The sequence below is a fragment of the Demequina lignilytica genome (genome assembly GCF_030418375.1).
Taxonomy (GTDB): Bacteria; Actinomycetota; Actinomycetes; order Actinomycetales; family Demequinaceae; genus Demequina; species Demequina lignilytica.
Genome location: NZ_JAUHPZ010000006.1, coordinates 56,039 through 144,301 on the forward strand (window position 1 = coordinate 56,039; position 88,263 = coordinate 144,301).

An 88,263-nucleotide genomic window follows, 5' to 3' on the forward strand; every position below is an offset into this window, starting at 1 on the left:
TCGCGCTCGCCGTCACCGCCGTCGGCGCCACCGCGCCGGCGGGACGGGCGGTCGCGCCGGGGCCGGTCGAGGAGGCCGCTCCGGTGCTCGACGCACCGGTCCAGCCGCTGCGCGCCGCGGGCCTGTTCGACCCTCCCGCGCGGCCGTGGCTGCCGGGGCACCGCGGGCTCGACCTGATCGCGGTCGTGGGCGCCCCGGTGCTCTCCCCCGGCGCCGGCGTCGTGACGTTCGCGGGACGGGTGGTGGACCGCGGCGTGGTGACCGTCGACCACGGGTCGCTGCGATCGTCCCTCGAGCCCGTCGACGCGCACGTCGCGGCGGGCACGGCCGTGCAGGCGGGCGAACCGGTGGGCGTGGTCGGGTCGGAGCCGGGGCATTGCGCCCCGACGACCTGCCTGCACTGGGGCGTGCGCGCGGGCGACGCCTACGTCGACCCGCTCGACGTGCTGCGCGGCTACGGCCCGATCATCCTGCTGCCGGACCGGTAGGCGATGCGGCCCCGATCAGTCGAAGGCGCCGGTCCGCACCAGGGTCTCGCGCAGCTTCTTCACCGCGGCCGAATGGATCTGCGACACGCGCGACTCCGTCACGCCGAGGATCTCGCCGATCTGCGCCAGCGTGAGGTTCTCGTAGTAGTAGAGGCGCAGCACCTCCTGCTCGCGGTCGCGCACGCCCTGCACGGCGACCGCCAGGAGCGAGGAGCGCTCCCGCGCCTCGAGGGCATGGTGCGTCGCCCCGAGCATCCCCGCGCCGAGCGTCGGGATCGGCCGCGTGTCGGGCTCCACGGGCATGCCGTCGAGCGCCGCGACATGGGACAGTGCGACCTGCGCGCGAACGGTGCGCACCTCCGCCGTGGCCCAGCCGAGGTGCTCGGCCACGTCCTCGTCCGTCACGGGGCGCAGCAGCTGCTGCTCGAGCGTGCGCGTCGCGTGCTCGAGGGTGCGCGCCTTCGACCGCACCGACCTCGGCACCCAGTCCGCCGCCCGCAGCTCGTCGATGATCGCCCCGCGGATGCGCGTGGCCGCGTAGGTCTCGAACTTGAACCCGCGCTCGGCCTCGAACTTCTCCACGGCGTCGATCAGGCCGAACATGCCGTACGAGACCAGGTCGCCGAGCTCGACCGTGTCGGGCAGCTTCGCGATCACGCGGGTCGCGACCTGGGTGACGAGCGGGGCGTAGTGGGTGATGAGCGCGTCCCGGGCGGCGGCGCGGCGGTCGCCCTCGCCCGCCATCGCCTCCCACCACGGCGCGGTGTCGACGGTCCTCAGGGCGACGGGACGGTCGGGCTCGACCTCGGACAGGAGCGTGTTCAGCTCGGACATGGTGGCGTCTCCCTCTAGGCGCGCGGGTGGGCGAGTTGGTAGGCGGCGCGCAGCCGCTCCGCGGTGACGTGGGTGTAGCGCTGGGTGGTGGACAGGCTGGCGTGCCCGAGGACCTCCTGGACCGACCTCAGGTCGGATCCCCCCGAGAGCAGGTGGGTCGCGGCGGTGTGCCGCAGCGCGTGGGGCGCGACCTCCTCGACCCCGGCGAGACGGCAGAGCTCGTGGACTGCCTCGCGGACCTGGCGCTGGTTGACGCGCTGTCCACGCCGGCCGAGCAGCAGCGCCGCGTCGGTCGACTCGGAGACGAGCAGCGGTCGCCCGCGCTCCAGCCACTGCTCGATCGCGCGGGCCGCGGGCTGGCCGAACGGCACCATCCGCTCCTTGCCGCCCTTGCCCATCACCCTCACCAGGCGCTGGGCCAGGTCGACGTCACCGATCTCGACCCCCGCGAGCTCGCCCACGCGCATGCCGGTCGCGTAGAGCAGCTCGACGGCGGCCCAGTCGCGCAGGTGGAGCGGGTCGCCGTCATCGGCGCGGGTGCCCGCGAGCTCGAGGAGCGCCAGGACGTCGGCGTTCGACAGCACGGTCGGCAGCGTCGAGGCCGGCCGCGCCGAGGCGAGCCGCAGCGCGGGGTTGGGGACGATGCGTCCGGTCTCCTCGGCCCACCCGAAGAACGTGCGCGCGGCGGCCCCCCGCCGCGCCAGCGTGGTCCGGGACAGCCCCTCCGCGTGCATCGAGGCGAGCCAGGCGCGCAGATCAGCGAGCGTCGCGGCCGTCAGCGCCACGTCCGGATCGCCGTCGGCGTCGAGGTGGCGGGTGAGGTGGCTCAGATCGCCCAGGTACGCGCGCACCGTGTTGCCCGAGAGTCCGCGCTGGTGGCGCAGAAACCCCTCGTACGAGCGCAGAAGGTCGCTCGCGGTGGCGATGTCCATGGTCGACATGGCCACACCATGGCACCGTCACACCTGTCAAATCAATACCTTCAGTCACATTTGTCACATGATTCACACCTGACACACATGGTTTGCATGGGAATGTCCGATTTATCAGGGCGAAAGGCGGTGCCACCGCCCGTCGCGGAGCTCCACGAGCCCTCGCAGGCTCAGGCCGCCGAGCGCGGCCTGCGCCTGGCCCCCGGTCAGGCCCGCGGCGCGCGCGATCGCGTCGGTGGTCGAACCGCGCGCACCGATCCCGGCGTGGGCCGCGCGCTCCTGCGCGCTGCCGAAGTCGGTGCGGCCGTCGCTCCCGACTGCGGCCGGCTCGTCGACCTCCCCGAGGGGAGCGGCGAGTTCGAGCGCCTCGCCGGGACCGGTCACCAGCACGGCCGCGCCGGCCCGGATCAGGGCGTGGCATCCGGCGGACGCCCCCGAGGTCACCGGACCGGGCACGGCCCCGACCGGACGCGCGAGCTCCGACGCGTGGCGGGCCGTGTTGAGCGCGCCCGACCGGGCAGCGGCCTCCACCACGATCGTGGCCGACGCCGCGGCGATCAGCCGGTTGCGGCTCAGGAAGCGGTGCCGCATGGGGGCGCGGCCCGGCGGCTGCTCCGAGACCACGGCGCCGCACGCCACGACCTGCTCGAGCATGCGTGTGTTGCCCGCTGGGTAGAGTCGGTCGACCCCTCCCGCCAGGACGGCGATCGGCGCACCGACGCAGGCGAGCGTCGCGCGATGCGCGGCCGCGTCGATCCCGTACGCTCCCCCGCTGATGACGGCGATGCCGCGCGCCGCCGCCTCGGCGGCGATCGCTCCCGCCACGTGCTCGCCGTACGCCGTCGCGGCCCGCGCCCCCACGAGCGCGATCGAGCGCGACCAGCTCGCCGCCGGATCGAGCTCACCGCGGATCCAGAGTGCGAACGGAGCAGCCGCGCCGAGCCGGTCGAGCGCCGGCGGCCATCCGCGCCCACCGCGCGTGACGAGGCGCGCCCCCAGCAGGTCCGCCCGCTCTCGTAGCGCACGCGGATCCGCCTCGGGCAGCCGCGCGACCCATCGGGGCAGCGCCCCCACCAGCGCGTCCCGCTGCTTCCGATCGAGCGCGGGAGGGCTCAGGAGCACGCCGGACCCGGCGCAGCTGCGCACCCAGGCGAGTGCCTCCGTCGCACCGAGGGCGGCGACGATCCCGAGCGCGAGCGGGTCGTCCGGCTCCGCGAGCGCGCTCCACGCCACGAGCGCCGAGGCCTCGGTGCCGGTCCCGTCGCTCACGCCGTCACCCCCTGCCGCAGCACGAGCGCCCGAGCCACGTGGTCCCGCCGCGGCGACTCGACGCCGTCCAGATCCGCCAGCGTCCAGGCGACCCGGAGCACGCGGTCGAACCCCCGTCCCGTGAGGGTGCCCCTCTCCACCGCGCGGAACAGGTCGGTGGTGACCGCGCGTGAGGTCACGGTCCTGAGCCACGGGCCCGGCGCCCGCGCCGACACCCGGATGCCGAGCTCTGCCAGGCGCGCGGCGCCCGCCGCCCGCGCGGTTGCGACCCGGGAGGCCACCGTCGCCGAGTCCTCGCCGCGCTCGGTATCCGCGGCTCCGACGGGGAGGAGCGCGACCTGGAGGTCGACCCGGTCCAGGAGCGGACCGGAGAGGCGGCCGAAGTACCGGCGTCGCGCGAGCGGCGTGCACTCGCAGCGTGCCCCGGGTGCGCCGAGCTGACCGCAGGGGCACGGGTTCGCCGCGAGCACGAGCTGGAAGCGCGCCGGGTAGCGCACCGCTCCCTGCGCGCGGTGCAGCACGATCTGACCGCTCTCGAGCGGCTGGCGCAGCGTCTCGAGCACCCGCACGGGGAACTCGGGCGCCTCGTCGAGGAAGAGGACGCCCGCATGCGCGCGCGAGATCGCCCCCGGCCGCGCGATCCCGGACCCGCCGCCGACGATCGCGACGGTCGACGCGGTGTGGTGAGGCGCCTCGAGCGGGGGCCGGCGCAGGAGGCCCCCGGCGGCGTCGAACGTCCCGGCGAGCGAGTGGATGCCGGTGGCCGCGAGCGCGTCCGGGTCGTCGAGGGGCGGCAGGATGCCGGGCAGGCGTTCGGCGAGCATCGTCTTGCCGGCGCCCGGCGGTCCGACCATGAGCAGGTGGTGCCCCCCAGCGGCTGCGACCTCGATCGCCATGCGCGCGTCCGCCTGCCCCCGCACGTCGGCGAGGTCGAGGTCGGGCGGCGTGGCGCTCGGCGGCCGTCGCGCGAGCACCGGCTCGACCGCGGCGGGGCTCGCGTCGCCGCCGAGCGCCCGCAGCACGGCCGCGAGGGTCGCCTCGGCACGGACCGTCGCCCCGGGGACCAGCAGCGCCTCGTCCCGGTTCCCCGCCGGCACCACCACGTCGCGCGCACCCGCCTCGACCGCGGCCGCGACCGCGGGGAGGACGCCGCGCACGGGGCGGATCCGTCCGTCGAGGCCGAGCTCGCCGAGGAGCATCAGCCGCCCGGCCCGGCGCGCGTCGATCCGACCGCCCGCCGCGAGCACCGCGGTCGCGATGGCGAGGTCCGTGGTCGAGCCCGACTTGGGCAGCGACGCCGGCGAGAGGTTCACGGTGACCCGGCCGCGCGGCCACTCCATCCCCGAGGACGCGACGGCCGCTCGCACCCGCTCCTTCGACTCCGCGAGGGAGGCGTCCGGGAGGCCGACGATGGTGAAGGCGGGCAGTCCCGCGGCGGCGTGCGCCTCCACGTCGATCACGTGACCGGACAGCCCGGTGAGCACGACCGAGCGGGCCCGCCCGATCATCCGACGTCACGCAGGTGCTCGACCACCGGCGGGCCCGACCGCGGGAGCGTGACCGCGACCACGTCGATGCGGGCGCCGTCGAACGCACGGTCCTGGGACGCGAGCCACGCTCCCGCGAGGAGCCGGAGCCTGCGCAGCTTCGCCGGCGTCACCGCGGCGACGGCGCCTCCGTAGGCCTCGGAGCGCCGGGTCTTCACCTCGACGAACACCGCGTCGCGGCCGTCGACCGCCACCAGGTCGAGCTCGCCGAGCGCGCACCGCCAGTTGGTCGCGAGCACCTCCCAGCCGTGCTCCCGGAGCCGCCGCTCCGCGAGCCGCTCCCCGAACCGCCCCACCGCATCCTTGAGCGCCATGGCACCTCCCGCGACCACGATGCGGGAGCCACCGTTCACCGGCACTCGCAGCGCCCACACCGGTGGACAGCGTCGGCGGCGGGGCCTCCGGGGGACATCGGCGTCCCCCACGCAACGGCGACGACGCCCCGAGGCGACCCTCGCCTCGTCACTCCCAGGCGAGGGCGAGGCGACGGGCCACCGGGGGCGCCACCGAGGATCGCGCGTGGCGGGGGCTACACGGCGACGGCCTCGGGCTCGGTCTCCGGGGCCCGGGTCTCGAGGGTGGTGCGCAGCGGCGCCTCCTTCACGAACAGCAGCAGCGTGAGCGACAGCAGCGCGAGCGGCACGATGTACAGGAACACCGGGGTGAGCGCGTCGTTGTACGAGCTCACGATGATGTCCTGCGCGGCCTGCGGCAGGTTCTGGACGGCTGCGGGCGTCAGCGAGTTGGCGTCGGCGAGCGCGGAGCCGCCGCCGTCCACCCGCTCCGACAGCAGCGCGACCAGGCGGTTGGTGAAGAGGGAGCCGACCACCGCGGCTCCGAGCGATGCGCCGATCTGCCGGAAGTAGTTGTTCGCCGCGGTCGCGGTGCCGACCATGGTCAGCGGGAAGGTGTTCTGGACGATCAGGACCAGGACCTGCATCTGCAGGCCAAGCCCCATCCCGAACACGGCCAGGTAGAGGCAGGTCACCCACACCGGCTGCGTGTAGGTCATGGTCGAGAGCAGGTACATCGCCACGGCGATGATCACGGATCCCGCGACCGGGTACCACTTGTACCGGCCGGTGCGGCTGACCGCGCGGCCCACGATGATCGAGGTGGGCAGCATCGCGCCCATCATCGGGATCATGAGCAGGCCCGCCGTGGTCGCGTCCACCTGGGCGACCATCTGCAGGTACGTGGGCATGTACGCGAGGGTGCCGAACATCGCGATGCCCATGAGCAGGCCCGCGCCCGTGGTGAGCACGAAGTTGCGCTCGCGGAACATGTGCAGCGGCATGATCGGCTCGGCGGCGCGGCGCTCGACGGCGACGAAGGCCGCGCCCGCGAGCACCGTGACGGCGATGAGCGAGAGGATGACCGGCGAGTCCCACTCGTACTGGCCGCCGCCCCACGAGGTGAACAGCACCAGCGCGGCGGAGGCGATCGCGATGAGCATCATGCCGGCGATGTCGAGGCGGGGCTTCGCACGCCCCTGCGGGTTCGGGTGGAGGAACAGGATGGCCGAGAGGATCGCGATCGCGCCCAGGGGGATGTTGATCCACATGCACCACCGCCAGCCGACGGACTCGGTGAACCAGCCGCCCAGCAGCGGCCCGATCACGGAGGCGAGGGCGAACACGCCGCCCATCACGCCCATGTAGCGCCCGCGCTCACGCGCCGGGACGATGTCCGCGATGATCGCCTGGGACAGGATCATGAGCCCGCCGCCGCCGAGGCCCTGGATCGCGCGGCCGACGATGAGCTCCGTCATGCCCTGCGACAGGCCGCCGACGATCGAGCCGACCATGAACAGCGAGATCGCGATGATGAACAGCGACTTGCGTCCGATGAGGTCGCCGAGCTTGCCGTAGACCGGCATCATGATGGTCGCCGCGAGGATGTACGCGGTGGTCACCCAGAGCATGTGGTCGACGCCGTCGAGCTCGCCGACGATCGTCGGCAGCGCGGTGGAGAAGATGGTCTGGTCGAGCGCGGACAGCAGCATGGCCGTCATGAGCCCGACGAAGACCAGCAGGATGCCCCTGCGGTCGGTGGGCGGCTCCGCGTGGGCGCGCGCCGATGAGGTGGTGGTCATGGCTCTTCTTCCTGGGGGGACGTGGCGCGGGTCAGGCGCCGGGGCAGACGATGCGTCGGACGCGGGAGATCGCGTCGTCGACGAGGGCGGCGATGTCGGGGCTGGCGACGTCCGCGGCGGTCCATTCGCGGCCGAGCTGCTGGAAGGCCGACATCGCGATCCCGTGGGTGAGGTGGCCCTCCCGCAGGGCGGCCTCCTCCGACAGGGCGGGGTCGGCGGCGCGCAGGCGTGCCGCCACCGTGGCGGCGACGCGCTCCTTCTTGTCGGCCACGCGGGTGAGCTGCGCGGCGTGCAGCACGGGCTCGCGCGCGAACAGCTCGCGGCGCATGCGCCAGATCTCCATGTCGGGCTCGTTCGCGAGGAACGTGGTCGCGAGCAGCGTCATCAGGTCCTCGAGCACGGTGCCGTCGCCGGCGAGGAACACCTCGACCTGCGCGTCGGTGAGCGGTGCGGGAGGGGCGCCGAGGAGCGCGCTCTCCTTCGAGCCGAAGTAGTTGAAGAACGTGCGAGCCGAGATGTCGCTCGCGTCGCAGATCGAGTCGACGGTGGTGGCGTCGAGACCGTGCTCGAGGGCCAGCTCGAGGGCCGCGCGCTCGACGCGCCGGGTGCGGCGCAGACGGTTGCGCTCACGCAGGCCCGTCGGGGCCGGGGTGGATGCGGGGGCCGCACCCGCGGCCTCCCGCGACGGTGCAGTGTGCATGTTCTGCATTCTTGCAGACTCTGCAAGTTTGCGTCAAGTGCACGAATCTTCCGCGCGCCAGAGACCCAGGTCCCGGATCGGGGGCGGTGAGGCGGTCGAGGGGGACGATGCGCGGGCGCGGCACCCGTGCCGCGTCAGCGTCCGCGGAGCTGGCGCAGGTCGGGGAGGTCGTCGTCGCGCGCGAGCTCCTCGATGTTGACGTCCTTGAAGGTGACCACGCGCACGTTCCGCACCAGCCGCGCGGAGCGGTAGACGTCCCACACCCAGGCGTCGGCCATGGTGACCTCGAAGTAGACGTCGCCTCCGGACGCCTTCACCTGCAGATCGACCTTGTTGCACAGGTAGAAGCGGCGCTCCGTCTCGACGACGTACTGGAACAGTCCCACGACGTCGCGGTACTCGCGGTACAGCGCCAGCTCGGCTTCGGTCTCGTAGTTCTCGAGGTCCTCGTGGCTCACCGGTCCATCATACGAACGCACGCCGCCCGCGCGCGTCACGCCTCGCGCGTCGGCAGCCTCCAGCTGACCCGATGGAGCGGCGACGGCCCGAGCCGCCGCAGCGCGTCCAGGTGGGCCGCGGCCCCGTAGCCCTTGTTGCCGTCCCAGCCGTAGGCGGGATGGTCGGCGTGCGCGGCCGCCATCAGCGCGTCGCGCTCCACCTTCGCGATCACCGATCCCGCGGCGATCGAGGCGCAGGCCCGGTCGCCCTTGACCACCATGGTGACGGGCGGCGCCTCCCACTCCCCCGCATCGTCCCCCAGGCCGCTGAACAGGTCCGCCGGCGGCGGCGTGAGCCAGTCGTGCGTGCCGTCGAGCAGGACGGCGTCGACGGGCAGCGCGATCTCCTCGAGAGCACGCCTGGCGGCGAGCCGGAGCGCCGCGACGATCCCGACGGCATCGATCTCGCCCGCGCTCGCGTGCCCGACCGCGCGGCCCTCGCCGAAGGTCGCGAGCGGCTCCATGAGCGCCTCGCGACGGGCGGCCGTCAGCAGCTTCGAGTCCGTGAGCCCTTCGGGCCAGGTCTCGCAGGGGCCGAGCACCACCACCCCGACCGAGACGGGACCGGCGAGCGCGCCGCGCCCGACCTCGTCGATGCCCGCGACCAGCCGTGCGCCCGCGTCCCACAGCGCGCGCTCGTGGGCGAGCGAGACGGTCACGTCAGTCGTCCTCGGAGACCGCCTGGTCCCCGAAGGGGTTGCCGACGCCGGTGAAGCGGTCGAGCGGCCACACGACGGCGAAGGTCGTGCCCACGACGTTGGCCCGCGGCACCGCGCCGCCGCCTGGGTCGCCCATGTGGGCCCGCGAGTCGGCGCTGTCGTCGCGGTTGTCGCCCATGACCCACAGGTAGCCGTCGGGGACCACCGCCGTGAAGGTGGTGCCGCAGGCGCGCGATCCCTCGGCGATGTAGGGCTCGTCGAGCGCCTCGCCGTTGACCACGACCGGTCCGTCCGGGTCGTCGCAGACGACCGTGTCGCCGGGCAGCCCGATCACACGCTTGATCAGGTGTTCGCCGGCGTCCTCCGGCAGGAGGCCCGTCCACGTGAGGACGTCCTTCACCACCAGGTGCAGCCCGCTCTGCTCCTCGGAGGAGTGGCCGAGCCAGTTGTTCGGGTCCTTGAAGACCACGATGTCGCCGCGTCGCAGCGGCAGCGGATCCGGCCGCCACTTGGTGACCAGGATCCTGTCGCCCACCTCGAGGGTCGGGACCATCGAGGGCGAGGGGATGTAGAACGACTGGAAGAAGAACGTCTTGATGATCAGCGAGAGCAGCAGCGCGCTCACGATCACCAGGGCGGTCTCCTTGACCCACCCCCACGCACGACGGCCGGCAGACGGATTCCCGTCTGCCGGCGCGTCGTTGGCGGTCGCGATGGTCAGCTCTCGCGCTTCTCGCGGATGCGCGCGGCCTTGCCGCGGAGACCGCGCAGGTAGTACAGCTTCGCGCGACGGACGTCGCCGCGACGGTCGACCTCGATCTTCTCGATGGTCGGCGCGTGGAGCGGGAAGACACGCTCGACGCCCACGCCGAACGAGATCTTGCGGACCGTGAAGGTCTCGCCGATGCCCTGACCCTGACGCGCGATGACGACGCCCTGGAACACCTGGATACGCGAGCGGTTGCCCTCGATGACCTTGACGTGGACCTTCACGGTGTCGCCGGCGCGGAAGGCCGGGATGTCGTCGCGGAGCTGGCCCGCGACCACGTTGTCAAGCTTCTGCATGACTCTCTCTCCTCGTACATGCCACAGGTCACGCACGGTTCTGCCCGAAGGCATTCGATGTGACAGCTGCGTCGCGGGCTGAGCCGGACCCCCTGTGGCAGATCCCGGCGCCGCGCGCACCGAGGATCTATTCTGCCATATCCGGGCGGGACGATGCGAGGGGCGCGGTGCGCGTCATCCTTCAGGGGGCAGCAGGTCGGGACGACGGGTCCGCGTGCGCTGCAGCTGCTGCTCGTGCCGCCACTCCTCGATGCGGGCGTGGTGCCCGCTGAGCAGGATGTCTGGCACGTCGTGACCCCGCCAGGTGGCCGGGCGCGTGTAGCTCGGGTATTCGAGCAGCCCGTCCGCATGGGACTCCTCGACGATCGACTGCGCGTTGCCCATGAATCCGGGGATGAGCCGCGTGACGGCCTCGGTCATGGCGAACGCGGCGACCTCTCCCCCGTTGAGCACGTAGTCGCCGAGGCTGACCTCGAGGACCCGGTGCCCGGCCGCGGCGTAGTGCTCCGCGACGCGCGCATCGATGCCCTCGTAGCGCCCGCACGCGAACACGAGCTGCGGCGCCGTCGCGAGGTCGGCGGCGAGCGCCTGGGTGAAGAGCGTGCCCGCGGGGCTGGGGATCACCAGCACGCCGCCTGGCTCGAGCACGTCGTCGATCGCCTTGCCCCACACGTCGGGCTTCATCACCATCCCGGCGCCGCCGCCGAACGGGGCGTCGTCGACCGTGCGGTGGACGTCCGGGGACCCGTCGGCCTTGAAGGCCGCGTAGTCGCGGAGGTCGTGCACGCGGGTCTGCACCAGCTCCGCCTGCCGCGCCTTGCCCAGCAGCGAGACGTCCAGGACCGAGAAGAACTCGGGGAAGATCGTGATCAGGTCGATGCGCATGGTCAGCCCGCGGTCTCCCCGGTGCTCTCCGGCTCCTCGCCCGCCAGCAGGCCGTAGGGCGGCGTCAGCACCACGCGTCCGCCGTCGAGATCGACCTCGGGCACGAACTCCTCGACGAACGGGATCATCGCCCGGTGACCGTTCGGCTCCTTCACGACCAGCACGTCCTGCGCCGGCATCGAGAGCAGGTCGACCACCTCGCCGACCGACGCGCCGTCGGGTCGCACCGCCGCGAGGCCCACGAGCTGGTGCACGTACCAGGCGTCGTCCTCGTCTGACTCGGCGCCGTCGAGCGTGAGCTCGACCCCGCGGGCGGCCTCCGCCGCGTCGCGATCGCCGATCTCCGCGAACTGCACGTACCAGCGGCCCGCCTGGACCCGCACCCGCGACACCGTGAGCGGACCCGCGGACGCCGGCTCCGTCTCGAACACCTCGCCCGGCACGAGCCTGTCGTCGGGGATGTCGGTCCGGAGCTCGACGGACACCTCGCCCTTGAGCCCATGGGCGCGTCCGATGCGCGCGACGGTCAGTCTCATGGGTCCAGGGTACGGTCCCCGCGGGTCCGGGAGCTCCTCGGCCCTGGCGGAGCGCTTCCCCGCGCGCTAGCGTGGAGAGGCCGGTTACCAGCGGAAAGGATCCTCGATGGCCAGCACCGTCAAGCGCCCTGCGGGTGTGACGTTCGTCGTGATCCTCACCTGGCTGTCCGCGCTGCTCGACCTGGTCGGCGGTGCGATGCTCGTGTGGCTGTCCTTCAGCACCGAGCCGATCGACGTCGACGTCACGGAGCGCCAGCTGCAGATCTACGGAGGCTCCCTGCTCGGGCTCGCGCTGGTGACGGCGGCCGTCGCGCTGGGGCTGGCCGCCGGGTCGCAGCTCTCGCGGGTCGTGGTGTACCTGCTCATGCTCGCGCGCATCGTCGTCGCGGGCTACGCTCTCGCGACGCTGGGCGACCTGACCCGCTGGCAGGCGATCGGCCAGATCGTCGGCGCGGCCCTCATCATCCTGATGCTGTCGACGCCGCGCGCCTCCGCGTTCTTCCGCGGGCCGCGTGCCTAGCCTGGAGTCGAGGAGCGGCGACGACGCCGTCGCCTCACCCAGGAGGCGACATGCCCACCGCTGAACGCACCCGACCCGGCAACGTCATCACCGTCATCATCCTGACGTGGCTGGCCGCGATCCTCGACGTCCTCGGCGGCGTCATCATGATGGCGCTGTCGCGCAGCTCGACGTTCACGGACGCTATCGAGGTCAGCGGCGCCACCGTGCTCATCTCGGGGATCGTCTCCGTCGCGGTCGGGCTGGTCACCGGGGTGGTCGCCGCGATGCTGGGCGCCGGCGCCGCGATGGCCCGGATCCTCGTCTCGGTGGTGATGGTCGTGCGGATCGCCGCCGGCGTCTACAGCCTCGTCCTGCTCGGGACGGGCGGCGCGATGTCGGCCGTCATCACCCTCCTGTTCGCGGTGCTCATCCTCGCCCTGCTGTGGAACAAGGCCGCCAACCGGTACTTCACCCACTGACCTCCCGGACGCGCAGAGGCCCCCTTCCCTGATGGGAAGGGGGCCTCTGATGCGAGAGATGTCAGGCGACGTCGACGATGTTGACGCGAACGTCGTCCCTGGCGACCGCCTCGACCACCGTGCGGATGGCCGTCGCGGTGCGACCGCGGCGACCGATCACGCGGGGGAGGTCGTCGGGGTGGACCACCACGTTGAGGGTGGTGCCCCGGCGCCCGGAACGCTCGGTCACGCGCACGTCGTCCGGGTTGCGGACGATGCTGCGGACCAGGAACTCGAGCGCGTCGACGACCATGCTTACGCGTCCTCGCCGTCGGTCGCCTCAGCGGCCTCGGCCTCGGGGGCCTCCTCGGCCTTCGCGGCGTCCTTCTTGGCGGCGGCGTCGGCCTTGGCCTTCTCGGCGGCGTCGGCGTGAGCCTTGATCGCGTCGGCGGCGTCGGCCTTGGCGACGGCGCCCTTGACGTTGTTGACGCCCTTCTCACCCTTGAAGGTGGCCCAGTCACCGGTCAGCTTGAGCAGCGCGGCGACCTGCTCCGTGGGCTGCGCGCCCACCGAGAGCCAGTACTGCGCACGCTCGGAGTCGATCTCGATGACCGAGGGCTCCTCGGTGGGGTGGTACTTGCCGATCTCCTCGATCGCGCGGCCGTCGCGGCGCGAACGCGAGTCCATCACGACCACGCGGTAGAAGGGGGCGCGCTTCTTGCCGAAGCGCTTCAGACGAATCTTGACAGCCATGGCTGTTGCTCCTTGATCATTCGGTGTGAGCCGGCGCTCGCTCCCCTGGGGAAATCAGAGGGGCCGCCGGCAAGACGAATCGGCTCACGCGGGTAGAGGGCCGCGATCACCAGCGACCCATTGTGCCAGAACCCGCCCGCCTCGACCAACACGCGGTGCGCTCAGCGCACGCTCGGCCAGCCCGGCGAGGTCTGCGCGTCGAACGTGCCGTCGTACCGCTCCCCCGTCACCACCATCACCTCGAGGCCCCGCCCGAGCGCAGGGGCGACGATGCGGGGGCCGCCCGCCGCGATGGCGGTCGCCCACGCGTCGACCTCCGTCAGGTCGGTCCCCGCGACCGAGACCTGCTGGAAGTGCCGGGCGACCTCGCCGGTCGCCGGGTCCCAGATGTGATCCACCACCTGCGCCCCGCCCGAGGTCGCGAGCGCGGTGAACGCGCCGCCGAGCGCCACCACGTCGATGACCGCCGTGCCCGTCGGATCGCCCTTCACCCGCGGGTCCGCGATGCCGACCCGCCGCTCCGTCCCCGGCGCGACCAGCACGTCACCCGAGGCTCCCACCATCCAGCCCGTGCCGCGAGCGCCGTCGAGGTGGCGCGCCGCCCGGGCGACCGCCCACCCCTTGACCAGGCCGGTCGGGTCGACCACGCCGTCGCCGCGGCGCGCGTCGAAGCCGCCCGCCGTCGCCTCGCGGAACCACTCGCACGCCTCCAGCACCTCGCGCAGCTCCCGCGGCGCCTCGTCGAGGGTCAGCTCGCCGCGCTCGACCATCCTCAGGTAGGAGTCCTCCCGCCACCGTGAGAACACGTCGTCCGCCCACTCGAGGGCGGCGTGGAACTGCGCCACCGCCGGCTCGCACGCCTCGGCGTCGGCGTCGTCGATCTCGACCACGAACGGCATGGCCATCGAGTGCACGGTGGTGCGGAAGGTCGTCATGCCCGGCATCATCGCAGGCGAACCTGGCAGGCGGCTGGGCGCGCGCTCACAGTCCGGCGGCGTCGAACGCCCCCTCGACGGACTCGAGGAAGCCCGGCGAGGTGAAGCTGGCGCCGGACACGTGGTCCACGTCCCACGTCTGCGCCGCCAGCACCCGCGCGGCGAGCTCCGGCACCGCGGTGGCGTTGATCCGGACGGACTGGGCGTCCTGGGTCCCCGCCGCGAGCGCCTCGACCGCGGTGACGGTGCCGTCGACCACGGTGATGCGGGCCTGGTAGTCGCCCCTCACGTTGGTCACCACCGGGCCGTCGACCACGACCGCATCGCCGGCGTCGGCGTCCGCGGTCGACGTCGGATCGGCCGTCGGCTCAGCGGTCGGATCGGCCGTCGCGGCGCCGTCCGGCTCGGCCAGGTCCAGGTCGGGCAGCTCCTTGGGCGACGCCGCCCAGCCGGCGCCCACGATCGCCACGCAGCCGCCGGCGACCATCACCGCACGCGACGCACGCATCGTCCACCCCCCGTCACCAGCCGAACCTCTCCTCATGGATGGCGTGCCGGGGCACCCCGGCCGCCCGCGCATCGTCCCGCACCCGCGTGGTCCAGGCGGGCGGGCCGCACACGTACACGTCACGGTCGGCGACGTCGGTCACCAGCGAGGCGAGCGTCTCGCCTGCCGCCGTGCCCCACCCGGTGGATGCCCGCGGCCCCTCCACGACGTGCAGCGCGACGCCGCGCTCCGCCGCGAGGGCGGCGACCTCGTCGAGCAGGGGCGCCTCGGACCGCGAGCGGACCCGGTAGATCAGCGCGGCGGGAGCGTCGTCGCCCTCGAGCAGCGCGCGCATGGGCGTGATGCCGATCCCCGCCGCGACGAGCACCGCGCCCGGCGCATGCGCGCTGTCCTCGGTGAAGACCCCCAACGGACCCTCGGCGACCACGCGGGTGCCGGGGCGCAGGGCGGCGAGGCCGCGCGAGTGATCGCCGGACGGCTTCACGGTGAGCCGCAGCGTGTCGGCCTCCGGCGCCCGCGACAGCGAGTACGGGTGCGCCTCGGTCCAGCGCTCCCGGTCGAGGAACCGCCACAGCATGAACTGGCCGGGACGGGCGCGGAGGCGGTCGAGGCCGCGACCCGCGAGCACGATGCTGGTGGACCCGTCCGCGAGCGGCTCCACCGACGCCACCCGCAGGCCGTGGGCGGAGGTCCGGATCGCCGGCACGACGATCCGCCAGAGCAGGAACGAGCCCAGGGCGAGCACGTAGAGCACGAGCCAGAACCACCACGCGGCACCCGCGTCGCGGAAGGTCGACCCCTCGAGGAACTGGTGCGGCACCGCCGCGGCCACTCCCACGTACACGAGGAGGTGGACCGCGTGCCAACGCTCGTACCGCCAGCGCCGGCGGACGGCGACCAGGGAGGTCGCGGCGATCACCAGGAAGATCCCCAGCGCCGCCTGCGCGGCGATCATGAACCATCCCAGCTCCCAGAACGCGGCGCTCTGGGACAGCACCGAGTGCCCGTCGTACTGCGCCGACACCACCGTGATGATGCCGGCGTGGACCAGCATGAGGATCACGACGGGCTTGCCGAGGCGCGTGTGGACGGCGGCGACGCGATCGTGGCCGAAGGCGCGCTCGACGAAGGGCGCGCGCGAGATCAGCGTCATCTGCACGAGCACCAGGATCGCGGCGACGATGCCGGTGAGGCGTCCCGCCGCATAGATCCCGTCGAGCGCCGAGGTGGCGAGGAGCGCGCCGTCTGCGATCGCGAACGCGATCCCGATCGCGCACAGCAGGTAGATCGAGCCCTCGAGCCCGTCACGCCACCACGAGCGCGCCGCCTGGCGACGCGCGTAGGTCGCGTGGGTCATCGTGCCTCCGGGGTCGATCGGCAGCGGGTTCCGTCACATCCTACGAAGGCGGTGCCGCGTTCCGGCAACCGTGCTCAGCCGGGACGTCTCTTCGCGGCGGTCGACGGGGTCTCCGCTCACGGGAGCGCCAGGACGATCACCGGCGACGCCGCCCCGGTGTCACCGTCGGCGTCCCGGATCACGGCGACGAGGTAGTTGTACCCGCCCTCGGTGACGGAATCGGTGAGCGTCACGGGGATGTCCACGCTCCCGCTCGTCACGGTTCCGGAGATCACCTCGACCACGACCGCGCTGTTGATCTCGTACGGATCGACGTCGACGCCACCGCCGGACTGCTCGAACATGGCGCCCTCGACCCGCAGGAGCTCGTACGTCGCACCGGCGGGGCCGGTGAGCGTGACGGTCTGCGCCACATCGGTCACGTCCGCCGGTCCGGCCCCGACGCCGGCCACCGAGATGGTCGGTGCGGCGGCGGCGTCAGCCTTGGCGATCGCGATCGCGCCCCCGTCGCTGCCGTCCGAGAAGAGCGTCGCGACGTGGGTCTCGCCGTTGGAGAACGTCATGGTGACCGTCGCGCCCGTCAGCTCGAGCCCCGAGACGGATCCCGACTCGCCTGGCCCGGGCGAGCCCGTGCCCTTGATGCTGGTCGGGTCGATGTCCACCTGGAAGCCGAACGCGTAGGCGCCCGAGCCATCGTCACCCTCGTCGAAGTCGTCGAACTCGAGGTGCAGCGTGCGGAAGCCGTCCTGGTACGGATCCAGGAAGGCATCGGTGAGCGGCTGCGGCGCGTCCGGCCCGCAGTTCTCACCGGAGATCAGCTGCGTGGTCAGGCCCGTAGCCGCGGCGCCCGAGTTGGGAACGAAGCAGACATCGGTGTTGTCGCCCGCGGTGGTCCCGTCGTCCGGGTCGAAGACCAGATCGGGGAGGATCGCCGTCGACAGGTCGAACTCGACGGAGGTGAGGAGCACGCCGGGGTCGCTCTCGTTCGTGATCTGGATCGTGTTCGTCCCCCACGTCGACGTGTTGAGCGCGCCGCCGGGCGTGACCTCGACCCGTGCCTGGGCGATCGGGGCCGGGTCCACCGGCGGGTCCGGGTCCACCGGCGGGTCCGGGTCGACCGGCGGGTCGGTCGGGGTCACGAAGAGATCAGTCCAGGCGGCGTCGAACGGCTCCGCGGCGCCGCGCGAGGTCGCGATGATGCCGGCCGCGAGGGTCGACGCAGGATCGCCGGTCTCGAGGTACGCGGGGCCGTCGAACCACGACATCGGGATGGTCATCTCCGGGAGCACCACCGGCGTGCCGTCGTCGACCACGTAGGACGGCACCACGGTCGCCTCGGTCGTCCCCGGCGTGACGTCGAGGATCAGCCCGACGTATGCGGCGTCGACGGCGTCGGGAGCAGCGGGCGCGTTGACCTCCACGACCGTGTCGTCGACCTCCTTGAGCGCCTGGATGACCACTCCACCGTCGTAGGCGAGCGCGAACCTCAGATAGTTCGACTGCGTGCCGTCACCGATGAACACCCCCTGCGCCGCGAAGTCCTGTGCCGCGCCGGCGAACGCGGGATCGGTGCTCGCGAACGACGGCGCCGCGATCGTGGTCTCGACACGGAAGGGCGTGCCCGCCGTGTCGACACCCACCTGCAGAGCGTCCATCTGGTCGTTGCCGCCGGCGAACGCGTCGCCCTCCTTGACCTCGTTGATCTGGATCAGCGGCGAGGTGCCGCCCCAGATCACGTCCGTCCGGTTGAGCAGGTCGAGGTAGTCGTCACCCGCGCCGGCGCCCTTGTCGGTGGCGTTCACCATCAGACCGGTGAGCCCCGCACCCTCGAAGCCGCCCGCGTTCTGGGTGGCGTCGAACGTGAGGAGGATCTCGGTGGTCCCCACGCCGTTGGTCGGGTCCACCTGGAACGGGTCGACCACGTCGGCCAGGCCGTCGTTGTCGTCGTCGGGGTCCGTGACGTCACCGATCAGGTCGCCATCGAAGTCCGGCGGTCGCGACCCGTTGTTGCACGGCGCCGTCCCGCTCGCCACCTCGTCGGCGTTCGTGTAGCCGTCGCCGTCGCTGTCCGCAGCCGGGTCCGACGGGTCGCACGCCGCGCCGCCCGCGGGCTCCCACAGCACGATGCTCGCCGCCGCCTGGTAGGCGACGGCCGCCACCAGGCCCGGGAACTCCTCGTCGTCGCCCTGCGCGACCACGTCGAGCGGGTAGGCGCCGAAACCGGAGAACAGCTCGACCTTCTGCGTGGTGAGCGACAGCCCGTCCGCCGACGGGATCATCGCCCAGATCACACCGTTGCCGGTGTAGGAGGCCGTCAGCAGCGCCCCCTCGAGCGCGCCCCCGAAGACCGACGAGGCGGTGTACTCGGTGATGCCGTTCGTCGAGGAACCGAAGGTCGTGAGCGCGCCGTCCAACCCGGCGGGCAGGTACTCGCACTCGCGCGGATCCTGGTACCAGGCCCCCGGGATGGCCGCTCCGAAGTTCTCGACGCCGTCGGGCAGCCCGAGGGGGTTGCCGCGAGTGACGTTCGGGTGCCCACCGTAGTCGCCGGCGTTCGCCCGATGAAGCTGGTCGGGCTTGGTCGTTCCGCCCGCGGCGTACGACGAGTCGACGCACAGGCCGTTCTCCACCGTGGCGTCGCCCGCCCCCGTGATGTCGTCGTCGACGTAGCTCGCGCTCGGGGCGTGCCCCCAGCCACCGTTCGGCCCGTTGTCCACGGTGAAGAAGTTGCCGTTCTCGGTCAGCACCACGTCGTAGGCGTTCCGGTAGCCGGGCGAGTGGATCTGGACGGGGCCGCCCTCGATCAGCATGGCCATGTTGGCGCCGCCCTGCCCGCCCCACGGCATGACGCCCGCGCCGGGGTTGGGGCCGGAGCTGATCGTGGGCAGGAGGTACTTGTAGTCGACACCGTCGATGGTCTGCGTGGGCATCGCGTCGATGGCGCCGAGGTCGATGCTCAGGATCGCGGAGCCGAGCGCGTACTCGGGGAGCTGGTCCATGTTGTTCGAGCGGGCACCCTGGTTGGTGTTGCCACCCGAGGTGATGTACGCCATGTTGGCGCCCGGATCGATCTGGATGCCGCCGAGCATGTGGTCGTGCTGGGAGCGCGGAAGGCCCGCGACCAGGACGAGGTGCTCCCATGAGCTGCCCGTCCACGAGACCCGCGAGAGCGCGCCCGAGTTGGTGTCGATGGCGGTTCCGCCGTTGATCATCGGGTGGTTCGAGGTGACGTAGATGACGGGGTTCGCCGCGGTGCCCTCCACGAGGATGCCGAGGATCACCCTGCCGGTCATGGTCGGCTGCGCCGTGCCCTGGTCATCGTGGTTCGGGATCTCCTTCACCACGTCGATCTGCTCGCTGGCGGTGACGACGTAGGTCCCCGGAACGCTGTAGTCGGTACCCTGCTCACGCTCCACCGTGTAGGCGAAGATCGTCCCGTCGATCTGCGCGACGTAGAGCCTGCCGTCGGGACCCCAATCGAGGGTGGTCGCGGACTGCGACACCTCGCCGCCGAGCTGCGACTGGTTCCACGAGAGCGCGTCGATCGACAGATCCGTCACGCCCACACCCGACAGCGGCACGATCAGGCTGCCCGTCTCGCCGTCACGCTCGTAGTCGAACGTGGCGGTGGCGGAGTGCGACGCCACGCTCGACGGATCGAAGGCGAGGTCGACCGTGGCTCCCGCTCCTGGCGCGATCGCCGCGCCCGGCAGCGCGCCCGCGGAGAACTGCGGGTCGGAGACGGTCACGCCCGTGATGGTCACCGCGCCCTCGCCCGACGCGCCCGTGTTGAGGAGCTGCACCGGCACGGTGTTGCTGCCGCCGTCCACGAGCGTGTCAGGGAAGGTCACCGCATCGGGGTCGGCCGCGAGCGCGTCGGCGATCGGCGTCGACTCGGCGCCCGTGCCCGTGAGCGCGACATCGACCTCGCCGGAGCCCGCGGAGCTCGAGTACGCGACCGTCATGGTGGCGGTGTCGACGCCCGTCGCGGTCGGCGCATAGGTGACAGCGACCGACGAGGACTGTCCCGGCGCGATCGACGAGACGCTGGGAGCGCCCGTCGAGAACACCAGGTCCGGCGAGACGGTGATCGCGTCGATCGTGATGTCCGGGTCGCCCGCACCGCCCGTGTTGACGAGGTCGATGGACGCGCTCGAGGATCCACCCACGATCGCCGAACCGAGGTCGAGCGATGTGGCTTCGGGGATCAGGACGCCCGGCTCGGGGACCGTCTCGACGATCTCGATGGCGTTGATCAGCGGGTTCTCCACGATCCCGGTGAAGCCGATGTCGACCGCGCCGTCCGAGTACACAGGGATGGCGAACATGTGCCCGACCTGGTGGCCGAACTGCGCCGACAGGTCGATGGCCGACAGCTCCGGCGGCACCACGCCGTCGATGCTGATGTCGAACACGCGCTGGCCGGGCTGGGAGGTCCCGCCCCACCCGTTCGCCGCGTAGAGGCGCACCTCGACCCACGTGCCCGCGGGCACGTCGAACGAGTAGGCCATGGTGCTCGTCGTGTCGTACCGCTCGGACGAGAAGACCTGCGGCGGGGTCGTCGCCGGCACCGACGCGTCGGGAGTCGAGTTGACGGAGATGCCGCCGTTCGAACCCGCGGCCACCAGGTAGTCGGACGGGATCGAGCTCGTGTCGATCTGCCACGGAGGGCCGTCGTCCAGGGCCGCAAGCGTCGCTCCGCCCGAGTTCACGCGGTACAGCACCGTGCCGGAGGACAGCACGGGCACACCGGTGCCGGAGAGCGGCACGCTCACCGTCTGCGGGGCTCCGGAGCCCTGGTAGTCCACCACGAGCGAGCCGCTCACCGGGCCGTCGCTCGACGGCGCGAACGTGACGTCGAGCGAGACGCTGTCGCCGCCGGCGACGGATGTGCCCGTCAGGTCCGGATCGATCGCGAAGTCGTCACCGGCGCTCACCGACAGGATCGTCAGCTCAGGGTCGCCGACGGCGCCCAGGTTGGTGAGTGCGAGCGTCTGCGCCGCAGACGTGTCTCCGACCGTCACACCGCCGAAGGACAACGCGTCGGGGGTGGCGGCGAGGATGCCGTCGTAGGAGGTGAGGTCGGTGATCTCGATACCCTTGAGCGCCGGGTTCTGCGCCACGTGCAGGAACACCAGGTCGAGCGTCGAGTCCGTGGCGGTGAACTCCACGGTGCGCGCCATCGCGCCGGCCGCGCCCGCCTGGGCGAAGGCGTCGATGCCGTCGAACTCAGCCGGGACCGCACCTTCGAGCGAGACGTCGAACACGCGCTCGCCCACCGTGTCGATGCCCGCGTACAGCTCCGCGAACAACAGGCTGACCCGGTACGTGGAGCCCACCGTCACCGGGAAGGCCCAGGTCATCTCGTCCCCGCCGGAGTTGTCCCAGCGCTCGGTCTCGAACACCGCCGCCGCGGCGCTCGCCGGCACGCTCGCGTCGCTCATGTCGATCGGACCTGAGTACGCGCTGCCCGCTCCCAAGGCGTACGTGTTGTTGCTGCCACCGACGCGGTACGGCGAGAGCGACGCGCCCGAGTCGGCACCCCAGTCGGGGCTCGTGCCGTCCGCGGCGGCCACCAGCGGGCCGCCCACGTTGATGCGGTACACCACGTTCTCGACCGGCGCCGAGCCGGCCTCACCTGTGCCGGCGAGCGGCACCACGAGGCTGGCGGTCTCGCCATCCCGCTCGTAGTCGATGGTCGCGGTGGCGGTCTGGCTGCCTGCGGCAGCGGGATCGAAGGTGAAGTCCACGTCCGTCGTGGCACCCGGGTCGATCGCCGCGACCGGCAGGGCGCCACCGCCGAACTGCGCGTCGGAGATGGTGATCGCCGTGACGGTGATGGCCGACTCGCCCACGGCGCCGGCGTTCGCCAGCTGCACGGACACGGTGCTCAGGCCGCCGTCGACCAGGGTCGCGGGGAAGGTCACCGACGCGGGGTCGGCCGTCAACGCGCTGCCGATCGGCGTCGGCTCGACACCGGACCCGCTGAGCGGCACCTCGACCGTCGCGGCGCCCGCGGTGCTCGAGTACGCGACGGTGAGGGTGTCCGAGTGCGCCCCCGCGCCGGTCGGCGCGTAGGTGACGTCGAGCGCGACGGTTCCGCCCGGGCCGACCACCGTGGTGCTCGGCGCGCCGGCGGAGAAGTCCGTACCCGTGGCCAGGGTGATCGAGTCGATGGTGATGGCCGGGTCGGGCACGACCCCGACGTGGGTGAGGGTGAGCGCCTGCGGCGCCGAGGAGACGCCGACGTTCACGGCTCCGAAGTCGAGCGCGGCGGGGGACGCGGCGAGAGCGACCTCGCTGGACGAGATCTCGACGATCTCGATGCCCTTGAGCGCGGGGTTCTGCGCGACATGGAGGAACTCGAGGTCGAGCGTGCCGTCCGCCGCAAGCACCTCGACGGTGCGCGCCATGGCGCCGGTCGCACCCGCCTGGGCGAACGGGTCGATGCCGGAGAACTCGGTCGGCACCGCACCGTCCACCGAGACGTCGAACACGCGCTCGCCGACCTGGTCGATGCCCGAGTACAGCTCCGCGAACAGCAGGCTCACCCGGTACGTGGAACCGACCGTGACCGGGAACGCCCACGCCATCTCGGTGCCGCCCGAGTTGTCGTAGCGCTCGGTCTCGAACACCTCGGCGGGCGCGCTCGCGGGCACGCTTCCGTCGCTCATGTCGATCGGGCCGGAGTACGCGCCTCCACGCCCGAGCCCGTACGTGTTGTTGCTGCCGGCCACGCGGTACGGCGAGGTGGACCCGCCCGTGTCGGCGCTCCAACCGGGGCTGGACCCGTCCGCGGCGGCCACCGCGGGGCCGCCCACGTTGATCCGGTACACCACGTCCTCGAGGAGCGCCGCGGACGTGGGGCTCGCCTGTACGACCAGCGCTCCCAGCAGCAACACCAACAGCGTGGCGGCCCAGCCCGCCCTCATGGACTTCCGCGTCGTCATCGTGGCCATGTTTCTCCCCCCAGAACCCAGGCTCGACTCGAACCTAGCGAAGATGGGGGTTTGTCCACAAGATGCAGTTTTTCCGATTTGACCGCTACGGCGAGCGGCCGGCCGCGGGAGGCGCGGGGTTCTGCGCACGGGGACGTCGCGCCGAGGCCTCGCGCTCGCGACGCCGTCGGCGTCGGATCAGCGGGTCAGGACCGCCCGCCTCACCAGGAGAACTCCTCGGCGTGCAGGTGCTTCTGTGAGAGTCCCGATGCCTCGGCGTCGGCGAACAGACTCTCGACCCACGCCGTCGGCCCGCACGCGTAGACGTCGGCGTCGGCGATGTCGGGGACCAGCTCCGCGATCCGGACAGGGTTCTCGGCGGGGCTCCACCCGTCACCGCGGGGGCCCGTGAGAACGTGCACACGGGCGCCTCGTTGCTCGGCGATCGCGATCACCTCGTCCAGGTGGGGCGCCTGCTCGATGCTGGACGCACGGGCGATGACCGTGCAGCGACCAGGATCGATGTCGGCGGTCTCGAGGAACGCCAGGATGGGCGTGATGCCGATGCCCGAGCCGGCCAGCACGAGGTGGTCGCCCGTGCGGGTCTTCTCGGTGAACACGCCGAGCGGCCCCTCGACCATCACCGTGGTGCCGATCTTGAGCTCGTTCATGCGCGCCGAGTGGTCCCCGAGCGGCTTGACCGTGATGCGCATCCAGCGGTCCAGCGGGGCGCGCGACAGCGAGTACGGATGCGCCTCGCCCCACAGGTCCTTCTGCAGGAAGCGGAAGAGGAAGAACTGGCCGGCCTCCGGCCTCATCCGGAGCAGGTCGCGCCCCGTCAGGGTGATGACCGTCGAGCCGTCGGCGAGCGTGTCGATCGCGGCCACCGAGATGCGGTGCCGGAAGTACCGCACCAGCGGGCGGACCACGCGGTACGCGATCAGCCCTCCCACCGCCACGGTCCACAGCGTGAGCCAGTACCACCAGGCGAAGTCCATGGCCATGAAGGTCTCGCCGTCGGTGAACTGATGCGGGATGGCGAGGCCGACCGCGATGTAGCTGAAGATGTGGACCGCGTGCCAGTTCTCATACCTCCAGCGCGAGCGGACCAGCGCGAGCGAGGTCACCACGACGATCGTGAGCACCGCGAACCCGGCCCACGCGAGGAACATCGGGCCGCCGTACGCGACGATCAGCTGCCACGTCTGGTCCCAGATCCCGGTCTGGGTGGGCAGCGCGTAGCCCAGCACCAGGGTGACGATGTGCGCGAGCATGACCAGGAAGCCCATGCGTCCCAGCTGCCCATGAAGGCGCGCCGCGCGGTCGTGACCGACCACGCGCTCGACCACCGGCATGCGCGCGATCAGGATGAGCTGGCCCATGATCATGGTCGACGCGACGATCCCGGTGATGCGGCCCATGGTGACGAGGAACCCGGAGAGCGACGTCACGTCGACGGTGCCCGAGGAGAGCATGAAGGCGAGCGAGCCCACCCCGACGAGCCAGAGCGCGGCCTCGACGGAGTCCTTCCAGCGGCTGCGGCGGGCGGCCCGCCGGCGGCGCTCATCGCGCTTGCGGCGCGCCTCCTCCTGCCCGGTGGCGGGGACGGCCCAGCTCAGCGAGGTCATGCCAGACCCGCCGCCTGCATCGCGGAGAGCACGGCCTCCTCGACGCCCTCGGACGTGTAGCTCGCGCCGGAGATGTAGCCGACGTCGGTCGACTGCGCCTCGAGGATGGCGTCCTCGAGCTGGGGGATCGCGTACTCGTTGATCTGCTGCGACTTGTGATCGGCCTCGCCGTCCTGCAACCAGGTGATGGCGGTCATGACGCCGTCCACCACCGTGATCTCGGCCTGGAAGTTCCCGTACCTCGTGGTCACGGCGGAGCCGTCGAACGTACCCGAGACGCTGGTCGTCGAACCCGTCGAGGTATCGGTGGACGCGTCCGTCGACGTGTCGGTCGAGGTATCGGTGGAGGTGTCCGTCGAGGAGCCGGTCGAGCTCTCCGTCGACGAACTCGCCTCCGGCGTGGCCTCGGTGGTGGCGGTCGAGTCGCTGGTCGTCGTCGAGTCCGACGTGTCGAGGGTGGCGGCCTCGGCGGTGGAGGTGGTCGTCGACTCTCCGCCGGAGAAGAGGCCCGACCCGCTGGCGGCGCCGGCCGTCAGCAGCACGGCCGAGAGGCCCGTGACGATGATGCCTGAGGATCGCTTCATGACACCAATATCACCGCCTGCCCCTGAGAGGACTCACAGGCGGACCTCAGAGTTCGCTGGGACGCGGCGGGGTCACACCAGCGCGCCGCGCAGCATGACGTGCCGCGGCGACGCGAGGGCGGCGATGTCCACCCGCGGATCGGCAGCGTAGACCACCAGGTCCGCAGGCTCGCCCTCCTCGAGCACGGGGGCGCCGAGGAAGGCCCGTGCGCGCCATGAGGCGATCGCGACCACCTCGTCCGCGGGGATGCCGGCCTCGACCAGCAGCGCAGCCTCGTCCGGCAGCACCCCGTGCCCGATGGTGCCGCCCGCATCGGTCCCGACCAGGAGGGGGACCCCGGCCTCGTGCATCGCGCGGACGTGGGCGAAGCGCCGCTCGTGCATCGCGCGCATCCGGGCGGAGTAGGCGGGGAACTTCTCGGCACCCTGCTCGGCGTAGCCCTCGAAGTTCGCCACCTGGAGCAGCGTCGGGACCACCGGGATGCCGCGGCGCACGCACTCCTCCACGTGCTCCGGCTGAAGACCGGTGCCGTGCTCGATGCAGTCGATCCCGCCGTCGAGCAGCGCGTCCGCGGCCTCGGTCGCGAAGGTATGGGCGGTGACCCGCGCGCCTTGCTCGTGCGCGGCGGCGATACCCTCCGCCAGCACGTCGGCGGGCCACAGCGGGGTGAGGTCGCCGGCGTCGCGGTCGATCCAGTCGGCGATGATCTTGACCCAGCCGTCGCTCTTGCGCGCCTCCTCCGCCATCACCGCGGGCAGGTCGGAGACCTCGATCTCGCGGGCGTAGTACCGGAGGTACCGCTTGGGGCGCGCGATGAATCGCGCGGCGCGGACGATGCGCGGGGCGTCGGCGACGGCGTCGAGGAACCGGGTGTCGGTGGGCGAGCCCGCGTCGCGGATCAGCAGCGTGCCGGCGTCGCGGTCGACCATCGCCTGCTTGAGCGCGAGATCGCGGTCCACCTCGCCCCCGCTGTCGAGTCCCACGTGGCAGTGGACGTCGACCAGCCCGGGCACCACGACGCCGTCCAGGGTCGCCGTGACCGGGGCCGCGGGCTCGCGGTAGGTGATGCGGCCGTCCACCACCCAGGCACCGTCGCGGACGTCTCCGTCGCCCGCGAGGACCGGTCCCGAGAGGCGGATCGCCACGTCAGCGGCCCAGGTACTTGCCGAGACCCTCGCCGAGCGAGGCGCGGTCGACCTCCTGCGGCGCCGGCTGCCCGATCCCGAAGGCGGAGCCCGCCTGCTGCGAGGGACCGTTCACCGCCCGATCGCGGGCGGCCGCCTCCTGCTGGGCGCGCTTCGCCGGGTTGCCGGACTTGCCCTTCACCTTGCGCTGCGGGGCCTGCTTGCCCTTCGACTTCTTCCCGCCGGGGAGACCGCCGAAGGCGCCCGGGCCCCCGCCGGCGCCCGGCATCGCGGGCATGCCGCCGCCCCGCGACATCGCGCGCATCATCTGCTGCGCCTGCTCGAACCGCTTGATCAACGAGTTGATCTGGGCGACCGACGTGCCGGATCCCGCGGCGATGCGGGTGCGACGCGAGCCGTTGAGGACCTTGGGGTTCTCGCGCTCGAGCGGCGTCATGGACTGGATGATCGCCTCGGTGCGCACCAGCTCGCGCTCGTCGAAGTTCTCGATCTGGTCGCGGACCTGGCCCATGCCGGGAAGCATGGTGAGCATCTTCTTCATCGAGCCCATGTTCTTGAGCTGCTGCATCTGCGACAGGAAGTCCGCAAGCGTGAAGTCCTCGCCCTTGCTGACCTTCTCCGCCATGCGCTCGGCCTCGGCCTGGTCGAACGTGCGCTCGGCCTGCTCGATGAGCGTGAGGATGTCGCCCATGTCGAGGATCCGCGACGCCATCCGGTCCGGGTGGAAGACCTCGAAGTCGTCGAGCTTCTCACCCGTCGACGCGAACATGATCGGGCGGCCCGTGACCTCGGCGACCGACAGCGCGGCACCGCCGCGCGCGTCGCCGTCGAGCTTGGTGAGCACCACGCCCGTGAAGTCGACGCCCTCCTGGAAGGCGGTCGCGGTGGCGACGGCGTCCTGACCGATCATCGCGTCGATGACGAACAGCACCTCGTGCGGCTCGACCGCCTTGCGGATGTCGCCGGCCTGACGCATCAGCTCCTGGTCGATGCCGAGCCGGCCCGCGGTGTCGACGATCACGACGCTGTGCTGGCGCTGCTCGGCCTCCTTGAGACCCTTCTTCGCCACCTTGACGGGATTGCCGCGCGGGCGCTCGTCCTCGCGGGTCACGCCCGGCTCGGGTGCGAACACCGGCACGCCGGCGCGCTCGCCGACCACCCGGAGCTGGGTGACGGCGTTCGGGCGCTGCAGGTCCGCCGCGACGAGCAGCGGCGTGTGGCCCTGCTGCTTGAGGTGATGGGCGAGCTTGCCCGCGAGCGTGGTCTTGCCCGCGCCCTGCAGACCCGCCAGCATGATCACGGTCGGGCCGTTCTTCGCGAACCGCAGCGGGCGGGACTCGCCGCCGAGGATCGCGATGAGCTCCTCGTTGACGATCTTGACGACCTGCTGTCCGGGGTTCAGGGCCTGCGAGACCTCGATCCCGAGCGCGCGCTCGCGGATGTTGCCGGTGAACGTCCGCACCACCGGCACGGCGACGTCGGCGTCGAGCAGCGCGCGGCGGATCTCGCGGATGGTGCCGTCGATGTCGGCCTCGGAGAGGCGACCCTTGCCCCGCAGATTGCGGAACGTCTCTGTCAGGCGATCGGAGAGGTTGGCGAACACGGAAATCCCTTCACAACGTGCGCACCAGCCTACCGTCCCCCACCGGCCTCCCCCGTGGCCAGCGCCCGCCGGGCGCGATCGGTGAGCGAGTCGATCAGCTGCGCGCGCCAGGCCGTCCACGCCTTCGGGCCCGCCGCCTTGGAGTCGGCCTCGGTGAGCGCCCGGAGCAGCTCGAGCAGGTCCGCGCGGTGGTCGACGGCCTCGAGCAGGCGCGCCACCGTCTCGGGGGCCTCGGGGTCCTTGGTGGTCGCGAGCGACGCGAGCGTGAGGTGCTCGCGGACGAGCCTCTCGAGGTCCGCCGCAGAACCCTCCGACAGGCCCATGCGGGAGGCGATGCGCGGGATGAGCGCCGCGCCGTCCATCGAGTGGTCGGTCGCGCCGGCGCGCTTTCCGATGTCGTGGAACAGGGCGGCCAGCAGCAGCAGGTCCAGCTGCGGGACGCCGCGACGGTGCCGTCCCGCGAGCACCACGGCCTCGAGGTTGTGCCGGTCGACCGTGAACACGTGGATCGCGCTGCGCTGCGGACGGTTGCGGACCCCGTCCCACTCGGGGATCCACCGCACCACCTGGCCCCAGAGGTCGACCGCCTCCCAGACGCCGACCAGGTGAGAGCTGGAACGGAGCAGGTCGCGGAGGTGCTGGCGCGCCTCGGACGGCCACGGCTCGGGAAGGTCGGGGGCGCGGCGCATCGACTCGAGCAGCGTCGGCGTGAACGTCAGCCCGGTGGTAGCGGCGACGGCGGCGGCGCGCAGCGGGAGCAGCGCGTCCTCCTCGACGGGGTGATGCGGCGCCAACGCGAGCTCGCCGTCGACGTCGATCAGGCCGGGAGCGACCGAGACATGGCGGGGCGCGGCCGCGCGCCGGCGCGCCAGGAACGCGCGGCTGCCGACGCCGGACCGCTCGAGGGAGCGGCGCGCGCCGCGCTCGGTCGTGTCCAGCGCGAACGCGACCGTCCGCCCGGCCTCGGCCAGACCGGCCAGGAGGTCGTCGGGGTCGTCGAAGCCGACCCGCTCCGCGACCTCCGGCGCCAGGTGGCGGCCCAGGACGTTGACCGCGCGGCCCGACTCCATCTGGATCGCGTCGCGGACGTCCATCAGGAAGTCGCCGGCGGCGTCGACGGCGCCGTGCGGGCGGTCGGTCAGCCAGGTGGCGGAGAGCGCCGTGAGGCTCGTGAAGTCGCGCATCCCGCCGCGCGCCTCCTTGAGGTTCGGCTCGATCAGGTACGCCAGCTCGCCATGCCGCTCGGCGCGGGCGCGCGAGGCCGCCAGGAGGTCGGGCAGACGCTTGCGCGACGCCGCGCGCCAGTCCTGGTAGATGTAGGTGCGAGCCTGCTGGATCACCTGCTCGTCACCGGCGATCGCGTGCAGGTCGAGCAGCCCGGCGGCTGCGGCGAGGTCCTTCTGCGCCACCTGTCGGCACTCCGTGAGCGTGCGGGTCGAGTAGTCCAGCTCGAGACCCTCGTCCCAGATCGGGTACCAGAGGCTCTGCGCGAGGTCGGCGACGGTCTGCTTCGCGTGGGTCGATCCGTCGTGCAGGATCACCAGGTCCAGGTCCGACGCCGGACCGAGCTGGTTCCGGCCGAGCGACCCCACGGCGCCGAAGGCGATCCCCGACTCCAGGCCCGGGGCGTGCTGGAGCCAGTGCTCGCGGAGCCGCGCGAGCACGAACGCGGTCAGCTGCTGGCGCCGCTCGCGACCGGGGACGTTCTCGGCATAGAGCTTCTCGGCGAGCTCCCGGCGGACGCGCTTGAGGTCCCGCACCCCCAGGGGGTGCGGGACCTCAGCGTCGGAGCCGTCACGTGCAGGGACGTCACGGCCCGACATGGATGGAGCGGAGTCCCTTAGAGGGCGTCCGCGCCGTGCTCGCCGGTGCGAACACGCGCGACGTCGTCGACGGGGACGACCCACACCTTGCCATCGCCGATCTTGCCGGTCTGCGCGGCCGAGACGATCGCCTCGGTCACGGTGGCGGCGTCGGCGTCGTCCACGAGGACCTCGAGACGGGTCTTCGGGACCAGGTCGACCGTGTACTCGGCGCCACGGTAGACCTCGGTGTGGCCCTTCTGGCGGCCGTAGCCGGCAGCCTCGGACACGGTGACGCCCTTGACGCCCGCGGCCTCGAGGGCCGCACGGACCTCGTCGACGCGGTGGGGCTGGATGATTGCGGTGACCAGCTTCATGGTTACTTGACCTCCTCGTAGGCGGTCTCGCCGTGAACGGCGAGGTCGATACCCGACACCTCAACATCCTCGCTCACACGGAGACCCATCGTGTACTTGATGAGCAGACCGATGATGAGCGTCGCGATCGCCGAGTAGACGATCGTGACGGCCGCAGCCGCGGCCTGGACGCCGAGCAGGGTGATGCCGCCGCCGAAGAACAGGCCGGCGTCGCCGTTGATCGCCTCGGTGGCGACCAGGCCGATGGCCAGGGTGCCCCAGAGGCCGGACACGAGGTGGACGCCGACGACGTCGAGCGAGTCGTCGTAGCCGAGCTTGTACTTGAGGCCGACCGCGAGGGCCGAGAGCACACCGGCGAAGAAGCCGATGATGATGGCGCCCCAGGTGTCCACCGACGCACAGGCGGGGGTGATGGAGACCAGACCGGCGACCACACCGGAGGCGGCACCGAGCGAGGTGGCCTTGCCGTCGCGGATCTTCTCGGTGATGAGCCAGCCGAGCATGGCGATCGCGGTGGCGACGGTGGTGTTGACCCACGCGACGGCCGCGTAGCTGTCGGCGGCGAACGCCGAACCGGCGTTGAAGCCGAACCAGCCGAACCACAGGAGCGCGGCGCCGAGCATGACGAACGGCAGGTTGTGCGGACGCATGGGCTCCTTGCCGAAGCCCTTGCGGATGCCGAGCAGGAGGGCGAGCACGAGGCCCGCGACACCGGCGTTGATGTGGACGACCGTTCCACCGGCGAAGTCGTACGGGCCGGGCAGGTCCGCGAAGAGCGGGCCGCCGCCACCGAGGAGCGCGTCGAAGCCCTCACCGGCGGTACCGGTGCCCCACACCCAGTGGGCGACGGGCGAGTAGACCAGGATGACCCAGAGGAACGCGAAGACCAGCCAGGAGCCGAACTTCATACGGTCCGCGACCGATCCGGAGATCAGGGCCACGGTGATGATCGCGAAGGTGGCGCCGAAGCCGGCCGCGATGATCGCGCCGGCGTCGCCGGACTCGAGCGTCGCGATCATGCCGAAGTCACCGAACGGGTCACCGAACAGGTTGTTGACGGTCTCGCCACCACCCGAGATCGAGTAGCCGAACAGGACCCAGGCGAGCACGCCGACGCCCATGGCGCCGAAGCTCATCATCATCATGTTCAGGACGGACTTGCTTCGCGACATGCCGCCGTAGAAGAACGCCAGTGCGGGCGTCATCAGCAGCACCAGCGAGGCCGAGACGAGGAGCCAGCCGACTGCTCCCACGCCATCGGCGTATGCCATTGCGTCTTCCATTGGTTGTCTCTCCTTTTCGCTAGCCCTCCGGCTAGTCAACGATGAGACTTCCCTAGAACTGTTACCCCTGAACGACCTCCGTGTTTCCGAACGGTTACATCAGGGGGTCAAGCGTAAAAGGTGTGTTGCATGACCATGCAGAGAGGAACGATGCGGACATCTCGCGCGTCCTCGCGACGGCTCACCATGCCGCGTCGACGAGCCAGCGACCGTCGACGCGCACGAGGTCGTAGGTCCATTCCTCGGTGTCGCTGGTGCCGTCCGACCATGTGACCTCCTCGACCGCGGTCAGACGGGCCTCTCCCCCGTCGACCTCGAGCGCGGTGATCTGCATCGACCACGACGGGAGGTCCGCCTCCGTGAACGGCTCGCCCATCTCGGCGCAGTACTCGTCGGCGCTGCCGCCGCGGTAGGCCGCCGTGGTGAGGGCCGCCTCGGCCGCGCAGTCGTTCGCGTACCAGGCGTCGAGATAGTCCGCGTAGGCGTCGGCGACCGCGCGCTCGTCCGCGGAGGCCACCGCCACCGGCGCGCCCGTCGCGTCGGAGGCCTCACCCGCGCCGATCAGGGCGGGGACCAGCACGAGGGCGACCACCACGCCGACGCCGACCACGAGCGCGATCGCCGCCGCGGCGACGCCGATCCACAGCCCCGTGCGGCGGGCGGGGCGAGGCGCGACGGCCGGCTGCTGCACATGCTCCGTCCACGCGGAGCCGTCCCACCAGCGCAGCGCGCCGTGACCGTCCGGATACCAGCCGGGTGCAGGGCTCTCGCTCACCGGGGCGTCACTCGATCCACTCGAAGTCGGACACCCGCCAGCCGGCGTCGGTCAGGACGAGCATGTACGCGGTGGTCGAGTCCGAGGTCCACCCGTCGCCCCAGTCGACCGTCTCGAGCAGCGTGACCTCGGCGGCGTCGGCCCCGACCGACTCGTCCAGCACCTCGGCGCCGACGAGCACGGGCTCGTCACCGGTGGGCTCGATCCCCTCGCAGTAGTCCTCCTCGGACATGCCCCACGTGCGCTCCTCGGAGCTGAGACGGTGCTCGGCGATGCAGTCGTTCGCGTTCCATGCGGCGACCCAGGCGATCGCGACCTCCGAGGGCGACGAGTCGGCGGTGATCTCCGCGATCTCGAGCGCAGCCGCCGGCTCGACGGTCTCCTCTGCGGCGCCGGCGGCGGTCGCGTCCGCGGACGGCTCGGCACCGCCGCTCGCGCTCGCGACGCTCGTGGGAGCGGGTGCCGCCGCGGTCGACGAGCCCAGTCCGGTCAGCGTCGGCACCAGCATCAGCCCGATCCCGGCGAGCGCGAGCACGCCGGCCACGACGAGCGCTCCGATCTGGCCGCCGCTGAGGGGCCGTGCGGCGGGCGCGGCTTCCGCCGCGACCGGGAGCACCTGGGTCGGCGCCGGCTCGGCGGGAGGCGCGGGGTCGTGGGTGTGCTCCGTCCAGGCCTGGCCGTCCCAATACCTCAGCAGCCCGGATCCGTCCGGATACCAGCCAGGATCAACGTTCACCATGCCCCCTCAGCGCGTGTCTGCGTGCATCGTGGCGGGGGGCCCATGACGCTGTCAACCCGGTGTGCGGTCAGTCACCCAGGAGCGAGTCGACGAAGCCGTGAGGATCGAACGGCGCGAGGTCGTCGGCCCCCTCGCCCAGGCCGACGAACTTCACCGGCACGCCGAGCTCGCGCTGCACGGCGAGGACGATGCCGCCCTTGGCGGTGCCGTCGAGCTTGGTGAGGACGATGCCGGTCAGCGGCGCGACCTGGCCGAAGACCCGGGCCTGGGTGAGACCGTTCTGCCCCGTGGTCGCGTCGAGCACGAGCAGCACCTCGCGCGGCGGGCTCACCTTCGACACGACGCGGACGATCTTCCCGAGCTCGTCCATCAGGCCCTGCTTGTTCTGCAGGCGGCCCGCGGTGTCGACGAGGAGGACGTCCACGGAGTCGTCGCGGGCACGGTCGGCGGCCTCGAAGGCCACGGAGGCGGGGTCGGCACCGTCGGCGTGCGCGCGCACCACCGGCACCCCGACGCGTGCACCCCAGGTCTCGAGCTGGTCCGCGGCGGCGGCGCGGAAGGTGTCGGCGGCGCCGAGCACCACGGTGCGGCCCTCCGCCACCAGGACGCGCGCGAGCTTGCCGACCGTGGTGGTCTTCCCGACGCCGTTGACGCCGACGACGATCACCGCGTCGGTCTCGCCGCGGCCGGGCTCGCCGAACGCCAACGTGCGGTCGAGGCCCGGGTCGACCACGTCGAGCAGGGCGGCGCGCAGAAGCTCGCGCGGCTCGGCCTCCGGGTCGGCGCGCAGACGGGCCCGCAGGTCCGCGAGCAGCGCGTCGGAGGCCGCGGCTCCGACATCGGCGAGCAGCAGGGTCTCCTCGAGCTCGTCCCAGTCGTCCTGGGTGAGGGCGCCGCGGCGGAAGATGCTCAGCAGCGACGCGCCGAGCCCGCTGCTGACCCGGCGTCGGAGCCGAGCGAAGCGATCCTCGACGCGCTCGGGAGACTCGGCCGTCGCGACGGCGGGCCCCGCATCGTCCTTGGGCTCGAGCTCGACCGCGGGCGCCTCGGGTGCGGCCGAGGGGGACGTGGGCGGAGCGGGTCGCGGCGGCGCCTGACGCGTCCTGCCGATCAGCGCGGCGGCCGCGCCACCGAGCACGACCAGACCGGCCACCACCGTCACGATGAGGTCGTTGTCACCTGGGATCCACGAGACGTCCATGGACGCAGTCTCTCAGGTCGGAAGGGAGCAGGGAACGCCCCCGCCGGCTCAGCGTCCGGAGACCTGCAGCTCCCGGGTCTGCGGGCGACCGAGCTTGTCGACGACGTCGAGCGACGCCTCCGGCCGGTCGAGCTCGTCGAACAGGTGCTCGCGCACGGGGCGGCGCTCCTCGACCCCGAGCAGGATGCGGATGACGCGCTGGCCCCGGCCCTCGGCGGCGAAGGCGGCGACGATGACTCCGGCGGCGATGAGGCCGGCGACGATGAGGGTGCCCTCCATGTGGCTGAACATCGACTCTCCAAGCTGTGACGACCACTCGGTCGGTGCTGACATGTGCGTTCCCTCGGGAGGAATTGTCACCCGAAGCGGACAAGCGCGACAAACTCCCACGTGGGATCGCGTGTCGCAGAGGGTTCAACGCGGAGGGAGGCGGCTTGTTCCCGACCCGGCGCCCGAGGGGACGGTCGCGCCGGCGCCGCGCACGATGATATCTCAACGGCACGCCGTGCCGGAACCGGGCTCGCGCCCCGGTCAGACCTCGTCGCGCAGGCGCTGGCTGATGACGGTCGTGACGCCGTCGCCGCGCATCGTCACGCCGTAGAGCGCGTCGGCGATCTCCATCGTCCGCTTCTGGTGCGTGATGACGATCAGCTGCGAGTCCTCCTGCAGCTCGGTGAAGATCTCCAGCAGCCGGCCCAGGTTGACGTCGTCGAGCGCGGCCTCGACCTCGTCCATCACGTAGAAGGGGCTCGGGCGGGCCTTGAAGATCGACACGAGCAGCGCCACGGCGGTGAGCGAACGCTCGCCGCCCGACAGCAGCGACAGCCGCTTGACCTTCTTCCCCGCCGGCCGGGCCTCGACCTCGATGCCCGTCTCGAGCATGTTGCCGGGGTCGGTCAGCACGAGCCGCCCCTCGCCGCCGGGGAACAGCCGGGGGAACACGCGGTCGAACTGCGCGGCGGTGTCCGCGAAGGCCTCGGCGAACACCTGCTCGACGCGGGCGTCGATCTCCTTGACGATCTCGAGCAGGTCGGCGCGCGACTTCTTGATGTCGTTCAGCTGGTCGGTGAGGAACTTGTGACGCTCCTCCAGCGCGGCGAACTCCTCCAGGGCGAGCGGGTTGACCCGGCCCAGCTGGTTCATCGCGCGCTCCGCCTGGCGCAGCCGCTTCTCCTGCTGCTCGCGCACGTAGGGCGTGGCGGGCGCCTCCTCGTCGTCCGCGGCGGCCTCCGTCGACGGCACGGGGACCTCGGGTCCGAACTCCTCGACCAGCCGGTCGGGATCGACGCCCAGCTCGTCGATCGCCCGCTGGCGGAGCTGCTCGAGACGGATCTTCTGCTCGGCACGCGCGACCTCGTCGCGGTGCGCCGAGTCCGTGAGGCGGGCGTGCTCGCCACCGAGCTCCTCGACCGTGCGGCGGACGTCGGCGAGGGTGCCGGAGCGCTCGGCGCGCTCCGCCTCGACAGCAGCTCGCGCATCGTCCGCCCGTTGGACGGAGCCGTCGATCAGGTGCAGCGCGTCCTCCGCGCCCGCGATGACCTCGCGGGCGGCGCGCGACTGGCGCTCGCGGCGCGCCGCGGCCTCCGCCGCTCGCGCACGGGCGTCGCGTTCCGCGACCACGGCTCGCTCGAGGCTCTCGGCCCTCGAGGCGAGCGCCCGGCCGCGCTCCTCGGACGTGCGGAGCGACAGCCGTGCCTCGGTCTCGCGGGCACGCGCGGCCTTGGCCGACTCCTCGTCCTCGTTCCGCCGCTCGAGCGCCTCGGCGGTGTCCGCCTCGAACTGCTCGGGCTCGGCCTGGGCGCCGGCGAGGCGCTCGGCGAGGCTCTCGAGCTCCTGCGCGTCGGCCGCCATGCGCTCGTGCGCCTGCTCGAGCTGCACGTCGAGGCGATCGGCCTCGTTCCGCGCCGCGCGGGCCTGCGCACCCAGCTGGCCGAGCTGCTCGGCCACGGCCGCCATGCGGGCGTCGGACTCGTTCAGCCGGGCGAGGGTGCGCTCGTGCCCCGCGCGGGTCTCGGCCTCCTCGCGCTCGGCCGTCGCGAGGCGCGTCTCGAGGGTCTCGAGCTCGGCGACCGCCGCGTCCCTGCGCTCCCGCGCGTCGTCGAAGGCGGCCTGCATGTGCAGCACGCTCGGGGCGTCGCCGGCGCCGCCGGAGGCGCTGCGCGCGCCCAGGAGATCGCCCCGGCGGGTGACGGCCACGATCTCGCGGTGACGCCCCACGAGCGCGCGGGCGGCGGCGAGGTCCTCGACCACCACGACGCCCGACACGAAGGCGCGGACCGTCGCGCCGACCCCGCCCGGGCCGGACACCAGCTCGGACGCCCACGCGGCGCCCTCGGGCAGGTCGATCGCGGGGTTGTCGACGGCGGCGCCGGCGTCGGCGACCACGAACCATGAACGCCCCGCGTCCTCGTCCCGCAGCCACCGGATCGCGTCCACCGCGTCCTCGACACCGTCGACCGCGAGCGCGTCGGCGAGGCCGCCGAGCGCGGCCGCGATCGCATCCTCGGCGCCGGCCGCGATGTCGATCAGGGAGGCCAGCGAGCCGCGCACCGCGCGCGTGCCGCTCGCCAGGAGCGCCCCCGCACCGTCCTTACGGACCAGCGACAGCTCGAGCGCCTCGCCGCGGGCCGCCCACGAGTCGCGGTCGCGCATCGCGGCATGGCGTGCGTCCTTGAGGTCGGACAGCCGCTGCTTCGCCTGCTCCCAGGCCTCGGTCGCGGACTCGTGCTGGACGTCCAGGTCCTCCTCGCCCGCCTCGACGGAGGCGACGGAGGTCTCGACGTGCTGGAACTCGGCGTTCGCCTCGTGCGCGCGTCGCTCGGCCGCGGCGCGCTGCTCCTGGAGGCGCCCGATCTCGGCCTCGGTCGACTCGACCCGCGAGCGCTTGGCGGCCACCTGCCCGGCGAGCCGCGCCACCCCCTCGCGGCGGTCGGCGACGGAGCGCAGCAGGTTGGCGTGGTGGCGCTCGGAGGCGAAGGCGGTGTCCTCGGCGCCCTTGCGCGCCTCGATCGCCGCCTCCAGCTCCTGCGCCGCGAGCGCGACCTCAGCGTCGAGCTCGGCGCGCGCCGCGCGGGCCCGCTCGAGCTGCTCGTCGAGGTCCACCAGGTCCGTCGGCGGCGCGGCGTCGACCTGCGTGCCGAGCATGCGGACACGCTCCTCCGCGAGCGTCGCGAGGTTGCGCAGCCGCTCGCGCTGGGCGCTGAGGCGGTAGTAGATGTCGTTGGCGCGGGTCAGCGCGGGCGCGGCCTCCGCGGAGGCCCGCTCGAGGTCCGCGAGCCTGCCGCGGGCCTCCGTCAGCGCCTTCTCCACGGCGGCGCGGCGCTCGAGCAGGGCCGACTCGTCGGCCTGGTCCTTCGCCATCGACCCCTGCAGGGTCGCGAGGTCGTCCGCGAGGAGGCGGCTGCGGGCGTCGCGCACGTCGATCTGGATGCGCTGCGCCTGCCGCGCGACCTCCGCCTGCTTCCCGAGCGGCCCCAGCTGTCGCCGGATCTCGCCCGTGAGGTCCTGCACGCGGGTGAGGTTCGCCTGCATCGAGTCGAGCTTGCGCAGCGCCTTCTCCTTGCGGCGGCGATGCTTGAGGATGCCGGCGGCCTCCTCGATGAAGTGGCGGCGGTCCTCGGGGGTCGCCCGCAGGACGGCGTCGAGCTGGCCCTGCCCGACGATCACGTGCATCTCGCGTCCCAGGCCCGAGTCCGAGAGCAGGTCCTGGATGTCGAGCAGTCGGCACGGCGAGCCGTTAATCGCATACTCGGAGCCGCCCGAGCGGAACAGGGTGCGGCTGATGGTGACCTCGGTGTAGTCGATCGGCAGCGCGCCGTCGGCGTTGTCGATCGTGAGCGAGACCTCGGCGCGGCCCAGCGGCGCACGGCCCGACGTGCCGGCGAAGATGACGTCCGCCATCTGGCCGCCGCGCAGCGTCTTCGCCCCCTGCTCGCCCATCACCCAGGCGAGCGCGTCCACCACGTTCGACTTGCCCGACCCGTTCGGGCCGACCACGCAGGTGACCCCCGGCTCGAACTCGAGGGTGGTCGCCGACGCGAAGGACTTGAAGCCTCGCAGCGTCAGCGTCTTGAGATGCATGGCGCCGAGTCTAGGGGAACCCTTGACCCGCTCAGGTGAGGCGCGTGGGACACGGCAGGAACCGCATCGTCCCTCCTACGGCGTGATGCGATCGAGCTCGGCGTCCTCGACGTCCGGGTGCGCGTCGTGAGCGGTCGCGAGCAGCACCTGGCGCTTCGCGCCCCAGTAGTCCATCACCGCGAACAGCAGGCCCGACAGCACGAATGTGAAGTGCAGGCCGATGCGCCACGCGATCGACGTGTAGTCGGCCTCACCGCCCTTGCTGTCGAGCGCGACGAAGTCCTTCAGCAGCAGGATCACGGAGATCGCGACCAGCGAGCCGATCAGCTTCATCTTGAGGCCCGAGAAGTCGACGTGGCCCATCCAGGACGGCCGGTCGGTGTTGCCCTCGGCGGCCTCCATCTTGGAGACGAAGTTCTCGTAGCCCGCGAAGATCACGATCACGATGAGGTTGCCCAGCAGCGCGATGTCGATCAGCGACAGGATCGCGACGGTGATCTCGTCCGCCTCGGACTCGAGGCTGAACTCGGCGATGAGGTGCCATAGCTCCATGAAGAACTTCACGAGCACCACGCCGAGCCCGGCCACGAGGCCGACGTACATCGGGGCGAGGAGCCAGCGGGTGGCGAAGAGGCCCTTCTCCAGGGCGTGCTCGAGCGGGTTGCTCATCGGGGGGACCTTCCGGGGAGGCGGCGCGCGGGCGCGCGGGGATGATGCAGATGCACCGGCTCGACGCGCGAAGGCGGCCGGTGGTGCCAGGGGTCGTGCGGCGGGGCGGGCTACAGCGCGGGGAACCAGATCCCGATCTCGCGGTCCGCGGACTCGGGCGAGTCCGAGCCGTGCACGATGTTCTGGATCACCGGCAGGTCCCACGTGCGTGCGAGGTCGCCGCGGATGGTGCCGGGGGCCGCCGTGGTCGGGTCCGTGGTGCCCGCGAGCGAGCGGAAACCCTCGATCACGCGCTCGCCCTCCGCGACCACCGCGAGCACGGGGCCCGACAGCATGAAGTCGACCAGGGGCGCGTAGAAGGGCTTGCCCACGTGCTCCGCGTAGTGCTCGGCGAGCAGCTCGGGGGTGGCGTGCTTGAGCTCGACGGCGACGAGCGTGTAGCCCTTCGCCTCGATGCGCCGCAGGACCTCCCCCGACAGCGCGCGCTTCACTCCGTCGGGCTTGACCAGGATCAGGGTGCGTTCCGTCATGGCGCGAGCCTACCGAAGGCCTGCCCCGCCACCGGTCGCTCCCCCACCGCCGCGCCCGTGAAGCGATTCGTGTCGTCTCCCGGCGCCGAGCCGGCCCCGGTGAAGGGATCCGTGCCACCGCGCCGTGACAGGATGGGCGCGTGATCACTCTCGAGGACTTCGACACGTATCCCGACTTCCCCGTCGAGGGGATCCTCTTCTACGACATCGCGCCCATCCTCGCGAGCCCCGAACGCTTCCGCGAGGCCTGCATCCAGCTGATGCCGCCGCGCGACGCACAGGTGGACATCGTCGCGGGCGTCGACGCGCGCGGGTTCATCTTCGCCCCTGTGGTCGCGCAGACGCTCGACGTGGGCATGGCGATGGTGCGCAAGGCCGGGAAGATGCCGGGCGTCGACCTGCTCGAGTCCTCGACGGAGATCGAGTACGGCTCGCGCGACCTCGCGGTCAGCGCCGGCTCGATCGAGGGTCGCCACGTGCTGGTGATCGACGACGTGCTCGCGACCGGCGGCACCGCCCGCGCGGTCGCGCAGATGCTGGAGCGCGGCGGGGCCGCCTCGGTGCGGTTCAGCTTCCTCATCGAGATCGGCGACCTGCCGGGGCGCGACGCCCTGGAGGGGTACGCGGTCACCTCGGTGGTCGTCGTCTAGCCTCGCCGCCGGGTCGCGAGCCGCGTCACCAGCAGCACGGCGGGCACGAGCGCGAGCGCGGCGAACGCGACCTCGTAGGCGATGAATCCCTGGCCGATCTCCGTCGGCACGGGGTCCTGCGCGCGCAGGTAGCTCGCGTGGATGGCGATGCCCGCCACCAGCACGGCGCCGAACAGGAGCGCCAGTCCGCCGAGGAGCCACGCCGGCAGCTGCCGGGTGTCGGGGTGCTCACGCACGTATCCGATCCATCGCGTCAGCGTGGACATCACCGCCCACCCGAGCAGCAGCAGCCCCGCGAACAGCAGCCCGTACACCGCGATCGACGGCCGGCCGAGGTCGCCGAGCGCGTTCAGCGACGCGTGCTCGAGCTGCCAGAAGATCAGCGTGAGCCCGAGCACCCCGGCGGCGAGGGCGCCGCCCACGCGCCACAGGAACCCGCTCACGCGATCTCCGCGCCGCTCTCCCCCGCGCCGGGCGAAGCAGCCGCGTCGCGCTCGGCGCGCTCGCGGTCGATCCTGCCGCCGAGCCGCAGGGCCATGATCCACAGCCCGAGGAAGATCACGCCGATGAGCGCGATGGCGGGCTCGACCAGCCCGGCCGCCAGCATCGGCGCCTGGAGCGCCCAGCCGAGCCACCGGCCCCAGCTCTTGCGCTGCTGCCCGGCCGCGTACCCGAGCGCGAGCACGAACGGGAGGCCGCAGCCCCACACGAGCCACGCGGGCGCGGCGACCTCTCCGGCGCGTCCGAGGCCCCAGAGGAGCAGGATCGCGAAGATCGCGGCGAAGGCCTGCAGCCCGAGGATCGCCTGCGTGAAGGTCAGCGTCGCCGGCCGCTGCGGACGCGGCATCGGGACGTTCTCCTGCGCCGCCGTCATCGGGCCCTCCCCACGCCCTTGCGGCGGTCGGCGCCGGTGAGGATCCGCGCGTCCGCCACCAGGGTGATGGACCCGACGACGAGGACGCCCGCGCCCAGGTCGTCGTCGCGCTCGGCGCGCTGGACGGCGGCATCGATCGCGTCCGGCAGCGACGAGGCCTCGGTCACGCGGTCCTCGCCGAAGACGTCGCGCGCGATGGCCGCGAGCTCGTCGACCGGGATCGCACGGGGGGAGGACGATGCGGTGATCACCACGTGGTCGAGGGCGGGCTCGAGCGCCCCGAGGACGCCCTCGGCGTCCTTGTCCCGCAGGATCCCGACCACGCCGACGAGCGTGGTGAAGGCGAAGGACTCCTCGACGGCGCCGACGAGCGCCTCCGCGCCGTGCGGGTTGTGGGCGGCGTCGACCAGGATCAGCGGGGAGGTCCGGACCGCCTCGAGACGGCCGGGCGACGTCACCGAGGCGAAGCCCGCCTCGACCGTCTCCCCCGCGAGAGAGGCCGGCTCGCCGCCGTCGGCGAGCAGCAGCTCGGTCGCCGCGAGGGCGAGGAGCGCGTTGTGCGCCTGGTACTCGCCGTAGAGGGGCACGAACAGCTCGGCGTACACGGCCGCCGGCGTGCGCAGCGTCACGAGCTGGCCGCCGACGCCCGGCTGACGGTCGACGACCTCGAGGGCCTCGCCCTCCCAGTAGCCGCGCGCGGCGTGCTCCTCGACGGCGTGGGCGAGGACCGGCGCGACGGACTCGGCCTGGGCCGCGATCACCGCCGCGGCGCCGTCCTTGATGATCCCGGACTTCTCCGCGGCGATGTCGACCAGCGAGTCGCCGAGCCACTCCTGGTGGTCGAGCCCCACCGGGGTCACCACCGCGACGTCGCCGTCGGCGACGTTGGTGGCGTCCCACACGCCGCCCATCCCGACCTCGACCACGGCGACGTCCACCGGCGCGTCCGCGAACGCGGCGAACGCGAGCACCACGAGCACCTCGAAGAAGCTCATGCGCGGCCCCCCGGCCTCGGCCGACCGGGCGTCGACCAGCGCGAGGATCGGCGCGATCTCCTGCCACAGGCGCACGAAGTCCTCGCGCGGGATCGGCTCGCCGTCGATCATGATCCGCTCGCGGACGGTCGTGAGGTGCGGCGACGTGAACAGGCCCGTGCGCAGGCCGTGCTCGCGCACCAGCGCCTCGGTCATGCGCGCGGTCGAGGTCTTGCCGTTCGTGCCGGTCAGGTGCACGACCTTGTAGGCGTGCTGCGGCGAACCGAGCAGGTCGCAGGCGTCGCGGACGCGGTCGAGGGTGGGCTCGAAGTCGTGCTCGGGATTGCGGGAGACGATGTGCGCGTAGATCTCGCGCTCGGCCTCCTCGAGGCTCAGGCCACCGAGGTCAAGGTCGGTCATGGGCTCCAGTGTGTCACGCAGCGACGTTGCCGGGCTCCCCCGCGTCCCCGGCGCCCACCGCATCGTCCGCACCACCGGCGGCGTCCGCGTGCTCCCCCGCGGCGGCCACCATCGCGGCGTCGACCGTGCGCGGGAGATGCGTCTCCTGCAGGTGCCGTCGCGCCTCGGCAACCAGGGTGATCGAGCCCGCGACCAGCACGCCGGCCTCGCCATCGGCATCCTCGGCGAGGCGGGTGGCGAGCTGGATCGCGTCGGGGACCGTGGCGGCGACGCGCACGCGGTGCTCGCCGAACACGACGCGCGCCCGCGCGGCGAGCACCTCGGCGTCCGCCGCGCGGTGGGAGCGGGTCTGCGTGATCACCACCTCGTCGATGATCCCGGACAGGCCCGTGAGGATGCCCTCCGCGTCCTTGTCGGCGAGCACCGCGACCACGCCGTAGGTCCGGTCGAAGGCGAAGGACTCGCGCAGGGTGTCGGCGAGGGCGGCGATGCCGTGCGGGTTGTGGGCGGCGTCCACGATCACGGTGGGCTCGGCGGACACCACCTCGAGGCGTCCCGGCGACGTGGCGCCGGCGAAGCCGCGGGCGACGGCGGGCGGGTGCAGCCCACGCGGCACGCCCGCGCCGAGGAAGGTCTCGCAGGCCGCGAGCGCGATGAGCGCGTTCTGGGCCTGGAACTCTCCGTGGAGCGGCACGAACACGTCGCGGTAGTTGCGCGCCGCGGTCCGCAGCGACACCACCTGACCGGAGGGCACCACGCGGCGCGACTCGACGGAGAGGTGGGCGCCCTCCCAGAACACGGAGGCGCCGCGGGCGGCGGCCGCGGCGACGATCACCTGCGACGCCTCGTCCCGCTGCAAGGCGCTCACCACGGTGGCACCGGGCTTGATGATCCCGGACTTCTCGTGCGCGATGCCCGGCAGCCCGCCCGTGAAGTACTTGTCGTGGTCCAGCGCCATGGGCGTGAGCACGGCGACGCGCCCGTCCGCCACGTTGGTCGCGTCGCGGAGCCCGCCGATGCCGACCTCCAGCACCAGCACGTCGACCTCGGCGTCGGCGTAGGCGACGAACCCGAGCACGGTGAGCACCTCGAAGAAGCTCATGCGCGGGCCGCCCCGGTGCTGCGACGCCTGGTCGACCGCGTGGATGACCGGCGCGACGCGCTGCCACAGGCGGATGAGGTCCTCCTGCGCGAGCGGCGCGCCGTCGATCATGATGCGTTCGCGCAGCGTGGTGAGGTGGGGCGACGTGTACAGGCCGGTGCGCAGCCCGTGGGCGCGCAGCAGGGACTCCATCATCCGGCTCGTGGAGGTCTTCCCGTTGGTGCCGGTGACGTGGATGATGTCGAGCTCGTGGTGCGGATCACCCAGCAGCGACAGCGCCTGGGTGACGCGCAGCAGCTTGGCCGCGTGGTCCGCCTCGGGAGAGCGGGAGAAGATGTGCGCGTCGATCTCGCGCTCGGCCTCGGCGAGGCTCAGTTCGGGGAAGACATCCATCGTCACGGCGTCAATTGTGCGGCACGTCGAGGGGTGCCGACGACACCCCGCGGGACATAGCGCTGTGATGTCCCTCATATGCCCGTCTATCAGGGACGATGCTGGGGTCGTGCACCGGCGTCTGGCGCCCCTGCGGCGCGTCTTGAGGGCGTGGGTGTCCCCGCCTGCGCGACAGGCGCGACCGCACTCCTTCGCACGCCCTCCCGAGGCGCGTTACCGTGGCAGGAGAGCCCTCGAACGAAGGAGATCACGTGCCCGTTCTCGTCCTCTGCGGAGCCCCGGTGGCGGGCATGCCTGGAGCCCCGTCGCGGATGGTCGACCCGACGACCCCGATCGCCTCCGCGACCGATCTGGGCCTGACGCGGGGCGACGGCGTCTTCGAGACCGTGGGGGTGCACGACGGTCGCATGCACGACCTCGAGCCTCACCTCGAGCGGCTCGCGCAGTCCGCGGCGATGCTGGACATGCCCAAGCCCGACCTCGGTGTCTTCCGCGAGGCCATCTCGTGGGCCGTGCGCGAGCTCCTCCACGGTCTCGACGAGGTGCCGGCGACCGCGCTGTGCAAGGTCGTCTACACCCGCGGGACGGAGACGGCGGCGGCCGAGATCCCCGGCGGGCGGCCGCTCGGGTTCGCCTATGCGGACGTGTTCCCCGACGTCAGCGCCGACCGCCACGAGGGGGTGCCGGTGATCACGCTGTCCCGCGGCTACCCCAAGGGCGTGGGCGCCCAGGCCCCATGGCTGCTCGCGGGCGCGAAGACCCTCTCCTACGCGATCAACATGGCGGCGCTGCGGCACGCCAAGGCGCGCGGTGCGAAGGACGTCATCCTCACCACCACGGACGGGTTCGTGCTCGAGGCGCCGCGGTCGACGGTGCTGGTGCGCCACGGCGGGATGGTCGTCACCCCGGCGATCGAGGCCGGCCTGCTCCACGGCACCGCGCAGAGGGCCGCGTTCGACGCCTTCGAGGACCGGGGATTCACCTGCGACTACCGCGACGTGACGGTCGAGCAGCTCACCTCGGCCGACGCCGTGTGGCTCACCGACTCGGTGCAGCTGCTGCGCCCCGTCCGCACCCTGGACGGCACGGAGCTCGCGGTGGATCAGGAGCTCACGGGCGCGGTCAACGCGCACATGCTCGCCGCGCACTGACGGGAGCGTCCGCCCCGGCTCACGGACCCGTGGCGGCGGGGCGGCGCGGATCGTTCGACCACTCCGACCACGAGCCCGGGTACAGGGACGCCCGGATGCCGGCGATCTCGAGCGCGGCGATCTGATGCGCGGCGGTCACCCCGGAGCCGCAGTACACGGCGACGCGGGTAGCGTCGTCCACCCCGAGCTGGGCGAACCGCTCGGCGAGGTCGCGCGCGGTCAGGAAGGTGCCATCGGCGGCCGAGTTCGCGGCGGTGGGCGCGTTGACGGCGCCCGCGATGTGCCCGGCGACCGGGTCCATCGGCTCGACCTCGCCACGGAACCTCTCCGACGCACGCGCGTCGAGCAGGATCCCGCGCCGGGGCCAGGCGGCGGCGCCGTCGGCGTCGGTCACGGGCATCCGGTCCCAGTCCAGCGCGATGTCGCCGGGCTCCACGGTCACCGCTCCCTCCTCGAGCGGGCCACCAGCGGCTGTCCAGGCGGCGAGCCCGCCGTCCAGGATGCGCACGTCGGCCACGCCCGCGTGCCGGAGCAGCCACCACGCCCGGGCCGCGCCGAAGGAGGGACCGTCGTCGTAGACCACCACCGCATCGTCCTGCCGCAGGCCCCACCGGCGGGCGGCCTGCTGGAACGCCTCGGCGGTCGGCAGCGGGTGACGGCCGCGGCGCGGATCCCCGATCGACGCGAGCTCGGTGTCCAGGTCGACGTAGACCGCGCCGGGGAGGTGCCCAGCGGCGTGGTCGTCGCGGCCGTCGGGCCGGGTGAGCGTCCACCGCACGTCGAGGAGGCGGGGCGGCTGCGGGTCCGCGAGCAGGGCGGCGAGCTCGGCGGCAGAGACGAGCACGGGCATCCGGTCCTCCGATCGTGGGCGCCTCACCATCCTGGCACCTCCGCCGGCGTGATCTCGGCCACATCCCCTCGGGGGCGCGTCACCCGTGCCGCTAGCGTGGGGCGCACCGACTGCTGGGGAGACATCAGATGGATCATGTGGGCACCATGAGGCCCGACGCGCCGGCACCTGCGAAGGACGCCGCCGCCGGCTGGTACCCCGACCCCACGCTGCCGGGTCAGCAGCGGTGCTGGGACGGCGCCGCGTGGACGCCGCGCACCCAGGTGACGGTCCCGGTCGAGCCGATCGCGCCGCTGCCCGCGGAGGGCTGAGCACCGCGCCCACGAGGCCCCCGGACCCCGCTCCCCCGGACACTGCGCACGGAGTTCAGCGCGACACGCCGAGGCCCGACCCCGATTCGGGATCGGGCCTCGGCGTGTCGGATCCGGATCCGTGCTGACTGTCCAGGGGTTCAGGGCGGGGCGGGGCGGACGGGCGGGCGCTCAGGCCTTCGCCACCGCGATCGCCTGCTCGCCTTCGACCACCGCGAGCTCGGCGGCGAGCGTCTCCCCCGCGATGAGCTCCCGATGCGCCTCGACGGCGGCGACCCGCTCGGCGGGGACCGTCAGCGTGAGCACGATCCGGTCGGCGACGTTCAGACCCGCGTTCTTGCGCTCGTCCTGGATGGCGCGCACCAGGTCGCGGGCGTAGCCCTCGGCCTCGAGCTCGGGCGTGATCGCGGTGTCGATGAGGACGAAGCCGCCGGCAGGGAGCACGGACGCGGCCTCCGCCGCATCGTCCGCACCCGAGCCGATCACGGTCGCGACCTCGTACTCCCCCTCCACCAGCGCGATGCCGCCGGACACGACCTCGCCGGCCGCCTCCGACCAGTCGCCGGTCTTCGAGCCCCGGATCGCGGCCTGCACGTCCTTGCCGATGCGCGGGCCGGCGGCGCGGGCGTTGACCGTGAGGCGACGCTCGACCGGGTGGTCCACCGTGAAGGCGTCCTCCGTGACGAAGGCGACGGACTTCACGTTGAGCTCGCTCGCGATGAGGTCCCCGTACGCCTCCAGCGCCTCCGGCGCGGACACCGCGACCTTGAGGAGCGAGAGCGGCTGACGCACGCGGATCTTCTCCTTCTTGCGCAGCGCGTGGGCGGTGGAGACCACCTCGCGCACCTGGTCCATGACGGCGCCGAGCGACGCGTCGTCCCAGGCAGCCGGCGCCGTCGGGTAGTCCGTGAGGTGCACGGAGCGCTCGCCGGTGAGGCCGCGGTAGATCTCCTCCGTGGCGAGCGGCAGCAGCGGCGCCGCGAGGCGGGACACCGTCACCAGCACGGTGAACAGCGTGTCGAACGCCGCCTGGTCCTCCTGCCAGAACCGGTCGCGCTGGGTGCGCACGTACCAGTTGGTCAGCAGCTCCATGAACTGGCGCAGCGACTCGGAGGCGCCGGGGACGTCGAAGACCTCCATCTGCGCGGTCACGGTCCGCACCAGCTCCGCGGTCTTGGCCAGCACGTACCGGTCCATCACGGGCAGCGACTCGACCGCCGCATCGTCCACCAGCCGGCCGCGCGCGCCCGCGCCGCCGTTCGCGGCGCCCGCGTAGAGCGTGAAGAAGTAGTACGTCGACCACAGCGGCAGCAGCACCTGGCGGACGCCCTCGCGGATGCCCTCCTCGGTGACGATGAGGTTGCCGCCGCGCAGGATGGGCGAGCTCATGAGGAACCAGCGCATCGCGTCCGAGCCGTCGCGGTGGAACACCTCGTTGACGTCCGGGTAGTTGCGCAGCGACTTCGACATCTTGCGGCCGTCGGAGCCGAGGACGATGCCGTGGCTCACGCAGGTCTTGAATGCCGGCCGGTCGAACAGCGCAGTGGCGAGCACGTGCATGACGTAGAACCAGCCGCGGGTCTGGCCGATGTACTCGACGATGAAGTCCGCCGGGTTGTGCCCGTCGAACCAGTCGCGGTTCTCGAACGGGTAGTGCACCTGCGCGAACGGCATCGAGCCCGAGTCGAACCACACGTCGAACACGTCGGGGATGCGGCGCATGGTCGCGTTCCCCGACGGGTCGTCGGGGTTGGGGCGGGTGAGGTCGTCGATGAAGGGACGATGCAGGTTGGGCTCGCCCTTCGCGTCCAGCGGGAGGCGGCCGAAGTCCCGCTCCAGCTCCTCGAGCGAGCCGTACACGTCGGTGCGCGGGAAGGCCGGGTCGTCCGACACCCACACCGGGATGGGCGTGCCGAAGTAGCGGTTGCGGCTGATGGACCAGTCGCGCGCGCCCTCGAGCCACTTGCCGAACTGGCCGTGCTTGATGTGCTCGGGGACCCAGGTGATGTCCTCGTTGAGCTCGACCATGCGGTCGCGGAACTCCGTCACGCGCACGAACCACGAGCCCACCGCGCGGTAGATCAGCGGGTTGCGGCACCGCCAGCAGTGGGGATACGGGTGCTCGTAGGTCTCGTGGCGCAGGACGACCCCGGCCTCCTTGAGGTCCTTGATCACCGCCGGGTTCGTGTCGAACACCTGCTGGCCGGCGTACTCCGGGACCTCGGAGGTGAAGCGGCCCTTCGCGTCGATCGGGATGACGGGCTCGATGCCGGCCTCCTGGCAGACCGCCATGTCCTCCTCACCGAAGGCCGGGGCCAGGTGGACGATCCCGGTGCCGTCCTCGGTGGTCACGTAGTCCGCGGCGAGGATGCGGTGGGCGTTCGGCTGGCCGCGGAAGTGCGGGAACGGCGGCTCGTAGCCCAGGCCCGCGAGGTCCGCGCCGGTCAGCGTGACGAGGGTCTCGAAGCCCTCGCCGAGCTCGCGCCCGTAGTAAGCGAGTCGACTGACTGCGAGCACCATGGCCGTGCCCGCGAAGGCGCCCCCGGTCGGGCGCACCACGGCGTACTCGATCTCGGGACCGACGGCGGCGGCGAGGTTGCTCGGCAGCGTCCACGGCGTGGTGGTCCACACCGTGACGGCGGCGCCCGTGAGCGCCTCCTTCGCCTCCGCGGGCAGGGACGATGCGGCGACCGACTCCGCGGTCAGCGGCAGGAAGATCGCGAGGGTCGGGTCCTGCCGCGACTGGTAGACGTCGTCGTCCATGCGCAGCTCGTGGTTGGACAGCGGGGTCTCGTCGCGCCAGCAGTACGGGAGCACGCGGAAGCCCTCGTACGCGAGGCCCTTGTCGTACAGCGACTTGAAGGCCCAGATGACGGACTCCATGAAGGTCACGTCGAGCGTCTTGTAGTCGTTCTCGAAGTCGACCCAGCGCGCCTGGCGGGTGACGTACGCCTCCCACTCCTTGGTGTACTTCAGGACCGAGCTCTCGCAGGCCTCGTTGAAGGCGGCGATGCCCATCTCCTCGATCTGGGCCTTGTCGGTGATCCCGAGGATGCGCTCGGCCTCGAGCTCCGCGGGAAGCCCGTGCGTGTCCCAGCCGAAGCGGCGCTCGACGCGACGCCCGCGCATCGTCTCGAAGCGCGGGACCACGTCCTTCGCGTACCCGGTCAGGAGGTGGCCGTAGTGCGGCAGGCCGTTCGCGAAGGGAGGGCCGTCGTAGAAGACGAACTCGTTGTTGCCCGCCTCGGTGCGCGCGGGGCGGTTGTCGACCGACGCCTGGAAGGTCTGGTCGGCCTCCCAGTAGGCGAGCACGTCGGACTCGATCTCCGGGAAGTGCGGCGACGGGGCCACCTGGGCCGTGGGGTCGGTGGCGGTGCGGTGGAGCGGGTAGCGCGCGGCGTCGGTCATGCGTTCCTCGGGTGGTCCTGGCGTTCGACTCGTCTGCGAGGACGCCCCGTCCGTCAGGACGATGCGCGGTACCACCCCGCTTGCGGCCTCCCCGGGTGGGGCGGTCGCCGCTCATGGATCGCTGTGACGGGCTGCCCGTGCGGTTCTAGTGAGGCCCGGCCGAGGCCGGTCCCGTTCTTCCGCAAGCTCGCCGGTGATGGCCGGGTCGACGCTGTGCGCACCAGTGTACGGGAGGGCGCGCCGCGGTCATCCACTCGCCGCCGTGAACCACGCGATGATGATGTCGGCCGTGGTGGCCTCGCCGGCGCCCGGCTGCGCCGTGACCGCGAGCGCCTCGGATCCCTGGACGTGGACCCAGGTGCGCCACGACGTCCCGAAGCCGTCTCCGGCGCTCACGAGCACCCGGACCCCCTCGCCCGCGAGCGACTGGATGCCGACCTCCGCCGCGTCGACCCCGATCTCCCCGTCGGCCTCGCCGTCGCACGCGGACGCCGCTCGCGTGAGAGCGTCGAGGTACTCGCGGGCGGCGTCGGCCGAGTCGAAGTCCCGTGCGACGACCGCGGAGACGTTGCCCTCCCCGTGGGCGACGCCCCCGAGCGCGACCGGCACGCCTCCGAGGTCGGGGCGCCCGTCGAGGCGCGACGACGAGTCGAGCGCCACGCATCCCGACGCCTCCTCACGCGTCACCGCCACGGAGCCGAACAGGTCGGCCCCGGCACCGCCGACCAGTCCCCGTCCGGGCGGGTCCCACTCGCGCTCGTCGAGGGGCACGGCCGTGGCGCTCGCCGACTCCGCCGGCTCCACCGTGGAGCGCGGCTGCACCAGCGCGTGCGCGCCGACCGCGACCGCCGCCGCGACCGCGAGCGCCACTCCCGCCTCCGCGGCCCTGCGGATCCGGCGTCGCGGCACGATCGCCTTCTCGTACAGGGTGGTCTCGGACCCCGGGTGCGCGCGGTCGAAGCGCCGCGCCTCCTTGTCCAGCGAGTCGAGCATCATCGTCGTCAGGTCGTCGGTCATCGCGCTCGCCTCCTCGTCTCCACGGCGGTCAGATCCTCGTCGTCGTCACGGTCCCCGAAGCCGAACCCGCCGAGCGTCTCGCGCATCGCCGCCAGCGCGTCGTGCAGGTATCGCTTGACGGCGCCCTCGGACACGCCCATCCGGTCGGCCGTCTCGGCGGTGGTCAGCCCCTCGACGTGGCGGAGCACCACGCAGGCGCGCTGCCGGGGCGGGAGCCTCCGCAAGGCGACCACCACCGCATCGTGCTCGCCCGCGTGCTCGTCCGCGGGCGGGGCGTCCCTCTCGACCAGCAGCGGGAGCTTCGACCGCGCCATCGCCGCGTGGTCGCGGCGGTTGAGGAACTGCGTGAGGATGGTGCGCCGCACGTAGGCCTCGGCCTCGTTGACGTGGTCGAGGCGTCGCGCTCGCGAGAAGGTCCGGATGATCGCGTCGTGGACCAGGTCCTCCGCGGTGGGACGGTCGCCGGCGAGAAGGTAGGCGTATCCGACGAGCCGGCTGCGCCGCTCGCGGACCAGCGTGTCGAGCACGCCGTGCCACGCCCTCATCCCGCGCCTCCCGTGTCCCGCATCGTCCCGGCCGTCAGGCCGCGCCCATGTGATCCACGTACGCCTGGATCACTCGCGCCGCCTGCGCCTCCTCGTCCTCGACACCGACCACCTCGACCGAGATCGCGTACGGGCCGGCGACATGGACGTACGCGGTGCGCGGCTCGTACGTGGACCTGTGCTCGACCTCGCCGTCGGGGCCGTAGAACACGGACTCCTCGGCGCCGTGCCGAACGCGCACGATCGGCGCCGCGAGACCCGGCAGGTCGAGCTGGTCGACGGCGGTGATCACCCGCTCGTCGGCGGCGGTGGTGCCGTCCCACGAGCTGGTCACGGTGTAGGCCGTGCACTCGGACTCGAGCAGCGCAGCCGGCACGGTCGACGCGAGCTCCGGATCGCCGAAGACGCGCGTGAGGACGCTCGCCACCGTCAGATCCTCCTCGTCCTCCGGCGGCACCCCGTCGACGAAGAACGGTCCGACCGGGTTGATGAGGTCCTGCGCCGCCGCGCCGAGATCCGCGTCCGACCCGAGCTCCGCCGCCTGGTGGAACGCGGTGCACGACGCGGGCTCGACCACCGAGGTCGCGGAGCCGTAGAAGCCTTCCGCGGAGTCGACGGGGCTGAACTGCCCTGCGGGCACGGCGAGGCCCTCGAACGCCACGAGCGAGTCGAACGCTGCCAGATGGAGCTTCAGCGCGCCCCCGGACGTCGCGGTCGTCTCGCCGACGTCGCCGACGGACGCCTCAGCCGAGGGCGAGGCGTCGGACGGCTCCTCGGCGCCGCCGTCGCAGGCGGCCAGCAGCGGGAGCGCGCAGCAGGCCGCCCCGGCCACGACGGCCCGCCCCCACCGCGCTCGCGGGTGGTTCTCTCGGATCATGATGGCTCCCCTCCCCGGCGAGCGGATGCCCGCCATGGTCTGACAACAGACGGGTCCTCCCCGCGGTTGTGCCGCCGCGCACGCCGACCTCACCGCGCGCCCAGATGGTCCAGCAGCTGGTCGGCGACGGCGAGGCTGATCGCGTCAGGATCGGCGACATCGGTGGCGCCCAGGCAGAGCAGGTAGGGCCCGCGCGCGATGAGGTAGACGCGGTCGTCGACGGCGAGCGCCGGACCGGTCTCGCGCCACACACGCCCGTCGGGCAGCGTCAGCACCTCGGGCCCGACGCGGAGGCCGACCCCGAGGTCCGGCCCGGCGAGCGGGACCGTCTCGAGCACGGCCTCGGTCGCGATCAGGTGCGTGCCCTCCTCCGTCCCCGGGACGAAGGGGCGGACGCTGGCGATCGCAGCGCAGTCGGCGGCCGCCGCCAGGCGGACGATCTCCGCGGGCGCCTCCCGGTCGGCGAAGACGCGCAGGGCGATTGTGAGCGTGCTCACGCGCGAGCCGCCGCCGACCGCCTGCAGGTAGCCGAGCCGCGCATAGAGGTCGCCACGGCGGGCGGCGGAGTCCGACGCGGTCGCCAGGTCGAGGGCGCGCCGGAGCGCGACGCAGTCGCGGCTCCCGGTCGGCCGCTCCGCCCAGGACAGCTCGCCCACGTCCACCACGCCGGACGATGCGTCGGCTCGGTACGCGTACCCGGCGAGGATCGGCACGAAGCCGAGGACGCTCGCGCGCAGCTCCGGATCCCCGGCGGGCGTGGCGGGCGCCGCGGTCGCCGTCGGGGCCGCCGTGGAGGCGGGGCCGCCGGTCTCGGCGAGCACCAGCACGAGCCCGAGGGCGACGACGACCAACGCGGCCGCCGCGAGCCACGCCCGGGTGCGCCAGCCGGCGCTAGCCCACGGCACCTTCCACCCACGCCGCGATGACGTCGAGGGCGGCGACATCCGCGCCGGGCTCCGTGACGATCGCCACGGCATCCGCTCCGATCACATGCACGTCGAGACGCCAGACGGACTCGCCCGCCGGGAGCGTCGCCGTCACGGCCTCGCCCGGGAGCCCGGTCAGAGCGATGCGGGAGGCCCGGGCCTGCATCCCCTCCCCCTCGAGGTCCGTCACGCAACGGCCCGCGATCGATTCGAGGTCCCCGAGATAGGTCTGGGCGTCCTCAACGGACTCGAAGGAACGCAGCCGCACCCCGGTCGCCGCCCCGGACTCTCCGACGAAGGCTCCCAGGTTCTTCGCGGCGCCCACGCTCGCGTCGGTCCCGCCCGCCAGTGCGGCGAACGACTCGAGCGAGCCACAGGCCACCGAGTCGGCGGCGGCCGCTCCGACGGCCTCGGCGGCGGTCATCGCGGTCACCCCCGGCGAGATCACGACGTCGGCGACCGTCCATCCGGGCTCGCCCGCGACGGCGTCCGGATCGGACACGAGCGCCGCGGGCGTCGGGGTCGGCGTCTCGACGGCCGGATCCAGCGACGTGCCCGAGGGACCGAGCGCGAGGTAGCCGGCACCCGCGACCCCGACACCGACCAGCGCGACGGCGGCGACACCTGCGCGCCGGGCCGCGCGACGCGGGCGGATCGTGCGGACGTACGCGTCGGTGTCGCCGTCCCGGTGGGCCGCGTCGACGCGCGCGCGCTCCTCCTCGGCGACCGAGGTCAGCATGTCCTTCAGCTGCGTGCTCATCGACGGCCTCCCCTCGGCGCGACCACCCTGACGCCGGCGTCCTCCCGGTCGTCCGCGCCGTCCAGACCCCGAAGCTCCTCGCGCAGGACCGCGAGCGCGTCGTGCAGGTACCGCTTGACGGATCCGGTCGAGATGCCGAGCCGCTCCGCGGTCTCCTCCGTGCTCAGGTCCTCGAAGTGGCGGAGCACCACGCAGGCGCGCTGGCGCCTGGTCAGCAGGCCGAGCGCGCGCGTGACCTCGGCGTTCTCCCCGGCGGTCTGGTCCGCCGGCGGGGCGTCCCGCTCGACGAGCAGGTGCTGCTTAGCGCGCGCGACGGCACGCGAGCGCCGACCGTTGAGGAACTGCGTCGCGATGGTGCGGCGGACGTACGCCTCGGCGGCCCGCGGATCGTCCAGCCGCCGTGCCCGGGTGAAGGTGCGGATGATCGCGTCGTGCACCAGGTCCTCGGCCGTCGGGCGATCCCCCGCGAGCAGGTAGGCGTACCCGACGAGCGCGCCCCTGCGCTCGCGGATCATGGTGTCAAGCACGCCCTGCCACCGGTTCATGGTGAGTCCCCGTCCGGCCGCCTCCCCTGTCCTGGCCACGTCTCACTGCCTCCATGATGACCCGCGGAGGCATGATGCGCAGGGCGCGGTCACGGCTCGACCGCCCGGATGGCGTCGGCGAGCTCGGCGATGACCGCCGCCGCGACCTGGTCCTGTGCCAGCGCCTCGTGCACCTCGAAGCGCACCATCACCCGCCCGATCGCGACGTAGTACGTGGTCTCCGGAAGATCGATGACCTCGACGGAGCCGGCGGCCTCGTCGACCAGATCGACGATGTGCACATCGATCCGGGTCACCGGCGCGTCGACCCCGTCGAGGCCGATCCGCGCGATCACGACGTCCTCGACGTTCAGGGCACCGACGCTGCCCGACTCCGCGAACGCGGTGCATGCGTCGGCGCTCGCGGGGAGATCGGCCATGGCCGACGCCGACTCCGGGTCGTCGAGGATGCGTGCCCGCAGCGTCGACTCGTCGAAGCCCGACACCCCGTCGGCGATGGCGAAGAACGCTCCCGTGTGGACGGTCGGGTCGTCCGCGCGCGTGGTGCTGTCCTCGTTGGTCGCCCCGCCCAGCAGGTTCACCACCGGACCGCAGACGGCCGGGTCGACGGACCGGTGCTCGTAGGCCGTCCACTCGGACGCCAACGTGAACGCCTCCTCTCCGGCACGCAGGCCACGGAAGCCCAGCCCCTGCTCCTCGAGCAGCGCCTCGGACGGCTCGAAGGTCGCGAGCACCGCGATCAGGGCCTGGTCCTCGGCGGCCGCGCCGGGGTACTCCAGCGCCTCACCCTCCGCCGTCACCGTCGCAACCCCGGACGGCACCGGCGTCGCCTCGCCGCCGGACGATGCGGTGGCACCCACCGCGCCGCCCTCGCCCGCGCTGCACCCCGCCAAGGTCGCGAGCGCGGCGACGGACGCGATCACGGTCAGCAGCCTCGAGCTCGTCATCGGGCCCTCCCCTCGGCGGCGAGCGTCGTCGCCGCACCGACCAGAGAACACCGGGGACGCGGATCCGGTTGGGGGCGCCTCATCGGAGTCCTCCGGCCGCCCAGTCGCGCGTGATGCTCAGGGCGCGGTCCGCCGCGGTCGGGTCGGAGACCACGGCGATGGCGCTGGCCCCGTCGACGTAGACCTGGAGACGCCACGCGTCCTCGGTGAACGGCACCGGGATCGCGACGGCGACCCCGTCACCGGGGAGGCCCGCCGCGTCGACGCGGGCGACCGTCATGGCGACACCCCACCCGCCCATCTCGTCCGCGCAGCGGCGCGCGATCCGCCACAGCTCGCCGACGTACTCGGCGGCGATGCCGGCGGTCGCGAACGACCGCACGTGGACGTCGTTCGCCCCGCCTCCGCTGGAGACGAACGCACCCAGGTGCACCGGCGCGGTCCCGTCGGCACGGCCGACCAGCCGGCCGAAGGCCTCCAGGGCCCCGCACGCCACGGGCTCCTCGACCACCGGGCCGACGGAGTCCGCGAGCGGCGCCGCCGCCCCACGGGGGTTGATCACCAGCCCGGCGACGGTCCACCCCGCCTCGCCGGCGACGGCCTCGGGATCACCGACCGCGGCGGAGCCCGCGGGGGAGGCGGCGACGGACGGCGCGGCGGGCGCGGTCGTAGTCGTGGCGTCCGAACCGGCCAGCCCGATCAGCGCGAGGCCCGGCACCGCGAGCGCGAGGAGCACGCCCAGCACGGCGACCGGCGCCAGGCGCCGCGCCCGGCGCAGGGGCGAGATCACCCGCGAGTAGAGGACGGCGTCGTCGGCGGGGTGCTCGAAGTCGAACGTGGCGCGCTCCTCGGCGACCACGGCGTCCATCAGCGTGCCGAGGTCCGGGTTCATGGCGCGCCTCGCAGGTCGCGGGCGAGCTCGGCGGCGAGCACCGTGTCCGCCTGGTCCAGCGCCCGGGCGACCGCGTCGGCGCCCATCCCGACCGTCCGTGCGATGTCCGCCGTGGACTTCCGATCGACGTCCCGGAGCACCACGCAGGCACGCTGGCGGCGGTCGAGCATCCACAGCGCCCCCGTGATCGCCGAGGCCGGGCCCTCCGCGGCCGTCGCTGCCGGCGGCTGGCCGTCCACCCCTCGCAGGCGCGACGCCGCGCGGGCGATCATCGGGCTGCGCCGCGCGCGCACGAAGCGGGCCATGATCTGACCCCGCACCGCGACCAGCGCCACCTCCGCGTCGTGCCACGCGCGAGGACGCGAGAAGGTGCGGATGATCGCCTCCCGAACCAGGTCCTGCGCGGCCCACCGCTCCCCGACCAGGAGCGACGCGTACCCGACGAGCTCGCCCCGCCGCGCGACCACCCCGGCCAGCGCATCGTCCCAGCCCCCGTGCCTCCGCATGCCGTCCATGGCCTCCCCCGACCTGCGCGCTCGACCGCGCTGCAGCCTCAACACCGTGGCGGCCGCGCCCGGTTGGGGCGCGCGCACGGCCGCGGCGGGAATCCTTGCGACCGGTGGCCCGTTGAGACAGGTGCACGGGAATCCCCCGTCGGGCGGCGAAGCCCTCCTACGCCGCCCGACCTGAGCGGCGTCCGAACCTGTTCCGCGACCTGCATGGGATCCACACGTGACCGACACCCGCACCCTCGAGCTCCCCCAGCTGGGCGAGATCCTCGACCGCTCCCCCGTACCCCCCGAGCGCTCCGCGCTGCCGCACGACCTCCACCACGAGCCCGAGCCCACCACGCTGGCGATCCCGGTGGTCGGCGGCGGCGAGGCCGTGGTGCTGGACGAGGCGCCGTCCGCGACCCGCACCACCGCCTCCCTCACCCTGACGCCGCGCCGCGCCGCCCTCGCGCTCACCGCGCTGGCCGCCGGGGCGTTCGTCACCGGCGCCAACGAGGCGTCCGTCGTGGCCCTGTCCCCCGCGATCGCGGCGGGCCTGGGCGTGCCCGTCGCGCAGGTCGGGCTCCTCGCGACGGCGTTCGCGCTGACGGTCGTGCTCGCCGCGATCCCGCTGACCGCGGTGACGGGGCGCCTCAGCCGCCGCCTCACGCTGGGCACGACCCTCGCCGTATGGACGACGGGCGTGGTGGTCGCGGCGACCGCCGGATCGTTCGCGCAGCTGGCCACCGGGCGCGTCATCTCCGCGGCCGCCCACGCGCTGTTCTGGGCGATCGTCGCCCCGACCGCCGCAAGCCTGTTCGCGCCGCACCTGCGCGGCAGATCCGTGACGCGCATCATGCTGGGCGCGGCCGCCGCGGGCGTGGTCGGCACGCCCGTGCTCACCGTCGCCGGGGACCGGCTGGGCTGGCAGGCGCCCTACTGGGGCCTCGCCGTGCTCGGAGCAGTCCTGGCGGTCGCGTTCGCGCTCCTGCTGCCGGGCCCTGCGCCGCGCGACGACGACGAGGACCCGGCCGACCGCCCCGCCCCGGTGCGAGGCGACCTGCCGTCCCGACGCGACTTCCTCCGCGTGCTCGCGGTCACCCTCACCGCCTCCGTGGCGATGACCACCACCTGGACGTACGTGGTGCCCTTCGTGACCGAGGTGTCCGGGATCCCGAGCGCCACGGTGCCGATCATGCTCGCGCTCGGCGGGACCGTGGCCGTGGGCGCGACGCTGGCGGTGGGCCCGTTCCTCGCGCGCCACGCCGTACCCACCGTCGCGGTCGGGCTCGCGCTGCTGTCCGGCGCCTGGACGATGCTCGCGCTGGGCCAGGGGTGGTCGGGCCTGATGGCGCAGGTCCTGCAGGCCGCCGGCTGGGCGGTGCTGCTCTCGGCGCTGCTCAACTGGGCGATGCGCCACACGCCGTGGCCGACCGACATGGGGGCCTCCATCTACACGGTCACCATGAACTCCGGCGCGGCGCTCGGGCCGGTGGTGGGCTCGGTCCTCGCGGCGCGCTGGGGCCTCTGGCTGCTGCCGCTCGCGTCGCTCGTGCTGACGCTCGGCGCCGCCGCCATCACCGCGACCGCCGACAGGACGATGCTCCGCCGCCTCAGCGTCCCCGGCCAGCTGCGGCGCGCGCTCGCGGCGCGGCAGGCGGTGCGCGATCGCCGGCTGGAGTGGCAGCGACGGACCGCGGTGCGCGCGCATCGTCCGGTCGCGGCGGCCTTCGCCGCCGGCCAGGCGGCCGCCCGCGCGACCGAGCGCGGCACCGTGCGCGCCGCCTCGGCCGTGTCCGACCGGGCGGGTCGTGCGCTGCGCGGGCACGTCGCCGACCTGGACACGCACCTCGGCTGAGCGCCCGCCGTGCGGCTCGGCGGAGTCGGGCGCACACTGGAGGTGTCCCCGGAGCGGCGGTTCGCCCGCCCACCGTCGGCGACGCCGCCGACGTCACACCTCGCAGCGGACGAGCGCGCGTGCGCCCCGCTGCCCCCCGGCACCAGGCCGGGACGCCTGACTGAGGAGCAGGATCATGCTCAAGGACAGCACCGCGTTCGGGAGCTTCTCCACGAACGACATCGATGCGGCAGAGATGTTCTACCGCGACACCCTCGGACTCGACGTGATGCGCTGGTCCGACGCCGGCATGGGCGAGATGCTGTGGCTCACGCTGCCCGGCGGCGGCCGCGAGTTCGTCTACGCCAAGGACGACCACATGCCCGCCAGCCACACCGTCCTCAACTTCGAGGTCGACGACTTCGAGGGCGAGGTCGCCTCGCTGCGCGGCAACGGCGTCGAGCCGGAGCACCTCGAGTGGACCGACGACGACGGCATCGCCCGCGACATCGAGGGCCGGATGCCCGCGACGTGCTGGTTCAAGGACCCCGCCGGCAACTGGATCTGCATGATGCAGCGGGTCCAGGCCATGCACCCCTGAGCGCCGGGAGCCGATCATGGACGCCACAGCAGTCGCCTGCTTCTCCACGGACTCGGTCGCGGATGCGAAGGAGTTCTACGCCGGCACGCTCGGCATCGACGTCTCGGAGCTCGCGACCGGGACGCTCGTGCTCAACCTCGCGGGCGGCAGCCACGTGTTCATCTACGAGAAGGAGGACCACGCGGCGTCGAACTACACCACGCTGATCCTCGCGGTCGCCGACGTGAGGGCGACCGTCCGCGACCTCGCGTCGAAGGGCGTCCAGATGGCACCCCTGCCCGGCACCGACGACGAGGGGGTCGCCCAGGACGAGGACATGCCGCCCACGGCCTGGTTCACGGACCCGGCGGGCAACTGGGTCGCGATCGGCGAGATGCCTGGCGTGGCCTGACCGGCTAGCGTCGGGGGGATGGACGCACTGACGCAGCTCGCCGACGAGTACTACGACTACGCGATGGGCCTCAGCCCCCTCGACCTCATGTGGGACGGGAGGCTGGAGCACCTCGCGGAGTGGAACGACGTGACGGTCGAGGGCCGCGCGCTCCAGCACGCACGGCTCATGGAGTTCGCGCGCGCCGCCGAGGCCATCGACGTGGGCGACGACCTGCAGGCGCTCGCGCTCAGGGACGTGGTCGCGTCCTCGGCGCGCGCGACCGCGCTCCACCTCGCGTGGGAGCCCGAGCTGCTGCACCTCAACCCGACCATGGGTGCCTGGGAGATGATCCTGGGCTTCATCGGATCGTTCCCGCTCTCGACCGCGGAGCACGGCGAGGCGTATCTCGCGAAGCTCAGCGGCATGCCGGCGTTCCTCGACTCGCTCATGGACGTCGCCGAGGACGCCGCGGGCGTCGGCCGGGTCGCGCTTCGACGGCACCTGGAGACGACGGCGTCGGCGGTCGAGTCGTACCTCGCCGAGGCGCGCGAGGGCGAGGACGGGCTGCGGGCGCAGGCCGCGCCGACCTCGCTCGGGGACGATGCGCGGGCCGCCTGGGCGGGGGTGCGCGACGGGATCGTCGAGGAGCAGCTGCACCCCGCGTGTGCGCGTTTCGCCGAGCGGCTGCGGACCCTCGCGGAGCGGGGGCTGCCCGACGAGACCCCGGGCCTGGTCCACCTCGAGGGCGGACCCGCGGTCTACCGCGACAAGATGTACTCCCATCTGCTGATCGACATCACCCCCGAGGAGGTCCACCGGATCGGTCTCGCGCAGGTCGAGCGCCTCGAGGACGAGTACCGCGCGATCGCGGGACCGCTGCTCGGCACGGACAGCATCGAGGAGATCTACGCGCGGCTCCGGGACGACGACTCCCTGCGGTACACGGACGCCGACACGCTCGTCGCGGACGCCGAGCGGGCGCTCGCGAAGGCCAACGCCGCCGCGCCCGACTGGTTCGCGCACCTGCCGACGGCCGGCTGCACCGCGCACTCGACGCGGTTCGGCGCGATGGCCTACTACTCGCCGCCGGACCCCCGCACCGGCAAGGAGGGCCAGTTCTACTTCAAGACCTCCAACCCCCACGACTGGGCGACCTACGAGCTCGAGGCCATCACGTATCACGAGGCGGTCCCCGGGCATCACCTCCAGCTGGCGCTGCATGTCGAGAACGAGGCGCTGCACAAGGTCCAGCGCGAGATGTTCAACACGGCGTACGCGGAGGGGTGGGGCCTCTACACGGAGCGTCTGTCGGACGAGATGGGCCTGTACTCATCCGAGCTGTCGAGGATCGGGATGCTGTCCGCCGACTCGCTGCGGGCGTGCCGGCTCGTGGTGGACACGGGCATCCACGCCCTGGGCTGGAGCCGCGAGCAGGCGATCCAGTACGTCCTCGACCACTCGCCGATGGACCGCGCCCACATCGAGCAGGAGATCGACCGGTACATCGGTCTGCCCGGGCAGGCGCTCGCCTACATGATCGGCCGGCTCGAGATCCTGGCGATCCGCGCGGAGGCGCAGCAGCGCGAGGGCTACGACATCAGGGACTTCCACGATGCGGTGCTCGGGTACGGCGCCGTGCCGCTGCCCACGCTCCGCCGCATCGTGCTGGGCTGACATACCCCCGCCCGCATCGTCGCCGGTAGTCGGGCGCTCCGTTCTCGGCGCATATTCTTCGCGAAGTGTCAATTTTTACAAGGCTGTTCGGGACGCCTACCCTTGATGGGTCATGTTCACTCCCCTCCGCATCGTCGCGCTCTCGTGCGCCCTGCCCCTGACGCTCGCCGCATGCTCCGCCGGCAGCTCCAGCGATGCTTCCGCGAGCGCCGAGAGGATCGTCACCGGGACCAAGCCCGCGGCGGCTGAGAGCACCACGCCCGCGCCGACGATGATCGGCGGCCCGGCGGTGCTCGAGGTGGCGGAGCAGGTGACCGTCACGAACCAGCTCACCGCGCCGTGGGACATCGAGGTCACCGCGGACGGCTCGCTGCTGGTGAGCGAGCGGGACTCCGCGACCATCTCCCGGGTGCGCGCGGGAGTGCGGACCGCGCTCAACGGCCCCGGCGTCGAGGCGCTGCGCGGGATGGTGAACGCGGAGGGCGAGGGTGGCCTGCTCGGCCTGGCGATCTCGGCGGAGCACCCCGAGCATGTCTACGCGTACATCACGCGGGAGGACGACAACGCGATCGTCCGCCTCGACCTTCACGACGACCTGCTGGGGCTGCCCACGGTAGTCCTCGAGGGGATCCCCGCAGCGGCGAACCACGACGGCGGGCGCATCAAGTTCGGTCCCGACGGCTTCCTCTACGTGTCCACGGGCGACGCCGGCGAGCCCGAGCTCGCCGCCGCGAGCGACAACCTCTACGGCAAGATCCTGCGCGTGGTCGCGGACGGATCCGAGGCCGACGGCACCGCGGCCCCCGACAACCCGTTCGGGACGCGGGTGTGGTCGTACGGCCACCGGAACGTGGAGGGCTTCGGGTGGGTCGCCGACGGCCGGATGTACGCGTCCGAGCTCGGCGCCAATGCGGAGGACGAGCTCAACCTGATCGTCGCGGGCGGCAACTACGGCTGGCCCGAGCACGAGGGGATGTCGGGGGCCCCGGAGGGCACGTCCCCCGGTGACACCGTGGACGGCGTGACGTACCCCGTGGTGACGTGGACCACCTCGGAGGCGTCGCCGTCGGGCGTCGCTGTCACGTACGAGGGCATCTACGTCGCGGCGCTGCGCGGCGAGCAGATCTGGCGCATCCCGCTCACCGAGGACGGGATCGGCACGCCCCACACGCTGCTGAGCGATCTGGGGCGGATGCGCGACGTCGCGGTCGCGCCGAACGGCACGCTCTACGCGCTCACGAGCAACACCGACGGCCGCGGCGACGCCGCCGAAGGCGACGATCTGCTGGTGCGCCTCACGCTCGCCGAGCCCGAGGCCTGAGCCCAGCGCCACCGAGCGACGCGTCAGCTCGCGGCGCCCACCAGGTGGGTGCGGGGGTGCAGGACGTCGAGGGTCGGCCCGGCGCTCGTGCTGGTGATCGTGGTGTCGAAGGGCTCCCACGTGCCGTCGCCGATCCGGTAGTGACCGGACCAGGTGGTGTCGAGCGCGATGGTCGCGACGGTGATGGTCGGTCCGTAGGCGTGACTGACGGTCGCGTCCGGGTACGGTCGGCCCGGGTCCTCCGTCGTGAGGGTCTCGCCGTCTCCCCAGCGCCAGGTGTACCGGGTCGGGGTGGCACGGATGGTGACGTCGGCGCCGAGCAGGACGGCGCCGTGGAGACGCGGCGCGTCCTCCGCGTAGGCGATCGTCGGGACGGTGGCGTACACCCAGCCGCCGTCGGGCTGGACGGCGACCGAGGACGGCTCGGGCCGGAGCTGCGTCCACTCGCGCTCGATGAGCGCGAGCAGGTCGCCCTCGCTCGGGCAGGTGTACCAGGAGACGAGGGTCCAGTCGCTCCAGCTCCCGTCGGCGAGCTGCTCGCGCATCCACAGCGGGAACGAGGGCGTCATGCCGTCGGGACAGGCGACGTCCGGGGACAGGCCGGTCGCGCAGGTGTCACCGGCGCCAACGAGCCCGCCGCCGACGCACGGCGCGGACCGCAGGAACTCGCGCGCGCTGTGCGAAGCGGAATTGCCCCGGGTGCTCGACTCGAGTTCCCGCTCCGTTGCCGCAACATCCAGCGATGTTCCCGCATCCCCGATGTAGCCGTCGTAGTCGCGTTCAGTCGGCACGTACGCGATCGCCAGCGCAACAACCAGTGCTACGAGCGACTTCATGCCTCTGCCGTGCCTACATCGCTTATGGACCAAACCTGGCCTGAAAACGCGAGCTCAAACGCGTACTTGAGCGTGCGCGCTTCGCCCGACGTGCGCTCACTTCCATCCGCCTCAATCACGGTGCCTTCTGCAAACGCAGCCTCGAAGAGCACAAGCGCGCTCCCGTTGCCCTGGATTTCGCCGCGAAGAGTGGCCGGTTCGACGGTGATCTCGCCACCGTCGACGGAAGCGCCGCGTTGGTGCACATCCAACGCAGCCGCCCTAACTTCGCTACACGGCGCGCAACCCGGATCCGACAATGCCTCCCACACGCGCGTGTCACCCGTCTGGAACATCACCGAGTACTGCTCCAGGAAGAACTGTGCCGTGACCATCGCGCCGTAGAGGTCGTCGCGGTCGGCGCCCTCGGGCATCATCGCGAAGAGCTCGTCGTTGCTGAGCGCGGTCGGCGTGGGCGACGGCGTGGCGTCGGGAGACTCGACCACGACAGGCCCTCCCGACGGCGTGCGCGTCACGATCGGCGCCGGGTCCCCGACGCACCCCGCCAGCGTGAGCGCCAGCCCGATCACGATCGCGCCTGCGCCCGCTCCCCCCGAGACGAACCGCATGAATCACAACGTATCGGGCGAAACGCCCACGCGACACCCCCACTTCTCGGGTGTGGAGAACCACATCGGCGAGCAGCCGGACGAACCGCCCGGCGCAGCCCGGCGGGATGGCGATGCGCAAACGCTCCCGATTTCATGCGGGAGCACACGGCCGGGCGGGCGGGGCGCACCGGTGCCGGCCGGGCGTTCGTTCCCGCATGAATACGGGAGCGAGCCGCACCAAGGCACCCAGCGGCGCACTCAAACGGAGCGGCGCACCCGCACAGACAGGCGCTCGCTCAGGCCAGGCGGCGCCGCCCCAGACCCGGCAGAAACTTGCCGGTCCGCGCCGCGTACTGGTCGTATCCGGGGTAGGCGCGCATCAGGAACGCCTCCTCGACCCGAGTCTTCGCCTCGAAGAACACCGCCAGCAGCACCGTGAAAGCCCAGGTCCAGGCATGCCCCGACCCCACGGACAACCCGATCGCGATAATGATGATCGCGCTGTACATCGGGTGCCTCACGAAGCCGTAGATGCCGCCCGCCGCGAGGCCCGCGCCGTTCGGCGTCGGCATCGGGGTCAGCGCGCGCCCGAGGTCCTTGCCCGACCAGAACATGCCCAGCCCGCCCAGCAGCACGAGCGTCGACCCGGCCCACCACGACCCGCCGACGCCGGGCCCGTCGAGCAGGGCGGTGAGCCCGACGGCGAGGAAGATCACTCCCTGCAACGCCACGAGCACCAGCGAGAGCAGCCGTCCGGACCGTGCATTCATCCCGACAGGCTAACCGGCCCGCTCGCCCACCGCTTGCGCCCGCACCGAGACCTCGGGCTTCTGTCCAGCGATCCACCGGTCGACCGTCTCCCACCACGAGTAGAGCCACGCCTCACGCTCCTCGCGCCCGGCGGGGATCTCCGCCGGGTCCGTGGTCCACCCCTTGAGGACGATGCGCTTGTCCACCGGCAGCTCCCGCCACACGTCGGCGACGGTCGACAGCCGCTCCAGCCCGGTGTGCGCGACCACGACGACGGCGGCATCGGGCCGCGCCTCCATCGCGGCGAGCACCCCGCCGGGATGCGGCGGCATCACATGGGGCATCGCCTCGGCGCGGTCCGCGAGTCCGTCGCGCCCGGCCTCGCGCAGCGCCGCGATCCGGCGCGCACGCCGCTTCGGCGTCGCGTTCGCCCCCTCGGGGAAGATCAGCAGCGCCCCCTCCGGCCCGAGGTCGCCCGCGAGCGCGGCGATGGTCTCGGCACCCCCGGGATCGCCCGGCCTGCGGTGGCGACGCGGCGTGATGAAGCGCGTCGGGATGCGGTTGAGGAGCAGGTCGATCGCGGGGTCCCACTGCAGCGTGTCCTTGAGCACGATCGCCGGGTTGCGCTTGAAGCGGTTGAGCAGCGCGTCCACCATCACGAACGAGTCGCCCGGACCCGCGTGGCGGCAGACCACGATCAGCGGCCGACCGGGCGCGATCTGGTCGAGATCGGCGTCCTCGAGGTCGACATCGAGCCGCAGCGTCCACCTCACCTGGGCGAAGAGCAGCCTCAGCATGGACGATGCGAGGGCGTAGTGATCGCGCTGCGAGGCCTCGCTCCGCATCCGTCGCCCGAACCCGTACTGCACCCACATGACCCCGAGCACCGCGACCGCGAACGCGTCCCACAGCAGGTAGAAGCCCGCGAGCCACAGCACGCGGGTGAGGCGCAGCCGTCCCGGCAGCGCCCAGGCGACGATCGCGAGGACCACGACCCCCAGCCACACCGCGACCGGCATCCAGACGAACGCCCCGATCACAAGCAGCGGCGCGATCAGCAGCCGCCGCACCCACACGGGCGGAAGCCGCCACCACGCCGACGCCATCAGACCAGCCCCGCCAGCACCAGGTACGCGCTGCTCGCCTCGCGCGCGGCCTCGATGCGCGCGTGGGTCCGCTCGAGGCTCCGGAACGCCCCGATCCGCTGATCGCCCTCCTGCGGCCCGCCGTACGGAAGCACGTGCAGGTCCACGTGAGCGGGCACGGCTGCGCGATCGCGCTGGAACCGGTGGCGCCGCGCCACCTCGAACGCGACCTTCGCCACGTCCGTCGGCTTCTCGGGCGCGGTGAGGGGCTCCTCGATCCGCCCCACCTGCAGCACGAAGATCGTGGTCGCCCCACGCGCGACCGCCTCGCCCAGCGGGATGGAGTTCACGATCCCTCCGTCGATGAAGTGCTCGTCGCCGATCCTCATGGGCGGGAGCGCCGCCGGGACGGCCGACGAGGCGAGGACGGCGTCGACCACCGGGCCCGAGTCGAACCAGTGCTCGGCCGCCCTCTCGATGGAGGCGGCGCACACGGCGAGCGGCACGGCGAGGTCCTCGAAGCGCGTGCCGGCGCCGACCACCCCCTCGACGAGCGCGCGCAGCGGCGCCGGGTCGTTGAGGTGGGTCCGGTGCTTCGCGAGCCTCCGCGCCTGCCGGTACCAGGAGGTGCCGTAGATGGTCCCGGCGGTGGGCGAGGCCCACGCCTTCTCGAGCCGCTCGACCACCGCGGGCGTCGGATCCTGCGCGACGGCCGCCCCGTTGATCGCGCCGATCGACGTGCCGACCACCAGGTCGGGGACGATGCCGGCGTCGAGCAGGGCGCGGAGCATCCCCACCTCGGTGGCGCCCCTCACACCACCGCCTCCCAGCACGAAAGCGACGGTCATAGCGCCAGCGTAGGGCCCTGATACGGTCGGCGACAGGGCGGCGCCCCCATCCCCCCGCATCGTCGCTCCGAATGGCAGGCATGTTCACGCTCGTGCTCGTCGGACTGATCTCCGGTGTCATCACCGCCATCAGCCCCTGCGTCCTGCCCGTCCTTCCCGCGATCCTCACCAGCTCGATCCAGGACGGGGCGGCGAGCCGCCGGCGCCCGCTCGTCGTGGTCGCGGGCCTGGTGCTCAGCTTCGCGGTCTTCACCCTGCTCGGCGGGATCCTGCTGTCGAGCCTGGGCCTGCCGGACGACCTGCTGCGGTGGACCGGGATCGTCGTGCTCGCGGTGGTGGGCCTGGGCCTGATGATCCCCCGCCTCGGGGAGCTCATCCAGCGGCCCTTCGAGCGCATCCGCCCGCTGCAGGCCGACCGCAACGGCAACGGCTTCGTGATGGGCCTCGGGCTCGGGCTGGTGTTCGTCCCCTGCGCCGGACCGATCCTCGCGTCGATCACGGTGCTCGCCGCCACCAACGGCGTCAGCTGGGGCCTCGTCGCGCTCACGCTCGCGTTCAGCGCGGGCATCGCGATCCCGCTGCTGGTCTTCGGGCTCGCGGGCCAGTCGATCTTCGGGCGCATCAAGGCGGTCCGGGAGCGCCTCCAGCTGATCCGCTCGATCTCCGGAGCGGTCCTGATCGCGACCGCGCTGGTGATCGCCACCAACGTCGCCGAGCCGCTCCAGCGGATCGTGCCCGGCTGGCTCGCCGGCATCCAGACCACCATCGAGGACAACGACGCCGTGCGCTCCGAGCTCGACACCCTCGCCGGACGTGAGGCCGTCGACACCTCCGTCACCGGCGACGCGCTCGGCTTCGACGCGTGCGAGGACGACCCGTCGGTGCTGCAGAACTGCGGCCCCGCCCGCGACCTGGTGGGCATCCAGGACTGGCTCAACACCGACGGCGAGGCCCTCGACCTCGACGAGCTGGCGCAGGAGGGCGAGGTGGTGCTCATCGACTTCTGGACCTACAGCTGCATCAACTGCCAGCGCACCTTCCCGTACCTGACCGCCTGGGACGAGAAGTACCGCGACGCGGGCCTCACGATCATCGGCGTCCACTCGCCCGAGTTCGCCTTCGAGAAGGTGGTGGACAACGTCGCCGACGCGACCGACCGCTACGGGATCGAGTACCCGGTCGCGATCGACAACGACTTCGAGACGTGGCGCGAGTGGGACCAGCGCTTCTGGCCCGCGCACTACCTGATCGACTCCACCGGCACGGTCCGCCAGGTGCACTACGGGGAGGGCGCGTACGAGCAGACCGAGCTGCTCATCCAGCAGCTGCTCGAGACCACACCCCAGATGGTCGAGGCCAACCCCGACGCGCACACCTCGGACCGGACCGCCGAGACGTACGTCGGCTACGCGCGCGGCCTGGGCGCCAACGCCAACGGCGACTTCCCGCGCGACGAGCCGCACGACTTCGGCGCGTCCTTCACCCCGGGCCCCGGCCAGGTGGCGCTCGGCGGGACGTGGACGGTCACGTCCGAGTACGCGGAGGCGGGGGACGATGCGACGCTCGACATGCAGTTCTACGCCGGGAGCGCGAACCTCGTGCTCGGCGGCGAGGGCACCGTGACGGTGACGCTCAAGGGCGATCCCGGCTACCGCAAGGTGATCGACGTGTCCGGCGCGCCGGACCTGCAGGTCCTGTGGGAGGGCGAGCCGGGGATCGACGTCCTCCACCTGGAGGTCTCGCCCGGCGTGGAGGCCTACGCCTTCACCTTCGGGTGATCCGCGGACCGGGCGGGTCGGGTCGGGCGCCTCGCCTCAGGCGGGGCGCACGGAGGTCAGCAGGACCTGCCACGACCCGGCCTCGAGGCCGCCCGGCGCCCGATGGTCGACCGCGGCCCACACGGACCCGTCGGCGCCGATCATGACGGCGACCCGCCCCGTCGCTCCCCGCACCACGATCGCACTGTCCGCGTACGGGGAGTCGTAGGCGGCCCCGGTGAGCTCGTCGACGAACCCGATCCGGTCCAGGTACAGGCGGTACGCCGCGTCGAAGGCGTGATCCATCGGATCGGAGCCGCCGCTCCAGCGGCCGGCCTCGAGGATCTCGATCAGCCCGCCGTCGGCGGTGAGCACGCGCACCACGCCGTCCGCGTCGGCGGCGTCCACCGTCCAGCCCTCGGGGGTGTCGAAGGCGAACCCGCCGGCGGTCCAGGACACCAGCGGGACGCCGTCCGCGTCCGCCTGGGTGGCGGGGCCGCCGGAGATCGCCACCGTCGCGCCGTCCGACCCCTGCAGCTCGAACGTCCCTCCGAGCGCCGAAGCGAACAGCACCATCGCCGCGAACACCACCATCATCGACACCACCGTGGTGCCGAACCGCCGAGAGGTCCGCGGCGCCGGCTGCGTCTCCGTCAGCGTGACGGCCGGAGCGGCGCCGGACTCGGCCCGCGTACGCCCGCGCTCGTTGTCCGCCATCATCTGGTCGTTGAACGTCCCGCCCACGCGATGCCCCCTCCGCGCCCCCACCAGGGATGTCGATGTCCGCAGTATGGCACCCATCCGCGGGCCGCGGGACGCCGAACCACCTGCGTCGGGCATCGTCCCCAACCCCGCCCGGCACCCAGGGAGGAACCATGAAGATCCGTGCACTGGCGGTCCCGATGCTCGTGCTGCTCGCCGGCTCGACCCTCGCCGCCTGCGGCGACACCGAGCCCGCGGCCGAGTCCTCGGACGACACGATGATGGAGGAGACCATGTCGCCCGACACCATGGAGTCCGAGGACGCCATGATGGACGACGAGGACGCGATGGAGGACGACTCCATGGAGGACGACTCGATGGAGGACGACTCGATGATGGAGGAGTCCCACTCCGAGGACGCGATGATGGAGGACGAGGGCTGACGTGCCCGAGCGGACGATGCGGAGGGTCGGGATGGGCGACGAGGACGCGGCGGGCGCCGCGGCGGCTCGTCCCGCCCCCGACCGCCTCGCGGCGCTGCTCGTGGCCGCGGGCCGGGGTGACGCGGACGCCTTCGAGGCCGTCTACGACGCCACCGCCGCCTCCGTGCACGGCCTGGCGCTGCGCATCGTCCGCGACCCGGAGATGGCCCAGGACGTCACCCAGGAGGTGATGGTGGAGGTGTGGCGCCAGGCGGCGCGGTACCGCCCGGACCTCGGATCGCCGCGGACCTGGATCCTCACGATCGCCCACCGGCGCGCCGTCGACCGGGTCCGGGCCGAGCAGGCCCACTCCGACCGGCTGCAGCGCCACGCGCGCCCCGAGATCGACGTCCACGACCAGGACGCGCTGGTCGACACGATGTTCCGCCAGTGGCAGGCGACGCGGGTCCGGGCCGGGCTCGCCGGGCTGACCCCGCTGCAACGCGAGGCGCTCGAGCTGACGTACTACAAGGGCTACACCAACGCGCAGCTGGCGCAGGCGCTCGACATCCCGCTCGGGACGGCGAAGGCCCGCATCAGGGACGCGATCATCAGGCTGAGAGACATGTGGGAGGTGACGGCATGAACGACAACGTGCACGGCCTGCTCGGCGCGTACGCCGTCGACGCCGTCACCGACGCCGAGCGCGCCGCGTTCGACGCCCACCTGCCCGGCTGCGAGGACTGCGCGGCCGAGCTCGCGGGGCTGCGCGACGTCGCCGCCGCCCTCGCGGACGCCGAGGCGGTCGCACCGCCGGCCGCGCTGCGGGCACGGGTGCTCGAGGAGGTCTCCCGCACGGCCCAGCTGCCGCCGGACGATGCGGAGGTCGCCCCCGCCGACGAACTCGCCGCGGCGCGCGAGGCCAGGCACGCGCGTTCGGGTCACCGCTGGCCGCGGTTCGTGCTCGCGGCGGCCTCGGTCGCGGTGCTCGCCGGCGTCGGCGCGTTCGCCGGCGTGGTGCTCACCGAGCGCAACGCCGAGCTCGCCATGGAGCAGGACGTGATGATGGTCGCGAGCGCGCCCGACGCGCATTCGATGGACCTGGACCTGGGCACCTCGCACCTGGTGGTGAGCGACCGCATGGCGTCCGTGGTGGCGATGGGAGAGGACTGCCCGAAGCCGCACGACGGCATGGAGTACCAGCTCTGGGTGGTGATGGAGGACGGTTCCAAGCACGCGGGCCCGACGTTCATGCCGGAGTCGGACGGCAGCTTCATGACCATGCTGGACGACCAGTCGATGGACGGCGTCACGGGCTTCGTCGTCACCGAGGAGCCCATGGGGGGCTCGGACGAGCCCACCGGCGACATGGTCGCCGTGGTCGAGCTCTGAGTCAGTCGCCCTCGTCGGGCTCGTCGCGCCGGAGCTGCGTCGAGATCTGGTCGGCGTCGAGCACGCGCAGCGCGGCCCCGAGGGCGTGCGAGCCGTAGGTGCCGACCGCGCGGGTCGCGAGCAGGCGGCTGCGCTGCGCGGCGATGACCGCGAGCCGGAGCTCGAGGAACTGGTCGCCCAGGTCCTCGCCCTCAGACTCCTCGTCGGAGGCGTGGACCACGGCGCGGCGCACCGCGGCGATCACCTCCGGGTCGTAGGCGCCGCCCTTCGGCCGCGCCAGGTCTGGGGCGTCGAGCACGGTGGTGGCCTCCGCGAGCAGGAGGTCGCGCAGCGCCTGGCGCTCGCGCTCGTCGTGCTCGCTCTCCCCCGCCACCCCGACGGCCTTCGCGACCCACGGCAGGGATACGCCCTGGCCCAGCAGGGAGCCGGCGGCCACCACGAATGCGATCAGCACCAGCGTCGAGCGCAGCGGCGTGTCCGCGGGCAGCGTCTGGGCCGCGGCCAGGGTGATGGCGCCCCGCATGCCGGCCCACACCAGGACCGTGCCCTCCCGCCAGCGCAGGGGCCGGTTCTCGAGGTACTGCACGTCGGCCGAGTGCACCTCGAGGCGCCGGTTGACCTTCGCGAGCGCACGGGTGTCGAGCCGGTCCCCGGCGCCCTCGGCCCGCTCCTTCGCCTGGTCGTGCCGGGCCTGCGCGCGCTCGACGCGCCGCCGCGCGACCATCACCAGGGGCGCGATGTAGCCCGCACGGATCGCGAGCGCGAGGGCGAGGGCGGCGAGGCCGAGCCCGGCGGCGAACCACAGCGAGCCGTGCGTCTCGATGACGTCCTCGACCAGCCCGATCAGCTCGAGCCCGAGGACCAGGAACACCGCGCCCTCGAGGATCAGCTCGGCGGTCTTCCAGTTCGCGCGTTCGGAGATCCGGTCCTCGGGACGCAGGAACCGCGGTGCGCGCACCCCGGTGACCAGTCCCGCGACCACCGCGGCGACCAGGCCCGAGGCGCCCAGGGCCTCCGCCGGGACCGCCGCGGCCCACGGGGCGACGAACGACAGGGCCGTGCTGGAGGCGGCTCCGGGCACCGCGCGCCGGAGGCGGATGTTCGCCTCGCCCGCGACCAGTCCGATCACGACGGCGAGCACCACCGCGGAGGAGAAGTCCCACAGCGCCTCGCCGAAGGTCATCCCCGCGCCGGCGGCCGCCACCGCGGTGCGCACCAGCACCAGCGCGGTGGCGTCGTTGAGCATCGACTCGCCCTCGAGCACGGTGACCACCCGCGGCGACACCCCGAGCTTCTTGATGATCTGCACGGCGACCGCGTCGGTGGGGCTCACCACGGCGCCGAGCGCGATCGCGAGCGGCAGCCCGATCTCCGGCAGGACCACCCAGAAGAACAGGCCCATCAGCACGGAGCTGAGGAGCACGAGCACGACCGACAGCCCCGAGATCGAGGCGAAGTCGCGACGGAACTCCATCGCGGGCAGCGACACGGCCGCCGAGTAGAGCAGGGGCGGGATGACGCCGAGCAGGATGATCTCGGGCTCCACCTCGAGGTGCGGGACGCCGGGGAGCAGGCTCACGCCGACGCCGAGAACCACCAGCAGCAGGGGTGCCGCGACCCTCACCCGGGGCGCGATCGCGTTGACCGCGACGATCGCGGCGACCGCCGCGACCACGATCGCCAGCGCCATCTCCATGTCCCGACTCCCGCCCGCGCGACCCTCGTCGCGTCCGGCCCCCAGCCAACCACCGGACCCTGGGAGTTCGCCAGGACCACGCCGTACGGGTCGCGCCGCGACCTCGACAGGGTAAGACTGAGGCTATGGCCGAGATCCTCATGTTCCACCACGCGATGGGGCTCACCGACGGCCTGGTCGCCTTCGCGGAGCGGTTGAGGGCGGCCGGGCACGTGGTCCACTCCCCCGACCTGTATGCCGGCGCGACGTTCACCGATGCGGACGAGGGGGTGGCGTACGCGCAGTCGATCGGTCATGACGCGCTCGAGGAGGCCGCCCACCTGCTCGCGCGGCGCCACCGCGGCGCCGACGTGCTCATGGGGTTCTCGCTCGGGGCGATGCCGGCGCAGCTGCTCGCCCAGGACCGTCGACGCATGCGGGCCTGCATGCTGGTGAGCGGGGCGCTCCCGCCGTCGGCCCTCGGCGGGGTGTGGCGGCACGAGGTCGCGCTGCAGATCCACGTCGCCGACCCCGACGAGTACGTCGAGCCCGACGAGATCGACGCGTTGCTCTATCACGCGCCTCACGCGCGGGTGTACCGGTACCCGAGCAAGGGTCACCTGTTCATGGACCCCTCGCTGCCCGAGTACGACGCCGACGCCGCCGACCGCTTCGAGGAGCGCGCGACCGGCTGGCTCGCGGACATCGACGAGCACCTGCTCTCGCGCCGCCCCGCCTGACGGCTGCGGTCGCGGCGGGCGCGGGCCCGGCGCATACTGGCGGGGTGCGCTCGCGCGCATGCGGCTGAGGTTCCGCCCGCTGTGGGGCGGAGATCCTGAGGGGCCGGGGTCGGGCGTGAGGAGGGGCACCCGACCCCGTCAGCCCCCTCCGGGGCGCGGGCGCGTCGCGAAAGGCGCGATCAGGACGCCCGCAGGCGCCGCCTGATCCGCTCGATCGCCTGCTCGACGGCGGCCTCGTGGCCGGACCTCGCAGCCAGGCGCGACCGTCGCCGGGACTCGTCCACCGCGTCGTCCCACGTGCCCGCCGCATCGTCCCGTCGCGCCGGCCACGGCATCCAGCGCTCGCCGTGGCGCAGGCGCTGGCTCTGCTTGAGGGCGTCGACGCGCTCCTTGTCGGCCGCCTGGCGCGGGGTACGCGACCAGCGGGCGCCCTGGTCGGCGCCGACGACGATCTCGATGCCCTCGGTCCAGCTGTACCGCTCCTGGTAGCGGCCCTTCGCCACCGCGAAGATCAGGTTCTCGAGCTCTTCGGCGGACGCCTCGAGGGACTCGTCGCAGGCGTCGCAGCCGCAGGCCGGCGCGCGCTCCAGACCCGCGGCGCCCATCGCGACCAGGACCGACGGGAAGCTCGTCTCGGCGATCACCAGCGGCGCGCAGAGCCCATGGCGCGGCACCACGGTCGTGGTGCGCACCACCCGCACCTGGCCGTGCTCGAAGTCGCGGATCGTGTCGGGGGCGTCGTCGGGCAGGCCCTCGGTCACCTCGACGTCGACGTCGTAGGTCGCCTCGAGGTGGTCGACCAGCGCGCGCGACACCGCGATGAGCGGCTCGAACCGCTCGGGGTGGCGGGTGCGGGAGTAGGTGCGCTCGGGCGGGCCGTCGATCCCCCATCGGTCGCCGTACGGGATCGGCTCGCCGGCGGCGTCGACGAAGACGGTCGCGGGCAGCTCCGGACGCACGTACACGGAGGTCAGGGTAGCCGCATCACGTGGTTCGCGGGGTGATCGGCTCGGTGACGTCGGCGACCGTCGCCTCGAGCGTGGCGACCAGGGCCGCCGGCTCCACGGTGGCGGCGACGCCGTGGGCGCCGCCCCCGATGGACACGGGTCCGGGCCGGTCGACCACGAGCGCGTCGGCGATGACCGGCCACGGCCGCCTCGTCGCCGGGTCGGGCTCCGCGCCGAACGGCGTGATGGTGCCGCGCTCGTAGCCGGTGACGTCGCGCGCCACGTCCTTGTCGGGCATGGACAGGCGGCTCACGCCGAGCAGCTCCCGCAGCTTGGGCCAGCTGATCTCCCGGTCGCCGGGCACCAGCACCATGAGGAAGTCGCCGTCGCCGCGCCGCACCACGAGCGTCTTGAGGATCTGCCACGGCTCGAGCCCGCGGGCGGCGGCGGCCTCCTCGAGGGAGCGCACGGGCCCGTGGACGGTGACGGCGTGGTCGATGCCGGACGCGGCGAGCGCGCGCGTGGCGGGGGTGTCGGGAGCGTCGGTCATGCGCGGTGAACGCCCGGCGGGACGCGGTTACTCCCCGATGTGGCGGATGCCGCGGGCATCCGGCCCGTGCGGACCCGCGAAGGCGAGCCGGGCGACGCCGCGCACGGCCGAGACGAACCACTCGGCGATCATCTCGTCGGCCTCGCCCTCGACCCCGGAGAAGGCGACCACGAGCCCGTGCCGCACGATCCCTCCCGGGTAGACGATGTCGCCAGCCGTGTACAGGTGCGGCTGGTCGGTCCGGAGCCGCGACGTGTCGACGCCGGTGCGCTCGGCCACCTTCGCCTTCGCGACCGCGTAGCCGTAGGTCTTGGTCTCCGTGTCGCCGATGCTGCCGGTCCACAGCACCGTGCCGTCGCGACGCGCGGGGTCCAGCACCACGAGGTCGCCCACGGCGCCGCGGATCACGCGGGTGTCCGCCGCGCGGAAGATCGCCGGCCGCACCAGGTCCCAGGCCTGGGCGCACAGCTCGGGGGTGAGTCCGGTGAACATCGACGTTCCTCCTCGGGGTCGGCTCCTCTCCCCCAACGTACTCCGCGCATCGTCCCTGCCGGGGACCGGACGATGCGGCGGCCGGGACCTCCGGCGTCCCCACCCTCGGGCGGCGCGTGGGAGCATGGGCGCAACGCCAGTCATCCTCGTGATCGGACCGCCGTGACCCCCACCGAACCGCGTGAGCCCGCGCGCGCCTCCGTCGACCCCGACGAGGCCCCGGAGCTGTTCACCGGAGCCGTCTCCTACCCCGTCGCAGGCGAGGTCGCCGTGGTGCCCGCGGAGGTCCCGGCGCGCGGCGAGGGAACCGCTCCCCCGGTGCCGCGCGGGCGCGCGCTCGCGGCCCTCCTGGTGCTCGCGCTCTCCGCCTTCGCCTTCGTCACCGCGGAGGTGCTGCCTCTCGGGCTCATGACGCCGATGGCCGAGGGGCTCGGGGTCGCGGAGTCGACGGTGGGGCTCCTCATCACCGTGCAGGCGCTGGTGGTCGTGGTCGGGTCGGTGCCGCTCGCGTTCGCCGTGAAGCGGCTGCGCCCCCGGACGGCGCTGCTGATGGCGCTCACGGTCTTCGCCGGCGGCCTCGCCGTGTCCGCGACGGCGGACTCGTTCGGCCAGCTGGTCGCCGGGCGCGGCGTGTCCGCGCTGGCGCACGCGCTGTTCTGGGCGGTGGTCACGCCGGCCGCCGCCGGGATGTTCCCCCAGGCGGTGCGGGGGCGGATGGTGTCGCGGCTGCTGCTGGGAGGCTCGGGCGCCGGCGTGATCGGCCTGCCGGCCTCGACCTGGCTGGCGCAGCAGGTCGGCTGGCACGCTCCGTACTGGGTGCTGGTGGCGGCCGCGGTCGCCCTCCTCGCGGCGCTGGCGATCCTCATGCCCGGCTTCCGCGCCGAGGAGGGCACGGCGGCGCGCGGCGAGCTGCCGTCGCGCGCGATGTACGTCCGCGTGCTGGTGTCGATCGCGCTCGCGGTGGGCTCGATGGCGGTGACGTGGACCTTCATCTCGCCGTTCCTGGTCCGCGTGACGGGCTTCGGGCAGGCGACGGTGCCCGCGCTCCTCGCCCTCGGCGGCGTGGTGGGCACCATCACCACGGCGTTCGTGGGCCGATACCTGGACCGCTGGCCGGTGCGGTCCGCGGTCGTGGGACTCGCGCTGCTGGTGAGCATGTTCGCCGGCCTCGCGGTGGCCGGATCGAACGTGCCGGCGACGCTCGCGCTGCTGGTGCTCCAGGGCTTCGCCTGGGCGGTGGCGGTGCCCGCGCACGTCAACTGGGCGATGCGTCACGCTCCCGGCCGCACCGACGTGCTGATGGCGGGCTACCAGTCCCTGTACAACGTGGGCAACATGCTGGGGCCGATCGCGGGCGGGGCGATCCTCGCGGCCTACGGGCCGGGCTGGCTGCCCGCCGCGAGCGTGGCGCTGTCGGGCGCCGCATTCCTGGTGGTGCTCACCGTGCGCCCCTGGGGGCTGCTCGAGCGGCTGCGCCGCGAGCGCCGCCGGTCCGCCCGGGCGTCGGTCAGGACGCCGCGGCGATCACGGACGAGCTGAGCGTGGCGGGGGCCGTCGGGTCGATGCCGAACACGCCCTCGCTGAAGTCGGTGCCGGTCAGCACCGCGGTCGAGCCGACCGCGAAGATCGGGGTGACGTCCGACGCGTACCACTCGCTGAAGGAGACCACGCCGCGCTGGAACAGCCCGCTCACGGCGAAGGCCCACAGCAGCGCGATCATCGCGCCGCCTACCACCAGCTGGATCGCGACGTCGATCCACGCGATCCGGCGGAACCGCTCCGCGACGGCGCCGGTCAAGGAACGGGAAACTCCGGCGTTCTGAGGCGCGAGCACACGACCGTGGCGCAGGGTCCAGGTCGGTGCCGAAATGTGCGGAACTGTCATGATTTACCCCCCTCTCATGGGACTCCCTTTTGCTGGCTGGTGCAACCGGAGCAGGGGGTCATCTATTCCAACTGTCAACAAAGACGTCGCAAACGAGGGAAACGTTGGGTCAAGCCCGGCGGGGTCTCACCGCACGTCGTCGTCGACCCAGTCCAGCGTGCGGGCGACCGCCTTGAGCCAGTTGCGGTGCAGCCGCGCCGCCTCCGCCGGGTCCATCGCCGGGCTCCACCGGCGGCCCTCGCGCCAGTTGTCCCGCAGGTCGTCGAGCGAGTCCCAGTACCCCACCGCGAGGCCGGCCGCGTAGGCCGCGCCGAGCGCGGTGGTCTCGGCGACCACGGGCCGCACCACGTCGACCTGGAGCACGTCGGCGAGGAGCTGCATCAGGAGCGCGTTCGAGGTCATGCCCCCATCGACGTTGAGGGCGCGCATGGGCACCCCCGCGTCGGCCTCGCCCGCGACCACCACATCCTTGGTCTGGAACGCGGTCGCCTCGAGCACGGCGCGTGCGAGGTGGGCCTTGGTGACGTACTGCGTGAGCCCGACCACGGCACCCCGGGCGTCGGGACGCCAGTACGGGGCGAACAGCCCGGAGAACGCGGGCACGAAGTACGCGCCGCCGTTGTCGGGCACGCTCGCCGCCAGCTCCTCGATCTCCTCGGCGGAGCGGATGGACCCGAGGTTGTCGCGCAGCCACTGCACCAGGGCACCGGTCACGGCGATCGACCCCTCGAGCGCGTACTGGGCCGGCGCGTCGCCGATCCGGTAGGCGAGCGTGGTGATGAGCCCGTGCTCGCTGCGCACGCGGGTCTCGCCCGTGTGGACCAGCAGGAAGGTGCCGGTGCCGTACGTGCCCTTCGACTCACCAGGCTCGAAGGCGACCTGCCCGAACATCGCGGCGTGCTGGTCGCCCAGGATCCCCGCGATGGGCACGTCGCGCAGCAGCGACTGGCCGCCGACCACGCCGTAGACCTCGGAGCTCGAGCGGATCTCCGGCAGCATCGCCCGCGGGATCCCGAACACCTCGAGCATCTCCTCCGACCAGTCGAGCGTGTCGAGGTCCATCAGCATGGTGCGGGACGCGTTGGTCACGTCCGTGACGTGGAGCCCGCCGTCGGGCCCACCCGTCAGCCGCCATACCAGCCACGTGTCCGGGGTGCCGAACGCGAGCTCACCCGCCTCCGCCCGCTCCCGCACGCCCATCACGTTGTCGAGGATCCACGCGATCTTGGTCGCCGAGAAGTAAGTCGCGAGCGGCAGCCCGGTGATCTCGCGGAAGCGGTCGACCCCGCCGTCGGCGGCGAGCGCGTCGACCATGGGCTGGGTGCGGGTGTCCTGCCACACGATCGCGTTCGCGACCGGCTCGCCGGTGGCGCGGTCCCAGACCATGGTGGTCTCGCGCTGGTTGGTGATGCCGACCGCCGCGAGATCGAGGCGCGTGATGTCCGCCTGCGCGAGCGCCTCCGCGATGCAGCGGCGGGTGTTGCGCCAGATCTCCTCGGGGTCGTGCTCGATCCATCCGGCCTGCGGCAGGATCTGCCGATGCTCGAGCTGGCCGCGGGACACGATCTCTCCGGCGTGGTCGAACACGATCGCACGCGTCGACGTGGTGCCCTGGTCGATCGCGATGACGTAGCGGGTCACGGGACCTCCTTGCCTGGTAGAACCACGCTACCCGGGCGGGAGGGACGATGCGCGGCGCACCGTCGCGCGGGCGTCACCGCGGTCGGCGCGGACCCGCCCCGGCGCGTCCGCGCGCGACCTCCACGCCGTGCGTCTCGCCCAGGATCGCGCGCACGGCGTCGACCTCCGCGCGACGCCGGCGTCGGGTCCAGCCGAGCTCCTCGCCCACGACGTCCGCGAGGTCGTCGAGGAGCGCCTCCGTGACGCGCCCCTCGAACGCGAGGGTGGTGCGGCGCAGGACCACGTCGGCGAGCCGTGCGACCCGCTCGTGACGGGCGATCCAGGCGATCTCGCCGCGCGTGACGTCGGGGGCGTCCGCGAGCCGCGCGCCCGGGTCGGCTCCCCACAGGCGTGCCCACATTCCGCCGGGCACCGACTCGGCCGCCGCGACCTCGACGGCGCGGGTGCCGTAGCGGTCGAGCAGGGTGCGGGCGCGGTCGAGCGGGACGCCCGGCAGGTGCTCGTCGATCCACCCGTCCCGCGCATCGTCCACGGGGAATCCGGCGCCGCCGCCGATCGGCAGCCCGCGCGTGGAGACGCGTCGCGTCTCGCCGAGCAGGCCGAGCACCCGGTCCGCCGCCCGCTCCCCCAGGGCCCGCATGGTGGTCCACTTGCCGCCGACGATCGTCACGAGCGGCACCTCGGTGCCGGGCAGCGTCCCGTCCTCGAGCCGGTAGTCGCGCGGGATCTCGCCCGGGGTGGCCGCATCCGCGCGCGGAAGCGGCCGGATCCCGGCGTAGCGGAAGACGATGTCCGCGCGGCTCACGGGGATGTCGGGGAACACGTGGGCGACCAGGTCGAGGAAGTAGTCGACCTCCTCCTCGGTGCACCGGGCGGGCTCGCGCGGGTCGGCGGGCAGGTCGCTGGTGCCGACGATCACGCGGCCGTGCTGCGGGTAGACCAGGACGATCCGGCCGTCCTCGTTCTCGAAGAAGATCTCCCGGCCCGCGCAGGCCGCGAGCAGCGCGGGGTTGTCCAGCACCAGGTGCGAGCCCTTGGTGCCGCCGAGCCACGCGGTGTGCTCGCCGAGGGCCTCCTGGGTGAGGTCCACCCAGGGACCGGTCGCGTTCACCACGACGCGCGCCGCGACCGGCACGCGCATGCCGGTGAGGAGGTCCTCGACGGCCACGTCGCCGCCGTCCATCCCGACCGCGGCGGCGTAGGTCGCCACCCGAGCGCGCGGGTTCGCGGCGAGAGCGTCGAGGGCCATCTCGAGGACCAGCCGTTCGGGCGCCCGTACGCAGGCGTCGTAGTAGGTGGCGGTCCAGCGGGTCGCGGGGTGGAGGTCGGGCAGCTCGCGGCGGGTCTGCTCGCGGCCGGCGAGGCGATGCCGCGGGACGCCCGTGCCGTCGGCCGCCCGCCCGGCGTGGGAGTAGGAGTCGTACAGACGCAGGCCCAGCTCGATGAGGGCGACGCCGCGCGGGGCGCGGCGCGCGGGGCCGTGGCCGGTGAGGAAGCGGCGAGGGGCGCCGGCGAGGCCCGCCCACGTGGTGCGGATCGGGACCGTCGTCGGCAGGGGCCGGACGTGGTGGGGGGCGGTGGCGAGCAGGTCGTTGCGCTCGGCGACGGCCTCGCGGACCAGCCGGAACTCGCCGTTCTCCAGGTAGCGGAGTCCGCCGTGGATCATCCGGGAGCTCGCCGCGGAGGTCGCGGCGGCGAGGTCGCCGCGGTCGATCAGGGTGACGTCGACGCCCTGCAGGGCGAGGTCGCGGAAGGTCGCGACGCCGTTGACGCCGCCGCCGATGATCAGGACGTCGCAGGAGGGACGGTCGCGCAGGGACGCGACGGCCGGGCGGGGCCCGGTCGCTGCCCGCGTTCGGCGTGCGCTCACGCGACCATCGTCACCCGGCTCGCGCGCCTAGCGCAACGACGGCTCGCGGTCACGGTCGCGCACCGCGGCGAGGATCACGGACCGTACGGCGTAGGCCCACAGCGGCACCACGGCCGCGATCGCGAGCTGGGTCGCGATCTCGCTGGGGCCGTGGAAGGGCGCGATGCGGATGAACAGGTCGAGCACGACGCCGAACACGACGGCGACGACGGTGATCGCGGCCACCGCGATCGTGGTGCGGAGGGCGACGGACATGAAGGCTCCTGGAGCGGCGGGCGGGACTGCGGCCAGCCTTCCATGACGCCGTCATCGCCGGTATCCCCATTTGTGGGGAATGCGGGAGAGTGCGGGCGGCGCTACCGTCAGCCCATGGCGAACCCGTCGGCGGACTCCGCGCGCGACTTCTCGGACTACCGGATCTGGATGTGGGTGTGGTGTGCGGCGGCGACCGTCGCCACCGCCGTCGCTTTCGGCGTCCTGTTCCCCTATCAGACCGTCGACAGGACCACCGGGGAGCCCCTCGAGCCCGGCTACGGCTGGCCGGCGTTCATGGGCGGCCTCGTCATCGGGGCCATCGCGTGCATCCCGGTGATGATCGGCGTCCACACGCTGTTCCGCATCCAGCACAACACGGCTCTGGCCGCCGACCGGCTGCGTGTGCGAGAGCCGCGCGACTGACCACCGGTTGCCGCCGGCAGCCCGTCGCGCGACCATGGAAGACGGGTCCCCGCTCGACAATCCAAGGAGCGCGCCATGACCAGCATCAAGGACGCCGCGGACCACTTCCTCGCCCACCACCGCATCGCCGTCACGGGTGTCTCCTCGCATCCCGAGGGACACGGCTCGAACGCGGTGTACCAGCGCCTCAAGGAGAAGGGCTACGAGGCCTTCGCGATCAACCCGAACTCCCCCACGGTCGAGGGCGACACCGCCTACCCGACGCTGTCCGCGGTCCCGGGCGGGGTCGAGGCCGTCGTGATCGGCACCCGTCCCGCGCATGCGCTGGGCACGGTCAAGGAGGCCGCCGAGCTCGGGATCTCCGAGGTGTGGATGCACCGGGCCTTCGGCTCGGGATCCGTGGACAAGGACGCCGTGACGTGGGGGCGCGAGCACGGGATGACGGTGATCGACGGGGGGTGCCCGCTCATGTTCGGCGACACGGCGGACGGCGCGCACCAGACGATGTGCCGCATGCTCACCTGGACCCGCAAGGTGCCCAAGGAGGTCTAACCCCTACTGCCTGTCCCCCGGTGCCGCTAGGTTCGAATCATGAGGGCACTGCACACGTCCGATTGGCACATCGGACGCACGTTTCACGGTCATTCGACGGACGATCACCTCGCGCAGGTGCTCGCCGCGATCGCCCAGGCGGTGAGGGACCACCACGTCGACGTGGTGATCGTCGCGGGCGACGTCTTCGACTCCTCGACCCCGAAGGCCGAGGCGTTCACCATGCTCAACAGCGCGGTGCGCGCGATCCGGTCGGCGGGCGCGCAGGTGGTGCTCACGTCGGGCAACCACGACGGCCCGGCGCGGCTGGGACACCTCGCCGAGTTCGCGGCCTTCGGCGGCGTCCACGTCCTGGCGGACCTGAGGCGTCTCGCGGTCCCGGTCGCCGTGCCCGACGCACACGGCGACGTGTTCGTCTACGGCATCCCGTACGTGCACCCGGAGTTCCTCCGCGGCGCCTTCGAGGACTTCGACGGCCGCACCCACGAGGCGGCGCTGAGCTTCGCGATGGACCTCATCCGGGACGATGCGCGGACCCGGGGCGGCGAGGGCGCTCGCTACGTCGTGGCATCGCACTGCTTCGCCTCGGGCGAGGCGGGCGGCGGGGGCCGGGAGGTGCACGAGACCACCGAGTCCACGGGACGCTCGGAGGAGCGCGACATCACGCGGGGCGGCCTCGACATCGTGCCGCCGGGCGTGTTCCAGGGCCCGGCGTACACGGCGCTGGGCCACATCCACTCGCGCGCGACGCTCCGCGAGGACCTGCGGTACTCGGGCGCGCCGCTCAGGTTCAGCTTCGGCGAGCTGAGCTCGGCCAAGGGGGCGTGGCTGGTCGACATCGGGGCGGCGGGGCTCGAGGGCGTCGAGTGGCTCGAGCTGCCGACCCCGCGGCGCGCGGTCCGGCTCACCGGCACGCTCGATCACCTGCTGTCCCCCGGCGTCCATGAGGAGGACCGGGACGCCTGGGTCGACATCGTGCTCACCGACGACCTGCGCCCCCGCGACGCCATGCGCCGCGCCCAGGAGAAGTTCCCGCACGCGGTGACACTCGCGCATCGTCCCTCCACGGTCGCCGCCCACGCCCGGGAGACCTACGCGGACCGCACCCGCGGCAAGTCGGACGCGGAGCTGATCGAGGCGTTCCTCGGCTTCACGCGCAACGGTCACGGGGCGTCTCCCGAGGAGCAGGATCTGCTCGCGGACAGCCTGCAGGCCCTCGATGCGAAGGAGGCGACGCGATGAAGGCGCTGCGCCTCGAGATCGAGGGATTCGGACCGTACCTCGCACGCCAGACGGTCGACTTCCGCGCGTTCGACGCGGAGGGGCTGTTCGTCATCTCCGGGAGGACCGGCGCCGGCAAGTCGACCATCCTCGACGCGATCACGTTCGCCCTCTACGGCGACGTGCCGCGCTACGCCGGCACGGAGAAGTCCATCCGCAGCCACTTCTGCGGCGAGGAGGACCCGACCGAGGTGGTGCTCGACTTCGAGGTCGGAACCGAGACGTACCGGATCCGCCGCAGCCCCGACTACGAGCGGGTGAAGCAGCGCGGCGAGGGCACCACGGTGCAGCCCGCGGAGGCGCAGCTGTGGGTGCGCCGCGGTGAGGACTGGGAGGCGCTCGCGATGAAGCCGCGCGAGGCCGGCCAGGAGATCGCGCGCATCATGCAGCTCACGCCGGAGCAGTTCCTCCAGGTGATCCTGCTCGCGCAGGGACGGTTCGCGGAGTTCCTGCAGGCCGGCACGGACAGCCGGCTGCGGCTGCTGCGGTCGCTGTTCGGCACGCAGCGGTTCGAGGAGCTGACCACGCACCTGCGGGACATCGCGCGGCTGCGGGCGCGGGCGCTCGAGGCGGCCGACGCGGAGCTCGAGGTGCTGGTCTCGGGCGCGGTGGCGGTGGCGGCCGCGGCGTCGCCCGAGGAGATCGCCGCGCCGGCACCGGCGGAGCGCGAGGCGTGGTTCGCCGCGACCGTCCAGTCGCTCACGGGCCTGGCCGCGCGGCTCGCGGGGGCGGCGGCATCGGCGGCGCAGGGGGCCGACGCGGCCAAGGCGACACTGGCGGAGGCGCGCGGGGTCGAGGCGCAGCGACGCCGCCTCACGGACGCACGGGACAAGGTCGGGGCGCTCGAGGCGCGGTCCGAGGAGCACGCGGAGGACCGGTCCCGGCTGGATCGCGCACGCCGGGCGGCGCCGGTGTCCTCCGCGATGGAGGCGTCGCAGGGCGCCGAGGCACGGCTCGCGTCGGCGACGGAGCGGCGGGACGCGGCGCTGGTGTCGCTGCGGTCGGCGGAGGTGGCGGGCCTGGCGTGGCCCGGGGCGTCGGGCGATCTCTCGCAGGCGTCCGTCGAGGCCCTGCGGGCGCGGACGTCCGAGCTCGCGTCGGAGCGCGGCTCGCTCGCGGAGGCGCTGGAGGCCGAGGGCAGGCTCGCCTCGCTGGAGCAGGCGCGCGAGCAGGCCGAAGGCGGCCTGGAGGCGGCGCGGGAGGCACGGTCGCATGCCCAGGAGCAGCTGGCGGCGCTGCCGGCGCGGGAGCAGGCGCTGCGCACCGAGCTCGACGGGGCCACCGCGGCGGCAGCCAGGCTCGCGGACCTCGAGGATGCGGTCGCGCGCGAGGAGAAGGCGGCGACGGCGCACGAGCGCATCGACGCCGCCCAGGCGACGCTGCAGGCGGCGCGGGAGCAGGAGGCGACGGCCTCGGCGCGGCGGCTCGGGGCGGTCGACCGGCACGATGCGCTGCTGCGGCTGCGGCTCAAGTCGCAGGCCGCCGTGCTGGCGGGGGCGCTCGAGGAGGGCAAGCCATGCGCGGTGTGCGGCTCGACGTCGCACCCCTACCCAGCGCAGCCCACGGACGCGCACGTCACGGACGAGGCGGTCGAGGAGGCGCGGGCCTTCGCGGACCGGATCGTCAAGGAGTTCGAGGAGTTCCAGGACAGGGCCGCGGCGGCGGCCACGGCGCTCGAGGTGGCGCAGGCGGAGGCCGGCGGACGGTCGCGCGAGGAGGTCACGGCGGCGCTCACGGCCGCGGTCGAGGCGCGCGACGGGGCGAAGGCCGCGGCGGGTCGCAAGTCGGCGCTGGAGTCTGAGCTCGAGGCGCTCGGCGCGGAGCGGGAGCGGCTGGGCCGGTTGATCGAGGAGCGCGGCGCGGCGGTCGAGGCCGCCCAGGCGCGGGCCACCCAGGCGGCCGCGGCGGTGGCGGCGGCGGGCGAGACGATCGCGCGCGGGCGGGGCGAGCACGCGTCGGTCGCGGCCCGTGCAGCCGCGCTGGAGTCGGCGCGCGGCCTGGTCGACGCCGTGGCCGGCGCGTCGGAGGCGCTCGGTTCGTCGCGGGCGTCCGCCGAGGAGGCACGCGGGGCGGTGGAACGGGCGGCCGCGGCGACGGGGCTGGGCGACCTCGAGGCGGTGCGGGCGGCGCTGCTCCCCCGAACCGAGATGGACGCGCTCGCGGCGCGCATCGAGCAGCACGAGGCGGACCTCAGCGGGGCGCGTGCCGTGGTCGCGGAGCTCGAGTCGGTGCCGTTGCCGGAGGAGGTCGCGGACCTGGTCGCGCTCGAGGCGGCCGCCGCGGAGGCGGACGCGGGCGCGAAGGAGGCGGCCCGCGCATCGTCCGACGCCGCGTCGGCGGTGGGCCAGTTCACCCGGCTCGCGGAGAACCACGCGGTGAAGGCGGCGTCCACGGCGGAGGCGCGCGAGCGGCACCAGGCGGTCGACACCCTCGCCAACACCCTCGAGGGCAAGGAGCCCAACGAGCGGCGGATGCGGCTCGAGAGCTTCGTGCTCGCGGCGCGGCTGGAGGAGATCGTGGCGGCGGCGAACGCTCGGCTCACCACCATGTCGAGCGGCCAGTACCTGCTCGAGTACGACGACAGCGCGCAGTTCCGGAACAAGCAGACCGGCCTCGAGCTCACCATCGCGGACGCGCACACGGGCCGGTCGCGGTCGACGCGGTCGTTGTCGGGCGGCGAGACGTTCCTCGCCTCGCTCGCGCTGGCGCTCGGGCTCGCGGAGACGGTGACGTCGGCGGCGGGCGGCATCCAGCTCGACACGATCTTCATCGACGAGGGCTTCGGCTCGCTCGACGAGGACACCCTCGAGGTCGCCATGTCGACGCTCGACGACCTGCGTGACGCGGGCCGCACGGTCGGCCTCATCTCCCACGTGGAGACCATGAAGGAGGCCATCCCGGCCAAGCTCGAGGTGGTCAAGTCGGGCGACGGATCCAGCTCGGTGGCGGTGGTGCTCGGCGACGGGTGAGGATGCCCGCGCCCGGCCCGGTTGGCCCTGCCCACCGCCGCCCCGGCGCGCCTCGCCCCGCCCTGCCGCCGGAGAGGCCTCGGCGTAGCCTGGAGATGAACACAGGACGCTGAACGATGCCCGTTCGCCCGTGCACCCGGACACCTCCGGAGGGGCAGTGGACGGAGGTGCGTCATGTCTGCGCGCACGGTGGCGGCGTGGGCCGCCATGGCCGTGATCGGGGCGGCAGGAGCGGCAGGATGCAGCGCCGGCGACGACGAGCTCGAGCGCGATCTCGCCGCGATGACGAGCGAGCGGGACGCGCTGGCGAGCGAGGTCGAGCAGCTGCAGGCCGAGGGTGCGGCGGTCGCTGCGCGATACGACGCCGCGGACGCGACTCGGGCCGGCTTCGAGTCGACGCTCGACGACGACTCCCGGTACGCGGACCCGGAGGCCATGATCGAGGACCTGTCGACGTACTGGACCGAGACGGCGATCCTCGACGACATCTACATCGGCCCCCAGCCGATCGCCGACGGACTCATGTACGACCTCTTCGAGACGGGCGGATCCCAGCTCGACCTCCGGCAGAGCTGGATCGATCCCGATGGCTCCACGAGCGGGGCGGTCTGGCTGTGGCACGGCCGCAACATCTTCGACAACCCGTTCGAGCTGGTGATGGTGACGGTCACGACGTACGACGACGAGGGCCTGATCACGGACTTCTACCGGTCGTACCCCTACGACCAGGACTTCTTCCACGAGGCCCTGCGCGGCGAGGGTACGCCGACCGACGCCACCGGCACGGCCTGGTAGCCGAGACCCGAGGGCGGGCCGCGGCCCGTGGCCCGTGGCCCGCGGACGAGCCGCGGCGCCGCCCTCGCTCACCCTGCACGACCGCGCCCGTGATGCGACCCTGGAGAGACGCGGGCGGCCGCGCCCGCGGCAAGGAGTCCCCACCATGTCGCTCGACGTTCCCTCACCGCACGCCTCCGCTCCCGCCGATGCCTGGGCCGAGCATGTGTTCTCGGCAGCGCTCGGCGCGATCGACATCCTCGCGATCCACCTGGGCGACCGGCTGGGCTGGTACCGCGCCCTCGCCTCGGACGGGCCGCTCACCGCGGACGACCTCGCCCGGCTCACCGGCACCCATCCGCGCTACGCCCGCGAGTGGCTGGAGCAGCAGGCGACCTCGGGGCTGATCGTCGCGATCGACGACGGGCCGATGCGCTTCGCCCTCCCCGCCGGCGCGGCCGAGGCGCTCACCGACACCCGCTCGCTCGCGTACATCGCGCCGCTCGCACGGATGCTCGCGGGGGCGGCCGCGCAGATGCCGGCGTTGCTCGACGCCTACCGGACAGGCCGCGGGGTGAGCTGGGAGCAGCTCGGCGACGATGCACGCTGGTCCCAGGCCGACATGAACCGCCCCTGGTTCGAGCAGATGCTCGGCGAGGCGATCGAGGGGGTGCCCGAGATCCACGACGTGCTCGAGCGGGAGGACGCGCGGATCGTCGACGTGGCGTGCGGGGCGGGGTGGTCGACGATCGCCCTCGCGCACGCCTACCCGGGGGCGACGATCGTCGGGGTCGACATCGACGCCCCGTCGATCGAGATGGCCCGGGTCAACGCGGCCGAGGCGGGGGTGGCGGGCCGGGTGGAGTTCGTCGCGATGGATTCGGCGGAGCTCACCGAGAACTACCGTGCCTCTTTCGACGGCACCTTCATCTTCGAGGCGCTGCACGACATGCCCCGGCCCGTGGAGGTGCTCGACGCGATCCGCGCGTGCGTGAAGTCGGACGGCGTGGTCGTGGTCATGGACGAAGGGGTCGGCGACGCCCCTGTGTCCGTCGGCGACGAGGTCGAGAGGCTCATGTACGGCTTCAGCCTCTTCGTGTGCCTGCCGGACGGGATGTCGTCGCAGCCGTCGGCGGGGACGGGGACGGTGATGCGACCCTCCGTGCTCGCGAGCTACGCGCGGGAGGCGGGATTCTCGAGCGTCTCGGTGCTGCCGATCGACGGCTTCTCGTTCTTCCGTTTCTACCGGCTGCACCTGCGCGACGCCGCGTAGCCCCCCGCACCCTCGCCTTCGTCCCGCGCTGGCCTATCCGTGCTGGCCGCACGCATGCCTGTGCGGCGCTCACCCGGGGGGGTGGCGCCGTCGGGGCGGGGTCATTGGTCGGGGGGTCGGGGCGGCTTGGTGGGCTCGGCGGGCTCGGTGGGGTGGGTGGGCTGGGTGGGGTGGGTGGGGTGGGTGGGGTGGGTGGGGTGGGTGGGCTGTGGCGTGTGGCTGGGGGGCGCGTGGAATCGG

At 72.9% G+C, this 88,263-nt stretch carries 85 protein-coding genes (1 of these 85 running past the window's edge); 23 read left to right on the plus strand and 62 right to left on the minus strand.

The window, feature by feature from the left end:
* Nucleotides 1–488, plus strand: partial view of a murein hydrolase activator EnvC family protein gene (locus QQX13_RS09785; protein WP_301118433.1) — the 3' portion only. The gene continues 49 nt to the left of window position 1, outside the view; the window shows 488 of its 537 coding nt (coding positions 50–537); the start codon falls outside the window, past its left edge; it ends in the stop codon at nucleotides 486–488.
* Nucleotides 489–503: 15 nt separating this feature from the next.
* Here the strand turns inward: QQX13_RS09785 and QQX13_RS09790 are convergent, their stop codons facing one another.
* From QQX13_RS09790 to rimM, 13 genes are all read right to left on the minus strand, one after another.
* Complete coding sequence (locus tag QQX13_RS09790; protein WP_301118434.1) at nucleotides 504–1,322, minus strand: sigma-70 family RNA polymerase sigma factor; 819 nt, start codon at nucleotides 1,320–1,322, stop codon at nucleotides 504–506.
* A 14-nt stretch (nucleotides 1,323–1,336) separates the two neighbouring features.
* The gene (locus QQX13_RS09795; protein WP_367281256.1) at nucleotides 1,337–2,263 is read right to left on the minus strand and encodes a tyrosine recombinase XerC; all 927 of its coding nucleotides are present in this window, start codon (nucleotides 2,261–2,263) and stop codon (nucleotides 1,337–1,339) included.
* 105 nt (nucleotides 2,264–2,368) lie between these two features.
* The gene (gene dprA / locus QQX13_RS09800) at nucleotides 2,369–3,523 is read right to left on the minus strand and encodes a DNA-processing protein DprA (RefSeq protein WP_301118435.1); all 1,155 of its coding nucleotides are present in this window, start codon (nucleotides 3,521–3,523) and stop codon (nucleotides 2,369–2,371) included.
* A complete protein-coding gene (locus QQX13_RS09805) occupies nucleotides 3,520–5,031 on the minus strand; it encodes a YifB family Mg chelatase-like AAA ATPase (RefSeq protein WP_301118436.1) in 1,512 nt (503 codons plus the stop codon). The genes dprA and QQX13_RS09805 overlap by 4 nt, the downstream gene beginning before the upstream one ends.
* Complete coding sequence (locus QQX13_RS09810; RefSeq protein ID WP_367281257.1) at nucleotides 5,028–5,444, minus strand: YraN family protein; 417 nt, start codon at nucleotides 5,442–5,444, stop codon at nucleotides 5,028–5,030. Before QQX13_RS09810 ends, QQX13_RS09805 begins: the two co-directional genes overlap by 4 nt.
* A gap of 155 nt (nucleotides 5,445–5,599) precedes the next feature.
* Nucleotides 5,600–7,165 carry an MDR family MFS transporter gene (locus QQX13_RS09815; RefSeq protein ID WP_301153292.1) on the minus strand — a complete coding sequence of 522 codons (1,566 nt, stop codon included), beginning with the start codon at nucleotides 7,163–7,165 and terminating at the stop codon, nucleotides 5,600–5,602.
* 31 nt (nucleotides 7,166–7,196) lie between these two features.
* Nucleotides 7,197–7,865, minus strand: coding sequence for a TetR/AcrR family transcriptional regulator (locus tag QQX13_RS09820; RefSeq protein ID WP_301153293.1), 669 nt, complete (start codon nucleotides 7,863–7,865; stop codon nucleotides 7,197–7,199).
* 134 nt (nucleotides 7,866–7,999) lie between these two features.
* Complete coding sequence (locus tag QQX13_RS09825; RefSeq protein WP_301118439.1) at nucleotides 8,000–8,323, minus strand: DUF2469 domain-containing protein; 324 nt, start codon at nucleotides 8,321–8,323, stop codon at nucleotides 8,000–8,002.
* Nucleotides 8,324–8,358: 35 nt separating this feature from the next.
* Entirely contained in the window at nucleotides 8,359–9,021 is a 663-nt protein-coding gene (rnhB, locus tag QQX13_RS09830) for a ribonuclease HII (RefSeq protein WP_301153294.1), read from the minus strand.
* A gap of 1 nt (nucleotide 9,022) precedes the next feature.
* A complete protein-coding gene (gene lepB / locus QQX13_RS09835; RefSeq protein WP_301118441.1) occupies nucleotides 9,023–9,652 on the minus strand; it encodes a signal peptidase I in 630 nt (209 codons plus the stop codon).
* Between the two features lie 86 nt (nucleotides 9,653–9,738).
* On the minus strand, nucleotides 9,739–10,086 hold the full coding sequence (rplS, locus tag QQX13_RS09840) for a 50S ribosomal protein L19 (protein ID WP_301118442.1): 348 nt from the start codon (nucleotides 10,084–10,086) through the stop codon (nucleotides 9,739–9,741).
* A gap of 174 nt (nucleotides 10,087–10,260) precedes the next feature.
* Nucleotides 10,261–10,971 (minus strand): tRNA (guanosine(37)-N1)-methyltransferase TrmD, encoded by a 711-nt coding sequence (gene trmD, locus QQX13_RS09845; RefSeq protein ID WP_301118443.1) that lies wholly within the window; start codon nucleotides 10,969–10,971, stop codon nucleotides 10,261–10,263.
* A 2-nt stretch (nucleotides 10,972–10,973) separates the two neighbouring features.
* A complete protein-coding gene (rimM, locus tag QQX13_RS09850) occupies nucleotides 10,974–11,507 on the minus strand; it encodes a ribosome maturation factor RimM (protein WP_301153296.1) in 534 nt (177 codons plus the stop codon).
* 106 nt (nucleotides 11,508–11,613) lie between these two features.
* Here rimM and QQX13_RS09855 point away from each other — a divergent pair, with 106 nt between their 5' ends.
* On the plus strand, nucleotides 11,614–12,027 hold the full coding sequence (locus tag QQX13_RS09855) for a hypothetical protein (protein ID WP_301153297.1): 414 nt from the start codon (nucleotides 11,614–11,616) through the stop codon (nucleotides 12,025–12,027).
* 50 nt (nucleotides 12,028–12,077) lie between these two features.
* A complete protein-coding gene (locus QQX13_RS09860; protein ID WP_301153298.1) occupies nucleotides 12,078–12,488 on the plus strand; it encodes a hypothetical protein in 411 nt (136 codons plus the stop codon).
* 61 nt (nucleotides 12,489–12,549) lie between these two features.
* On the opposite strand, the gene QQX13_RS09865 is transcribed toward QQX13_RS09860, so the two are convergent.
* The 20 genes from QQX13_RS09865 to ndk form a co-directional block, all read right to left on the minus strand.
* Nucleotides 12,550–12,780 carry a KH domain-containing protein gene (locus QQX13_RS09865; RefSeq protein ID WP_062301210.1) on the minus strand — a complete coding sequence of 77 codons (231 nt, stop codon included), beginning with the start codon at nucleotides 12,778–12,780 and terminating at the stop codon, nucleotides 12,550–12,552.
* Nucleotides 12,781–12,782: 2 nt separating this feature from the next.
* Nucleotides 12,783–13,220 carry a 30S ribosomal protein S16 gene (gene rpsP / locus QQX13_RS09870; RefSeq protein WP_301118447.1) on the minus strand — a complete coding sequence of 146 codons (438 nt, stop codon included), beginning with the start codon at nucleotides 13,218–13,220 and terminating at the stop codon, nucleotides 12,783–12,785.
* Between the two features lie 161 nt (nucleotides 13,221–13,381).
* The gene (locus QQX13_RS09875) at nucleotides 13,382–14,155 is read right to left on the minus strand and encodes an FAD:protein FMN transferase (protein WP_301153300.1); all 774 of its coding nucleotides are present in this window, start codon (nucleotides 14,153–14,155) and stop codon (nucleotides 13,382–13,384) included.
* Nucleotides 14,156–14,201: 46 nt separating this feature from the next.
* Nucleotides 14,202–14,663 (minus strand): FMN-binding protein, encoded by a 462-nt coding sequence (locus QQX13_RS09880; RefSeq protein ID WP_301153302.1) that lies wholly within the window; start codon nucleotides 14,661–14,663, stop codon nucleotides 14,202–14,204.
* Nucleotides 14,664–14,676: 13 nt separating this feature from the next.
* Nucleotides 14,677–16,020 (minus strand): ferredoxin reductase family protein, encoded by a 1,344-nt coding sequence (locus tag QQX13_RS09885; protein ID WP_301153303.1) that lies wholly within the window; start codon nucleotides 16,018–16,020, stop codon nucleotides 14,677–14,679.
* A gap of 116 nt (nucleotides 16,021–16,136) precedes the next feature.
* Nucleotides 16,137–22,970 carry a choice-of-anchor D domain-containing protein gene (locus QQX13_RS09890; RefSeq protein ID WP_301118451.1) on the minus strand — a complete coding sequence of 2,278 codons (6,834 nt, stop codon included), beginning with the start codon at nucleotides 22,968–22,970 and terminating at the stop codon, nucleotides 16,137–16,139.
* A 209-nt stretch (nucleotides 22,971–23,179) separates the two neighbouring features.
* On the minus strand, nucleotides 23,180–24,586 hold the full coding sequence (locus QQX13_RS09895) for a ferredoxin reductase family protein (protein WP_301118452.1): 1,407 nt from the start codon (nucleotides 24,584–24,586) through the stop codon (nucleotides 23,180–23,182).
* Entirely contained in the window at nucleotides 24,583–25,170 is a 588-nt protein-coding gene (locus tag QQX13_RS09900) for an FMN-binding protein (protein WP_301118453.1), read from the minus strand. Before QQX13_RS09900 ends, QQX13_RS09895 begins: the two co-directional genes overlap by 4 nt.
* Before the next feature lie 72 nt (nucleotides 25,171–25,242).
* Nucleotides 25,243–26,316 carry an amidohydrolase family protein gene (locus tag QQX13_RS09905; protein ID WP_301118454.1) on the minus strand — a complete coding sequence of 358 codons (1,074 nt, stop codon included), beginning with the start codon at nucleotides 26,314–26,316 and terminating at the stop codon, nucleotides 25,243–25,245.
* Between the two features lies 1 nt (nucleotide 26,317).
* Complete coding sequence (ffh, locus tag QQX13_RS09910; protein WP_301118455.1) at nucleotides 26,318–27,919, minus strand: signal recognition particle protein; 1,602 nt, start codon at nucleotides 27,917–27,919, stop codon at nucleotides 26,318–26,320.
* A gap of 29 nt (nucleotides 27,920–27,948) precedes the next feature.
* Nucleotides 27,949–29,742: a [protein-PII] uridylyltransferase family protein gene (locus QQX13_RS09915; protein ID WP_301118456.1), complete on the minus strand. Its 1,794-nt coding sequence runs from the start codon at nucleotides 29,740–29,742 to the stop codon at nucleotides 27,949–27,951.
* A 17-nt stretch (nucleotides 29,743–29,759) separates the two neighbouring features.
* Entirely contained in the window at nucleotides 29,760–30,098 is a 339-nt protein-coding gene (locus QQX13_RS09920) for a P-II family nitrogen regulator (RefSeq protein WP_042215355.1), read from the minus strand.
* Nucleotides 30,099–30,100: 2 nt separating this feature from the next.
* Entirely contained in the window at nucleotides 30,101–31,369 is a 1,269-nt protein-coding gene (locus QQX13_RS09925; protein WP_301118457.1) for an ammonium transporter, read from the minus strand.
* Between the two features lie 193 nt (nucleotides 31,370–31,562).
* Nucleotides 31,563–32,156 (minus strand): DUF2510 domain-containing protein, encoded by a 594-nt coding sequence (locus tag QQX13_RS09930; protein ID WP_301118458.1) that lies wholly within the window; start codon nucleotides 32,154–32,156, stop codon nucleotides 31,563–31,565.
* A 7-nt stretch (nucleotides 32,157–32,163) separates the two neighbouring features.
* Nucleotides 32,164–32,892, minus strand: a complete 729-nt coding sequence (locus QQX13_RS09935; protein ID WP_301118459.1) for a DUF2510 domain-containing protein — start codon at nucleotides 32,890–32,892, stop codon at nucleotides 32,164–32,166.
* Nucleotides 32,893–32,962: 70 nt separating this feature from the next.
* On the minus strand, nucleotides 32,963–34,096 hold the full coding sequence (gene ftsY, locus QQX13_RS09940) for a signal recognition particle-docking protein FtsY (protein WP_301118460.1): 1,134 nt from the start codon (nucleotides 34,094–34,096) through the stop codon (nucleotides 32,963–32,965).
* 48 nt (nucleotides 34,097–34,144) lie between these two features.
* Nucleotides 34,145–34,429, minus strand: a complete 285-nt coding sequence (locus QQX13_RS09945) for a hypothetical protein (protein ID WP_301153304.1) — start codon at nucleotides 34,427–34,429, stop codon at nucleotides 34,145–34,147.
* Nucleotides 34,430–34,627: 198 nt separating this feature from the next.
* Entirely contained in the window at nucleotides 34,628–38,176 is a 3,549-nt protein-coding gene (smc, locus tag QQX13_RS09950) for a chromosome segregation protein SMC (RefSeq protein WP_301118462.1), read from the minus strand.
* 75 nt (nucleotides 38,177–38,251) lie between these two features.
* A complete protein-coding gene (locus QQX13_RS09955; protein WP_301118463.1) occupies nucleotides 38,252–38,845 on the minus strand; it encodes a TIGR00645 family protein in 594 nt (197 codons plus the stop codon).
* Nucleotides 38,846–38,955: 110 nt separating this feature from the next.
* Nucleotides 38,956–39,375 carry a nucleoside-diphosphate kinase gene (gene ndk / locus QQX13_RS09960; protein ID WP_301118464.1) on the minus strand — a complete coding sequence of 140 codons (420 nt, stop codon included), beginning with the start codon at nucleotides 39,373–39,375 and terminating at the stop codon, nucleotides 38,956–38,958.
* A 140-nt stretch (nucleotides 39,376–39,515) separates the two neighbouring features.
* On the opposite strand from ndk, the gene QQX13_RS09965 reads away from it, so the two are divergent.
* Complete coding sequence (locus tag QQX13_RS09965; protein ID WP_301118465.1) at nucleotides 39,516–40,025, plus strand: adenine phosphoribosyltransferase; 510 nt, start codon at nucleotides 39,516–39,518, stop codon at nucleotides 40,023–40,025.
* Here the strand turns inward: QQX13_RS09965 and QQX13_RS09970 are convergent.
* From QQX13_RS09970 to QQX13_RS09985, 4 genes are read right to left on the minus strand one after another with little or no spacing between them, the layout of a single operon-like run.
* Nucleotides 40,022–40,468 (minus strand): hypothetical protein, encoded by a 447-nt coding sequence (locus QQX13_RS09970; protein WP_301118466.1) that lies wholly within the window; start codon nucleotides 40,466–40,468, stop codon nucleotides 40,022–40,024. The genes QQX13_RS09965 and QQX13_RS09970 overlap by 4 nt on opposite strands.
* Nucleotides 40,465–40,899, minus strand: coding sequence for a DUF4233 domain-containing protein (locus QQX13_RS09975; protein ID WP_301118467.1), 435 nt, complete (start codon nucleotides 40,897–40,899; stop codon nucleotides 40,465–40,467). Before QQX13_RS09975 ends, QQX13_RS09970 begins: the two co-directional genes overlap by 4 nt.
* A complete protein-coding gene (locus QQX13_RS09980) occupies nucleotides 40,896–42,293 on the minus strand; it encodes a bifunctional folylpolyglutamate synthase/dihydrofolate synthase (protein ID WP_301118468.1) in 1,398 nt (465 codons plus the stop codon). Before QQX13_RS09980 ends, QQX13_RS09975 begins: the two co-directional genes overlap by 4 nt.
* Before the next feature lie 13 nt (nucleotides 42,294–42,306).
* Nucleotides 42,307–43,788, minus strand: a complete 1,482-nt coding sequence (locus QQX13_RS09985) for a bifunctional folylpolyglutamate synthase/dihydrofolate synthase (RefSeq protein WP_301118623.1) — start codon at nucleotides 43,786–43,788, stop codon at nucleotides 42,307–42,309.
* 251 nt (nucleotides 43,789–44,039) lie between these two features.
* On the opposite strand from QQX13_RS09985, the gene QQX13_RS09990 reads away from it, so the two are divergent.
* Nucleotides 44,040–44,939, plus strand: a complete 900-nt coding sequence (locus QQX13_RS09990; protein ID WP_301118469.1) for an aminotransferase class IV — start codon at nucleotides 44,040–44,042, stop codon at nucleotides 44,937–44,939.
* Between the two features lie 19 nt (nucleotides 44,940–44,958).
* Here the strand turns inward: QQX13_RS09990 and QQX13_RS09995 are convergent, their stop codons facing one another.
* Nucleotides 44,959–45,789: a sulfurtransferase gene (locus QQX13_RS09995; protein ID WP_301118470.1), complete on the minus strand. Its 831-nt coding sequence runs from the start codon at nucleotides 45,787–45,789 to the stop codon at nucleotides 44,959–44,961.
* A gap of 128 nt (nucleotides 45,790–45,917) precedes the next feature.
* On the opposite strand from QQX13_RS09995, the gene QQX13_RS10000 reads away from it, so the two are divergent.
* On the plus strand, nucleotides 45,918–46,100 hold the full coding sequence (locus QQX13_RS10000; protein ID WP_301118471.1) for a DUF2510 domain-containing protein: 183 nt from the start codon (nucleotides 45,918–45,920) through the stop codon (nucleotides 46,098–46,100).
* Between the two features lie 171 nt (nucleotides 46,101–46,271).
* Here QQX13_RS10000 and ileS read toward each other — a convergent pair whose 3' ends face one another.
* The 10 genes from ileS to QQX13_RS10050 form a co-directional block, all read right to left on the minus strand.
* Nucleotides 46,272–49,508, minus strand: coding sequence for an isoleucine--tRNA ligase (ileS, locus tag QQX13_RS10005; RefSeq protein WP_301118472.1), 3,237 nt, complete (start codon nucleotides 49,506–49,508; stop codon nucleotides 46,272–46,274).
* Nucleotides 49,509–49,754: 246 nt separating this feature from the next.
* Nucleotides 49,755–50,525 (minus strand): hypothetical protein, encoded by a 771-nt coding sequence (locus QQX13_RS10010; RefSeq protein WP_301118473.1) that lies wholly within the window; start codon nucleotides 50,523–50,525, stop codon nucleotides 49,755–49,757.
* A complete protein-coding gene (locus tag QQX13_RS10015; RefSeq protein ID WP_301118474.1) occupies nucleotides 50,522–51,070 on the minus strand; it encodes a sigma-70 family RNA polymerase sigma factor in 549 nt (182 codons plus the stop codon). The genes QQX13_RS10010 and QQX13_RS10015 overlap by 4 nt, the downstream gene beginning before the upstream one ends.
* A gap of 34 nt (nucleotides 51,071–51,104) precedes the next feature.
* A complete protein-coding gene (locus QQX13_RS10020) occupies nucleotides 51,105–51,947 on the minus strand; it encodes a hypothetical protein (protein ID WP_301118475.1) in 843 nt (280 codons plus the stop codon).
* 89 nt (nucleotides 51,948–52,036) lie between these two features.
* Nucleotides 52,037–52,852, minus strand: a complete 816-nt coding sequence (locus QQX13_RS10025; RefSeq protein ID WP_301118476.1) for a hypothetical protein — start codon at nucleotides 52,850–52,852, stop codon at nucleotides 52,037–52,039.
* A complete protein-coding gene (locus tag QQX13_RS10030; protein WP_301118477.1) occupies nucleotides 52,839–53,633 on the minus strand; it encodes a hypothetical protein in 795 nt (264 codons plus the stop codon). The genes QQX13_RS10025 and QQX13_RS10030 overlap by 14 nt, the downstream gene beginning before the upstream one ends.
* On the minus strand, nucleotides 53,630–54,178 hold the full coding sequence (locus QQX13_RS10035; RefSeq protein ID WP_301118478.1) for a sigma-70 family RNA polymerase sigma factor: 549 nt from the start codon (nucleotides 54,176–54,178) through the stop codon (nucleotides 53,630–53,632). The genes QQX13_RS10030 and QQX13_RS10035 overlap by 4 nt, the downstream gene beginning before the upstream one ends.
* Before the next feature lie 89 nt (nucleotides 54,179–54,267).
* Entirely contained in the window at nucleotides 54,268–55,125 is an 858-nt protein-coding gene (locus QQX13_RS10040) for a hypothetical protein (protein WP_301118479.1), read from the minus strand.
* Between the two features lie 79 nt (nucleotides 55,126–55,204).
* On the minus strand, nucleotides 55,205–56,017 hold the full coding sequence (locus tag QQX13_RS10045) for a hypothetical protein (RefSeq protein ID WP_301153307.1): 813 nt from the start codon (nucleotides 56,015–56,017) through the stop codon (nucleotides 55,205–55,207).
* Complete coding sequence (locus QQX13_RS10050; protein ID WP_301153309.1) at nucleotides 56,014–56,532, minus strand: sigma factor-like helix-turn-helix DNA-binding protein; 519 nt, start codon at nucleotides 56,530–56,532, stop codon at nucleotides 56,014–56,016. Before QQX13_RS10050 ends, QQX13_RS10045 begins: the two co-directional genes overlap by 4 nt.
* A gap of 217 nt (nucleotides 56,533–56,749) precedes the next feature.
* Between QQX13_RS10050 and QQX13_RS10055 the strand changes: the two genes are divergently transcribed.
* The 5 genes from QQX13_RS10055 to QQX13_RS10075 all read left to right on the plus strand — a co-directional run bounded on the left by QQX13_RS10055 (nucleotide 56,750) and on the right by QQX13_RS10075 (nucleotide 62,314).
* Nucleotides 56,750–58,366, plus strand: coding sequence for an MFS transporter (locus QQX13_RS10055; protein ID WP_301153310.1), 1,617 nt, complete (start codon nucleotides 56,750–56,752; stop codon nucleotides 58,364–58,366).
* 175 nt (nucleotides 58,367–58,541) lie between these two features.
* Nucleotides 58,542–58,946 carry a VOC family protein gene (locus QQX13_RS10060; protein WP_301118483.1) on the plus strand — a complete coding sequence of 135 codons (405 nt, stop codon included), beginning with the start codon at nucleotides 58,542–58,544 and terminating at the stop codon, nucleotides 58,944–58,946.
* A 16-nt stretch (nucleotides 58,947–58,962) separates the two neighbouring features.
* On the plus strand, nucleotides 58,963–59,337 hold the full coding sequence (locus QQX13_RS10065; protein ID WP_301118484.1) for a VOC family protein: 375 nt from the start codon (nucleotides 58,963–58,965) through the stop codon (nucleotides 59,335–59,337).
* 18 nt (nucleotides 59,338–59,355) lie between these two features.
* Nucleotides 59,356–60,993 (plus strand): DUF885 domain-containing protein, encoded by a 1,638-nt coding sequence (locus QQX13_RS10070; protein WP_301118485.1) that lies wholly within the window; start codon nucleotides 59,356–59,358, stop codon nucleotides 60,991–60,993.
* A gap of 112 nt (nucleotides 60,994–61,105) precedes the next feature.
* Complete coding sequence (locus tag QQX13_RS10075) at nucleotides 61,106–62,314, plus strand: PQQ-dependent sugar dehydrogenase (RefSeq protein ID WP_301118486.1); 1,209 nt, start codon at nucleotides 61,106–61,108, stop codon at nucleotides 62,312–62,314.
* 23 nt (nucleotides 62,315–62,337) lie between these two features.
* On the opposite strand, the gene QQX13_RS10080 is transcribed toward QQX13_RS10075, so the two are convergent.
* The 5 genes from QQX13_RS10080 to QQX13_RS10100 all read right to left on the minus strand — a co-directional run bounded on the left by QQX13_RS10080 (nucleotide 62,338) and on the right by QQX13_RS10100 (nucleotide 66,423).
* A complete protein-coding gene (locus QQX13_RS10080) occupies nucleotides 62,338–63,150 on the minus strand; it encodes a hypothetical protein (protein ID WP_301153311.1) in 813 nt (270 codons plus the stop codon).
* Nucleotides 63,147–63,758, minus strand: coding sequence for a DUF6318 family protein (locus QQX13_RS10085; protein ID WP_301153312.1), 612 nt, complete (start codon nucleotides 63,756–63,758; stop codon nucleotides 63,147–63,149). The genes QQX13_RS10080 and QQX13_RS10085 overlap by 4 nt, the downstream gene beginning before the upstream one ends.
* A 278-nt stretch (nucleotides 63,759–64,036) precedes the next feature.
* Entirely contained in the window at nucleotides 64,037–64,510 is a 474-nt protein-coding gene (locus QQX13_RS10090; protein WP_301153313.1) for a methyltransferase family protein, read from the minus strand.
* Nucleotides 64,511–64,519: 9 nt separating this feature from the next.
* Nucleotides 64,520–65,596 carry a 1-acyl-sn-glycerol-3-phosphate acyltransferase gene (locus tag QQX13_RS10095; protein ID WP_301153314.1) on the minus strand — a complete coding sequence of 359 codons (1,077 nt, stop codon included), beginning with the start codon at nucleotides 65,594–65,596 and terminating at the stop codon, nucleotides 64,520–64,522.
* Nucleotides 65,596–66,423 carry a patatin-like phospholipase family protein gene (locus QQX13_RS10100; RefSeq protein WP_301118491.1) on the minus strand — a complete coding sequence of 276 codons (828 nt, stop codon included), beginning with the start codon at nucleotides 66,421–66,423 and terminating at the stop codon, nucleotides 65,596–65,598. The genes QQX13_RS10095 and QQX13_RS10100 overlap by 1 nt, the downstream gene beginning before the upstream one ends.
* Before the next feature lie 71 nt (nucleotides 66,424–66,494).
* On the opposite strand from QQX13_RS10100, the gene QQX13_RS10105 reads away from it, so the two are divergent.
* Nucleotides 66,495–68,201, plus strand: coding sequence for a cytochrome c biogenesis protein DipZ (locus QQX13_RS10105; RefSeq protein ID WP_301118492.1), 1,707 nt, complete (start codon nucleotides 66,495–66,497; stop codon nucleotides 68,199–68,201).
* 36 nt (nucleotides 68,202–68,237) lie between these two features.
* On the opposite strand, the gene QQX13_RS10110 is transcribed toward QQX13_RS10105, so the two are convergent.
* Nucleotides 68,238–68,924: a hypothetical protein gene (locus tag QQX13_RS10110; RefSeq protein WP_301153316.1), complete on the minus strand. Its 687-nt coding sequence runs from the start codon at nucleotides 68,922–68,924 to the stop codon at nucleotides 68,238–68,240.
* A gap of 131 nt (nucleotides 68,925–69,055) precedes the next feature.
* Between QQX13_RS10110 and QQX13_RS10115 the strand changes: the two genes are divergently transcribed.
* From QQX13_RS10115 to QQX13_RS10125, 3 genes are read left to right on the plus strand one after another with little or no spacing between them, the layout of a single operon-like run.
* The gene (locus QQX13_RS10115; RefSeq protein ID WP_301153318.1) at nucleotides 69,056–69,325 is read left to right on the plus strand and encodes a hypothetical protein; all 270 of its coding nucleotides are present in this window, start codon (nucleotides 69,056–69,058) and stop codon (nucleotides 69,323–69,325) included.
* A 1-nt stretch (nucleotide 69,326) separates the two neighbouring features.
* A complete protein-coding gene (locus QQX13_RS10120) occupies nucleotides 69,327–69,950 on the plus strand; it encodes a sigma-70 family RNA polymerase sigma factor (RefSeq protein WP_301153319.1) in 624 nt (207 codons plus the stop codon).
* Nucleotides 69,947–70,696 (plus strand): anti-sigma factor, encoded by a 750-nt coding sequence (locus tag QQX13_RS10125; RefSeq protein ID WP_301153320.1) that lies wholly within the window; start codon nucleotides 69,947–69,949, stop codon nucleotides 70,694–70,696. Before QQX13_RS10120 ends, QQX13_RS10125 begins: the two co-directional genes overlap by 4 nt.
* 1 nt (nucleotide 70,697) lies before the next feature.
* On the opposite strand, the gene QQX13_RS10130 is transcribed toward QQX13_RS10125, so the two are convergent.
* Nucleotides 70,698–72,392: a cation:proton antiporter gene (locus QQX13_RS10130; RefSeq protein WP_301153322.1), complete on the minus strand. Its 1,695-nt coding sequence runs from the start codon at nucleotides 72,390–72,392 to the stop codon at nucleotides 70,698–70,700.
* Nucleotides 72,393–72,517: 125 nt separating this feature from the next.
* Here QQX13_RS10130 and QQX13_RS10135 point away from each other — a divergent pair, with 125 nt between their 5' ends.
* The gene (locus QQX13_RS10135; protein ID WP_301153324.1) at nucleotides 72,518–73,111 is read left to right on the plus strand and encodes a dienelactone hydrolase family protein; all 594 of its coding nucleotides are present in this window, start codon (nucleotides 72,518–72,520) and stop codon (nucleotides 73,109–73,111) included.
* 179 nt (nucleotides 73,112–73,290) lie between these two features.
* Here QQX13_RS10135 and QQX13_RS10140 read toward each other — a convergent pair whose 3' ends face one another.
* The 3 genes from QQX13_RS10140 to QQX13_RS10150 are packed head-to-tail and all read right to left on the minus strand — an operon-like array spanning nucleotide 73,291 to nucleotide 75,100.
* Complete coding sequence (locus QQX13_RS10140; RefSeq protein WP_301118499.1) at nucleotides 73,291–74,076, minus strand: DUF6226 family protein; 786 nt, start codon at nucleotides 74,074–74,076, stop codon at nucleotides 73,291–73,293.
* 19 nt (nucleotides 74,077–74,095) lie between these two features.
* Nucleotides 74,096–74,608: an aminoacyl-tRNA deacylase gene (locus tag QQX13_RS10145; protein WP_301153325.1), complete on the minus strand. Its 513-nt coding sequence runs from the start codon at nucleotides 74,606–74,608 to the stop codon at nucleotides 74,096–74,098.
* A 27-nt stretch (nucleotides 74,609–74,635) separates the two neighbouring features.
* Nucleotides 74,636–75,100, minus strand: a complete 465-nt coding sequence (locus QQX13_RS10150; RefSeq protein ID WP_301118501.1) for a hypothetical protein — start codon at nucleotides 75,098–75,100, stop codon at nucleotides 74,636–74,638.
* Between the two features lie 162 nt (nucleotides 75,101–75,262).
* Here QQX13_RS10150 and QQX13_RS10155 point away from each other — a divergent pair, with 162 nt between their 5' ends.
* Entirely contained in the window at nucleotides 75,263–76,639 is a 1,377-nt protein-coding gene (locus QQX13_RS10155) for an MFS transporter (RefSeq protein WP_301153327.1), read from the plus strand.
* On the opposite strand, the gene QQX13_RS10160 is transcribed toward QQX13_RS10155, so the two are convergent.
* The 4 genes from QQX13_RS10160 to QQX13_RS10175 all read right to left on the minus strand — a co-directional run bounded on the left by QQX13_RS10160 (nucleotide 76,608) and on the right by QQX13_RS10175 (nucleotide 80,751).
* Complete coding sequence (locus tag QQX13_RS10160) at nucleotides 76,608–76,898, minus strand: hypothetical protein (RefSeq protein WP_301118503.1); 291 nt, start codon at nucleotides 76,896–76,898, stop codon at nucleotides 76,608–76,610. The two genes, QQX13_RS10155 and QQX13_RS10160, sit on opposite strands and share 32 nt — an antisense overlap.
* A gap of 213 nt (nucleotides 76,899–77,111) precedes the next feature.
* Nucleotides 77,112–78,626, minus strand: a complete 1,515-nt coding sequence (gene glpK, locus QQX13_RS10165; protein ID WP_301153329.1) for a glycerol kinase GlpK — start codon at nucleotides 78,624–78,626, stop codon at nucleotides 77,112–77,114.
* 73 nt (nucleotides 78,627–78,699) lie between these two features.
* Nucleotides 78,700–80,496, minus strand: coding sequence for a glycerol-3-phosphate dehydrogenase/oxidase (locus QQX13_RS10170; protein ID WP_301153330.1), 1,797 nt, complete (start codon nucleotides 80,494–80,496; stop codon nucleotides 78,700–78,702).
* A gap of 27 nt (nucleotides 80,497–80,523) precedes the next feature.
* A complete protein-coding gene (locus tag QQX13_RS10175) occupies nucleotides 80,524–80,751 on the minus strand; it encodes a hypothetical protein (RefSeq protein WP_301118506.1) in 228 nt (75 codons plus the stop codon).
* 114 nt (nucleotides 80,752–80,865) lie between these two features.
* On the opposite strand from QQX13_RS10175, the gene QQX13_RS10180 reads away from it, so the two are divergent.
* The 6 genes from QQX13_RS10180 (at nucleotide 80,866) to QQX13_RS10205 (ending at nucleotide 88,023) form a co-directional block, all read left to right on the plus strand.
* Nucleotides 80,866–81,174 (plus strand): hypothetical protein, encoded by a 309-nt coding sequence (locus QQX13_RS10180; protein ID WP_301118507.1) that lies wholly within the window; start codon nucleotides 80,866–80,868, stop codon nucleotides 81,172–81,174.
* A gap of 75 nt (nucleotides 81,175–81,249) precedes the next feature.
* Entirely contained in the window at nucleotides 81,250–81,726 is a 477-nt protein-coding gene (locus tag QQX13_RS10185; protein ID WP_301118508.1) for a CoA-binding protein, read from the plus strand.
* A gap of 39 nt (nucleotides 81,727–81,765) precedes the next feature.
* Nucleotides 81,766–82,968 (plus strand): exonuclease SbcCD subunit D, encoded by a 1,203-nt coding sequence (locus QQX13_RS10190; RefSeq protein ID WP_301153332.1) that lies wholly within the window; start codon nucleotides 81,766–81,768, stop codon nucleotides 82,966–82,968.
* The gene (locus QQX13_RS10195) at nucleotides 82,965–85,976 is read left to right on the plus strand and encodes an AAA family ATPase (protein WP_301153334.1); all 3,012 of its coding nucleotides are present in this window, start codon (nucleotides 82,965–82,967) and stop codon (nucleotides 85,974–85,976) included. Before QQX13_RS10190 ends, QQX13_RS10195 begins: the two co-directional genes overlap by 4 nt.
* Before the next feature lie 174 nt (nucleotides 85,977–86,150).
* The gene (locus tag QQX13_RS10200; RefSeq protein ID WP_301153336.1) at nucleotides 86,151–86,771 is read left to right on the plus strand and encodes a hypothetical protein; all 621 of its coding nucleotides are present in this window, start codon (nucleotides 86,151–86,153) and stop codon (nucleotides 86,769–86,771) included.
* A 145-nt stretch (nucleotides 86,772–86,916) separates the two neighbouring features.
* The gene (locus QQX13_RS10205; protein ID WP_301153337.1) at nucleotides 86,917–88,023 is read left to right on the plus strand and encodes a class I SAM-dependent methyltransferase; all 1,107 of its coding nucleotides are present in this window, start codon (nucleotides 86,917–86,919) and stop codon (nucleotides 88,021–88,023) included.
* Nucleotides 88,024–88,263 lie beyond the last annotated feature (240 nt).

Coding starts and splice junctions, on each gene's coding strand:
- QQX13_RS09925 (WP_301118457.1), bottom strand. CDS start 31,369: ATGGCATACGCCGATGGCGTGGGAGCAGTCGGCTGGCTCCTCGTCTCG.
- QQX13_RS09920 (WP_042215355.1), bottom strand. CDS start 30,098: ATGAAGCTGGTCACCGCAATCATCCAGCCCCACCGCGTCGACGAGGTC.
- QQX13_RS10100 (WP_301118491.1), bottom strand. CDS start 66,423: ATGACCGTCGCTTTCGTGCTGGGAGGCGGTGGTGTGAGGGGCGCCACC.
- QQX13_RS10150 (WP_301118501.1), bottom strand. CDS start 75,100: ATGTTCACCGGACTCACCCCCGAGCTGTGCGCCCAGGCCTGGGACCTG.
- QQX13_RS10085 (WP_301153312.1), bottom strand. CDS start 63,758: ATGCGGTTCGTCTCGGGGGGAGCGGGCGCAGGCGCGATCGTGATCGGG.
- QQX13_RS10095 (WP_301153314.1), bottom strand. CDS start 65,596: ATGGCGTCGGCGTGGTGGCGGCTTCCGCCCGTGTGGGTGCGGCGGCTG.
- QQX13_RS10050 (WP_301153309.1), bottom strand. CDS start 56,532: ATGGACGGCATGCGGAGGCACGGGGGCTGGGACGATGCGCTGGCCGGG.
- QQX13_RS09815 (WP_301153292.1), bottom strand. CDS start 7,165: ATGACCACCACCTCATCGGCGCGCGCCCACGCGGAGCCGCCCACCGAC.
- QQX13_RS10020 (WP_301118475.1), bottom strand. CDS start 51,947: ATGATCCGAGAGAACCACCCGCGAGCGCGGTGGGGGCGGGCCGTCGTG.
- QQX13_RS09860 (WP_301153298.1), top strand. CDS start 12,078: ATGCCCACCGCTGAACGCACCCGACCCGGCAACGTCATCACCGTCATC.
- QQX13_RS09955 (WP_301118463.1), bottom strand. CDS start 38,845: ATGAGCAACCCGCTCGAGCACGCCCTGGAGAAGGGCCTCTTCGCCACC.
- QQX13_RS10010 (WP_301118473.1), bottom strand. CDS start 50,525: ATGACCGACGACCTGACGACGATGATGCTCGACTCGCTGGACAAGGAG.
- QQX13_RS09945 (WP_301153304.1), bottom strand. CDS start 34,429: ATGTCAGCACCGACCGAGTGGTCGTCACAGCTTGGAGAGTCGATGTTC.
- QQX13_RS10190 (WP_301153332.1), top strand. CDS start 81,766: ATGAGGGCACTGCACACGTCCGATTGGCACATCGGACGCACGTTTCAC.
- QQX13_RS10065 (WP_301118484.1), top strand. CDS start 58,963: ATGGACGCCACAGCAGTCGCCTGCTTCTCCACGGACTCGGTCGCGGAT.
- QQX13_RS09855 (WP_301153297.1), top strand. CDS start 11,614: ATGGCCAGCACCGTCAAGCGCCCTGCGGGTGTGACGTTCGTCGTGATC.
- rimM (WP_301153296.1), bottom strand. CDS start 11,507: ATGAGACTGACCGTCGCGCGCATCGGACGCGCCCATGGGCTCAAGGGC.
- QQX13_RS10105 (WP_301118492.1), top strand. CDS start 66,495: ATGGCAGGCATGTTCACGCTCGTGCTCGTCGGACTGATCTCCGGTGTC.
- QQX13_RS10035 (WP_301118478.1), bottom strand. CDS start 54,178: ATGAACCGGTGGCAGGGCGTGCTTGACACCATGATCCGCGAGCGCAGG.
- rplS (WP_301118442.1), bottom strand. CDS start 10,086: ATGCAGAAGCTTGACAACGTGGTCGCGGGCCAGCTCCGCGACGACATC.
- QQX13_RS10115 (WP_301153318.1), top strand. CDS start 69,056: ATGAAGATCCGTGCACTGGCGGTCCCGATGCTCGTGCTGCTCGCCGGC.
- QQX13_RS10180 (WP_301118507.1), top strand. CDS start 80,866: ATGGCGAACCCGTCGGCGGACTCCGCGCGCGACTTCTCGGACTACCGG.
- ileS (WP_301118472.1), bottom strand. CDS start 49,508: ATGACCGACGCCGCGCGCTACCCGCTCCACCGCACCGCCACCGACCCC.
- QQX13_RS10135 (WP_301153324.1), top strand. CDS start 72,518: ATGGCCGAGATCCTCATGTTCCACCACGCGATGGGGCTCACCGACGGC.
- QQX13_RS09790 (WP_301118434.1), bottom strand. CDS start 1,322: ATGTCCGAGCTGAACACGCTCCTGTCCGAGGTCGAGCCCGACCGTCCC.
- QQX13_RS10045 (WP_301153307.1), bottom strand. CDS start 56,017: ATGAACCCGGACCTCGGCACGCTGATGGACGCCGTGGTCGCCGAGGAG.
- QQX13_RS09975 (WP_301118467.1), bottom strand. CDS start 40,899: ATGACGGCGGCGCAGGAGAACGTCCCGATGCCGCGTCCGCAGCGGCCG.
- smc (WP_301118462.1), bottom strand. CDS start 38,176: ATGCATCTCAAGACGCTGACGCTGCGAGGCTTCAAGTCCTTCGCGTCG.
- rpsP (WP_301118447.1), bottom strand. CDS start 13,220: ATGGCTGTCAAGATTCGTCTGAAGCGCTTCGGCAAGAAGCGCGCCCCC.
- QQX13_RS09795 (WP_367281256.1), bottom strand. CDS start 2,263: ATGTCGACCATGGACATCGCCACCGCGAGCGACCTTCTGCGCTCGTAC.
- QQX13_RS10030 (WP_301118477.1), bottom strand. CDS start 53,633: ATGAGCACGCAGCTGAAGGACATGCTGACCTCGGTCGCCGAGGAGGAG.
- QQX13_RS10145 (WP_301153325.1), bottom strand. CDS start 74,608: ATGACCGACGCTCCCGACACCCCCGCCACGCGCGCGCTCGCCGCGTCC.
- QQX13_RS10000 (WP_301118471.1), top strand. CDS start 45,918: ATGGATCATGTGGGCACCATGAGGCCCGACGCGCCGGCACCTGCGAAG.
- QQX13_RS09995 (WP_301118470.1), bottom strand. CDS start 45,789: ATGCCCGTGCTCGTCTCTGCCGCCGAGCTCGCCGCCCTGCTCGCGGAC.
- QQX13_RS09865 (WP_062301210.1), bottom strand. CDS start 12,780: ATGGTCGTCGACGCGCTCGAGTTCCTGGTCCGCAGCATCGTCCGCAAC.
- QQX13_RS10175 (WP_301118506.1), bottom strand. CDS start 80,751: ATGTCCGTCGCCCTCCGCACCACGATCGCGGTGGCCGCGATCACCGTC.
- QQX13_RS10075 (WP_301118486.1), top strand. CDS start 61,106: ATGTTCACTCCCCTCCGCATCGTCGCGCTCTCGTGCGCCCTGCCCCTG.
- QQX13_RS10195 (WP_301153334.1), top strand. CDS start 82,965: ATGAAGGCGCTGCGCCTCGAGATCGAGGGATTCGGACCGTACCTCGCA.
- QQX13_RS09895 (WP_301118452.1), bottom strand. CDS start 24,586: ATGACCTCGCTGAGCTGGGCCGTCCCCGCCACCGGGCAGGAGGAGGCG.
- QQX13_RS10015 (WP_301118474.1), bottom strand. CDS start 51,070: ATGAGGGCGTGGCACGGCGTGCTCGACACGCTGGTCCGCGAGCGGCGC.
- QQX13_RS09980 (WP_301118468.1), bottom strand. CDS start 42,293: ATGACCGACCTTGACCTCGGTGGCCTGAGCCTCGAGGAGGCCGAGCGC.
- QQX13_RS09890 (WP_301118451.1), bottom strand. CDS start 22,970: ATGACGACGCGGAAGTCCATGAGGGCGGGCTGGGCCGCCACGCTGTTG.
- QQX13_RS09885 (WP_301153303.1), bottom strand. CDS start 16,020: ATGACCCACGCGACCTACGCGCGTCGCCAGGCGGCGCGCTCGTGGTGG.
- QQX13_RS10205 (WP_301153337.1), top strand. CDS start 86,917: ATGTCGCTCGACGTTCCCTCACCGCACGCCTCCGCTCCCGCCGATGCC.
- QQX13_RS09875 (WP_301153300.1), bottom strand. CDS start 14,155: ATGACGACCTTCCGCACCACCGTGCACTCGATGGCCATGCCGTTCGTG.
- QQX13_RS09820 (WP_301153293.1), bottom strand. CDS start 7,865: ATGCACACTGCACCGTCGCGGGAGGCCGCGGGTGCGGCCCCCGCATCC.
- QQX13_RS10130 (WP_301153322.1), bottom strand. CDS start 72,392: ATGGAGATGGCGCTGGCGATCGTGGTCGCGGCGGTCGCCGCGATCGTC.
- QQX13_RS09915 (WP_301118456.1), bottom strand. CDS start 29,742: ATGTCGGGCCGTGACGTCCCTGCACGTGACGGCTCCGACGCTGAGGTC.
- QQX13_RS10070 (WP_301118485.1), top strand. CDS start 59,356: ATGGACGCACTGACGCAGCTCGCCGACGAGTACTACGACTACGCGATG.
- QQX13_RS09880 (WP_301153302.1), bottom strand. CDS start 14,663: ATGCGTGCGTCGCGTGCGGTGATGGTCGCCGGCGGCTGCGTGGCGATC.
- QQX13_RS09985 (WP_301118623.1), bottom strand. CDS start 43,788: ATGGATGTCTTCCCCGAACTGAGCCTCGCCGAGGCCGAGCGCGAGATC.
- QQX13_RS10040 (WP_301118479.1), bottom strand. CDS start 55,125: ATGACGAGCTCGAGGCTGCTGACCGTGATCGCGTCCGTCGCCGCGCTC.
- QQX13_RS10080 (WP_301153311.1), bottom strand. CDS start 63,150: ATGAAGTCGCTCGTAGCACTGGTTGTTGCGCTGGCGATCGCGTACGTG.
- QQX13_RS10090 (WP_301153313.1), bottom strand. CDS start 64,510: ATGAATGCACGGTCCGGACGGCTGCTCTCGCTGGTGCTCGTGGCGTTG.
- QQX13_RS09900 (WP_301118453.1), bottom strand. CDS start 25,170: ATGAAGCGATCCTCAGGCATCATCGTCACGGGCCTCTCGGCCGTGCTG.
- QQX13_RS09805 (WP_301118436.1), bottom strand. CDS start 5,031: ATGATCGGGCGGGCCCGCTCGGTCGTGCTCACCGGGCTGTCCGGTCAC.
- QQX13_RS10060 (WP_301118483.1), top strand. CDS start 58,542: ATGCTCAAGGACAGCACCGCGTTCGGGAGCTTCTCCACGAACGACATC.
- QQX13_RS10200 (WP_301153336.1), top strand. CDS start 86,151: ATGTCTGCGCGCACGGTGGCGGCGTGGGCCGCCATGGCCGTGATCGGG.
- ftsY (WP_301118460.1), bottom strand. CDS start 34,096: ATGGACGTCTCGTGGATCCCAGGTGACAACGACCTCATCGTGACGGTG.
- QQX13_RS10185 (WP_301118508.1), top strand. CDS start 81,250: ATGACCAGCATCAAGGACGCCGCGGACCACTTCCTCGCCCACCACCGC.
- trmD (WP_301118443.1), bottom strand. CDS start 10,971: ATGCGCATCGACCTGATCACGATCTTCCCCGAGTTCTTCTCGGTCCTG.
- ndk (WP_301118464.1), bottom strand. CDS start 39,375: ATGACGGAACGCACCCTGATCCTGGTCAAGCCCGACGGAGTGAAGCGC.
- QQX13_RS10125 (WP_301153320.1), top strand. CDS start 69,947: ATGAACGACAACGTGCACGGCCTGCTCGGCGCGTACGCCGTCGACGCC.